This is a genomic window from Streptomyces sp. CA189 (genome assembly GCF_056428985.1).
Genome location: NZ_JBWJVM010000002.1, coordinates 168,400 through 283,742, shown reverse-complemented (window position 1 = coordinate 283,742; position 115,343 = coordinate 168,400). Strand labels below are relative to the sequence as shown.

General features: G+C 71.4%; 85 protein-coding genes and 7 pseudogenes (2 of these 92 only partly in view). 37 read left to right on the top strand and 55 right to left on the bottom strand.

Annotated features, from left to right (window positions below):
• Together AC061S_RS03500 and AC061S_RS03495 are read right to left on the bottom strand one after the other, a co-directional pair.
• Window positions 1-700, bottom strand: partial view of a SpoIIE family protein phosphatase gene (locus tag AC061S_RS03500; RefSeq protein ID WP_478684311.1) — the beginning only. The gene continues 1,364 nt to the left of window position 1, outside the view; 700 of the gene's 2,064 nt are visible here — the first part of the coding sequence; the start codon lies at window positions 698-700; the stop codon falls past the left edge of the window.
• A 7-nt stretch (window positions 701-707) separates the two neighbouring features.
• Window positions 708-2,018 carry a DUF6777 domain-containing protein gene (locus tag AC061S_RS03495; protein ID WP_478684310.1) on the bottom strand — a complete coding sequence of 437 codons (1,311 nt, stop codon included), beginning with the start codon at window positions 2,016-2,018 and terminating at the stop codon, window positions 708-710.
• A 174-nt stretch (window positions 2,019-2,192) separates the two neighbouring features.
• On the opposite strand from AC061S_RS03495, the gene AC061S_RS03490 reads away from it, so the two are divergent.
• From AC061S_RS03490 to AC061S_RS03480, 3 genes are read left to right on the top strand one after another with little or no spacing between them, the layout of a single operon-like run.
• Entirely contained in the window at window positions 2,193-3,254 is a 1,062-nt protein-coding gene (locus AC061S_RS03490) for a YndJ family protein (protein WP_478684309.1), read from the top strand.
• Complete coding sequence (locus AC061S_RS03485) at window positions 3,251-3,853, top strand: DUF1990 family protein (protein ID WP_478684308.1); 603 nt, start codon at window positions 3,251-3,253, stop codon at window positions 3,851-3,853. Before AC061S_RS03490 ends, AC061S_RS03485 begins: the two co-directional genes overlap by 4 nt.
• Window positions 3,811-5,274, top strand: coding sequence for a lipase maturation factor family protein (locus tag AC061S_RS03480; protein WP_478684307.1), 1,464 nt, complete (start codon window positions 3,811-3,813; stop codon window positions 5,272-5,274). Before AC061S_RS03485 ends, AC061S_RS03480 begins: the two co-directional genes overlap by 43 nt.
• Here AC061S_RS03480 and AC061S_RS03475 read toward each other — a convergent pair.
• The gene (locus AC061S_RS03475) at window positions 5,260-6,243 is read right to left on the bottom strand and encodes an NAD-dependent epimerase/dehydratase family protein (protein ID WP_478684306.1); all 984 of its coding nucleotides are present in this window, start codon (window positions 6,241-6,243) and stop codon (window positions 5,260-5,262) included. The genes AC061S_RS03480 and AC061S_RS03475 overlap by 15 nt on opposite strands.
• Window positions 6,244-6,452: 209 nt before the next feature.
• The gene (locus AC061S_RS03470; protein ID WP_478684305.1) at window positions 6,453-6,629 is read right to left on the bottom strand and encodes a hypothetical protein; all 177 of its coding nucleotides are present in this window, start codon (window positions 6,627-6,629) and stop codon (window positions 6,453-6,455) included.
• A gap of 312 nt (window positions 6,630-6,941) precedes the next feature.
• On the opposite strand from AC061S_RS03470, the gene AC061S_RS03465 reads away from it, so the two are divergent.
• Entirely contained in the window at window positions 6,942-7,304 is a 363-nt protein-coding gene (locus AC061S_RS03465; RefSeq protein ID WP_478684335.1) for a hypothetical protein, read from the top strand.
• Between the two features lie 68 nt (window positions 7,305-7,372).
• Here AC061S_RS03465 and AC061S_RS03460 read toward each other — a convergent pair whose 3' ends face one another.
• Window positions 7,373-8,860 (bottom strand): SDR family NAD(P)-dependent oxidoreductase, encoded by a 1,488-nt coding sequence (locus tag AC061S_RS03460; RefSeq protein WP_478684304.1) that lies wholly within the window; start codon window positions 8,858-8,860, stop codon window positions 7,373-7,375.
• A gap of 201 nt (window positions 8,861-9,061) precedes the next feature.
• On the opposite strand from AC061S_RS03460, the pseudogene AC061S_RS03455 reads away from it, so the two are divergent.
• A pseudogene (locus tag AC061S_RS03455) lies at window positions 9,062-9,835 on the top strand (DMT family transporter); the annotation flags it as partial.
• A gap of 138 nt (window positions 9,836-9,973) precedes the next feature.
• On the opposite strand, the gene AC061S_RS03450 reads toward AC061S_RS03455, so the two are convergent.
• Window positions 9,974-11,326 (bottom strand): transglycosylase family protein, encoded by a 1,353-nt coding sequence (locus AC061S_RS03450; RefSeq protein WP_478684303.1) that lies wholly within the window; start codon window positions 11,324-11,326, stop codon window positions 9,974-9,976.
• Window positions 11,327-11,533: 207 nt separating this feature from the next.
• On the opposite strand from AC061S_RS03450, the gene gndA reads away from it, so the two are divergent.
• Window positions 11,534-12,979 carry an NADP-dependent phosphogluconate dehydrogenase gene (gene gndA / locus AC061S_RS03445; RefSeq protein WP_478684302.1) on the top strand — a complete coding sequence of 482 codons (1,446 nt, stop codon included), beginning with the start codon at window positions 11,534-11,536 and terminating at the stop codon, window positions 12,977-12,979.
• A 25-nt stretch (window positions 12,980-13,004) separates the two neighbouring features.
• Here the strand turns inward: gndA and AC061S_RS03440 are convergent, their stop codons facing one another.
• The 9 genes from AC061S_RS03440 to AC061S_RS03400 all read right to left on the bottom strand — a co-directional run bounded on the left by AC061S_RS03440 (window position 13,005) and on the right by AC061S_RS03400 (window position 26,895).
• Window positions 13,005-13,172, bottom strand: coding sequence for a hypothetical protein (locus AC061S_RS03440; protein ID WP_478684301.1), 168 nt, complete (start codon window positions 13,170-13,172; stop codon window positions 13,005-13,007).
• 41 nt (window positions 13,173-13,213) lie between these two features.
• Window positions 13,214-13,852, bottom strand: coding sequence for an arylsulfatase (locus AC061S_RS03435; RefSeq protein WP_478684300.1), 639 nt, complete (start codon window positions 13,850-13,852; stop codon window positions 13,214-13,216).
• Complete coding sequence (locus AC061S_RS03430) at window positions 13,846-14,208, bottom strand: GNAT family N-acetyltransferase (RefSeq protein ID WP_478684299.1); 363 nt, start codon at window positions 14,206-14,208, stop codon at window positions 13,846-13,848. The genes AC061S_RS03435 and AC061S_RS03430 overlap by 7 nt, the downstream gene beginning before the upstream one ends.
• 14 nt (window positions 14,209-14,222) lie before the next feature.
• Window positions 14,223-14,642 carry an aspartate 1-decarboxylase gene (panD, locus tag AC061S_RS03425; RefSeq protein ID WP_478684298.1) on the bottom strand — a complete coding sequence of 140 codons (420 nt, stop codon included), beginning with the start codon at window positions 14,640-14,642 and terminating at the stop codon, window positions 14,223-14,225.
• Window positions 14,643-14,915: 273 nt separating this feature from the next.
• Window positions 14,916-16,166 (bottom strand): hypothetical protein, encoded by a 1,251-nt coding sequence (locus AC061S_RS03420; RefSeq protein ID WP_478684297.1) that lies wholly within the window; start codon window positions 16,164-16,166, stop codon window positions 14,916-14,918.
• Window positions 16,163-18,604 (bottom strand): hypothetical protein, encoded by a 2,442-nt coding sequence (locus AC061S_RS03415; protein WP_478684296.1) that lies wholly within the window; start codon window positions 18,602-18,604, stop codon window positions 16,163-16,165. The genes AC061S_RS03420 and AC061S_RS03415 overlap by 4 nt, the downstream gene beginning before the upstream one ends.
• A complete protein-coding gene (locus tag AC061S_RS03410; RefSeq protein ID WP_478684295.1) occupies window positions 18,601-22,053 on the bottom strand; it encodes a hypothetical protein in 3,453 nt (1,150 codons plus the stop codon). Before AC061S_RS03410 ends, AC061S_RS03415 begins: the two co-directional genes overlap by 4 nt.
• 68 nt (window positions 22,054-22,121) lie before the next feature.
• Window positions 22,122-24,320, bottom strand: coding sequence for a hypothetical protein (locus tag AC061S_RS03405; RefSeq protein WP_478684294.1), 2,199 nt, complete (start codon window positions 24,318-24,320; stop codon window positions 22,122-22,124).
• A 28-nt stretch (window positions 24,321-24,348) separates the two neighbouring features.
• Complete coding sequence (locus AC061S_RS03400) at window positions 24,349-26,895, bottom strand: DUF6603 domain-containing protein (protein ID WP_478684293.1); 2,547 nt, start codon at window positions 26,893-26,895, stop codon at window positions 24,349-24,351.
• Window positions 26,896-27,300: 405 nt separating this feature from the next.
• Between AC061S_RS03400 and acpP the strand changes: the two genes are divergently transcribed.
• Together acpP and AC061S_RS03390 are read left to right on the top strand one after the other, a co-directional pair.
• Window positions 27,301-27,534, top strand: coding sequence for an acyl carrier protein (gene acpP / locus AC061S_RS03395; protein ID WP_478684292.1), 234 nt, complete (start codon window positions 27,301-27,303; stop codon window positions 27,532-27,534).
• A 173-nt stretch (window positions 27,535-27,707) separates the two neighbouring features.
• A pseudogene (locus tag AC061S_RS03390) lies at window positions 27,708-28,046 on the top strand (helix-turn-helix domain-containing protein); the annotation flags it as partial.
• On the opposite strand, the pseudogene AC061S_RS03385 reads toward AC061S_RS03390, so the two are convergent.
• A pseudogene (locus AC061S_RS03385) lies at window positions 28,043-28,204 on the bottom strand (HTH domain-containing protein); the annotation flags it as partial. The pseudogenes AC061S_RS03390 and AC061S_RS03385 overlap by 4 nt on opposite strands.
• A 113-nt stretch (window positions 28,205-28,317) precedes the next feature.
• On the opposite strand from AC061S_RS03385, the pseudogene AC061S_RS03380 reads away from it, so the two are divergent.
• From AC061S_RS03380 to AC061S_RS03340, 9 genes and pseudogenes are all read left to right on the top strand, one after another.
• A pseudogene (locus AC061S_RS03380) lies at window positions 28,318-28,644 on the top strand (VOC family protein); the annotation flags it as partial.
• 9 nt (window positions 28,645-28,653) lie between these two features.
• A pseudogene (locus tag AC061S_RS03375) lies at window positions 28,654-29,085 on the top strand (transposase); the annotation flags it as partial.
• Between the two features lie 29 nt (window positions 29,086-29,114).
• A pseudogene (locus AC061S_RS03370) lies at window positions 29,115-29,957 on the top strand (FAD-binding protein); the annotation flags it as partial.
• Window positions 29,958-30,012: 55 nt separating this feature from the next.
• A complete protein-coding gene (gene sdhB / locus AC061S_RS03365; protein WP_478684291.1) occupies window positions 30,013-30,762 on the top strand; it encodes a succinate dehydrogenase iron-sulfur subunit in 750 nt (249 codons plus the stop codon).
• Entirely contained in the window at window positions 30,759-31,172 is a 414-nt protein-coding gene (locus AC061S_RS03360) for a succinate dehydrogenase/fumarate reductase transmembrane subunit (RefSeq protein WP_478684290.1), read from the top strand. The genes sdhB and AC061S_RS03360 overlap by 4 nt, the downstream gene beginning before the upstream one ends.
• Before the next feature lie 4 nt (window positions 31,173-31,176).
• A complete protein-coding gene (gene frdD, locus AC061S_RS03355) occupies window positions 31,177-31,527 on the top strand; it encodes a fumarate reductase subunit FrdD (RefSeq protein WP_478684289.1) in 351 nt (116 codons plus the stop codon).
• Window positions 31,528-31,563: 36 nt separating this feature from the next.
• Window positions 31,564-32,661, top strand: a complete 1,098-nt coding sequence (locus AC061S_RS03350; RefSeq protein WP_478684288.1) for a baeRF2 domain-containing protein — start codon at window positions 31,564-31,566, stop codon at window positions 32,659-32,661.
• A gap of 92 nt (window positions 32,662-32,753) precedes the next feature.
• Complete coding sequence (locus AC061S_RS03345; RefSeq protein ID WP_478684287.1) at window positions 32,754-33,284, top strand: SRPBCC family protein; 531 nt, start codon at window positions 32,754-32,756, stop codon at window positions 33,282-33,284.
• Complete coding sequence (locus AC061S_RS03340; protein WP_478684286.1) at window positions 33,281-35,602, top strand: FdhF/YdeP family oxidoreductase; 2,322 nt, start codon at window positions 33,281-33,283, stop codon at window positions 35,600-35,602. The genes AC061S_RS03345 and AC061S_RS03340 overlap by 4 nt, the downstream gene beginning before the upstream one ends.
• A gap of 217 nt (window positions 35,603-35,819) precedes the next feature.
• Here AC061S_RS03340 and AC061S_RS03335 read toward each other — a convergent pair whose 3' ends face one another.
• Complete coding sequence (locus AC061S_RS03335) at window positions 35,820-36,272, bottom strand: YbhB/YbcL family Raf kinase inhibitor-like protein (protein ID WP_478684285.1); 453 nt, start codon at window positions 36,270-36,272, stop codon at window positions 35,820-35,822.
• A 420-nt stretch (window positions 36,273-36,692) separates the two neighbouring features.
• Here AC061S_RS03335 and AC061S_RS03330 point away from each other — a divergent pair, with 420 nt between their 5' ends.
• Window positions 36,693-37,280: a pyridoxamine 5'-phosphate oxidase family protein gene (locus tag AC061S_RS03330; RefSeq protein ID WP_478684284.1), complete on the top strand. Its 588-nt coding sequence runs from the start codon at window positions 36,693-36,695 to the stop codon at window positions 37,278-37,280.
• A gap of 51 nt (window positions 37,281-37,331) precedes the next feature.
• Here the strand turns inward: AC061S_RS03330 and AC061S_RS03325 are convergent, their stop codons facing one another.
• Together AC061S_RS03325 and AC061S_RS03320 are read right to left on the bottom strand one after the other, a co-directional pair.
• Window positions 37,332-40,475, bottom strand: coding sequence for a BTAD domain-containing putative transcriptional regulator (locus tag AC061S_RS03325; protein WP_478684283.1), 3,144 nt, complete (start codon window positions 40,473-40,475; stop codon window positions 37,332-37,334).
• A gap of 704 nt (window positions 40,476-41,179) precedes the next feature.
• Window positions 41,180-41,395 (bottom strand): annotated as a pseudogene (locus tag AC061S_RS03320) (hypothetical protein); the annotation flags it as partial.
• Between the two features lie 470 nt (window positions 41,396-41,865).
• Between AC061S_RS03320 and AC061S_RS03315 the strand changes: the two are divergent.
• On the top strand, window positions 41,866-43,098 hold the full coding sequence (locus AC061S_RS03315) for an MFS transporter (RefSeq protein WP_478684282.1): 1,233 nt from the start codon (window positions 41,866-41,868) through the stop codon (window positions 43,096-43,098).
• Window positions 43,099-43,185: 87 nt separating this feature from the next.
• On the opposite strand, the gene AC061S_RS03310 is transcribed toward AC061S_RS03315, so the two are convergent.
• The 6 genes from AC061S_RS03310 to AC061S_RS03285 all read right to left on the bottom strand — a co-directional run bounded on the left by AC061S_RS03310 (window position 43,186) and on the right by AC061S_RS03285 (window position 51,147).
• Window positions 43,186-43,902, bottom strand: a complete 717-nt coding sequence (locus tag AC061S_RS03310; RefSeq protein ID WP_478684281.1) for a TSUP family transporter — start codon at window positions 43,900-43,902, stop codon at window positions 43,186-43,188.
• Between the two features lie 81 nt (window positions 43,903-43,983).
• On the bottom strand, window positions 43,984-46,419 hold the full coding sequence (locus AC061S_RS03305; protein WP_478684280.1) for a WD40/YVTN/BNR-like repeat-containing protein: 2,436 nt from the start codon (window positions 46,417-46,419) through the stop codon (window positions 43,984-43,986).
• Window positions 46,420-46,455: 36 nt separating this feature from the next.
• Entirely contained in the window at window positions 46,456-47,100 is a 645-nt protein-coding gene (locus AC061S_RS03300) for a hypothetical protein (protein WP_478684279.1), read from the bottom strand.
• A gap of 722 nt (window positions 47,101-47,822) precedes the next feature.
• Window positions 47,823-48,674, bottom strand: a complete 852-nt coding sequence (locus AC061S_RS03295; RefSeq protein ID WP_478684278.1) for a sulfurtransferase — start codon at window positions 48,672-48,674, stop codon at window positions 47,823-47,825.
• Window positions 48,675-48,695: 21 nt separating this feature from the next.
• Window positions 48,696-50,048 carry an MBL fold metallo-hydrolase gene (locus AC061S_RS03290; protein WP_478684277.1) on the bottom strand — a complete coding sequence of 451 codons (1,353 nt, stop codon included), beginning with the start codon at window positions 50,046-50,048 and terminating at the stop codon, window positions 48,696-48,698.
• 16 nt (window positions 50,049-50,064) lie between these two features.
• Entirely contained in the window at window positions 50,065-51,147 is a 1,083-nt protein-coding gene (locus AC061S_RS03285) for a sulfite oxidase (RefSeq protein WP_478684276.1), read from the bottom strand.
• Between the two features lie 689 nt (window positions 51,148-51,836).
• Here AC061S_RS03285 and AC061S_RS03280 point away from each other — a divergent pair.
• Window positions 51,837-53,906 carry a hypothetical protein gene (locus tag AC061S_RS03280; RefSeq protein ID WP_478684275.1) on the top strand — a complete coding sequence of 690 codons (2,070 nt, stop codon included), beginning with the start codon at window positions 51,837-51,839 and terminating at the stop codon, window positions 53,904-53,906.
• Entirely contained in the window at window positions 53,903-59,869 is a 5,967-nt protein-coding gene (locus AC061S_RS03275) for a hypothetical protein (protein WP_478684274.1), read from the top strand. Before AC061S_RS03280 ends, AC061S_RS03275 begins: the two co-directional genes overlap by 4 nt.
• Window positions 59,870-59,992: 123 nt before the next feature.
• Here AC061S_RS03275 and AC061S_RS03270 read toward each other — a convergent pair whose 3' ends face one another.
• The 10 genes from AC061S_RS03270 to AC061S_RS03225 all read right to left on the bottom strand — a co-directional run bounded on the left by AC061S_RS03270 (window position 59,993) and on the right by AC061S_RS03225 (window position 74,304).
• The gene (locus AC061S_RS03270; protein ID WP_478684273.1) at window positions 59,993-65,095 is read right to left on the bottom strand and encodes a NaeI family type II restriction endonuclease; all 5,103 of its coding nucleotides are present in this window, start codon (window positions 65,093-65,095) and stop codon (window positions 59,993-59,995) included.
• 1 nt (window position 65,096) lies between these two features.
• Window positions 65,097-66,056, bottom strand: a complete 960-nt coding sequence (locus AC061S_RS03265) for an AAA family ATPase (protein WP_478684272.1) — start codon at window positions 66,054-66,056, stop codon at window positions 65,097-65,099.
• Window positions 66,053-68,116, bottom strand: coding sequence for a vWA-MoxR associated conflict system protein (locus AC061S_RS03260; protein WP_478684271.1), 2,064 nt, complete (start codon window positions 68,114-68,116; stop codon window positions 66,053-66,055). The genes AC061S_RS03265 and AC061S_RS03260 overlap by 4 nt, the downstream gene beginning before the upstream one ends.
• Window positions 68,113-69,123: an alpha/beta hydrolase gene (locus AC061S_RS03255; protein ID WP_478684270.1), complete on the bottom strand. Its 1,011-nt coding sequence runs from the start codon at window positions 69,121-69,123 to the stop codon at window positions 68,113-68,115. The genes AC061S_RS03260 and AC061S_RS03255 overlap by 4 nt, the downstream gene beginning before the upstream one ends.
• Before the next feature lie 272 nt (window positions 69,124-69,395).
• Window positions 69,396-69,824: a protein-tyrosine phosphatase family protein gene (locus tag AC061S_RS03250; protein ID WP_478684269.1), complete on the bottom strand. Its 429-nt coding sequence runs from the start codon at window positions 69,822-69,824 to the stop codon at window positions 69,396-69,398.
• Window positions 69,825-69,842: 18 nt separating this feature from the next.
• The gene (locus tag AC061S_RS03245) at window positions 69,843-70,550 is read right to left on the bottom strand and encodes an ABC transporter ATP-binding protein (protein ID WP_478684268.1); all 708 of its coding nucleotides are present in this window, start codon (window positions 70,548-70,550) and stop codon (window positions 69,843-69,845) included.
• Window positions 70,547-71,278: an ABC transporter ATP-binding protein gene (locus AC061S_RS03240; protein ID WP_478684267.1), complete on the bottom strand. Its 732-nt coding sequence runs from the start codon at window positions 71,276-71,278 to the stop codon at window positions 70,547-70,549. Before AC061S_RS03240 ends, AC061S_RS03245 begins: the two co-directional genes overlap by 4 nt.
• On the bottom strand, window positions 71,275-72,255 hold the full coding sequence (locus AC061S_RS03235) for a branched-chain amino acid ABC transporter permease (RefSeq protein WP_478684266.1): 981 nt from the start codon (window positions 72,253-72,255) through the stop codon (window positions 71,275-71,277). The genes AC061S_RS03240 and AC061S_RS03235 overlap by 4 nt, the downstream gene beginning before the upstream one ends.
• Window positions 72,252-73,130, bottom strand: coding sequence for a branched-chain amino acid ABC transporter permease (locus tag AC061S_RS03230; RefSeq protein WP_478684265.1), 879 nt, complete (start codon window positions 73,128-73,130; stop codon window positions 72,252-72,254). The genes AC061S_RS03235 and AC061S_RS03230 overlap by 4 nt, the downstream gene beginning before the upstream one ends.
• 1 nt (window position 73,131) lies before the next feature.
• The gene (locus tag AC061S_RS03225; RefSeq protein WP_478684264.1) at window positions 73,132-74,304 is read right to left on the bottom strand and encodes an ABC transporter substrate-binding protein; all 1,173 of its coding nucleotides are present in this window, start codon (window positions 74,302-74,304) and stop codon (window positions 73,132-73,134) included.
• A 295-nt stretch (window positions 74,305-74,599) separates the two neighbouring features.
• Here AC061S_RS03225 and AC061S_RS03220 point away from each other — a divergent pair, with 295 nt between their 5' ends.
• Complete coding sequence (locus tag AC061S_RS03220; RefSeq protein ID WP_478684263.1) at window positions 74,600-76,237, top strand: carboxylesterase/lipase family protein; 1,638 nt, start codon at window positions 74,600-74,602, stop codon at window positions 76,235-76,237.
• 30 nt (window positions 76,238-76,267) lie between these two features.
• Here AC061S_RS03220 and AC061S_RS03215 read toward each other — a convergent pair whose 3' ends face one another.
• A complete protein-coding gene (locus AC061S_RS03215) occupies window positions 76,268-77,107 on the bottom strand; it encodes a PaaX family transcriptional regulator (protein ID WP_478684262.1) in 840 nt (279 codons plus the stop codon).
• A 379-nt stretch (window positions 77,108-77,486) separates the two neighbouring features.
• Here AC061S_RS03215 and AC061S_RS03210 point away from each other — a divergent pair, with 379 nt between their 5' ends.
• Window positions 77,487-78,194, top strand: a complete 708-nt coding sequence (locus tag AC061S_RS03210) for a cyclodityrosine synthase (protein ID WP_478684261.1) — start codon at window positions 77,487-77,489, stop codon at window positions 78,192-78,194.
• A complete protein-coding gene (locus AC061S_RS03205) occupies window positions 78,184-79,368 on the top strand; it encodes a cytochrome P450 (protein WP_478684260.1) in 1,185 nt (394 codons plus the stop codon). The genes AC061S_RS03210 and AC061S_RS03205 overlap by 11 nt, the downstream gene beginning before the upstream one ends.
• Before the next feature lie 70 nt (window positions 79,369-79,438).
• Here AC061S_RS03205 and AC061S_RS03200 read toward each other — a convergent pair whose 3' ends face one another.
• The 3 genes from AC061S_RS03200 to galT all read right to left on the bottom strand — a co-directional run bounded on the left by AC061S_RS03200 (window position 79,439) and on the right by galT (window position 82,625).
• Window positions 79,439-80,281: an alkaline phosphatase family protein gene (locus AC061S_RS03200; RefSeq protein WP_478684259.1), complete on the bottom strand. Its 843-nt coding sequence runs from the start codon at window positions 80,279-80,281 to the stop codon at window positions 79,439-79,441.
• A gap of 35 nt (window positions 80,282-80,316) precedes the next feature.
• On the bottom strand, window positions 80,317-81,483 hold the full coding sequence (gene galK / locus AC061S_RS03195; RefSeq protein WP_478684334.1) for a galactokinase: 1,167 nt from the start codon (window positions 81,481-81,483) through the stop codon (window positions 80,317-80,319).
• Window positions 81,484-81,548: 65 nt separating this feature from the next.
• A complete protein-coding gene (galT, locus tag AC061S_RS03190; protein ID WP_478684258.1) occupies window positions 81,549-82,625 on the bottom strand; it encodes a galactose-1-phosphate uridylyltransferase in 1,077 nt (358 codons plus the stop codon).
• Between the two features lie 127 nt (window positions 82,626-82,752).
• On the opposite strand from galT, the gene AC061S_RS03185 reads away from it, so the two are divergent.
• Both AC061S_RS03185 and AC061S_RS03180 read left to right on the top strand, forming a co-directional pair.
• A complete protein-coding gene (locus AC061S_RS03185; protein ID WP_478684257.1) occupies window positions 82,753-83,565 on the top strand; it encodes a DeoR/GlpR family DNA-binding transcription regulator in 813 nt (270 codons plus the stop codon).
• A gap of 119 nt (window positions 83,566-83,684) precedes the next feature.
• Window positions 83,685-84,146 carry a hypothetical protein gene (locus AC061S_RS03180; protein WP_478684256.1) on the top strand — a complete coding sequence of 154 codons (462 nt, stop codon included), beginning with the start codon at window positions 83,685-83,687 and terminating at the stop codon, window positions 84,144-84,146.
• Window positions 84,147-84,244: 98 nt separating this feature from the next.
• Here AC061S_RS03180 and AC061S_RS03175 read toward each other — a convergent pair whose 3' ends face one another.
• On the bottom strand, window positions 84,245-85,345 hold the full coding sequence (locus AC061S_RS03175; protein WP_478684255.1) for a glycoside hydrolase family 18 protein: 1,101 nt from the start codon (window positions 85,343-85,345) through the stop codon (window positions 84,245-84,247).
• Between the two features lie 196 nt (window positions 85,346-85,541).
• Here AC061S_RS03175 and AC061S_RS03170 point away from each other — a divergent pair, with 196 nt between their 5' ends.
• The gene (locus AC061S_RS03170) at window positions 85,542-85,985 is read left to right on the top strand and encodes a hypothetical protein (RefSeq protein ID WP_478684254.1); all 444 of its coding nucleotides are present in this window, start codon (window positions 85,542-85,544) and stop codon (window positions 85,983-85,985) included.
• A 227-nt stretch (window positions 85,986-86,212) separates the two neighbouring features.
• Here the strand turns inward: AC061S_RS03170 and AC061S_RS03165 are convergent, their stop codons facing one another.
• Window positions 86,213-86,584, bottom strand: coding sequence for a peptidoglycan-binding domain-containing protein (locus tag AC061S_RS03165; RefSeq protein WP_478684253.1), 372 nt, complete (start codon window positions 86,582-86,584; stop codon window positions 86,213-86,215).
• A gap of 317 nt (window positions 86,585-86,901) precedes the next feature.
• Between AC061S_RS03165 and AC061S_RS03160 the strand changes: the two genes are divergently transcribed.
• Together AC061S_RS03160 and AC061S_RS03155 are read left to right on the top strand one after the other, a co-directional pair.
• On the top strand, window positions 86,902-87,597 hold the full coding sequence (locus tag AC061S_RS03160; RefSeq protein WP_478684252.1) for a helix-turn-helix domain-containing protein: 696 nt from the start codon (window positions 86,902-86,904) through the stop codon (window positions 87,595-87,597).
• Window positions 87,594-88,484 carry a helix-turn-helix domain-containing protein gene (locus AC061S_RS03155; protein WP_478684251.1) on the top strand — a complete coding sequence of 297 codons (891 nt, stop codon included), beginning with the start codon at window positions 87,594-87,596 and terminating at the stop codon, window positions 88,482-88,484. The genes AC061S_RS03160 and AC061S_RS03155 overlap by 4 nt, the downstream gene beginning before the upstream one ends.
• Window positions 88,485-88,554: 70 nt before the next feature.
• Here AC061S_RS03155 and AC061S_RS03150 read toward each other — a convergent pair whose 3' ends face one another.
• Genes AC061S_RS03150 through AC061S_RS03140 form a run of 3 tightly spaced genes read right to left on the bottom strand, consistent with a single transcriptional unit; the run spans window position 88,555 to window position 92,406 of the window.
• Window positions 88,555-89,910 (bottom strand): MFS transporter, encoded by a 1,356-nt coding sequence (locus AC061S_RS03150; protein ID WP_478684250.1) that lies wholly within the window; start codon window positions 89,908-89,910, stop codon window positions 88,555-88,557.
• Window positions 89,907-90,323, bottom strand: coding sequence for a PaaI family thioesterase (locus AC061S_RS03145; RefSeq protein WP_478684249.1), 417 nt, complete (start codon window positions 90,321-90,323; stop codon window positions 89,907-89,909). Before AC061S_RS03145 ends, AC061S_RS03150 begins: the two co-directional genes overlap by 4 nt.
• Before the next feature lie 58 nt (window positions 90,324-90,381).
• The gene (locus tag AC061S_RS03140) at window positions 90,382-92,406 is read right to left on the bottom strand and encodes an NADPH-dependent 2,4-dienoyl-CoA reductase (RefSeq protein WP_478684248.1); all 2,025 of its coding nucleotides are present in this window, start codon (window positions 92,404-92,406) and stop codon (window positions 90,382-90,384) included.
• A gap of 254 nt (window positions 92,407-92,660) precedes the next feature.
• On the opposite strand from AC061S_RS03140, the gene AC061S_RS03135 reads away from it, so the two are divergent.
• Window positions 92,661-93,374: an alpha/beta fold hydrolase gene (locus tag AC061S_RS03135; protein ID WP_478684247.1), complete on the top strand. Its 714-nt coding sequence runs from the start codon at window positions 92,661-92,663 to the stop codon at window positions 93,372-93,374.
• Between the two features lie 44 nt (window positions 93,375-93,418).
• Here AC061S_RS03135 and AC061S_RS03130 read toward each other — a convergent pair whose 3' ends face one another.
• The 5 genes from AC061S_RS03130 to AC061S_RS03110 all read right to left on the bottom strand — a co-directional run bounded on the left by AC061S_RS03130 (window position 93,419) and on the right by AC061S_RS03110 (window position 100,681).
• On the bottom strand, window positions 93,419-94,093 hold the full coding sequence (locus AC061S_RS03130; RefSeq protein ID WP_478684246.1) for a DUF4328 domain-containing protein: 675 nt from the start codon (window positions 94,091-94,093) through the stop codon (window positions 93,419-93,421).
• Between the two features lie 144 nt (window positions 94,094-94,237).
• Window positions 94,238-97,261: an alpha-mannosidase gene (locus tag AC061S_RS03125; protein WP_478684245.1), complete on the bottom strand. Its 3,024-nt coding sequence runs from the start codon at window positions 97,259-97,261 to the stop codon at window positions 94,238-94,240.
• Window positions 97,262-97,329: 68 nt separating this feature from the next.
• Window positions 97,330-98,205, bottom strand: a complete 876-nt coding sequence (locus AC061S_RS03120; RefSeq protein ID WP_478684244.1) for a carbohydrate ABC transporter permease — start codon at window positions 98,203-98,205, stop codon at window positions 97,330-97,332.
• Entirely contained in the window at window positions 98,202-99,095 is an 894-nt protein-coding gene (locus AC061S_RS03115; RefSeq protein ID WP_478684333.1) for a carbohydrate ABC transporter permease, read from the bottom strand. Before AC061S_RS03115 ends, AC061S_RS03120 begins: the two co-directional genes overlap by 4 nt.
• Before the next feature lie 251 nt (window positions 99,096-99,346).
• Entirely contained in the window at window positions 99,347-100,681 is a 1,335-nt protein-coding gene (locus AC061S_RS03110; protein WP_478684243.1) for an ABC transporter substrate-binding protein, read from the bottom strand.
• Between the two features lie 396 nt (window positions 100,682-101,077).
• Between AC061S_RS03110 and AC061S_RS03105 the strand changes: the two genes are divergently transcribed.
• Complete coding sequence (locus AC061S_RS03105) at window positions 101,078-102,169, top strand: ABC transporter ATP-binding protein (RefSeq protein ID WP_478684242.1); 1,092 nt, start codon at window positions 101,078-101,080, stop codon at window positions 102,167-102,169.
• Between the two features lie 121 nt (window positions 102,170-102,290).
• On the opposite strand, the gene AC061S_RS03100 is transcribed toward AC061S_RS03105, so the two are convergent.
• Both AC061S_RS03100 and AC061S_RS03095 read right to left on the bottom strand, forming a co-directional pair.
• Window positions 102,291-103,253 carry a universal stress protein gene (locus AC061S_RS03100; protein ID WP_478684241.1) on the bottom strand — a complete coding sequence of 321 codons (963 nt, stop codon included), beginning with the start codon at window positions 103,251-103,253 and terminating at the stop codon, window positions 102,291-102,293.
• 48 nt (window positions 103,254-103,301) lie between these two features.
• Complete coding sequence (locus tag AC061S_RS03095) at window positions 103,302-103,658, bottom strand: hypothetical protein (RefSeq protein WP_478684240.1); 357 nt, start codon at window positions 103,656-103,658, stop codon at window positions 103,302-103,304.
• A 190-nt stretch (window positions 103,659-103,848) separates the two neighbouring features.
• On the opposite strand from AC061S_RS03095, the gene AC061S_RS03090 reads away from it, so the two are divergent.
• Window positions 103,849-104,298 (top strand): universal stress protein, encoded by a 450-nt coding sequence (locus AC061S_RS03090; RefSeq protein WP_478684239.1) that lies wholly within the window; start codon window positions 103,849-103,851, stop codon window positions 104,296-104,298.
• A gap of 79 nt (window positions 104,299-104,377) precedes the next feature.
• Here AC061S_RS03090 and AC061S_RS03085 read toward each other — a convergent pair whose 3' ends face one another.
• Both AC061S_RS03085 and AC061S_RS03080 read right to left on the bottom strand, forming a co-directional pair.
• The gene (locus tag AC061S_RS03085; RefSeq protein ID WP_478684238.1) at window positions 104,378-105,358 is read right to left on the bottom strand and encodes a serine/threonine dehydratase; all 981 of its coding nucleotides are present in this window, start codon (window positions 105,356-105,358) and stop codon (window positions 104,378-104,380) included.
• 26 nt (window positions 105,359-105,384) lie between these two features.
• The gene (locus AC061S_RS03080) at window positions 105,385-106,032 is read right to left on the bottom strand and encodes a TetR/AcrR family transcriptional regulator (protein ID WP_478684237.1); all 648 of its coding nucleotides are present in this window, start codon (window positions 106,030-106,032) and stop codon (window positions 105,385-105,387) included.
• A gap of 192 nt (window positions 106,033-106,224) precedes the next feature.
• Between AC061S_RS03080 and AC061S_RS03075 the strand changes: the two genes are divergently transcribed.
• The 4 genes from AC061S_RS03075 (at window position 106,225) to AC061S_RS03060 (ending at window position 112,720) form a co-directional block, all read left to right on the top strand.
• Window positions 106,225-107,946, top strand: a complete 1,722-nt coding sequence (locus AC061S_RS03075; protein WP_478684236.1) for a ricin-type beta-trefoil lectin domain protein — start codon at window positions 106,225-106,227, stop codon at window positions 107,944-107,946.
• A 147-nt stretch (window positions 107,947-108,093) separates the two neighbouring features.
• Window positions 108,094-110,433: an alpha-N-acetylglucosaminidase gene (locus AC061S_RS03070; protein WP_478684235.1), complete on the top strand. Its 2,340-nt coding sequence runs from the start codon at window positions 108,094-108,096 to the stop codon at window positions 110,431-110,433.
• A gap of 223 nt (window positions 110,434-110,656) precedes the next feature.
• Complete coding sequence (locus tag AC061S_RS03065) at window positions 110,657-110,998, top strand: hypothetical protein (RefSeq protein ID WP_478684234.1); 342 nt, start codon at window positions 110,657-110,659, stop codon at window positions 110,996-110,998.
• A gap of 123 nt (window positions 110,999-111,121) precedes the next feature.
• Window positions 111,122-112,720, top strand: a complete 1,599-nt coding sequence (locus tag AC061S_RS03060; RefSeq protein WP_478684233.1) for a molybdopterin-dependent oxidoreductase — start codon at window positions 111,122-111,124, stop codon at window positions 112,718-112,720.
• Between the two features lie 21 nt (window positions 112,721-112,741).
• Here AC061S_RS03060 and AC061S_RS03055 read toward each other — a convergent pair whose 3' ends face one another.
• A complete protein-coding gene (locus AC061S_RS03055) occupies window positions 112,742-113,758 on the bottom strand; it encodes a metallophosphoesterase family protein (protein ID WP_478684232.1) in 1,017 nt (338 codons plus the stop codon).
• Window positions 113,755-114,537 (bottom strand): hypothetical protein, encoded by a 783-nt coding sequence (locus AC061S_RS03050; protein ID WP_478684231.1) that lies wholly within the window; start codon window positions 114,535-114,537, stop codon window positions 113,755-113,757. The genes AC061S_RS03055 and AC061S_RS03050 overlap by 4 nt, the downstream gene beginning before the upstream one ends.
• 291 nt (window positions 114,538-114,828) lie before the next feature.
• Here AC061S_RS03050 and AC061S_RS03045 point away from each other — a divergent pair, with 291 nt between their 5' ends.
• Window positions 114,829-115,343, top strand: the 5' portion of a protein-coding gene (locus AC061S_RS03045) for a DoxX family membrane protein (RefSeq protein ID WP_478684230.1). Its footprint extends 70 nt past the window's final position; 515 of the gene's 585 nt are visible here — the first part of the coding sequence; its start codon is at window positions 114,829-114,831; its stop codon lies off the right edge, out of view.

The window sequence follows — 115,343 nt, the reverse complement described above, 5'->3', positions numbered from 1 at the left end:
GCGAGCGGACCACCTCGCTCATCGGGTACTGCTCGTCGATGCGGGTGTAGCGGGTGCCGGGGACGAAGCTGCCCGCGGGGCCCTCGGCGACGAGGTGGATCCGGCCGGCTTCGACCAGTCCCATCACCATGCCCATGGACCCGAGCCGTTCCAGGCCGTGGGCGTCGCCGAGCGCGTCGATGACGTCCTGGACGGTACGGGCGTGCGCGAGCGCGGCGGTGGTGCTCTCGACCACGGACGTCTGGCGGCGCCGCTCCTCGTCCAGCCCGAGGCGCTCCGCCGAATGACTGAGCTCCTCGGTGGCGTCGCGGACGATGCCGATGATCCGGTACGGGCGGCCGTCCGGGCCCCGCATGACCCGGCCCTGGGTGTGCGTCCAGCGCAGTTCGCCGTCGTGGCAGCGGATGCGGAAGTAGGCGCCGTAGCTGTCGACCCCGCTCTTGAGGGCCGAGGAGACCAGTGCGTCGAGCCGGGCGCCCTCGGCGGGCGGGACGCGCGGCGACAGGGAGCCGGGGCGGCCGTCGTACTCCGCGGGGGTGGTGTCGAAGACGTCGAGGGCGGCCGAGTCCATGTGCATGAGACCGGTGACCAGGTCCCAGTCGAAACTGCCCATGCGGTTCAGCGAGAGAGACCGGTCCGGATGTGCGGGCCAGTCCTCCGGCAGCGATACGGCGGTCGGCACCGGTCCACCATGACACACGGGCCGGTCAGGCGCTCTCCAGGTACTGGCCGTCGTACGGGGCCGAGGGATCCTGCTCGGGGACGGAGTAGGGGTCGGCGTACGGGTCCGCGTACGGGTCGGCGTACGGGTCGCTGGGCTGCTGCGACGACCCGTCCGGGCCCACCAGGGTCCCCGGGTCGCTCGGGGTCTGCCCGGGCAGGTCGGAGGGGATGTCGGTGGGGATGCCGGTGGGGATGTCGGTGGGCACGTCCGAGGGCTGGTCGGTGGCGGGCGGCGGTGCCGTGGGCGGGCCCGAGGGGATGCCGGACGAGGGCTGGTCGGGGGTCACCGGCGTGTTCGGACTGTTCGGGGTGTTCGGGACCGTCTGCGGGGCGCTCGGCGGGCAGTCGGCCGCGTTCGGCGCGGGGCTGCGGCCGGGGCTCGCCGGGCCGGTGGGGGGCTCGGTGCGGGCGAGGCTGTTGCTGTCCGGGGTCCGGCACGGGTCGGCCGGCGAGGTGCCGGGCGGGGTCGCGGGCCCGCTGGGGATCCCGTCGGCCGGGTCGTACGGGGGCGGCGTCTGCGGGGTGCGGTCCTGGGCTCCGTCGTCGCCGGTCCTGCGCTCGATCCAGGTGTTGTCGGCGATGTTGACGATGACCAGGTTGTCGATCACCTGCATGGTCGGCTCGATGACCACGACCTGGGTGGGCCGGTAGCCGCTCCAGGGCTCCCCCTTGAGCACCGGTGCGCCGGGGGCGGCGCGCGGCGCGAGCAGCGGGTTTCCGCAGGCGCAGCGGACCCGGGGCATTCCGTGGTCGTCCACGAGGACGGCGGTGCCGGCCTGGAGGACGGACTGGAAGGCGTTGGCGTTGCCGCCGACGAAGCCGTGGTTGGTCACCCGGGTGTCGGCGCGGAGCACGACGGGGGTGAGGCCGCGCAGGAAGTCGGGGATCTTCCCCTGCTCCACCTGGGAGGCCTCGGCGAAGGCGCGGGCCTTGGCGTCGTCGGCGGTCAGGGACTGGACCTGCGCCTCCACGTCGCAGCTCCCGAGCCGCTGGGTTCCGCCGTACAGGCCGGGGGTGGCCGCGTTGACGGTACGGATGCCCTGGCCGGTCGCGTTGGGCAGCGGGGGCTGGACGGGGGCCGATTCGCCGGTGGCGGAGGAAGAGGTGAAGGGGTCGGGGCCGGCCGAGGCCACGGGCTGGAGGTGGACGTCCTGGCTCTCGGCGGCGGGGCCCTTGGTCCGTCCCTCGTCACCGGAGGCTCCGCAGGCCGCTGCGAGGAGTCCGAGGACGGTGAAGAGGGCCGCACGGGCCGGTGCGTGACGACGCGGCGCCTGACGAGGTGTCGGTGCGTGCACGTTACATCTCCCTTTTCGCCCCGGTTGCTCCCTCTTGTCTGCCGCATGTGCGGGGCGACCGCAACCGGAGATCACGCACCCGACCCTCTCTTGAACATGTTCAAGAGAGGGTCTAGGCTCACGATCGCGAGTTGAACGCGTTCAATGCGTTCGTTTCCGGGAGGGGGATCCGCGGTGACCGCACTGGTGAATCTGATCGTCACCCTGGGCATGCTCTACGTCGTCCCGGCCGGCCTGCGCCTGATCGATCCGGTCCGGTTCGGGCGGACGGCCCGGATCTGGCCGCTCTTCGCGGTCCCCGGAGCGGCCTGCCTGTGGCTGCCCCGGGGAGCCCCGGCCACCGTCCTCGCCGCGCTCTACGCGGCGGCGACGCTGGCCCTCGCGGTACGGGCCTCGACCCTCGCGGTACGGGCCCTGGCCCCCGCGGTACGGGCCCTGGCCCCCGCGGTACGGGCCCTGGCCCGGTCGGCGCGGAGCCCGGCCCGCGCGGCGCAGGCCCCGACCCGGCGGGCCCCGGTCGGCGCACCCGGGTGGGGCTTCGGCCCCGCCGGGGTGGCGGTGATCACCGCACTCGTGGCGCCCTCGGTCGCCGGGACCGCCCTGGTCGCCGAACGCGCCGGATACCGGCTCTTCGGCTTCGACCTCGACCTCCTGGCCCTGACCGTGCCGCACTTCCACTTCGCCGGCTTCGCCGCGGCCCTGGTCGCCGGGCTGGTGTGCCGGGCTTCCGCCGCCGGAGCCCTCGCGCGCTGGGCGGCGTACAGCGTGCCGGCCGGGACGGCGCTCGTGCTGCTCGGCTACTTCATCGACGACTGGGCCGAGCTGGTGGGCGCGGTGACGCTGACCGGCGGCATGTGGGCGGTGGCCCTGCTGACCTGGCGGGACGTCCGCCCCGGGGCCGCCGTGCGGGACCGGATCACCGGCGCGCTGCTCGCGGGCTCGGCGGCCGTTCTGGTGGCCACCATGCTGCTCGCCCTGTGGTGGGCGCTCGGCGAGGCCACCGGGATCGCGCACCCCACCCTGACCTGGATGGCCGCGACCCACGGCCTCGGCAACGCCCTCGGCTTCGGCCTGTGCTCGCTGCTGGCCTGGCGCCGCCTGACCGCCCGCCGGCCCGGACCACCCGTGGGGCCCCCGCCCGCCCCGCCCGCCCCGCCCGCACCGCCCGCCCCGGCCGCAGCGGCCGCAGCGGCCGCACCGCCCGCCCTGCCCGACCGAACGGAGATCCCGGCATGACCCGCCTCATCAGCGAAGGCCGCAGCACCTTCAACTACCCCGACCGGGGCGCCACGGCCCGGCGTCCGCTGCCCGCCGGGTACAACATCACCCGCCACCGCACCCGGATCGGGCAGGGGCAGGCCGCCCTCGACGCCGCCGGGGCCGCCGTCACCACGTTCCGCGCGCACCGCGCCTCGGGCATGCTCGTCACCGCCGGAGCGTTCCCCGTCCGGCCCGGCGACCGGGTCGTGGTCGGGATCGGGATGGGCCCGGTGCGGATCGACGCCCCGTGCGAGGTGATCTGGACCGCGTACGAGCCCCGGCGGACCGGTTTCGCGTACGGAACGCTCACCGGGCATCCCGCGTGCGGCGAGGAGTCCTTCGTGGTGGACATGGAGGCGGACGGCTCGGTGTGGTTCGAGGTGACCGCGTTCAGCCGCCCTGGAAGCTGGTACACCCGCCTCGCGGGCCCTGTCGTCCCCTTGCTCCAGCAGGCCTACGCCCGCCGCCTCGGGCACTGCGTCCGGCGGCTCGCCGCGGGCGCCCGGCCCGCGCCGGCCCGATACTGGAGGGGATGGACTGGTTCACGGCGCCCGGATACTGGCTGGGGCGGCTGATCTTCCAGCGGGCCCTGGCCGGTGTCTACCTCGTCGCCTTCGTCGGGGCCGCCCTGCAGTTCCGGGCACTGATCGGGGCGCACGGCATGCTGCCCGTGCCGCGCTACCTGCGGTACGTGCCCTTCCGTCGCGCCCCCAGCCTGTTCCACCTGCACTACTCCGACCGGTTCTTCGCCGCCTGCGCCTGGACCGGGGCGGCCCTGGCGGCGGCGCTCGCCGCGGGGGCCGGGGACGCGGTGCCGCTGGGCGCGGCGATGGCGATGTGGGCGCTGCTGTGGCTGCTGTACCTGTCGATCGTGAACGTGGGGCAGACCTGGTACTCCTTCGGCTGGGAGTCGCTCCTGCTGGAGGTCGGTTTCCTGGCCGTCTTCCTCGGCAACGCGCGGGCCGGGCCGCCGGTGCTGGTGCTGTGGCTGCTGCGCTGGGTGGTCTTCCGGGTGGAGTTCGGCGCGGGACTCATCAAGATGCGGGGCGACCCCTGCTGGCGCCGGCTCACCTGCCTGTACTTCCACCACGAGACGCAGCCGATGCCCGGCCCGCTGAGCTGGTTCTTCCACCATCTGCCGAAGCCGCTGCACCGGGTGGAGTGCGCCGCCAACCACGTGACCCAACTGGTCGTTCCCGTGCTGCTGTTCACCCCGCAGCCGGTGGCCTCGTACGCCGCCGGGATCATCGTGGCGACCCAGCTGTGGCTGGTGGTGTCGGGGAACTTCGCCTGGCTGAACTGGATCACGATCACGGCGGCCCTGCCGGCCTTCGACTTCAGCGCGTTCGCGGGCGCCCCGCCGCCGGCCGCCTCCCGGCAGGGGCCGCTCTGGTACGTGGTGCTGGTGTGCGCGGTGACCGCGCTGGTGCTGGTGCTGAGCCGGCATCCGGTGGCCAACATGGTCTCGCGCGGCCAGGTCATGAACCGGTCCTTCGACCCCCTCCACCTGGTCAACACCTACGGGGCGTTCGGCACGGTGGGCCGGATCCGCGAGGAGGTGGTGGTGGAAGGGACCGCGGACCGGCGGCCCCGGGAGGACGGCGCGTGGCGGGAGTACGGGTTCAGGGGCAAGCCGGGTGACGTGCGCCGGATCCCGCGCCAGTTCGCCCCGTACCACCTGCGCCTCGACTGGCTCATGTGGTTCGCGGCGCTCTCCCCCGGTTACGCCCGCGACTGGTTCGGGCCGTTCGTGGAGCGGCTGCTGGCGGGCGACCGGGACACCCTGAAGCTGATCCGGTACAACCCCTTCCCGGACGCGCCGCCGCGCTACGTCCGGGCGCGGCTGTACCGCTACCGGTTCACGACCTGGCGCGAACTGCGCGAGACCGGGGCGTGGTGGCACCGCACCCTGGTGCGCGAGTACCTGCCGCCGACCCGGCTCACGGAGGCGTCCTGGTCGGAGCCCCGGCCAGAACCCCGGTCAGAGCCCGAGTAGCTCCGCCTCCCGGTCCGCCGATATGCCCTTCTGCGGCCGGTCGGGCCGGTGGGGTGCGACTCCGCCGATCGACCCGAGCCAGGCCCAGGTGTCGGCGACGGTCTCCTCCACGGGACGGCAGACGAGGCCCGCCTCCAGCGCCTTGGTGACGTCCCCGCCGAACATGTAGTCGTGGAGCTCGCCCTCGGGGAGGTAGATGGGCAGCTCGGTCCAGGGCTCGATCCCGGCCTTCTCGATCACCGCCGAGTCGGTCCAGCGCGGCTCGGCCTCGGCGCCGGTGGCGGCGGCGCAGGCCTTCAGGAGGCCGCCCATGGTGGCGTGGCCGACCGGGGAGACCAGGTTGTAGGCGCCGCCGAGCCCGGCCGCTCCCGCGTCGAGGGCCCAGCGCGCCAGGTCGCGCACGTCGATGTACTGCAGTTGCAGTTCGGGGTGACCCGGGGCGAGGAAGGGGCCGCCGCGGGCGACGCGGTTCAGCCACCAGGGCAGCCGGCCGACGTTCTCGTACGGGCCGATGATCAGCCCGGCGCGCACCAGCAGGGCGCGGTCGCCGAAGGCGTCCAGCGCGGCGAGCTCACCGCCGCGCTTGTCCTCGGCGTAGGCGGTGGCCTCCGCGTCGGGCGAGCCCTCGACCACCGGGCCGTGCTCGTCCAGACCGGCGGGGGCGGGGTAGGCGTACACCGAGCGGCTGGAGATGTACACGTACCGGCCGACCCGGCCGGACAGCAGGCGGGCACTGTCGCGCACGGCGGTGGGGGCGCCGCCCCAGGTGTCGACGACGAGGTCCCACTCACCCTCGGCGAGGGCGTCCAGACCGCCGGGGGCGGTGCGGTCCCCGTGCAGGGCCGTGGTTCCCGGCGGGGGCGCGTGGTGCCCGCGGTGGAAGACGGTGACGTCCCACCCACGGCTCAGGGCGTCTTCGGTGATCGCGCGCCCGACGAATTCGGTTCCACCCAGCATCAGCAGCTTCATGCAGGTCAGCCTGCCCGGGAGCGGGGGTGCGCGGAACCTTTGATCGCCCACAGCGATGACGCCGACGGCGTACCGGCAGCGGGAACTTCCGGGCGCCGTCCGGCATTGAACGGCCCGGTCGGCGGTGGCACCACAGGCCGCCGCCCGCCGTCCCGGGTCTTCACACCGGGGACGACGGGCGGACCGCGCCGTACGGGTCCAGAGCGTGTCTAGTCGATGCCGGGCAGGATGTGCGGCTCCGCGAGGTCGTCCTCGTAGCCGGCGAGACGGATCGGGGCGGACCGGGCCCAGACCTCCAGGTTGCCGAGCGTCTCGGGGCGCTTCGCGCTCCGCGACCCCGTCCGTTCTCCGGGCGCCTGGTCGGTCGTCGTCAGTTCTGGCGTCACCGCGCACTCCTTTGTGTCGCGTAACCCGGCGGGCGAACCGCGCGCCGGTGCGGGAAGAGAGGGTTTCCGGACGCGGTGGCGCCTTGGTGGAGCGAGTGCCCGTGTGGGGCTCTCATGGCGATCAGAGTACACATATGAGCGCACCCCCGCTCGATGGAAAGGTAAAATCCACTCCGGACAGCTTGTTTTCGCCACGAGTTCATCACCTCGCACGGCGGCGCGTCGCGTACGGCTGATCTGCTCGACGGCGCCATACGGGTGATGCGCGGTCGGGCGACGGAAGGAACGACAGTGGCGAAGTCCGAAGTGCCGGTGGTCGTCGGAAGCGTCGGGGAACTGATGGACCTGCTGCGGAACGGGCGCGGCGACGGCAACGGGCTGCGGGTGGCGGCGCTGCTGCGCCGTTCGCACCCCTTCGACAAGGAACTGCAGGTCGCGGGGCTGCTGATCGACCACCCAGCGGAGGCGATCCGCCCGTTGCTGGGCGAACGGGTGGCCCGGCTCGTACGGCTCCACGGGCCCGGCGCGGCGGCGCCCGGGCCGGACCCCGACGCGGAGTCCCTCGGTCACGCGGCCGAAGCGGGCCGGTCCCCGGGCCTGGACGCGGGTGTGCTGGAGGACTGGCGGCCGGTGCTGGAGCTGGTCGCCGCCGGGGCCTACGGGCGCACAGCCTGAACGGAGCGCGCCCCTGGTCTCCCTCAAGAGGGGGACCAGGGGCGCGCGGGTGACGCGGGAGGTGCGGCCTACCAGTTGGCGGGTGCGTAGTCCTTGAGGAAGACGCCGTACAGGTCCTCGCCGAGCTCGCCGCGGACGATCGGGTCGTAGACCCGGGCCGCGCCGTCGACCAGGTCGAGGGGGGCGTGGAAGCCCTCCTCGGCGAGGCGGAGCTTGTCGAAGTGCGGGCGCTCGTCGGTGATCCAGCCCGTGTCGACCGAGGTCATCAGGATCCGGTCGGCCTGGAACATCTCCTGGCCGCTGGTCCGCGTCACCATGTTCATCGCGGCCTTGGCCGCGTTGGTGTTCGGGTGTCCGGCGCCCTTGTAGCCGCGGCTGAAGACACCCTCCATCGCGGAGACGTTCACGATGTACGCCCGCCCGCCGTCCGACTTCCGGGCCGCCTCGGCCATGGCCGGCCGGAGCGCGCTGATCAGGATGAACGGCGAGGTGTAGTTGCACAGCTGGGTTTCGAGCAGCTCCACCGGGGAGATCTGGTCGATGGTCTGCACCCAGGTGTTGCTGTCGACGACGTCGGGCAGCAGGCCGCCCGCGTCGATGGCGGTTCCGGCGAGGTGCCGCTCCAGGCTGGCGTTGCCCGCGACCAGGGCCAGGTCGGCGACCTTCTGCGCCTCGAGCCCGCTCACGCCGATGGGCAGGGCCGCCAGGCCGTCGACCGCGCCGGAGTTGAAGGCGCCGATGACGTGGTGGGCGGGAAGCTCGCCCGCCGGCAGCGGGGCGCCCTCCCCCTCGACCAGCGCCGCGTAGGCGGACGGCAGGCGGCGTACGGTCTGCGTCGCGTTGTTGATCAGAACGTCGAGCGGACCGGCCGCCGCTACCTGGTCGGCGAGCGCCACGGCCTGGGCCGGATCGCGCAGGTCGATGCCCACGACCTCCAGGCGGTGCATCCAGTCCGCCGAGTCCTCCATCGCCTTGAAGCGGCGGATGGCGTCCTTGGGGAAGCGGGTGGTGATCGTGGTGTGGGCGCCATCGCGCAGCAGCCGTAGCGCGATGTACATGCCGATCTTCGCGCGGCCGCCTGTGAGCAGCGCGCGCTTGCCGGTGAGGTCGGCGCGGGCCTCCCGCTTGGTCCGGTTCACGGTGGCGCAGTCCTGGCAGAGCTGGTGGTAGAAGTAGTCGACCTCTACGTAGCGCGTCTTGCAGATGTAGCAGGAGCGAGGGCGCTGGAGGATTCCGGCGATCCGTCCGGCCTCCGTGACAGAGGAGGGCAGCAGGCCCTCGGTCTCGTCGTCGATGCGCTCGGCGGAGCCGGTCGCGGTCGCCTCGGTGACGGCCTTGTCGTTGGCGGTCTTGGAGGCGCGCCGGTCCTGGCGGCGGCGCTGCTTGACCGTCCGGTACAGTCCGGCGGTGGCGCGGCGCACGGTGATCGCGTCCGGGTGGTCGACGTCGAGCTTGTCGAGCTCGTCGAGCACGCTGAGGCAGAGGGCCAGGCGGTCGGGGTCGATGCCGGGCCCGAAGGCGTGGCCCTGCTCCTGGCTGTCTTCGGTCACCGTCATACCCGCTGCAGTTCCTTGATCATTCGTCCGCGTCCGCCGGATGCGGAAGTCCCCAAAAGGGCTAGTGTACGGATCCCCCGGGCGGGAAGACAAACGCACTCCCCCGCTCCCGGCTACTGCGTTCGGAGTACGCCCAGCGGCGTACCCGTGCCCGCCTCTAGGGGGAGGAATAGCTCTCCGGACTCGGGCATTGTGACTTTTATGAGTGCCCTAGCTTTTTCGGTCCTGCTGTGCCTGGTGTCCGCCGTGGCGTATGCGGCCGGAGCGATCGTCCAGGAGCGGGTCGCGTCCGTCACCACGGGCCGGCCGTACGCCCCGGTGCGCCGGCCCGCCTGGTACGCCGCGATCGCGCTGAACGGCCTGGGCGCCCTGCTGCACGTGGTGGCGCTGGCCTACGGACCACTGAGCCTGGTGCAGCCGCTCGGCGCTCTCACCATCGTGTTCGCGCTGCCGATGGCGGCCGTGTTCGTACGGCGCCGGGCTGGAGCCGCCGCCTGGCGCGGGGCCGTCCTGGCCACGGCCGGGCTGGCCGGGCTGCTGGCCCTGACGGGCGGGGGCGGGCGGGCCGAGCAGTCCCTCTCGGGCGCGGAGCAGAGCCTGCTCCTGGCGGCGACCGGCGCCCTGGTGTCCGTGCTGTTCCTCGCCGCGCGCCGGGTGCGGCGGGTCGTCGCGCACAGCGTGCTGCTGGCCACGGCGGCCGGGGCCGCCTTCGGGATGGCCTCGGTGTTCACGAAGTCGGTGGCCGAGAGCTTCGCCCCGGACGCGCTGGTCACCCTGTGGCCGGAGCTGACCGCGATCGCCGCGCTCGCCGCCGCCGGACTGCTGCTGTCGCAGGCTGCTTACCGGGGCGCCGGGCTGACCGCGCCGCTGGCCACCGTGACGGTGGCCAACCCGGTGGTCGCGGCGGCGGTCGGCATCGCGCTGTTCGACGAGGGCTTCCGCTACGGGGCGGCCGGCGCCGCCGCGGCGCTGGTGAGCGCGGCAGCAGCGGCGACCGGGCTGGTCCTGCTCACCGTCGCGCCCCGGGACGGGCACGTGCTCGTACCGTCGGGACCGACAGCGGCACCCGCACCGGCTGCGGCCGGGACTCGGACCTCGGCCTCGGCCCAGGCTTCAGATGGCGACTCCGTGGGCCCGCAGGTACTTCAGCGGGTCGATGTCGGTGCCGTAGCCGGGTCCCGTGCGCACCTCGAAGTGCAGGTGCGGCCCGGTCGAGTTGCCGGTCGAGCCCGAGCGGCCGATCCGCTGCCCGCCGGAGACCGCCGAACCGGCTTTGACCGAGAGCGCCGAGAGGTGCGCGTACTGGGAGTACCGGCCGTCGGTGTGCCGGATGACGACCTGGTACCCGTACGCACCGGCCCAGCCCGCTGAGACGACCTGCCCGCTGCTGACGGCCTTGACCGTGGTGCCGGTGGACACCGGGAAGTCGATGCCGGTGTGGTAGCCGCTGGACCAGGACGAACCCGCGACGTGGTACGCAGTTCCGAGGCCCGCGGCGACCGGGGCGCTGAAGGCTCCGGAGGGGGCCTGCGGCTTTTCCGCGGGCTTCTCGGCGGGCTTTTCCGCGGGTTTCTCGGCCGGTTTCTCGGCGGGCTTCTCGACGGGCTTTTCGGCCGGCTTCTTACCGGCCTGCTCGACGGGCTTCGCCGGTTCCACGGGCTTCACGGGTTCGGCCGTGCGCGGCGGCTTCTCCGGATTCGGCGCGGGCGGCGCGGCCGTGACGCGCAGGGCGAGCCGCTGCCCGGGGAAGATCAGGTCCGGATCGCCGCCCACGACGGCCCGGTTGGTCTCGTACAGGGACTGCCAGCCGCCCTCGACGTGCTGCTCGGTGGCGATCGCCGACAGCGAGTCGCCGGGGGCGACGACGTAGGGGCTGGGCAGGACGGAAGTCCCGGTCGGCCGGGGCGTCGTGCCCTGCGGAGCGGTCTGCGGAGCGGTCTGCGGAGCGGTCTGCGGAGCGGTCTGCGGAGCGGTCTGCGGAGCCGCTTTCGGGGCGGCCTCGGGAGCCGCCTGCGCCGCGGTCTTCGGAGCCGCCGCCTTCGCGGGGCCCGCCGCCTTGCCCTGCGCGCCGAGAGCGGGCGCCGGGCCGCTGCGGCTGAGTCCGGCCTGCTTCCCGCAGACCGGCCAGGCCTGCGGCCCCTGGCCCTTCAGCACCTTCTCCGCCACGGCGATCTGCTGTGCCTTGGTGGCCTGATCGGCGCGGGCGGCGTACGCGGTGCCGCCGAAGGCGCGCCAGGTGCTCTGGCTGAACTGGAGCCCGCCGTAGTAGCCGTTGCCGGTGTTGATGTGCCAGTTGCTCGTGGACTCGCAGGCGGCGACCTTGTTCCAGGTGTCCACCGAGGCCGCGTGTGCCGCGCCCGCGCCCATCAGGGGCAGCGCTATCCCGGCTCCGCCGGCGGTGACGACGAGCGAAGCACGGTTGATGCTGCTCGGCTGATACCGGCGGTGCCGGCCCCGTACACCCATGGGAGCCCCCATCGAAGACATCAGGAACCCCGCAACCTAACGCCACGGCCGGAGCATGACAAGGCGCACAACACAACGCATTCGAGCGGAAGTTGATTTCCCGCCGAATGTAGGACACCGGTAAGGATCTCCACCGGGGTAGCGTCGGTGTTCCTGCATTCCGCCGCACATCGAATGCACTGTCGACGCACTCAGGAGCGCACGCACATGACCAGCAGCACGGCCCAGATCGGCGTCACCGGACTCGCGGTGATGGGCAGCAACCTCGCCCGCAACTTCGCCCGCAACGGATTCACCGTCGCCGTCCACAACCGCACGACCGCCAAGACCACGGCGCTCGTGGAGGAGTTCGGACACGAGGGCTCCTTCGTGGCCGCCGGGACCTCGAAGGAGTTCGTGGACGCCCTGGAGCGCCCGCGCCGTCTGATCATCATGGTCAAGGCCGGCGCGCCCACCGACGCGGTGATCCGCGAGTTCGCCCCGCTGCTGGAGCCGGGCGACGTGATCATCGACGGCGGAAACGCCCACTTCGAGGACACCCGCCGCCGCGAGAAGGAGCTGCGCGAGCAGGGCCTGCACTTCGTGGGCGTCGGCATCTCGGGCGGCGAGGAGGGCGCGCTGCTCGGTCCGAGCATCATGCCCGGCGGATCCGAGGAGTCGTACGCCTCGCTCGGCCCGCTGCTGGAGAAGATCTCCGCCAAGGCCGCCGACGGCACTCCCTGCACCTCGCACGTGGGCCCCGACGGTGCCGGGCACTTCGTGAAGATGGTGCACAACGGCATCGAGTACGCCGACATGCAGCTCATCGCGGAGGCCTACCACCTGCTGCGCGAGGTGGCCGGCTACTCCCCCGCGAAGATCGCCGAGACGTTCCGGTCCTGGAACAGGGGCCGGCTGGACTCGTACCTGATCGAGATCACCGCCGAGGTGCTCGCGCACACGGACGCCGCGACGGGACGGCCGTTCGTGGACGTGGTCGCCGACGCCGCCGAGCAGAAGGGCACCGGGCGCTGGACCGTGCAGATCGCCCTCGACCTGGGCGTGCCGGTGTCCGGGATCGCGGAGGCGGTCTTCGCCCGCGCGGTTTCGGGCCACGGCGAGCTGCGTACGGCCGCGCGGGGGCTGGCGGGGCCGCAGGCCGAGCCGCTGTCCGCCGAGGCCGCTGACGCCTTCGCCGCCCAGGTGGAGCAGGCCCTGTACGCCTCGAAGATCGTCTCTTACACGCAGGGCTTCCACCAGATCCAGGCCGGCAGCGAGGAGTACGGCTGGGGCGTGGACCCGGGCGCCGTGGCCTCGCTGTGGCGCGGCGGCTGCATCATCCGGGCCGCGTTCCTGGACCGGATCCGCGCCGCGTACGACGCCCGGCCGGAGCTGCCGAGCCTGCTCGCCGACGCCGGGTTCGCCGACGAGATCGGCGCCGCGCAGCACGACTGGCGCGAGGTGCTGGTGGCGGCGGTCCGCCAGGGCATTCCGGTACCGGCCTTCGCGGCCTCGCTGGCGTACTACGACGCCCTGCGCTCGGAGCGGCTCCCGGCGGCCCTGACCCAGGGCCAGCGCGACTTCTTCGGAGCGCACACCTACCGGCGCACCGACCGCGAGGGCTCGTACCACACGCTGTGGAGCGGCGACCGCTCCGAAGTCCGTACGGACTGACGCGGCGGACCGCCCCGGCTCCGCGTCAGCTCAGCGGCTCCGGCGGGGGCGGCGGCGCGGGGCCGGGCGGCGGCGGCACCGGGTCGGGTTCGGGCACCGGCCCCGGTGTCGGCGGCTCGGGCCGGGGCAGCGGCGCCGGATCGGGGAACGGACTCGGCAGCGGAGCCGGGTCCGGGACGGGAGGCTGTGTCATACCTCCAGCCTCCCCCTGTCCCGGTTCCGGCGCCCGCCGGGCTACTGCCCCAGGGCGGCCGCGAGGCCCGACGCGGGGCTGGACAGGACCGGCACAGCGGTGGTGACCAGGGCCTGCGCGCCCGCCATGGAGACTTGGGCGAGGACGATGACGTCCGTGTCGGCGACCGCGTCCGCCGCGTCGGCCACGAGACCGAGGCAGCCGGCCGCGTCGCCCGCCGCGAAGCGGTCCCAGGCCCCCTCGACCACCCGGGTACGGATCGACACCGGCCGGCCGGCCCTCCCGGCCTCCTCCGCCAGCAGCTCCGCCGTCGGGGCCAGCGTCGACTCCACGGTGGCCAGTACGAGGATCCGCGGCCCGGTACGGACCGCGGCGGCCGCCAGCGGGCGGTCGACGCGGAGCACCGGCACGCCGAGCTCCCCGGCCAGCGACTCGGCGACGGCCCCGATCGAGGAGCAGGTGACCAGGACGGGCCCGTCGGAGCCCGCCAGCAGCTCGCGCACGGCCGGGGCCTGCGACGCGGGTCCCAGCTCGCGGGCGCGTTCCAGCAGCTCCGGCACCACCAGGTGGCGCAGGACGGCGCCCGGGTGGTGCCGGTCGCGCAGGGCGTCGAAGACCGGGACGTGCACGGGTGAGGTGTGCAGCAGGGTCAGGACGTCCGGCGCGGCTGCCGTCACCACAGGTCGGAGTCCGAGTCGAGCTGCGCCTTGGCGGCGGCCACCACCCCGGCCGGCGCCTCGGGCGCCTGCTCGGGATGTTTGGCGGCCCAGCTCGCGGCATAGGGGCAGAGCGGGACGACGGGAACGCCCTCGTCGGCCGCGATCCCGTAGAAGGTCTTCACCAGGTTCCCGGCGATCCCGCGTCCCTCGTGCCCCGGCTCGACGATGGTGTGGACCGCCACCAGGGCGTGGGGGGCCTCGGCGAGCACGAAGTAGGCGATGTGTCCGACCACCGCCCCGTCCTCGACGGCCAGCAGCCTCCCGGCCGCGCGGTCGTCCACGATCTTGATCGATTCACTCGACCCGGTCTGCGTCATCGTCCCGACTCCCCTCAGACAGCCACCGCGTGGGGGCTGCGCTCCTGGTCCGTTCCCGGAACCGGGGCGGACGGATCCACACCCAGCTCGATGATGCGATTGTCGCCGTCGACGTGGACGACGCGCGGCTCGAACACGCGTGCCTCGGCGTCGTCCACCTGCGCGTAGCTGATGAGGATGACCAGGTCACCGGGGTGCACGAGGTGCGCGGCGGCCCCGTTGATCCCGATGACCCCCGAACCGCGCTCGCCCTCGATGACGTACGTCTCCAGCCGTGCCCCGTTGGTGATGTCCACGATGTGCACGAGCTCGCCGGGCAGCAGGTCCGCCGCGTCGAGGAGATCGGCGTCGACGGTCACGGACCCGACGTAGTGCAGGTCGGCCTGGGTGACGGTGGCCCGGTGGATCTTGGACTTGAACATGGTACGAAACATGAAGAAGCTCCCGATATGTCTGCTCCCTGCCTGCTTCACGCAGGTCAAGGGCGGTCCCGGCAGCCTACAACCGTTCGCGAGTTCGGTCAGCTTTCCCCAGGTCTTCCAGGACTCACGCTGACCGGTCGCTGACTTTTCTGACGCGAGATCAGCCGACCCGGAACCTGCGCCGAGCCCTCCGCGCCCCTCCCGCACTCGTGCGCGGGAGGGGCGCGGGCTACTGCGTGACCCGGACAGCGGGGGCATACCTCTGACCCATGGTGGGGCCGACCCTCATGGAGTGTCCGCCGTCGCATCGACGGCCTGGGCCCGGGACGCGGCCAGAGCCTGATCCCCGGCGGCGCGCTCCCCTGAGGTCAACTCCCGTAGTGGCAGGTCCGCCCCCATCGGGAACCAGGACGTGCGGAGGGCGACGTGAGCCGAGCCGGGACTCTCCCGCACACCGAACCAGACTTCTTGGTTCGCCCCGACCGGGAGGGTGAGGTTGTAGTACCCGGGTGCCGAACCGGACTGGCGCAGTACGGGAGCGGTCCGCGTATGGCCCGCCATCCCCCGGCCGACCTCCAGTACGACGCGATCCGCGTCGATCGGGGCGCCCGCGGGCACGATGAGCTCGCAGACCAGGAATCCGGCGGTCTGGCTCATCTTCCGGAAGGGGTCGTCCATCGATGGGGCCAGGCCCGTCTCCCAGGTCTGCACGTGGGGCCTGCGGATCACTCCCAGGGTGGAGAGCCTCGCGGTGCCGTTGGCCGTGAGGTTGCGGACGGTCAGGTCCGGCGTCCTGACCGACACCCGGGCGGAGAGGGTACGGCTGACGCGGGATCCACCCGCGCCGTACGTGGCACGCATGTGGAGGGTGGTGTCCGAGGTGAGCCCGGTGAGCCGGACCGACTCCTCGGCGGATACGTCGTGATACGCCCCTTGGTGGAGCAGCTCGTACGTGGTGTCGGCCGACCGGTCCCAGGTCAGGGTGACCGAACCGCCGCTGTCGACCACCGGTGGGTCGGCGGTGAACCAGCCCAACTGGAAGGCGCCGGGGAACTTGCCCACGGGGAAGGAGACCGCGGCCTCCCGGAATGCCCCCTCGCCGGTCCTGGAGCGCTCGGTCACGGTGACCGGCACCATGCCGGTGCTCCGGTTGACGGGGATACCGGAGATCTGAAGCGTAATTCCCGTGTCCTCCTCGACGATCGCCGAGCCGCCCGGGGGCGTGAAGACGAAAGCACCGGCCGAGGAATCGTATGACGCTGCCCAGTCGGGGAGGTTGATCCTCGCGGTGGCCCGCTCCGGAGCGTCGCCGAGTTCGCCGGAGCCGCCACCGGCGGGGAAGTGAACCGTGATCCGGCTCACGGTCAGCGGGGCGCGGCCGCGCCGACCACCGACGAGGATGAGCTCGCCGAGCAGTGGCGGCGAAGCCGCGTCCGCCGGTGAGACGCGGAGCGGATCCGGATCGGTCAACAACTGCCAGGCCAGTCCTGGTGTTCCGGAGGTGCCCGTGACCCCCGCCTTGATCGTCGCTGTCATGAGGGCAGCTCGCTTTCGGTTGCGCCGGCCGGTGCGCTGTCCGGCTCCACGACCAGGTCCAGATCCGGGCCGAAGGGGTGCCAGGCCATCCGGCAGGAGACGCTCGTACGGTCCACCGGGTCTTCGGCCTCGGTGTGGAGCCGGATGTGAGCCCCGAGCGGTACGGGCAGCGTGATCGGGTACTCGACCGGAAGCTCTCCGAGGTGACGGAGCAGGGGCGCTGTGCAGCGGTAGGCATCGCCGTCGATCTCGACGATCAGGGTGGCCTTGCGGTTCAGCTCGGCTTCCGTCTCGGCCCGCTGCCGCAGCGCGACACTACAGACGATCAACCCGTCGGTGGGGGCTGTCGCGCTGAACGGCTGCGCCCGGGCCGGGGTGGTTCCCGTCTCCCAGTCGCGGGCGCGCGGGCCCCGGAGGAAGGGGCCGAGGTCGTTGCGGAACCAGTGTCCGCCGGTGACGGTGAGGTTCCGTACGGTCAGATCCGGCTGGTCGACGCGTACCTTGGCGTCCAGGATCCTGACGGCCTGTCCGGAGCCGGTGCCGTTGACACCGCGCAGGTGGAAGGTGGTGTCCGCGGTGATCCCGGTGACGACGCGGCTGTCGATCCCGGTCACGTCGAGTTCGACATCGTCGTACTGCAAGGTCAGCTCCGCCTCCTCCGAGCTGTCCCAGGTCAGGAGGGTGGTACCCCCGCGGTCGATGTTCGCCGGGGTGCAGAGGAGGTTCCCCAGCCGGAACTCCGGCGGGAATTTGCCGATGTCGAATCTGGTCGTCCGGTCCGTGAACTCCCCGTCACCACCGATCCGCGACGTCTCGGTCACCGTCATCGGGACGGATCCGACGAGCCCGTTGACCGGAATGCCGGCCAGGATGAAGGCGAGCCCGGTGTCCGGGCCGACCATCGGAGCGTCGGCGGGCGGGGTGAAGACGAACCGGGAGCCGAGGGCGTCGAACGTGCTCCGCCAGCCGGGCTGGTTGACCGACGGGGTGATGCGTCCGGGCGCCGACGTCAGGTGTGCCGCTCCCGGTCCATTCGGTACGGACACGGCGATGGACCGGATCTCCAGCGGTGTCGCGCTGCGCAGGGACGCCGCGATGACGATCCTGCCGGTTCGCGAGACCCTCAGCGGATCCGGTTCGGTGACCGGCGCGAAGGCCAGGACCGTACCCTCACGGCGGACGCCCGCCCCGCGGGGCCCGTTGCACAGCAGGTCCATCGGCCCGTACCACCGCTGCATTCCACCCACCCACGTGGGTGAGACGTCCGCGTCGTGGGACCGGTGGACGAAGACCGCGCTGCCGCTGGGGGCGGGAAAGGTGACGGTGCCCAGCCCGCCGGTATCCGACCCGAGCACCGGAGCACCAGCGGGATACAGTCGGCCCAGGGCAGGAGCGTCGCCGGACTCGGCGGTCGGCGGTTGATCCGCGGACTGGTGGTGCAGGACCCGGAAGCGCATCTCGGCCCGGGAGCCGGAGCCTTCCGGGCCGGCCAAGTTCCCGCCGGTCACGTGGACCCCACCCACGATGACGCGGTCGATCGGCATGAGCCAGGTGGCCGGCACGGGTGTGACGGGCGCGAGACCACGGGGCCAGGACTGGAGGCCGCCATGGGTGAAGACGTCCGGTCCTAGGCTGCGGATCTCCGCCGATCCGGTGACGGTGAGGTCGTTGACCACGCGGTCCGGGTCGGTGACGGTGATGTCGGTGCTGAGTACCTGAACGGCTTCCGCGCCGCCGCCCTCGAAGGCCGCGCGCAGATGAACCGTGGTGTTGTCGGTGAACCCGCCGAGGGTCAGTGTGGTCTCGCCGGTGACATCGACGGGCTGCCCGCCGCCGTACAGGATCTCGCACCGCGCGTCGGGGGACACTTCCCAGGTGAGGACGGTCGCGCCCCCGTTGCCGACGACCGGTGGGTCGGCCCGGAGGTACCGGACGTAGGAACGGGCCGGGTACTTGCCCACGTCGAACCCGGTCCGCGCGGTGGTGAAGGCCGCCGATCCGGTGCGGGAGCGTTCGGACACGGTGATCGGGGCGTTGCCCAGCACCCGGTTGACCGGGATCTCGGAGAGGGTGATCGTGACGTCCTGACCCGCCCGGAAGGTATGGTGCGCGGCCGTCGGGCTGAACTCGAACTCCTTGGTGCTCGCGTTCAGCCGGGAGGTCCAGCCCGACAGACTGATGTGCGGGGTGGTCTTGGCCAGGTCCTCGCTCAGGTCCGGGGACATCGGACCGGCCGGGACCTTCACCTTGATCCACTGCACGTCCAGGTCTGCGGCCCCGGCCGGCAGGCCGGCGACGACGACCAGTGAGCAGGTCTCTGCCGGGGTCGTCGGGTTCTCCGCGGAGACCGGTACTCGCGCCGGGTCCGAGGTCAGGCCGTACGAGAGTCCCGGCTCGGCGAGCACGCCGGCGTCCGCGCCGGACAGGATGAGCGTCATGAGGCGCTCCCGTCGGCCCGGGTGTGTGCGGCGGCGTTGTCCAGGGTCAGGAATCCGGAGCGGATCTCCGGCTCGGTGAGCGGCAGATCGTGCGGATCCTGGGCGAGCACCGGCAGGCGTGCCGTCCCCGTGCCGCGCCGCTCGGTCCAGCTCCAGGTGCCCACGACGGTCTCCGGCGTGGACAGCAGGGCCGTCTCGATCAGCGTGCCTTCCGCCTCGGACGCGAGGCCGACGGTTCCGGCGAGCAGCGGTCCGGTCCGGAAGTTGACGGACATCCGGTTCAGTGCCGCGTCGGTGAACTCCTGCGGCACGAAGACCTTCCGGGTCGCGAGGATGTCGGTCGTCGCGTGCACCGCGGCGCGCGGGTCGAGGAGCACGGTGAGCGTGGCACTGGTGTGGTCGCCGAAGTTGAGGCGCAGCCTGGGGACGTCGCCGATGGGCCGCAGGTAGCCGCCGCCTGTCCCGACCGGGTCGATCGCGGTCTCGAAGTGCTCGTAGTCCTCGTCCAGGACGTAGCCGACCAGCCCGTCGTCGGCCTGCTGTCCCTCACCGACACGGATCACCCAGGAGTACGTGTCCACCTGCGGAGTCGGCGGGTCGAAGAGGGTCTGCCAGCTGACGTCGGTGCGCAGCGGTCCGTGGATCTCCATCGTGAGGCGGGTGCGGACCAGGGCCAGCGGGCGGCCGAGCAGGAAGCCGAGGTTCGGATCGGCCGGGCCCTCGGGATCGATGGTCTCCAAGGTGCGGTCCACCGTGGCGCGGAAGTCCTCGAAGGTCTGCGGGCCCTTGTCCTTGATCGCCTTGAGGAAGTCGTGCGCGTGCTCGGACACCCCGCGCAGCTGATCGAACGCCGTGATGTCCGAGCCCGGGTACGGCGTCCAGGTGACCGCGCGCTGCCCGTCCCTGCCCAGGGTGACGCGCAGGTCGCCGAGGGCGGCGGCATCGGAGGAGTAGACGGCGAGGGACCGGTCCAGGCGGTTGTGCAGCAGCCACGCGCAGACGGGGTTGGTGCCGGGGGTCAGTTCGACGTCCGTGTCGTCGGCCGCGTCGAGGAAGTCGAAGCGCAGTCGGGCCGGCTGGAGCAGGCGTGGTCTGAGTTCCACGAGGCGGCTGCTGTCGTAACCGCTGACGGGGTGGGCGGGGCGCATGGCCCGGGTCATCTCGGGCCGGAAGTGCTCGGGCCGGTCGATGAGGTTGACGGAGCGCCCGAAACGGTCGACCACGGCGAGGTCGAGGAACGCGATCTGGCCGGCCCGCAGTTCCTGGAAACGGGAGGCGGGCCACTCGTCCCAGTCGCTGGCGGGCAGGCCGCCGGGGTCGGGCGGGGAGAAGTCGCCGTTGCCGACGAGTTCCGCGACGTCGCCGGGGGGCTGGAGTCCGCCGCCGGCCATGCGCTGGCCGATGGCGGCGCCGAAGCCGTCCATGGTCTGGGAGAGCACGTCGGTCTCACGGGCCTCGGAGCGCAGTCGGCGGATGGTGTCGTCCGGCAGGTCCTGCCGGTTGCGGGTGTAGGTGGCGAGTTCGCCTTCGAGGATGTGCCCGGCGCTGGGGGCGAGGAGTTGTCGGCCGGAGACGACGAGAGGGGTGCCGGGGCTGCCTGTGCCCTTCCACTGGTAGCGGGAGCGTTCGATGAACTCCCAGTGGGCGGTGCCCTCTTCGCGGAAGGGCAGCGGGAAGTACTCGGCCTTCCAGAGGAGGTAGAGGGGCTGCCAGGGCATACGCCAGGCCTCGGTGCCGTATTCGGGCAGGAGCCCGGTCACCTCGGTGATGGCACCGCCCTTGAGCGCCCGGTCCAGGATGAGGAACTCACTGAGGAGGGCCGGGAAGCAGGCGGGGAGGTGGGTGAGGACCAGCTGGGAGGCGACGGCCGCCACGGCGGTGGTGTCGATCCCGGAAGCGCGGGTGACGAGCCGCTCGGGAGTGCGGCAGGGCAGATTGGTGTCGCGGGTGAGCGGGGCGTGGAGCTTGCCGCCCTGGAGCGCGATCACCGGGTCCGCGGAGTATTCGAAGTCCTGCCGGGGTGTGCGGATGAGGCGGCGGGCGGCGCGCGTCCCGAAGTCGGGGTACCGGGCGTCGACGGCGGCGGCGAGTTCCTCCTCCGACCGGCCCCAGGGCAGGTCGGCGCGTACGGTGGTGAGCTGCCGGGCGAGAGCCATGACCCGGCCTGCGGCGCCGTCCGGGTTGGCGGGGTCGAGTTCGTCGTCGATGTGGTCGGGGAACTCCGGGGACCGGTTCTCCCGTTGGCTGAGCCACCACAGGTGGTAGAGCCGTTCGCGGGCGGCCGTCAGTTCGCGCTCCAGGGCGTCGTGTCCGGCCTGCCGGGTGTTGAGTTCGGCGAGCAGTGCGCCTTCGGCGGCCCGTTGGCCGCTGCGGGCCGCGGTGGGCAGTTCGCCGACATCCTCGCCTCGTGCTCCGATGAACCAGGCGTACCCGCCGGGCACCGGGCCGAAGCCGGTGTCGTGGGCGCGCCGCTCGGTGAGGAGCGCGGCGTCGGGCCTGTCGAGTTCGTCGAGGGCTTCCGCCCCGCCGAGCAGGAAGGCCCGGAACAGGTCCGCGTCGTCTGCGGCGAGCGCGCCGTCGGCCGAGGCGCTCAGGTCGCCCAGGGCTTCCACGACACTGTTGGCGAGCATGACGGTGATGTCCCCGCGCGCGGGGCAGTCGGACTCCGGCACGGGTCCGTCGAGGTTCCAGTCGAGGCCGAGCACCGTGCCGGTGTGGACGGACGTGCGGATCCCGCTGCCAGAGCCCGGCGGGGCGATCCAGCCGAGGCGGTCGAGGAGGTCGGCCAGGTCGTCGGTACCGGCGAGGATGTCGCCGGCAGGGTCGGCGTACCAGCCGGCGACGAAGTAGCTGAGCCTCTCGTTGGCGGGTACGCCGTCCAGGGTGTCGTGCAGGGAGAAGACGTTCTCGTTGTACGGCTGGAAGACGGAGAACGTCAGCAGGCCGGGGCCGATCGCGGTGAGGAACGGGGGGCGCGGTCCGCCCGGTTCGGTCCAGGCTCCGTTGAGTTCGTGGCACCTTCCGATGAGGGTGGCCTCGGGGTGGTCCGTCTGCGGGTCCTGGAAGGAGACGGTGCCGTCCATCGGGTCGAGGTAGTCGCTCTCGACCACCCATCCCTTGAGGGTGCGGGTGCTGTCCTGGTGGCGGACGACGAGCCATCGGTTGGGGACCAGCGGGAAGTCGCCGATCCCCTCCTCCTCGTCGTGCCGGCCGCGGGTGAGAGCGGCGGGCAGCTCCCATTGGAGGTAGACACCCAGGCGGTCGGGGCGCCCGGTCCACTCCTCGGGGCTCGTAAACGGCTCGGGTTCGGGCGGCACTCCCTGCTCGAATCCGCGGAAGTTCGTGGTCCAGCGGTGGATGACGTGTCGGCTTCCGCTGTCGCGGGTCGCCTTGTTGACCGCCAGAGCGGCCACCTCTACCGGCACGACAAGGGTGGTGTCCACAGACATGGGTCGGTCTGCCTCTCGTGGGTTCTGACGCGGGTCGGTCGTCGGTCCGACGTGGGTGCGGGTGGTCGTCAGGGCCGGGAGAACGTCTGGACCTGCGGGAGGTTGAGCATCTGGAGGGCGAACTGCGCGGAGGTGAGGGCGGGGACGTGGTGCGCCTGCGCGAGTGCGGGCACCAGGGCGTCGCCACCGCCGGCCACGTTGAGCACGTCGGCGTCGCCCGGGCGCAGGAAGCGGCCGAATCCGGCCGGCTGCGGGAACTCCTCGATGCGGTATCCGACCTCGGGGCCGCTGATCTTGCGCAGGTCGATCGTGCCGACGTCGCCGATGCCGAAGGCCAGCCCGCGGGGCGGCTCGGCCAGCTCGAAGGTGTCGAACAGGGTGGGGTAGAGCAGCAGGCGCACGTCGGTGCCGTACACGTCCGTCCGTACGGGCTCGACCTCGGTGGTCCCGGCGTAGGCGTTGGTGATCGTCTTGGGGTAGCAGGGGATCAGTGCCGACCTGATCAGCACCCCGCAGACCGCCGGGACCGTCTCCTCGGTCGCCAGGGCGTTCAGGTCGGCGTCCAGGGCGTGGCCGACACCGATGCTCAGGGCGCCGTCGACGGCGGCCCGGATCCAGCCGGGGTCGACGTGGAAGAAACGGATGCTTTCGGGAGGCAGCATGCGGGAGTCCGGCACCAGGTTGTCGAAGGTGAGGATCTCCAGGCGGCGCAGCCGCTGCAGCCAGTCGTGGACCGAGTAGAAGTCCTCGCCCGCCGATTCGCGCAGCAGGTCGCGGACCCCTTGCTGGGCGAGCAGGGTGCGGGGTTCCGCGGCAGCCCGGACCGGCTGGGCGATGACCGTACGACGGCTGCCAGCCCGCAGCTGTTCGGCGGATCGCTCCACAGCCCGGCTGAAGCTGTTGCCGCCGTCCTGGACGAGCAGCCGCTCGAAGGCCTCGCGGGCCAGGGGTGCGGTGAGCTGGCGGGCGGAGACGGAGCGTCCGGCCAGCAGGGGGTGCGAGGCCAGCCTGCGGACGGCGGAACGGGCTGCGGAGCGGAACTCCATGAGGGCGGTGCGGAATCCGGCGTCGGCGAGGGCTGCGGCCCGGCCGGCCGCGAAGGCGGCGGCGTACGCGGTGTCGAAGACGCCGTACTCCTCGACGTAGACGAGCGCTTCACCGGGCGACTCGAGCCGGGTCGCGGCGGCCGGCGGAAGCTGGTGCGCGGGCAGGGCGGTGAACGGCCCGCGGTGGAACGCGACGGCCCGCTCGCCCGTTTCCAGCCGTTGGGGCAGCGCGGTACCGCCGGCGGCGAACCGGTCGAGGGCCACGCGCTGTTCGACGGTGGGGTTGCCGGGGGTGGTGGTGGGTACGCGCAGCCGCAGATCGGGCCGGGGGGTGTAGCCGTCGGTGGTGGCCAGGTGCTGGCACAGGTCGCCGAAACCGATGCCCGTATCGGTCTCGGTCTCGAAGCACCAGGAGGTCAGGGAGACGAGCCGGACGCCCTCGGCCGGGGCGGCGACTCCGTCGAGGAACCGGTCGAAGCCTTCGACGGAGACGAGGTGCACGACGTGCCGGCCGGCCGTGGCCGACGGGAACCGGTTGGCCACAACGATCGCGTTCATCTCGTCCAGGTCGGCCGGCGGGTCGTCACCGGAGCGGACGGCGTCGGGCCGGCCGCCCTCGCGCACATGGGCGAGATATCCCATCTCGACCGGCAGCGGCTTGACCTTGTCGAAGAGCGCGGCGGGCACCAGGACGGTCGCGCAGATCTCCTCGTACTCCTCGGGACGCAAGCTCTGCGGCGCCAGCGTGGGCGGCGTGCCGGGGCCGAGCCGGCCGCCCAGGAGATCACGGACGCTGCCGCCCTGGACGAGGCCTACCGCGTCGGGGTCTTCGGGGAGTTCGTCCTCACGGAAGACCAGCAGGGCCATCCAGGGGACTTCCGGGGCCTGCTCCCCCAGCCGGCGGTTCCACGGAAGGCCGGGAATGTCCAGGTTGATGTGCGGAAGGAGCTGGCTGTAGACACCAACCGTGTCGGGCGACGGGTAGCGGGCGGCGATGCCCTCGGGGTCGATGGCAAAGCGCGGCTGGACGACGTCGAAGCTCTGCGGATCGCCCTGGATGACGCGGTCTTGCCCCTCGACGTCCTTCAGGGTCTGCCGGTTGAAGATCTGGTACCGGCCGGCGTAGAGGGAGGAGATGCGGTGGTCGAAGAACCGGGTGCGGTGTTTGGCCGCCGGCGTGCTCGTGCGCGGCGCGGGTGCGCTGTCGGGTGTGGTGGTCACGGGTGTGCCTTTCGGGGACGGAGGCGGGTCAGCGCGCCGCAACGATCATCGGCTCGGCGGTGAAAGCGGTCGCGGCGGCGTCGGCGTAGGCGCTCAGGTCGGTGTCGAGCGGACCGAGGGCGGTGCCGAGGTCGCCCAGTGCGCCGACGAGGGCGGAACGCCGGGTGCGGGCCTCGGCGCCGTCGATGGTGCTCGCAATGCGATCGATGACTCCGCCCTCCGCGAGCCTCTGCGGGGCCGGGCCCGCGGGGGTGTCGCCGGCGGACAGGGGCTGGTTCCCGTCCGGGGTGATCGCGTCGAAGGTGATGGCGCGTTCGTCGATGAACCCGGTGGAGGTGCCGTTCTGCGGCTGGGGGGAGGTGAGCGTCGCTCCCACGATGCAGTCGGGGAGCAGCTCGCCGCCGTTGCCGGACTCCCCCCAGAGGCTGCGGGGCAGGGCGGCCCGCAGGGTGGTGTGCGACCAGTCGGAGAGGCTGTCCTCGCCGCCGTCGAGGGTGAGCCAGACCCTCAGCTCGCTGTCCTTGCCGGTCTGTCCCATCGGCAGGATGGCGACAGGCTCCGCCGCGGCGACGGGGCTGCTGCTGCGCTCGTCCAGGAAGAGCTTGCTCACGGGGGCCTGCGAGTCGGCAGTGAACTCGAAGCCGGAGCTGTCGACGATCCAGGGCTTCTCCCCGCCCCGGGTCTCCGCTGCCCCCTCGCCGGCCAGGCCCGCGCCGGCGAGGGTCCGCACCATAGTGGTAGGGGGCGGCAGCATCCCCTGGAAGCCGCCCCAGTCCAGGGCCGGCGGGCTGCTGGAGCGTCGCGGACCGAAGCCGATGGTGAAGTCGATGAACCACAGGTGCACCGTCGCCTGCCCGCCGACGGGCGGGCCCCATACCCGGATGCTGACGCCGACCTCGATCGAGATCTTGACCTTGACGAAGGCGACCTTGATGGTCGCGGACACCCCGACCCGCACGCCGATGCCGACGTCGAAATAGAACGGATTCCATTGCAGGTACGCATCGACCTTGGCCGTCAGCCAGGCCCGCAGCATGCCGGAGTGGAAGACGACGTCCAGGCTGCCGCCGGCCATCAGGGACTTCGGCGTCACACCGGCGTAGGCCGTGCCGGAGATGCTGACCTTGCTCCCCACTCCCCAGGTGAATCCCGCCTGCTGCTGCTTGGGGTAGTGGGCGGGCAGCTGCCGGTCCCTGGGGATCGCGCCGACGATCAGCGCGAAGTCGCCGGCCTTCGGGTTGTTGCCGAACCACACCTTCAGGCTGATGCCGCCGCGCAGCCGGCAGGCCGGGTCGATGAGGTAGGTGTTCTCCGTCATGCCGACGCCCAGGCTCAGCTCGCCGCTGTTCGGGCGGATCGTGGCCTCGACGCCGATCTCCACCCGGGCGATCTTCTTCTCGCTCCGGGTGGGCAGTTCCGCGCCGCCCGCGCCGAGGATGCTGATGGCCAGGTCCGAGCCGGTCTGCACGAGGGCCATGGCACGGCCCTTGATGAACTCGAAGACGCTGAAGGCGAATCCCGCGCCGATCCACAGGTCGCCCTCCTGTGCGGTGACCCAGGGGTTCGGACCCCCGACGAGCTTGTTCAGCACCTCGAGCGGGTCGACCTCGTCCTCGTCCGCGCCGATCTCTCCGGGGTTGTCGAGGGCGACCAGGAAGGGGAACTCGCCGATCTGCTCGGCGTTCGGCACCCGGACCCGGCTGTTCCAGCCGAACCCCGCGGCGACTCCCCGCACTTGGAAGGCGGGCGGCCCGAAACCGGTCTCACTGCCGAGCGAGCCGTAGGCGAAGAAGGAAGGCCGGGTGCCCGTTTCGGGTACCACGTACGCGGCCATCGCGGTGCCGTTGAACACGCCGGTGTCGACGATCAGCGCACCACCGACGACGGCCTTGTACGGGGACCTCGCCGGGCGCGCGGTCAGCGCCCCGGCGATGCGCAACGGAGGATTCTCGTAGTTGATGCTGACGCCGTTGTCCCCGTCCGGCGGCGTGATCGGGGACCACCCGCGCACGGCCGGGGATTCGAGGAGCCGGATGCCGCCCCGGCGCTGCGGGGCACTGCGGGGCACCAGGATGCCTCGGTCGGTGACCAGAGCGCGGGGGCCGCGGGGGCGGGCCGTGCGGCCCTGAGGGATCGGCACCGCCCGGCCCAGGCCGTCGCGGCGCTCGGGATCGACGACCGCGCCGCCCGTCCTGCCGACCAGCGGCAGAGTGCCTCCGGGTGTGACCAGCCAGGCACCGTCGGGCAGTTCGGCGCCTGACGGAGTGCCATCGGCGAGCACCAGCCCGCCGGGCCGGCCGAGATCCACGGCGGCCAGGACGCCTGTGATGGTCTCGCCGTCCTCGGACAACTCGATGACGACGGGCAGCGAATCGGCGGACGCCGTGGTGACCGCCCGCCCCGAGACCCGTAGTTCCTCCGGGTCAACCACCGCCTCCTCGATACGAGGAGCCGCGCCCGGGAACACCCGGCCTGCGGCCTCACGATCGGCGAAGAGGTCCGCCGGAAGGTCGAGTACTCCCCCCGGCTGCACCTCCTCCAGAAGCTTCCGCAGGATCTGGACCTCTACTGCCACAGCCGCCACCCATCCGGTCGACGATGAAGTTGGCGCAAGCGGTTGAACCGGGCAGAACGCACGGGACGCCCCCGCCCCCGCAGCGCCTTCCGTCCCATTGGTGTTCACGCCACGCTCCGGTTAATCACCGCCGGCACGGTTTGACTTGTTTGCGCTCGGTGATGACGCGATTACGCATACGCCGCCAATGGCGGGTGCGGCGCGCGTGCGACTGCTGCGGACCAGCCCGCCGCCCCTGTGTCGACCAGCCCTATTTCGGCTTTGAGCAGCCCGTTTCCGCCAGGGCTCCCGTCGATGTGGCCGATCCCTGTCGATTCCGAAGTTCGATGAGAGGTTCGGGAGTATCCGTCGATCCCGTGTGGGACGCTCACCGCGATCTGTCCCATCAAGTAACCGGGAGGCCCTGTGTCCAACGTCGAAGAGCGCGTGAAGAAGATCATCGCCGAGCAGCTGGGCGTCAGTGAGGAAGAAGTACTGAACGGATCTTCCCTCGTCGGCGACCTCGGCGCTGAAGATCAGGACACCGTCGAACTCATCATGGCCCTGGAAGAGCAGTTCGGCATCGAAATCCCTGAGGAGGACGCCCAGAAGATCACCAGCCCTCAGGCCGCGATCGACTACATCCAGGCCCATCAGTAGTAGGCACCCGAATTCTGCCCTCACGACGCCCCGTTCTCCACCCCGTCGGAGACGGGGCATTTGAAATACAGGCCCTGGGAGAGGTCGGCAACTGCCAGATCGGTGTCAGCGTCCATGCCGCCTCCGACACCGCCTCGTGCCCGCTGGCCTGGGCTGTTCCTGCCCCGCCCGAGACGGTCCGCACCTGGCGACGACGGCTCCTCGACCGCGGGCTGGAGGGCATGCGTGACGACACGCGTCCCGGCGTCCCGGCGTCCCGGCGTCCCGCGGAAGATCACCGTGCCGATGTCGAGCGGGTGATCGTCAAGACCCTGGAAGGAACACCGAAGAACGCGACGCACTGGTCGACCAGGTCGATGGCCGCCGCGACGTGGATGTCGCAGTCGGCCATCCCGCGGATCTGGCGGGCGTTCGCCCTGGCTCCTCACCGCTCGCAGACCTTCAAGCTGTCCACGGATCCACTTTTCATCGACAAGGTCCGCGACGTGGTTGGCCTCTACCTCGACCCGCCGGAGACGGGGTCGCCCAGCGTGCGCAGCCGGTCGATGTCACGGCGGACGGTGCGCAAGGTGACACCGAGGCGGTCGGCGAGTTCGACGCCCGTCCAGGCGCGGCGGGTCTGGAACAGGGACAGCAGGCGCAGCATCCGGGCAGGCAGGTCCTGGGTCATGGTCCTCAGGCTGCCAGGCCATGGTGACAAAACCTGTCCTAAAAAGGCTCCTACGGTGGAAACCGCCCCCGCGAGGCACCTCCATCCCGCTTCACCCGTGAAAGGGCGCGCCCATGACCACCACGACTCCCGGCACTGTCGTCGGTTTCGAGATCAACACCACCGACCCCCAGGCCCTGAAGGACTTCTACGGACCGCTCCTGGGCTGGACCTTCGAAGACGGCCCCGACTCCGCCACCCCAGATCACCGCCCCGGGGCAGCGGCCCCCATGGGCCACCTTCGCCAGACCGACGGCGGCGAGGAGACCCTCCGGCTGCGCATCGCCTCCGCGGACGTGGCCGCCGACGCCGCCAGGCTGGGAGACCTCGGGGCGACCGTGACCGCCCCGGCAGCCCCGGCCGCCGACGCCACCACCACCGCCCGCCTGACGGACCCGCGCGGCACCGCCTTCGTGTCCCAGGCCGTCGTCATCGCGACCGGTGTCACCGAGGACGGCGGCCGTGAAGTCCTCGGTGTCATGGTCGGCGACAGCGAGACGGAGGTCTTCTGGACCGAGTTTCTTCGCTCGCTGCGTGAACGCGGCCTGAGCGGTGTCCGCCTGGTGATCTCCGACAGGCACAGCGGCCTGGTCAAAGTGATCCGCAAGGTCATGATCGGAGCCGGCTGGCAGCGGTGCCGCGTTCACTTCGTGCGCAACGTGTTCTCCGTCATCCCGAAGGGATCCGCGGAAATGGTCGCCGCGACGATCCGCACGGTCTTCGCCCAGCCGACCGCCGATGTGGTCCGGGCCCAGCTCGACACCGTCGCGGACATGCTCGGCCGCCAGTTCCCCAAGGTCAAGGAGATGCTGCTGGGGGCAAAGGAGGACCTGACCGGTTGGGACCGCGCGACCGGCTGTCGCAGGCGTTCGTGCACGAGCTCGGCAAGGGCAGGACCGTCCCTACGCCGCACGGGCCGGTCGTCCATCTGGACCTGCGCCACCTCAGCGCGGAACTCATCGACACGAAGCTGCCGTTCGTCCGCGAACTGTGCCTGAAGTACCAGAACATCGACCCGGTCACGGAACTGATCCCGGTGCGCCCGGTGGTGCACTACATGATGGGCGGCGTCCACACCGACATCGACGGGGCCACAGGTCTCGACGGCCTGTATGCCGCCGGTGAAGTGGCCTGCGTCAGTATCAACGGCGCCAACCGGCTGGGCTCCAACTCGCTGCCCGAGTTGCTGGTCTTCCGCGCCCGCGGCGGCCGGGCCGCGGCCGAGTCCGCCGCCGCCTCGGCGGGCAGCGGCCCCAGCGCCGCGGTACTCGCGCAGGCCCGCGACGAGCATCGCCGCCTGGAGCGCCTGGTCGCCCGGCACCCCGACGGCCACGACGGCCACGAGCGCATCGCGGACATCCGTACCGCGATGCAGGACACCATGGAGAACGGCGCCGGAATCTACCGCGACCGTCAGTCCCTGGCCACCGCGGCCGACGCGCTGCGCCGACTGCGGGAGCGCTACGGCCGTGCGGCCGTCGGCGATCACAGTCGGACGTTCAACACGGACCTGATCGCCCTGCTGGAGCTGGGCTGCATGCTGGACGTCTCCGAGACCACCATCACTTCCGCGCTGGGCCGCGAGGAGTCCCGAGGTGCTCATCAGCGCACCGACTTCCCCGCGCGAGACGACCAGCGCTACCTGGCCCATTCGCTCATCCATCGAGAACCCGACGGTACCGGGCGGGTGGAGTACCCAGCGGTGACCGTCACCCGCTGCCCCCCCCCCCCCCCCCCCGGGGGGAACGCGTGTACGGGAGGCGGTAGCCATGCCGGATACCGAACGGATCACCCTGCAGGTCGCCCGCTACCGGCCGGAACAGGAGGGCGAACCGACCTGGCAGTCCTACGAGGTGCCGTTGCGCAAGGAGTGGACGGTCCTCGACGGTCTCAACCACGTCAAGGACCACCTGGACGGCACCCTCTCCTACCGCTGGTCCTGCCGGATGGGCATCTGCGGCAGCTGCGGAATGACGGTCAACGGCAACCCCCAGCTGGCCTGTTCGGCCTTCCTGACCGACTCGGTCCCCGGACCCTTGCGCGTCGAACCGCTGGACAACTTTCCGGTGATCCGCGATCTCGTCGTCGACATCGGCGATTTCATGAACAAGCTGCCGGAGGTCAAGCCCTGGATCATCCGAGGCGAGGACAAGCCGCTCGACGAGGGCGAGTTCATGCAGACGCCGGAGGAGATGGACGAGTACAAGCAGTACAGCATGTGCATCAACTACATGCTCTGCTACGCGGCCTGCCCGGTGTACGCGCTCGATCCGGACTTCGTGGGGCCGACGGCCATCGCCCTCGCCCAGCGCTACAACCTCGACTCGAGGGACGAGGGGGCCGCCGACCGGCGCGACGTCCTGAGCTCCGCCGCCGGTGTGTGGGCCTGCACCTTGGTCGGCGAGTGCGCCACGGCCTGCCCCAAGGGGGTGGACCCGGCCGGCGCGATCCAGCGCTACAAGCTCACGGCGGCCACGCAATCACTCAAGCACCTCCTCTGGCCATGGGGTGAGCGATGAGCGAAACGCCTGCGCGGCCTCGGCCGGCGCCGCCGTACCGCAAGCCGGTCCCCACGCTCTGGTGGCTGCGGCGACGTGCCTACTTCGTCTTCGTGCTGCGGGAGCTCAGCGGCGTGTTCGTCGCCTGGTTCTTGGTGTTCCTGCTGCTCATGGCCGGGGCGATCGCCGACGGCAGTGGCGAGTACGAGCGGTTCCAGGACTGGAGCAAGCAGTGGTGGGTGGTCCTGCTGAACACGATCGCCCTGCTCTTCGTCCTGCTGCACACCATCACCTGGTTCGGCCTGGCCCCGCGGGCCATGGCGGTTCGTGTGCGCGGCCGACGCGTCCGGCCGGGCTCCATCCTGGCAGTCCACTACCTGCTGTGGGCGCTGCTGACGGCGGCCACGGCATGGCTGATCCTGAGTGGGTAGAGCGATGAGCTGGAAATCGCCGGAACCGCTGCTGTGGCTGCTCTTCAGCGCCGACGGCATGGCCGCCGCCCTGCTGGTACCCGTCCTGCTGTTCCTGTTCGGCATCGCCTTCCCGCTGGGCTGGCTGGCGGCTCCCGACCACGCCCACCTGCTCTCGGTGCTCAGGCACCCCGTCACCAAGGTGATCCTCTTCGGGCTGTGCCTGCTGTGCCTCTTCCACTGGGCGCATCGCTTCCGCTACACCCTGTACGACGGCCTTCGGCTCAAGAGGCTGAGCGCCGCGATCAGTCTGTTCTGCTACGGAGGCGCGGTGGCGGGATCGGTCGCGGCCGGGATCCTACTGTTCCGGATCTGACGCGACGGCGTCATCATCGAAGGTGGAGTGGTGGTGATGCGGCTGTCGTTCCTGGAGCCCCTGTACGCCGAGCCCGGCCCGTTCGCCTCCGTCTACCTCGACACATCCCGTGACGTCGAGCATCCGGAGCGTACGATCGACCTGCGCTGGCGACGGCTGCGCGACGCCCTGGCCCGCCAGGGTGCGGACCGGCCGACGCTCACCGCCATCGAACGGGTGGTCGGCGAGGACGCGGATGTACCCGGGCCGCACGGGCAGGCCATCTTCACCGCCCACGGGGCTCTGGTGCTGGACGGAGAGCTGCCACAACCGCCCACGCACGACTCCGCGCGCTACAGCACGCTGCCCGACGCGATGCCGCTGGTGACCCAGCACCTGCCGGAGATCCCTTACCTGGCCGTGATCGTGCACTACCGCGGGCTTCCCACGGCCGAGACGCACGGCACCGTGACGGTCGACGCCGAGGCGGGGATGTGGCCGGTGTCCACCGTCACCCCGGGAGAGCGGCTGCACCTGAGGGTCCCGGTGGCCGACTGGCACGCCGCCGCCGTCCGACTCGGCCACCGGCTGGACGAGTGGGCACGACACCACGGCTCGGACACCGTCATCGTGGGCGGGGACGACTGGGCGGGCAACGTCCTGGTCCGCCGCCTGCCGGGTGGGCTCCGGCGCCGGATCGTACGCGTCGCGGGACCGTCGCCGGCAGACACCGGGCGCGCGCTCCTGGAGCCACAGCTGAACAGCGTCTTCCACCACCGTATGGCCGCGCACGACCGGGAGCTCGCGGACATTTTCATCGGCCGACGAGCACTGCACGGAGCCGCGTGCGAGGGCCTGGCCGCCACCGTCGCCGCACTGCAGCGCGGCCAGGTCTCGGCACTGCTGCTCAACCACCCGCCCGCGCCCTCCCTGCGGCTCTGGGTGGGCCCGCAGGCCACCCAGCTGGCCCTGACGGAGGCGGAGCTGCTCTCCTTCGGCGTGCGGGCACCGCGCGAGGAGCGCGCCGACGAGGCGCTGGTGCGGGCCCTGGTGGGCACGGGCGCCGAACTGGTCCTCGTACCGGAGAGCAAGCTGGGGCTGTACGAGGGCGTGGGCGCACTCCTGCGGTACACCGACCCGGGGACACAGTCCTGAGGCGGACGCGCACCGCGGTTTCCGGCTCGCGCGGCGGACGGAATGTGCCGACACTGGGCGGGAACGACAGCGCGAGGGAAGCGGAGCCGGCCATGGGCGTGATCGAGGAGTCGGTCGATGTGGCCGCCCCGGTGCGCGCCGCCTACAACCAGTGGACCCAGTTCGAGAGCTTCCCCCGGTTCGTACCGGGCGTGAAAGACGTCGAGCAGCTCGGTCCCGCCCTGGTCCGCTGGGTTACCGGATGGGGCCCGGTCGCCCACGGGTTCGACGCGGAGATCGTGGAGCAGACACCCGATGAACGCGTGGTCTGGCAGAGCCTGGACAGCCCGCACCACACCGGTTCGGTGACCTTCCGTCCCACCGCCGGCGACCGCACCCGGGTATCCCTGCGCATGGAGTACGCGCCGCAGGGCCTGCTCGGGCGGGCGGTGGACGCCCTCGGTGGGGTCCGGCGCGGGATCCACGGCGGGCTAGGGCGGTTCAAGGCGTTCGTCGAGGGCCGGGAGAAAGAGACCGGGCCTGGCGCGGCGCGATCAGCCGCGGGCATGTCCGCCCCGGGCGGCTGCGGCCCAAAGTGCCGTGCTGGCCCTCGGGCTGACCGGCGGACGAGGCAGGGAACATGAGCAGAGAACCGGAAGAACCGGGCCGGACCCCGGAGGACCCTGCCGGGACAGAGGTCTCGATCGCCCCGCCCAAGACCTGGGCGGTGGGCGTACCGGCGGTGGCCCACGCCCTGCGGTACTCCCTGGAACAGACGACGGTCCGCCGGACCGCGCTGACTCTGCTCAACGTCAACCAGACCAAGGGCTTCGACTGCCCGGGGTGTGCCTGGCCGGAACCGGACCCGGCCCACCGGCAGCTCAACGAGTACTGCGAGAACGGCGCCAAGCACGTGGGCGACGAGGCGACGTCCCGACGGATCACGGCCGGGTTCTTCCGGCGGCACCCGGTCTCCGAACTGGCCACGAGATCCGCCCAGTGGCTCAACCAGCAGGGTCGGCTCACCGAGCCCATGGTCAAGCGGCCCGGCTCGGACCACTACGAGCCGATCGGCTGGGAGGAGGCGATCGGGCTGCTGGCCGAGGAGCTGGGCCGGCTGGACTCCCCCGATGAGGCCGTCTTCTACACCTCGGGCCGGGTCAGCAACGAGGCCGCCTTCCTCCTCCAGTTGTTCGCCCGGGCCTTCGGCACCAACAACCTGCCGGACTGCTCGAACATGTGCCACGAATCCAGCGGCGCCGCCTTGCACGAGACCCTGGGCGTCGCCAAGGGAAGCGTCAGCCTGCACGACATCTACCACGCCGATCTGGTCCTGGTCGTGGGCCAAAACCCCGGCAGCAACCATCCCCGGATGCTCTCCGCCCTGGAGCAGACCAAGCGCAACGGCGGACGCATCGTCGCCGTGAATCCGCTGCCCGAGGCAGGTCTGAAGCGGTTCAGACACCCACAGAGAGCGCGCGGTGTCATCGGCCGCGGGACCGTGCTCGCAGACGCCTTCCTCCAGATCCGGCTCGGCGGTGACCTCGCGCTGTTCCAGGCGCTGAACCGGCTGCTGCTGGAGGCCGAGGACGCAGCTCCCGGCATCGTGCTCGACCGGGCCTTCATCGACACGTACACGACAGGGTTCGACGCATTCGCCGAGCACGTCCGGAAGGTCTCCTGGGACCAGGTCACCGCCGCGACCGGGCTGACGCGCCAGGACATCGAGAACCTGCGCGACCTGGTCCTCGACAGCCGGCGGATCATCGTGTGCTGGGCCATGGGGCTGACGCAGCACAAGCACGCGGTGCCCACCATCCGCGAGATCGTCAACTTCCTCATGCTGCGCGGCAACATCGGAAAGCCCGGCGCGGGCGTCTGCCCCGTGCGCGGCCACAGCAATGTGCAGGGCGATCGCACCATGGGCATCTGGGAGCGGATGCCGCAGCAGTTCCTGGACGCGCTGGGAGACGAATTCGGCTTCACCCCGCCGACCGGGCACGGCTGGGACACCGTGCAGTCCATCAAGGCCCTGCTCGACGGCCGCGCCACTGTGTTCCTCGGCGTCGCGGGCAACTTCGTACGGGCCACCCCCGACAGCCGCGTCACCGAGCGGGCGCTGCGGCAGTGCCGGCTCACCGCGTACGTCTCCACCAAGCTCAACCACTCCCACACGGTGTGCGGTGAGACCGCGCTGATCCTGCCCACCCTGGGCAGAACCGAGCGGGACGTCCAGGCGGGCGGGGAGCAGTTCGTCACCGTCGAGGACTCGATGAGCGAGGTCCACGCCTCCCGCGGCCGGCTGGAGCCGGCCTCCCCCGCGCTGCTGAGCGAGGTGGCGATCCTGTGCCGGCTGGCCCGCCGGACCCTCGGTGACACGGTGCCCGTGCCGTGGGAGGAGTTCACGGCGGACTACGGCGCGATCCGGGACCGGATCGCCCGGGTCGTGCCCGGCTTCCACGACTTCAACGCCCGGGTGGCCAGGCCCGGCGGCTTCCGGCTGCCCAACCCGGTGAACGACGGAACCTTCCCCACCCCCGGCGGCAAGGCCGTCTTCACCCGCAACGCGGGCGAGATGCTACGGGCGCCCGAGGGCCATCTACTGCTGCAGACCCTGCGCTCCCACGACCAGTGGAACACCGTTCCGTACACCGAGAACGACCGCTACCGCGGCATCCACGGAACCCGGCGGGTCGTATTGGTGAGCCCGGCGGACCTCGCCGCACTCGGGCTGGCCGACGGCGAACGGATGGACATCGTGAGCACCGGACCGGACGGCACGGAGCGCCGCGCGGAGAACTTCCGGCTGGTCGCCTATCCGACCGCACGTGGCTGCGCCGCCGCCTACTACCCGGAGACCAATGTCCTGGTGCCGCTGGACAGTACGGCCGACATCAGCAACACGCCCACATTCAAGGGGATCGTGATCAGGCTGGAACGCACCGCGACCGCGACCCGATGACCCATGGGGCATCAGTCGTCTCCCGAGGATCCGGTCCGTGCGGCGCGGGGCGTGGGGGTGACGGACGAGCGGCTGCTGGCCCGCCTCGCCGCGTACGTGGTCGGCGACGGATCCCTCGGTATGCCGGCCCGTGCCCGCGGCGGGCCCACGGCCTCGGGCACCGCGCGACGGTCGCGTCGGCCTGCTTCGTCCGGCTGTAAGGCGCCCATGGCTGCGATCAGCGCTGGTACGTGCCGACCAGGGTGCCGACGGCCAGTTCCTTGCCCTTGACCGCGCGGTGCACGGTGTCGACGGTCGGCCTGCCGTGCAGGGTGAGCGGCTCGGACAGGGCGTACAGACGGAAGAAGTATCTGTGCGGCCCGTGCCCCGGTGGAGGCATCGGCCCACCCCAGCCCACGCGCCCGAAGTCATTGGGCCACGGCAGCCCGCCCCGGGGTTTCTGCCCCTCCTCCGCCCCGGTGGCCCCGGGATCGATGCCGGTGACCAGCCAGTGGAGGAAGGTCCCTCCCGGGGCATCCGGGTCCTCACAGAGCAACACCAGCTCCGCGGTCCCCTCAGGCGCCGCCGACCAGGTCAGGGGCGGCGAGACGTTCTCCCCCTCCCCGCTGTACCGGCGGGGGATCGCGGTGTGATCATCGAACGCGGCACTGCTGAGTTCCATTCCGGTCATGCGCGGCGCACTACCCGCGGCCGGCGGCGCGGACACCGGCCCACAGGGCAAATGCACCCGATCAGCGGCGTCCGCCCCCCCTCTTCCTCAACCTCGCCGTCGCCGCCGCGAGCGCAATGGTCACCGTCAACACCGTCGTCTACGTATTCACCGGGCACTTCTCCCTCTCCCACGCCTGCTAGCTGCTGACCTACCCGAAACGGCGAACACCACGCCCGTCACCCCACCCAGTGGACCGGCACCGCGTCATGGCCGTGCTCACGCTTCTGCAGGAGCCGCCGACGGCCCAAGGCGGCGGGTCGGGGCCGCTATCTGACCGCTATCTGGCCGCTATCGCGATGGTCGACGCTTTCCCTGACTGCTTATGAGGGGTGCATCAAACCGCGACGACACGCCGCTCGAGTCAAGGGGAGCCGACTGATGTTTCACGCCGGCAACCGTGAGTTGCAGGACCGGTTCGACACCCGGCGGATGGCCGACCGGATCGTCGACAAGCTCGTGCACGACCGGTTCACCGAGCACGACCGGGAGTTCATCGAGCGGCTGGACATGTTCTTCCTGGCCACCGCCGACGAGCAGGGCCGGCCGACGTGCTCGTACAAGGGCGGGGACCCGGGATTCGTCCGGGTGCTGGACGAGCGGACGCTGGCCTTCCCGTCGTACGACGGGAACGGCATGTTCCTGTCGTTCGGCAACCTGCTCCGCAATCCGCACGTGGGGATGCTGTTCATCGACTTCGAACACGGCCGGCGGATGCGCGTCGAGGGGCAGGCCCGCGTCGAACTCGCGGACCCGTTGCTCGAAACCTGGCCGGAGGCGCAGTTCGTCGTCCGTGTGACTCCGCGTGCCGTCTACCCGAACTGCCCGCGCTACATCCACCGCATGCGAGTGGTGGAGCGCTCGGGTTACGTGCCGCACGCGAACTGCGAAACGCCGGTGCCGGACTGGAAGCGCGCCGACTGGGCGAAAGACGTACTGCCAGAACGCGACCCCGCGCGGACCCGCTGAACCCACAGGAAGGGATCACGGGCCACCACGATCGCCGGCCTGGGGAAGCGCTCACTCCTCGAGCCGGGCCGGTGTGTCCGAGACCCCGTGCCAGGACTCGGCCAGCGTGGCCAGCCGGCTCTGGCTTGCCCGATGGCCGCCCGCGGCAGCCCGGTGGATGGCGTCGTCCAGCAACGCGGACGCGTCCGGCTGCCGGCGGCTCACGGCGAGCGCGCACCGGGCCAGCCGTGCCTCGTAGTGGCCGAGGGGCGGCCCGGTGGCCAACGCGCGATCGACGTGCTCGGCAGTGTCCCGGAGCCGCCCCGAGGCCATGAGCACGAGCGCGAGCCGCGCATGCGCCCACGACGCGAAGAGCGGCAGGTGCTCGCTCTTCTCCAGTGACCGACGGAAGGCGTCCTCTGCCGCGGCCATACCACCGGCGGCCTCGTGCGCGATGCCGAGGCTGCGCAGCGCCGTGGCAGTCCACCCGCGGTGCCCGACGCGCTCGGCGATCGACACGGCCTTCGTGGCCGCATCGAGGGCATCGCCGGTCCGGCCGAGCGCAGTGAGCGCCTCGCTGTGGTGCCACAGGGCCATCGCCTCGCCTTCGGCGTAGCCGAGGGACCGCGACAGGTCCAGCGCCGCCTCGGTGTCCGCCAGCCCCTCCTGCGGCCGGCCCGCGAAGACGAGCGCGTGGCCGCGGGTCGATCGCGGCGTGATGACGCGCAGCAGGTTGCCGGCGTCGGCGAAGAGCTGCGCCACCCGGTCGAAGGCTTCGATGGCCGCGTCGACGTCGCCGTCGAGGAAGGCCGCCATGGCCTGGGCGTCGAGGATGTCGGCAACCCCGCGGGCATCGCCGGCCTGCTCGAACAGCGTCAGCGCTTCGTCGTACCGGCTCTGCGCGCGAGCCCGGCGTTCGAGGTTCATGTCGATGATCGCGCCGGTGGCCAGTGCGCGGGCCCGCGCGGCGGGATCGGCGCCGGCCTCCACCAGCGCCAAGTCGACGAGGCTCTCGGCGCGGATCAGGTCGTCGGACCCGGAGGCGAGGACGGCCAGCCGGGTGAGCAGCCGGGCCCGCGCCCCCGGGGTGCGCGCGAGGGAGAGGGCACCGCGCAGGTCGTCACGCGCACCGCGCAGGTCCCCTGCCCGGGCTCGCGTCTGGGCCCGCACCTCCAGCAGGTCCCCGCGCGTGGCGTCCGCCGGGTCGCCCGACAGTCCGGCCTCGGCGAGCCGTTCGGCCTCACGGTCGTCGAAGTGGTCGAGCCGTTCCCGCGCCGCGGCGGCGTAGGCGCTCGTCGCCGCCGGACGGTCTCCCGCCCCGGCCAGGTGGCGGGCCCGCTCCCCCGGTGTCGCCGGATGGGAGAGGAGCGCCCGGGCCACCAGCTGATGCAGCCGGACCCGTTCCACCGCGTCGAGAGCGTCGCGTACGGTGTCGCCCACCAGGTCGTGGGCCACGGAGAAGCCGCGGTCGTCGCCGCGTACGAGCTCCGCGCGGGCCAGCGATCGCAGCTCTGCCGTGATGGCCTCGACCGCCGCCCCGGCGGCGTCGGCGAGCAGCCGCGGTGAGGCCGGCCTCCCCAGCAGGGCGAGCACTCCCAGCACTTCGCGGGCCGGCGGTGATTGCCGCTCGGCGCGCAGCAGGATCGAGCGCCGCCGGCCGGCACGCGCGGCGGCGCGGGCATGACCGATGACCTCCTCCGGGGGATCGTGCGCGACGGCACGGAGGACCTCCAGCACCGCGAAGGGGGTGCCGTCGGTCTCCTCGGCGAGCAGCTCCGCCAACACCTGGCCCTCGACCAGGCGGTTGATGGCCGCGGCGTCGAGCGGACCGAGCCGGATCTCGAGCGGACGGTGAACGGCCCGCAGGTCGGTCAGGAAATGCTCTCCGGTGATCTCGTCGGGCCGGTAGGCGAACACCATCACGACGTTCTCCGCGCGGGCGGCGAGGGTGGCGAGCACCTCCAGGCTGCTCGCGTCGGCCCACTGCAGGTCATCGAGCAGCAGCAGCGACGGGCCGGTGGCCGCGAGCACGCGCACGCACGACTCCAGGACCAGGGAGCGCCAGGTCCGCGCGTCGACCGGGACCGGGGCGCGGGGGCCGGCCAGCTCCGGCAGCAGCTCCCCCAGCGCGGCGTGGGAGCGGGACGGCAATACCGTGGCCGGCGAAATACCGATGCCCAGCGCGGCACGCAGCAACCCGCGCGCAAGGCTCCAGGGTGCCTCCCGCTCGGGTAGGACAGCCCGGCCTGCGATCACCGGACGCCGGGAGACCGCTGCCAGCTCGGCGAGCAGGCGGGACTTCCCGGAACCGGGCCGGCCGGCCACGAGCGCCACGTGTTCGGCGTCGCGCAACGCGGCGAGCTCGCGGTCACGACCGACGAACGGCCTGCCTGGCGGCGCCGGGGACGCCGGTGGCTCCGGGGACGCCGGGGACGCCGGGGACGCCGGGGACGCCGACGAGGGGACGGCCCTCAGCTCGCCACGGAGCAGCTGCCGGTGCAGCTCGGCCGCCTCGCGGGTGGGATCGACTCCCAGTTCCTCGGCGAGCCGGTGCCGCAGCTGCCCGTACGCGGCCAGCGCCGCCGCTTGGTCCCCGCTCGCGGCCAGAGACCGGATCCGCAGCAGGTGTGCGGCTTCGCGCAGCGGCGCGGCCGAGACGGCGTCGGAGGCCAGCTCGACCGCCCGGCGGGCATCCCCGACACGCAAGGCCGCGGCCGCCCCGATCTCCAGCGCATCCTGATGGGCGCGTTCCAGCCGCTCGCGATGCGGCTGCGCCCAGTCCGCGTACGTATCCTCGGGCCAGGGGTCCCCCCAGGCCGCGAGCGCCCCTTCGATCGCGGCCAGCGCAGCCGCCGGATCGCCATCGAGCCGATGACCCGCCGTGTGCACGGCCACCTCGAACGCCTCGGCGTCGATGGCCACCGCGGAGTCATCGTGGAGGACGTACCCGCCCGGGACGGTCCGGATCAGTGATGCCGCCCCCAGGGCGCGCCGGGCGCGGTTGACGAGCGCGTTGAGGTTCGCGTCCGGATCTGCGGGTCGACGATCTCCCCACAGCGCCTCCACCAACGCGTCCCGGGTCACCACCGTGCCGCGGCGTGCGACGAGCAGCCGGATCAACTGGCGGGTGAGCCGACCGCCGAACTCTTGCGACGTCACCTCGACGCCGTCCCGGCGCACGGCGAACCTCCCGAGGACGTTGATCTCAAGCGGCACCGCTGTGCTCCTGCTCGCTAGGCGACTGTCATCCGGCGGCAATACCAGCTACCAGTTCCCAGCGTCCCGCAAAACCGTGGCCGACCCGACCCTGGCAGGACTGTCCGCGCCAAGTGGTCGCCCTGCCGGCACACCGGACGGTCAGCAGCCGCGGGACACATACCCGCACCATGCTGAGCATTTGCTGACCCCATCGCGACCAGAAGCACTCTGACCTGCGCAGATACCCAGATGTCAGGTGCTGGACCTGAACATCGTACGAAGCATGCGCATACTCCCGATTTGTCCGCTCCCTGCCTGCTTCACGCAGGTCAAGGGAGGTCTCCGGAGCCTACAACGATTCGCATCTTCGGTCCGCTTTCCCCGGGTCTCGCGGCCACCGCCGGGGAGGACACCGGCATCGTCCGCGCGCGCATCCTGAGCCTGCTCGGCACTCGCCTCTTTGCCCGCCACTGCTACGTCGAGTACGCAGACGCCCACGCCGAGCGGCTGGTGCGCCACCTGCTGGACGGCGTGAACGATGCCACGGACATGGACCTCTTCGGCTACTGGGAGCTGCTCGGTGAGCCGGGCATGGCCCGGGCACGCGAACTGGTGGTGGCTGCCTGGTGGGCCAACCCCAAGGCATGGGCGGAGAAGTTCCTCATGGGGCGCTGGAGTGGGCCGAGCGCGGCCTGCGGGAGGCCGAACTGCCGGGCGGCAGGCCGCCCGGCCCAGCCGGTGGCGGCCACCACCTCGCGCGCGATGTCCACGGCAGGCCGTCCGTCCGTCACCACCCGCACGGTCCCTGCGCAGGCCCGCTGGTCCAGCAGCCGTGCATTGCGTGCCCTGCCCTTCAGCTCCTGCTCCAATTCCGAGCCGCGTTCCCGGCCGACCAGCCGCTCGCGGGCGGTGGCGTCGGAAGCCGTGAGAAAGACCCGGGGACAGGTAGCCGTCCAGGACGGCCGGTGAGGTTGCGGGTCGACCATGCGGGGATTCCCGGCCGGGCCGCCGCGCGCGCCACTGCTCCCGCTCACCGAGGACAAGCAGCAGGAGCTCCAGCACCTCCTCGTTACCCTACCCGCGGACATACCGCCCGTACCTGCCGCTGACGCATGACTGCATGAGGCGGGCACGACGGACGCGTCGGCCCACCTCACCTAGCGACGCAGCTGCTGCTGCAGATTCAGTGCCGCTCTGCGATCCCATCCGGCTGCGCCCTGAGGGTGTGCCGGTGGATGGCCGCCCATGCCGATGCCGAACCCGGCAGCGAGCTGGGCACAGGTGTCCTCGCACCGAAGATGAGCGAGGGGCGGCGGCCCCGCATGACACTGGTGATCTCGGTGGAGAATCCGTCTACCAAGAGCTCGTCGTCACAGGACATCCGTAAGGACCAGGCAGACTGCCGGGAATGAACGAGATCGTGCCGCCCGCCGACGGCGCCCGCGACGGAAATCAATGGCTCACGCCAGGCGTCAAGGGCATTGGATCCGCCAGTCTCCTCGCCGATGTCGGCCACGAGATCCCCACCGCCCTCCTGCCGTCCCTGCTGACTTCCCTCGGCGCACCGGCCGCGGCTCTGGGCGCGATCGAAGGGGTTTCCGACGCCCTGGCCGGCGCGGCCAGGTTCGGGGGCGGCGTCCTGGCGGACGACCCGTCCCGGCGTCGCAAGGTCGCCGTCGGCGGCTACGCGGCCACCGCCGTGCTCGGTGCCGCGACCGCCGGGGCGACCGCGGTCTGGCAGGTCGGCCTCCTGCGGGCCGCAGCCTGGACCGCCCGCGGCCTGCGCGTCCCCGCCCGTAACGCCCTCCTCGCCGACATCGTCCCCCCTACTGCCTACGGACGCGCATACGGCTTCGAGCGGATGATGGACAACCTGGGCGCGATCTTCGGCCCCCTTCTGGCCCTCGGCCTGGTCGCCTGGCTCGGAGTCAGCTGGGCCATCGGCCTCTCCGTGATCCCCGGCCTGCTGGCCGCGGCCGCGATCGTCTACGCGATCCGCCGGACACCCCGTCCCGCCAGCCGGGTCAAGGTGCCCCTCAAGATCCGGATCAAGCCGGTCCTCCAAGGCGACCTCGGCAGGCTGATGGCCGCGGTGGCGGCCTTCGAGTTCGGCAATGTCGCCACCACCCTGCTCATCCTGCGGGCATCCGAGCTGCTCGCGGTGGAGCGCGGCGCGAAAACCGCGACCACGATCGCTCTCGGCCTCTACACCGCGCACAACATCGCCGCCACACTCGTCTCCGTACCCGCAGGCCGACTCTCCGACAGGCTCGGACCCCGCGGCCCGGTCATCGTCCTCGCCGGCGGCGTCGTCGGCTTCGCTCTCTCCTACGGCCTGTTCACCGTCGACGCGCCCGCCATAGCCTTCCTCGCCGTCCCGTTCATCCTGGCCGGGATCGGCATCGGCGCGGTCGAGACCGCCCAGCACTCGGCCGTCGCGGCCTTCGCCCCCGAGGACCTGCGTGGCTCCGCCTTCGGCATGCTCGCCGCCGTCCAGTCCTTCGGCAACCTCGCCGCCAGCACCCTCGCCGGCATCCTCTGGACCGCCTTCTCACCCGCTGCCGCCTTCGCCTACCTCACAGCCTGGATGCTCCTCGCGCTGGCCGGACTGACCGTCACCTCCCGCATACTTCGGCGCTGAGCCGCCGTAGGAAGGCAGAAGCCCCCGGACCTTCCGGGGGCATCTGCGGAACCTCGTACCGGTCAGGTCGGATTCGGAGGGCCCGCCTCAAAGGCCCGCCAGCAGACGCCCGGTGTAGCCCGCCATAACTGTCCAGAACAGGCCTGTGTATCCGCGCTCACCGATTCTGGTGTTGAACCGCCTGCCGAGGAACGTTGCGAAGAGCATCAGCGGCAGACATGCCAAGGCGACGAGATAGTCCCCGCCCGTAAGCAGCGCGGCATCCGTCCATACGGCGGTTTTCGTGGCATCCCCGACGAGTGAGGCCATGGAAAGCGCACCTACGAGGTGAAGGCGATCCAGCGCCAGTCCGCGGACCGCAAGCCCCTTGAGGGGTCCCGACGTACCGCTGAATCCGGACGTCGCCCCCGCGGCGAACGCCATCACCGGGGAACCGGCCCGCTGCCAGCGGGTCAGATTGAGCGTTTCCACCAGAAACGCGGCAGCGAAACTGAAGATGACCGCGCAGGTCACAGCCCGTTCGGGCGCGGAAACCAGCAACTTGGCCCCCAGGAACGATCCTGCAGCGACCAGGACGATCACGACGGCTGCCTTGCGGAAGGGGAGCGTCGTTCGGTAGGCGAAGACCTTGACCAGGTTGTTGGCGCCAAGAAGAAGCGCCGCCAAAGCCACCCCGGACTTGGTGCCGAGGACGAGCGCCAGAGTGGGAACAAGAATCAGGCTGCCACCGAACCCGGCCGAAGCGGACAGTGTGAATGCGGCAGCCACAGCCAAGAACACAACTGGAAGCAGAAATGGCTCCATCGGTGCTCCTCAGTCTGTCGGACCACGACGTCGGCCCGGCCTGACGACCGGGCCGAAGATCGGGCCGAAGATCGGGTCGCCCTACGGGATCGTCGACAGGTCGATCCGGAACATCCCGCGGCCGTGAGTCACACAGACGAGCGTCTCGTCCATCCAGAACAGGTCGTCGACCGAGCAGTTGGTCGGGCCCTCGTTCGTCGGCGACCAGCTCGCCCCGGCGTTCTCGCTGGCGAACAGCCCGACCTCGGTGCCGCAGTAGAGCAGCTTCGTCCGCCGCGGATGCACCGCCAGGGCCCGGATCGGAGCGCGTGGCAGAGCGGTGGCGAGGTTGGTCCACCGCGCGCCGGCATCCGTGGTCACCCACAGGTTGCCGCGCTCGTATCCGCCGAACGCCACGTAGACGGTGTCCGGGTCCGTCGGATGCACGGTGATGCAGGTGCAGTAGCGCCGTGGCGTCAGCGGACTCGGGCCCGTCACACCGACTCGCGACCAGGTGGGCGTCGTCGCGGTGCCGTTGGCTGTGCGGAAGACCATGCCGTCCTCGTGGCCCACCCACACCGCGTCCGAGTCACCGCGCGTCACCGCGATCGCGCTGATCATCGAGCCGGCGTTGGGCTTCACCGCCCGCCAGGTCGGCCCAGTGGTGGCGGTGTTCGGCTGCTTGGCATTGTCCGTCCGCCACAGCGACAGCCCGCCTGCCAGGATCCGGTTCTCATTGTTGGGATCGAGCATGAAGGGGGCGATGAAGAGCGCGTCCTCGTTCTTCGCGTCCGTGATGCGGAAGGGCACCTGCTTCCAGTCCCAGTCGCCTGTCGCGAAGTTGAAGAACTGGCCGCTGATGTAGCGGTCACCTTGTGTGTCGTCGGTGGTGGCACCATCGGTGTTGCGGTGGATGTTCAGGAAGACGTACTCGCCGTAGAACACGTCGGGGTCGGTCGGGTCAGAGGCACACCAGCCGCCGTCACCGCCGAAGAACGGCCGCCAGTCCTGGGTGCCGAGGGCAGGGTTGAAGGTGAGCGAGCCGTTGTCCTGTGCACCGCCGATGATCTTCCCGCTGCCGACGTGGCCCGCCCCGCCGAAGAACTGGGTCACACCGTAGTTGTTCACCAGCTCGGTCCAGCCGTTCACGAACGGAGGCTGCGGCTCGCTTCCCACAACGGCCAGGTCGTCCGCCTTGAACACTCCACCGTCGTTGCCGAAGAACACCGTTCGGTTGGTGAGCCCGTCGTAGGAGGGGTGCGAGACGATGGCGTGCTGGTCGGCGTGAGCCGAGCCGGGATCCCACCACGTGCTGATCTCGGCCAGATGGTCGCCGCCGTCCGTGCTGCGGAACAGGTTGACTCCGCCGACCAGCACCAGGTCCGCGTCGGTCGGGTCCCCGGCCCAGATCGCGTTGTCGTACCAGCCCTGCTTGCCCAGGTAGTCCGACGGGAGGCCACCCGTGGTCAGTGTCTTCCTCTTCTGGTAGCTCGCACCGCCGTCCCGCGACCGCCAGATCTGGCCGGTGGTCATCTGAACCGACGCGTAGACGATATCCGGGGCCTTCTCCGCGTACGCGAGCTCGACCCGGCCGATCCACGGGCCGTTGACCGCGAGGTCCCAGGTGAGACCGCCGTCCCGGCTGAACCAGGCCGCACCGTCCCGCAGCGCCCCGGCGACCGCCTTGCTGCTGTCCTGAGGATCGAATCTGACGTCGCCCAGAGGGTTGTCCAGGACTTTGGTCCAGGTGGCCCGCGCGGGATCGGCGCTGCGGAAGAGGCCGGTGGACGTGGCCGCGAGCACGACCTTCCCGGACTGCGACACCGCGATCCGGCTCACGAACCGGAAGTCCGGGGTCTGGGTGGCCGTGATCGGAGTCCAGTCGACCGCGTCGGTCGTGACGAAGATCCCGTTGCCGCGTATGGCATCGAGGTTCTGGAAGGCCTCACCGGTCCCCACGTACATCGTGTCCGCATCGGACGGGTCCCGTGCGATGCAGGCGCACGCGAGGTTCTCCAGGAAGTCGTCGACGGGGTCCCACTGGGCACCGCCGTTGTCGGTGTGCCACACGCCGCCGCCGGCGCTCACGGCCCACATCCTGTCCGGTTGCACCGGGTGGATCACGATGCCGCGCGTGCGCCCACCGATGTTTCCGGGGCCGAGCCACATCCAGTTGGCCAACTGCAAACCGCCCGTCGGGGCAGGCCCTCCCCTGGTCCCCTGACCATTCGGTCCGGTCGGTACACCCGCGATCGCCGGTGGGGTCTCGCGACTCAGCAGATCCTTCACCTGCTTGTAGGCCGTGCCCAGGGCGTGCGGCCGGACGCTTCCGTCGTCGCTGCGCTCCTGCTTGAGGCGGAAGAGCCCACGGGCGGTGGGGAGGTCGGGAAAGTCGAGGCGGAGCAGGGCCCGCCGCACTGCGGCTTCGGGCAGGGCCAGGAGCGTCTCGTTCGTCGTACCCCGGGCTCGGCACAGCAACTGCACCTGCGCGACGCTGATGTTCTTCGATTGCGCGAGTTCTTCGTCTGAGATGGTCATGATGCACCCCTGATCAGGATGAGAATGCGGGTGTGGCTAGGGCCGAAGCCTGGGCGCCCGCCTTGTGGTCGCGTGGTCCAGTTCCACCTCCCACTTGACCATGCCAGTGAGGGGAGCCACCGCCCTCAGGACGATGGCTCCGGAGTCGGGGCGAAGGGCGAGCTCCACGCGCATGTCGCCGACCGGGCTCTGGTCCAGCACATCGGCGGCCGACTGCGATGGGGGAGCCGCCGGTGGTACCAGGGGTGGCACACCGGCGTCGGCCGACTCCGGCAATGCCTCCGCCTCCGGCAGCACCTCCACCGCATGGGGGTCCGCCGGAACGACCCGCATGGCTCCGTGCGCCTCTCGCCGGGACTCCTCCAGGACCCGTGCGCTCGGTGGGGCGCCACCGTCGTACCAGGTCCGGGCGACCCAGTGGATCAACACGGCGTCTTCGTCCGTCTCGGTGCGCAGAGTGAAATCGCGGGTGTCGTTGAGGGTGCAACGAGCCCATGGCGGCAGGTCGACCGGCTCCGACGTCCAGCGGTCCTCACCGGTCGCTGCATCGAGCACCACGACCACCAGCGTCGGCGACGGACTGATCCGCAGGGCTACCACCGAATCGGCGATCAGAGCGCACGGCCGCAGACTCGGCCCGTGGCGCCACAGCAGCGCGCCGCTCTCCAGGTCCAATGCCATCAGAGCGCCTTCGTGATCGTGTACGACCGCTTGCCGGCCGCGCGCATCGACCACGCCGCGCGGGACTCGCGCCATCCGGCCCCCAGATGGGACATCGCAGGAATACGGAATCACGGGTCGGGACCATCCGCGTGCCGGCCGCCAACGGGACCAAGACGGCCCGGGGCCCAGCCGTGGGCCGCAACTCCCTTCCATCCTCCCTCCGGCCGGGGAGGGCAGCAACTAGAACTGCCTTGGCCTCGCGTCAGTTGACGAATACACAACCTGCCGTTGAAGCTGACACGGCCTGAGCGGAATCCGAAGAGGCTGGGTTTCACGTGAAAGACCTGCGCCGTCTGGCGGGGGCACGCTCCTTCGAGCGAGGGCTCGGCTATCTGTCCGCGGTCTCACGGTTGGCGATCGGGGACGAGGCGATCACCGCCACGGTCGACGGAAGCGGCACCTACGAGGTGGAACTGACCGAGGACGAGGGCGGCGGGCTCACCGGCTGGTGCGACGACCGTACCCACGAGGGCAACTTCTGCAAGCATGGTGTGGCGGTCGGCCTGGCCGTCCGGGGGCAGGCCTATTCCGTACCGCAGCAACGGTCGCCCGCCGCCTCCCGCACTCGGCTGCCGGACGCCTGGCTGGATTCCGCCCGCGCCCGGCGGCGACGAAATCGCTTCGGGCATCTGGAAGCCGAACACGTCCGCTGGGTGAGGTCGTTGAGAGTGCCGCCCATGTCACCCGATTTCGACAGGAGCCCGCACCAGCGAGCCGTACTCGGTCCAGGAACCGTCATAATTCTTGACGTCCGGGTAGCCGAGCAGTTCGTGGAGCGCGAACCACGTGTGCGAGGAGCGCTCACCTATACGGCAGTAGGCGATGACCTCTCGGTCGGCGGTGATGCCCTTCCCTGTGTAGAGCGCCTTCAGTTCGCCGGCCGACTTGAACGTCCCGTCGTCGTTGGCCGCCTGCGCCCAGGGGACATTGGCCGCGCCGGGGATGTGGCCGGGCACCTGGGCCTGCTCCTGCGGCAGGTGAGGAGGAGCCAGCTTTTCGCCCCGGTACTCCTCCGGGGACCGGACGTCGACCATCCGCACCGCGGAACCCACGCTCTCCAGCACTTCGCCGCGCAACGCACGGAACTGCGGGTTCTCCTGACCTGCCACCGTGAAGCCGGTGCGCTCGTACTCCTTGACCTCCTGCGTCATCTCGCGGCTTTCCAACTCCCACTTCTTCCGGCCGCCGTCGAGCAGCTTCACCTCGCTGAACCCGCGCAGCCGCAGGATCCAGTAGGCGTACGCGGCAAACCAGTTGTTGTTGCCTCCGTAAAGGATCACGGTGGTGTCGTGGGCGACGCCGGCCTCGGCCAGCAGCTGCCCCAGCGCGTCACGGTCCAGGTAGTCACGCCCGACGGCGGTGTGCAGGTCCTTGGTCCAGTTCCAGCCCACGGATCCTGGGATGTGCCCCTGTTCGTACGCGGTGGTGTCCTCGTCCACGTCGATGACCCGCACCGTTGCGTCGTCGAGGTGTCCCGCCAGCCACTCGGTGTCCACCAGTGTCTCCGGATGTGCGTATCCGTTGCCACCCATCGTCTTCGCCTTCCTTCCTCTTCACACGTGTGCCATCAAGTCCCGCACGCCGCCCCTGACCACCGCCGTCACGGAGACGCCCGCCCGGTCGAGCAGGCTCGCCGCGATGGTGGCCCGGCGGCCGCTCCCGCAGACCGTCCAGATCTCGCGGTCCCGGGGCAGCTCGCCGAGCCGCCGGGGCAGTTCGGCGAGAGGGAGGGCGAGCGTGCCCGGAATTCCGCCCTCCGGGCGTTCCGGGCGTACGTCGAGCACCCACTTCTCCGCGGTATGGCCGACCAGCTCGGACGCGTCCGCGGTACGGAAGGAACGCAGCGGGCGGCCGGCGGCGGCCCAGGCGTCCGTGCCACCTGCCAGATACCCCGCGACGTTCTCGTATCCGATCCGCAGCAGCTGGAGCATCGCCTCGTCGGCCGCCTCCTCCGCCGGCTCCGGCAGCACCAGCACCAGGCGCGTGCCGAAGGGCACGACCTCGCCGACCAGGCTCGCGAAGCGGTCGTCCAGCTCATCACAGAGCGAGCCGGGCAGATGGGCGGCGGCGAACCCTCTGCGCTCGCGGCCGTCGACGATCTGCGCGCCGCCCCCGGCCAGGCCTTCCACCACGGCGGGGGTGAGCGGCCGGAGCGTGGGCGGGCCGCCGAGTACGGCCGGCCCGGACCGGTTGATCGGCGCCATGTAGTGGTAGTAGGCGGGGTACGGCGGCAGGCCCGCCATCCGCCCGCTGACGAACTCCTCCTCGTTCCGGGTGGTCAGCGCGGGGTTGGTATGCCGCTCGGCGCCCATGGTGGTCGTCCTGGCCCCCGACACCGGGCCGGCCGCGCAGGAACTCCCTGCTCCGTGCGTCGGCAGCACCCGCGTGGCATCCGGCAGCAGCACCAGTCGCCGCAGCGAACGGAACTGCGCCCGGGAGAGCTCCTCCGCGTGGTCCTCGCCGGACAGGTCGGTGCGGCCTGCGTAGCCGACGAGGAGGCTGCCTCCGGTGAAGACGGCCGTCGGCGGCTGCCGTGTGTCGTCGAAGACGAGATACGCCGTGTGCTCGACGGTGTGCCCGGGCGTCTCCATCGCCCGCACGGTCACGTCCCCGAAGCAGATCTCATCGTCCTCCGCCAGCCCCAGATGATCGAACGCGTAGGGGGCACGGGCCGGGCCGGCCACCGTGGCGCCGGTGGCCGCGCGGACCTCCAGAGCGCCGGAGACGTAGTCGTTGTGCACATGTGTCTCCAGGACGTACCGGATCCGTACGCCCCTTGAGGCACAGGACTCCATCAGCCCCCAGCTGTCCCGCTGCGGGTCGACCAGCGCGGCCTCGTCGCCGCTGACGAGGAGATAACTGGTGTCACCGAGCGACACGGTCGTCATGATGTCGATCTCGCTCATGTCGTCTCCTGAACCCTCACACGACGACCACCTCGACGGATGCCACGGGGTTGCAGCCGTAGCCGCCGGCGTTCCACGGAGCCCGTGGCGGCTGGGTTTCGCCGTGCTCGTCGGTCGCGCGGGCCAATAGCCGGTACGGGCCGGGCCGACGGGGCGTCCACTGGTACGACCAGCCGGTCCAGGCGTACGGCCCGGACGGCGGCTCGTCGAGCACAGCGTCGTGCCAGTCCGCTTCCTCGTACGCGGCCCGCACCTGGACCCGCCGCACGGGAACCCCTCCGCCCGACCAGGCCCGGCCGCGTACAAGGGTCTCGTGACCGTGGCGGACCGTCGATTCCGGTTCGGGTGCGGTGATGAGGGACTTGACCCGCACGGTCGTCACGGGCCCGTCGGGGGTGCCGCGCGACGCACGATAGACGTACTCCTCAGCCTGGAAGACCCCGCTGAAGGGCTCCCTCACGGCCCGCGCCTCGACCAGCCACTTCACGTCGGCGACCGCGTACCGCCCGGGGACCACCAGACGGACCGGCGCCCCGTGCTCGGGCGCGAGCGGCTCGCCGTTCATGTGGGTGGCGAGGAGGGTGTCCGGATGGAGGGCCACGGCGAGCGGGAGGCTCCGTTCGAAGGCCGCCCGGCGGCCGTGCACGGTGCCGGAGTCGGCTCCCGTGAAGATGACTTCAACGGCTTCCCGGTCGATCCGGGCCGGGGTGGCAAGGCAGTGGAAGGGCACCCCTGCGAAATGCGCACACCCGACGGCCCCTTGCCCCCACGGCAGGCCGGGTGGCCGGGGTGACATCTGACTGCGGCCGTTCCCCGCGCATTCCAGTACGACGTCGAGCTCCCGGCGCTCCATCGTGAGCAGTTCGTCGTAGCCGATGTCGAACGGCTCGGCCGCGGGTCCGCCGACGAGCCGCAGCCGCCACCGACCGGGTTTCGTCTGCGGGATGCCGAAGTGGTCGCGTACGAAGAAGGCGCCCACGGGCGTGACCGGCTCGACAAGCGCGGCCGACGGCGTCTGAGCGTTGTACGGGTCGGCCGTGACCGTCTCGGGTGCCCAGGCCGTACCGCCGGGTCCACCGGGAATTGGCCATGGAGTCATGGCAACCCCTTCCGCCGGGCTCGCACACGACGTGGGTTGCTTTCAGTTTACGTCCGGGGCCCCGTTTCGCGTGGGCTCTCCCCTAGTCGTCCGTCCGGGAGGCCGTCGGCCCCTCCCGTGTCCGAGCTCAGCAACCGCAGGAATCGACCGGGACCGACGCTGACCGCTTGCTGACCAGACCCAGGCGAAGATGCCTCTGACCTGCGTAAACACCCGGATACTCGATGTTGGACTTGAACATGGTGCGAAGCATGATTTATCTCCCGGAATGTCTGCTCCCTGCCCACTTCACGCAGGTCAAGGGCGTTCCCGGCAGCCTACAACCGTTCGCAAGTTCGGTCAGCTTTCCCCAGGTCTTTCAACCTCGCGGCAGCCCAGGCGTGGTCTGGTTCAGGGCTCCGGGCTCGGGTCGCCGGCCGCCGACACAGGGGCGCGTGCTTGAACCCCGCGTTCACTAACAGGTCGACTTTGCGATATCCCTGTGCACGATCCACCCAGTGAGGTACGAATAGCGTTCATCTACTGCCGAGCGGACGGCAGTAGCGCCCGGTGATCGACCGGACGGGGAGGGAGCTGCCATGTGGCGTCCCGGTGGAGGCGAATCGCTGCTTTGCCCAGAGGTCCTCCTTGGAATTGATGCGGTCCCGAAGGACATAAGAAGCAGGATCGAAAGTCACCTGGTGGGAGTCATGGAGGCCCGCGAGGGCATCCTGCACATCAACAGCGCGTTCAACGCGGTGTACTTCGGCTATGACCCGTCCATACGGCGCTACCAGTCAGATCTGGACCCGACCGCCTTTGTCGAAGTGGCCATGGGCGGGGCTTTGCCAGCCCTTCCCCCAGGGGCATTCGTCCGTCTCACCCGTGGGTCACGGGAAGTTTGGGGCGAGGTGGCCGCTGCATTTGGAAGCCGGGAGGGTGTGGAGCCGGACGGCTGGACCGTCGCCTCCCTGTCCGGCGCCCCAGCAGGGCAAGAAGTCGACGAACAGCGCGTCGTGATCGACACCAAGGTATTCGGTCCGTTGAGCGCGAACGAGGCGGTGGAGCAGGGGCGGTGGCTCCGCCCCGGAGGTGGATTTGAGCGAAGCCACCTCGTCGGCAGGGTCCCGGTCATGGCGGGAGACATATCCGCCCGCGATCAGATCGGCTCCTTCGCGGAGTTTCTCGCCGGTTCCGGACGCCCTCTGTTGGAGCTGGGGCCCCTCCCCCAATGGCTGGATGAAGGCGCGGACGCCGCCGTCGTCGCGCGTGCCGTCCGGGCCGCCGTGACCTGCGTGGCCACCATCATGGCTTCGGCCGACGCAATACGCAGTTGGGGCCTGTACGGCCGTTCGACACAGTCAGCCGAGGCGTTCGCCGCCACCGATCTGGCGCATGAGGTCCGCTGCGCTGTGGCCCGACCTGCACCGGGCGGTGCGGCACGCTATTCGGCGCTCTGGCCTCTACTTGAGACCCTCACCGCTCGGGGTCACGAGGGCAGCGATTCCCTGGCTGGAGTTGGCGGAGCCGCCACGGTGATCGATGCCAACCTGGCACTCGCCGACACTGTGGCGGACGGCCGACACGGTGCCGGCATCGACCTGCGGATCGACGACCAGTGGCAGCAGGGCGGGATCTGGCGCACACAGCCGCTCCCGACGACCTCGCTGCTGGAAGCACTAGACCCGCTGGCCCCAGCAGGCATCGGATTCGCCGAGGCGGCCGCCGGTCAAGCGACAAGGACCCCTGGAGCGGCACATAGCATCGGCAGCCGCGTGCACGTGGAGCACGTCGACGATGAACTGGTGGTACTGACAGTCTCCTTGAGCAAGGCAGACCTGCGGGGCGGGAGACTCGCACTGACCGGGCCTGTCAAAAGCCTGCTACCGCCGGGCGCCTTGGTGCTGCGTCTGCATCACGATGACGCCGATCCGGGAACCGGGGTAGAGGTACAGCCGGTGAGCTCCACTTCGTCGGGGGTCGCCGGTGTGTGCTGGCCACCCAGTGTGTACCCGGGCATTCGCCTGACCATCGCCGCTGCCAGAGCCGGACGGAGGCTGGTCGCCACCAGCGTCCGGTACCCCGAGCCGGTGGCCGTACCCGGCTTCGGTCCCGTGAGGTGGGAGTGCGACTGGGAGCTGTTCGCCCAAGGGATGGGCCTCACCGAGCTCCAGTGCAGCGGCACGGAGCGGGAGCGGTGGCATCCCTCGGTGGAGAGGAATGCCTGGCGTCCAGCGGTTGCCTCCCTCGAGCACCTGGTGGTCGAGTCCCTGAAGCGGGACGGCGACAGCGGTCCCGCAGGCAGCCGCGCTCTTGACGGCCGCCGTCTGACAGCCGCGCTGTTCGGTCCGGACACGCGGTCCCCAGCGCTGCTCTGGACGGTCATTCACACCTGTGAGGACATGGCCGTGCTCGGCATGCTGACTCAGACGGCCTCCGCCCGGAGCGGCCCGGACGTCTTCACCTGGTGGCCGGACACTCCCCGCGCACAGGAAGCACGTGAGGCCGGAGCCTGGGGGGATGGCGATACGCCCGGGGACCCGATGAGCCGCCACTGGGTACGGCCTCGGGAACGGCGCCTGCCGTCCGGACAGCAGGCCTCACCTCAATCCAGGCTGGACTACGCACGCTGGCGTAGGGAAGTAGAAGGAATCGACACCGACACGGAACTGCCCACCGGAACCACGTTTGTGCACGGACACCTTCGAGGATCTGGCGCGGGCAAGCCATGGCACCGGCACGTTCCGCAGCACCAGGAAAGGCGATTCAACAACGGATGACGAAAGCCAAGATGACGGGGAAGCCGCGCAGCAGGGATACAGAAGCCCCCGCCGCGCCGCGGGACGAAGTGGCCAACGGGCTGGCTCTGCTCGGAGATCCTCTTGGCGACGTGCTCGCCGTACTGGACCACAGCGAATTGAGCGACCTGCTCAACCGCATGGGCAAGACGCAGCGCACCCAGCTGTTGCAGCGGCTGCGAGTTCCGGCCATGGGGAAACTGACACCGACGATCTGCGGGCACGCTCTGTCCCAGCTGAGGTCGCAACGATCCTCTGGGCAGAGGCTGCTCGATGCGCAGACACTGGGCGGTCCCCTCTACGAGGGATTCTCCCAGGCCAGGACACAATGGGCAGCAGGCACCGGGGGCGGGGTCCTGGAAGAGAGCCTGGAGCAGGCACCGAGGGTCGAGCTCCTGCTGACCGCGTTCGCCTTCTGGAGCAAGGATCCCGGGCAGGCACGCGTCCTCGCATGGGCACTGCGGAATAGGGCACTGCCATCCTGGCCCGCCGATCAGGTGGCGGCGATTGCAGATGCCTGTGACCGTCTTGCCGCCGAGTGGGCGCAACGCCGCACCGCACCCGCGCCGGCACACCTCGCAACCGACCTCGGGGAGGAGACGGATCCGGTCGGCAAGGTCGAGTACTTCCTGCTCGACGACCCCGAGAAGTGCGAGGAAGCCGCCGTACACCTGGAGCAACTCTTCGAGCTGGCTGCTGCGTCCGTGAGGCGGGCCGCTGATCTGCTCGAAGCGGGAAGCCTCCCGGACCCTCGCGCCTGGGAACCGGCGGAAACCCTTCTCACTCACATCACCTCATTGCATGCCCGCCTCGCCACAGTGGGTGCTCTGTCGTCTGAGGCCTTGCCTGTCCGCTGCCTGGATGTCTCCGCCCTACTTCGGGAGAGGTCCCGCCGTCTTGACAGCCGTGGACGGCTCACTCCGGCACTGACGAGGGCCGGCATGGTTGCGGTCGCCCAGGAGTACGCGGCGATCGCGGAGCTTCGGGAACAGGCTGCACGACTGCTTCGGTCGGAGTTCTGGGACGAGGGCGACAACAGCCTCGCCGAGTTGCTCGCACATCTGGTTGCGCTGGCCGACGCCGTGGAGCACGACGACGAAGCGCAGATCGAGGAACTCGATGCCAGGCTGCGCACCGCGCTGCCTGAGGTTATTTCCCCGGCCATCCTCTTGGTACTTCGCAGCAAGGCCGTCTTCCCTCCTGGGCCAACCACGTGGGCCCAGGAGGAGGAAGGGAATCCGAACGACGCTCTGGTGACCGAGAGCGAGGTGCCGTCGGGTGAGAACACTTCGCAAGAGCCATGTACAGCAGAAACGCAGCACATTGACGCGGATGAGGCGGACGCAGGCGTCCACGAGCCAGACCGTCTCGAGCAGCGCCCTTCGGCCCCGGAACCGACATCTCGCATTGCCGGGACACCTTCCCCTGCCATCCAGCAAACGGCCTCGGACGAAAGCACCAGCAGTCGTGTGGTCCCCCGTCAGCACAAAAGGAACGAGCTGTCGGGGGAACTCCCGGGCGGGGACCAGGACGACGTTGCTCGGGTGGCCGCGGCCGGAGCTGACGAATCACGCCCTGTGGTGATGCCTTCGCAGGAGGGCACGGCGACCGCTTCACCTACCGCCGAGAAGCACACCGATCCGGCGGACGGGATGATTGCGCACGTCATGGCCCAGGAGGAATCCGCCCTGGCTTACCATGCAGCGAGCGTGGCCGGCCGACTGGAACTCGCCGCCAGCCTGCGACTGTTCGTCCTCGCCGACTCCATGCGAACGGCGACCGGTGCGTGTGCGGAATCTCTGCGTGGGGATCTCGTCGCATTGAGCGGGAAGCGGCCGCTGCTCGGCCTCCCCGATCTGCTCCTGCGCGCTGCGGCGCTCTTCCGCGCCTGCCTGGTATCGGGTGATCCGGCAGCTGGGGAACTACTCCGGTCCCTCACCGAATCCCTGTACGAATTGCCGGGTCTCCGTGCCACGCTGACAGTCACGGCCGAGGCGTGTGCCCGTGGACAACTGAGCGCCCATGCCATCGTCCCTGCCCCTGCGGGAAGTGACGGGGACTCGGATGCCGACGTCGATGTAAGTTCCGTCTGCGCGCTCGCTCGGGACAGCCTCGCCGAGCCACGAAGTCTGCACTTCCCTCGAGCCAACGAAATCGTCCGAGAATGGTGGAGCGAGGTCGGACCCATCGGAAACGTTCTCCACGCGGTGGCGCGGGACGACCGGGCCCGGTCGGACTTCGTCCGTGCGGAGCTGCTGGCTCTACGCAAGCCGGAGGCCCTGGACCAGCGACTAACGGCCACGGACAACCAGAAACGGCACAAGAAGGCCCGCCTTCAAGGTGCGGCCAGGCGACGAATCCTTCAGTACGCCCACGAGTCCCTTGACCTCGTACACGATTGGCTGACCTCCGTACAGAATCTCGCATCATTTCAACCTCCCGCCATGTTCTCCCACTTGGCGGAGCGGATCGATCAGTGCCGTCCAGAAATGGACGCGGAACTCTCGGAGCTTTGCTCAGCGTCCCAACCGCTGCTGGCCGCGGCTGCTTCACGCTGTCTGGCTGCGATGCGAGCAGGAGCAGCTCTCCTTGGGACAGGCCGACTCGCGGGGGCCGAACCGTCGCTCGTTTCCTCACTGAACGGGGATCTGCTCCGCTGCACCACCATGGAGTTCGACGTCGAGCTGGTGCCGGTCCGCCCGGTCACCCTCGACGACGTACGCCGTGCGCTCGGTACGGGATGGGAAACCGCGGCCCGCGAGCATGCCGCGGCAGAGAACTACGCCACCGCCCGAACCGCGCTGGAGATGTTCGAGCTTCAGGGCGGCCGCAGCGACGTGGTCAGCCGCCTGAGGGAGGAACACCACCGGTTGCGCGAGGTAAGCCGCCAGAAGGTTTCCGCCCTCCACCGGGAGGTCCGGCTCAGGGCCGAGACCGCTGCCCGACTCGGACAGCTTCCGGAGCCGGGACGCTCGCTGGTCACCGCACAGTTGGAGGCCGTCGGCGGCGCGTTCAGCGGGGACAACCTGGGCACCATCCGGCGGGAGTGCGGCGAGATCAACGATCAGCTGGATGCCCTGTCCGAGCAGGCGAAGAGTACCTTCCAGGCCTCTGCCGCACTGCAGTTGAACGAATCGAACGCATCGGCGGCGCTGGCCGACGAGATCCGCTCGCTAATCGCACGCGGCGATCTGGCCACTGCCGAGGAGTTCCTCATCGCGGCACGTGCGGGCGGCGAACCGCCCACGGTGGACCCCGTGACGGACTTCGACTCGTTCTTCCCGGCTGTTTGCGAGGCTCTGACGTCCGGCATCACACCCGAGTTGATCAAGGATGCTGCCAACGGGGCGCACCACCGCGGCCTGGATTTTTCCGGACTACCCCCAGCCCAGCGCTCCCAGGCGGCCGAGGCACTCACCTCACTGCATCAGCTCCACAGCCAGTGGAACTCCCTGCGTTCCAGGACCCGCCATCTGCGGCTGGCCCTACGGCTGGCCGGCATCGAGTACGACCAGGAGCAAGAGGCTGGTCTGACCAACCCGCCCAACCGGCGCTGGTTCGAGATCACCGACGTCAAGCTGGTCGGACCGGCTCGCCTCCCGCAGTTCGGATCGGGAGCCAACGGACGCCTGCGCATCATGACGACGAGGGCTGTGCCCAACGCCCGGACGCTGATGGGATGGATCGAGCAGGACGTCAGCCTGCTGCCGGTGCTCGTGGTCGTCGCCGGAGCACTGAGCGTCGCGCAACGGCGGTCCCTGGCAGAGGAATGCGTCTCACGGCGCGACAAGCCGATCCTGATCCTGGACGCGTGCGCCCTGGCCTTCCTCGCGGCCCGCGGAACGGGACTGTTCGCCACAACGGAGCGCATCCTGGCGCCGTTCAGCGCCGTTACCCCCTACTTTCCCGAAGCGAGCGACACCCTGCCCGCAGAGATGTTCTACGGCCGCACCAACGAGCTGTCAGCCGTTCTCGACCCACAGGGGTCGAGCATCCTCTACGGGGGCCGACGACTCGGCAAATCCGCCCTCCTCAAGGCGGCTGCTGCCCGCTACCGCAATACCAGACACCACGAGAGTCTCTACATCCCGCTCCCTTCCGGGATGGGTCTCACGCCCCAACTGCTCTGGGATCTGTTCGCACGCAGCCTCGAGCAGTCAGGTATCGCGAAACGCACGAAGCACCGCGCCAACACCATGCACCAGGTGGAGGAGGACATCACTGACTGGCTGAACAAGGATCGCGCGCGCAAATTGTTGATCCTCTTCGATGAATGCGACGAATTCTTCGACGGGGATGCCCGTGAGGGGTTCGTCCACACCACCGCCCTCCGAAACCTCATGAGTTCCAGCAGCCGGCGCTTCAAGCCGGTCTTCGCGGGGCTCCACCAAGTGCAGCGGTTCGCGGCACTCCCCAATCAGCCTCTCGCAGGAGCCCACTTCGGCGAGCCGCTCGTGATCGGCCCGCTGAGCCCGAATGCCGCCTATCGCCTGCTGCACGACCCCATGCAGGCCCTGGGTATCCGATTCCAGAACGACACTCTCATCCACCGGGCGCTGGCCTATGCCAACTACCACCCGAAGATCATCCAGCACATCGGAACTGCGCTCGTCCATGAGACCCACAACTGTCGCACTCCGGACGGCGATCCGCCGTGGACCATCGACGAGGACATGCTGGAGCGGGTTATCGGCTCGGCGACCCTCACCAAAAGCATCCGGGACACCGTTCGACTGACCCTCCACCTCGATCCTCGCTACAAACTGATCGCCCTCGTCCTGGCGCTCTACGCCTATCGGCACGGAGTGGACCAGCCGGTGGCCGGCCGTGAACTCCGGGCCGAATGCGCCGAATGGTGGCCGAACGCCCTTTCTGCCACCACCCCGGACGAGTACCGCGCCCTCCTGGAGGAAATGGTGGGCCTCGGGGTCCTGGCGGCCGACGAGACGGGTTGGCGGCTGCGATCCTCCAACGTCCTGCGCCTCTTGGGAACGCCTGCCGGGATCGAGGAGGAGCTCTCCTCCCAGGAGGGCGGTACGGTCACGGCCCTGTCCGCCACTCATGCGCGGCGGCCTCTACCCGGGATCCGCATCAGCCCACTGACCGAGGCCCAGATCGCCGATCTCACCACCCGACGCAACGGGCTGAGGATTGTGATCGGATCTTCTGCAGCGGGCCTGGACGACGTGCTCCCCGCCCTTACGAGCCAACGGGATCGGGTCCCCGGGCGGATCGCGCCACTGATCACCCCGACGTCCCCAGGCGACTACAAGAAGCAGCTGCAAGCCGGTACCCCCGGACGCAGTCACCGCGTGATCGTCAGCGACATGCGGAAGTTCGGTTCGTTGAGGCTGGCCTTGGAACAAGCGGTCACATTGCAGCCGCCGGAGGGCGTCAGCCGCTGCGTCGTCGCCCTGGTCGACCCGTCCAATGTGGACCACCTCCGTGAACTCACCGCTGCGGACGAGGAGAACATGGTCTTCTTGCGACTGGCCACCGCGGACGGGTTGCGCAGTTGGACCTCGGAACAGGACCCGATGGCGCCGTTCTGGGACCCCGCCCAACAGAGTGCGCTCCTGAAGGCCACCGGCGGATGGCCGAGTCTCTTGAACCACGTTCTCCGCCTCGCCATTCGCGGCCATTCCCCGCAGAGGGCCCTCACCAGGCTCGCGGTGGATCTCCAGAATGCCGACGGTGCCCGGCTCCTTGAGGCCACGGGCCTGACCGGCGCCGTGTCACTTCACCCGCTCGTCCAACAGCTTGTCGAGTTCGACGAGCCGTTGCCTTTGGAGGACTTGATCGAACTGCTGCAGCCTGACCACCCGGACATCCAGCTCCTTCTGGGCGCCCTGCGCCGCATGAACGTGCTCGTGGACATCGCCCCACAGGGGCTGGCCGTGGAGCCCGTCCTGGCCTCTACCTGGAGCAAGCACGTACCAAACTGACCCGCGAAAGGTCTTCTGAGGGGCGGCCGGATCCCTCGGTTCCCCACCGCAACGACGCCACTCTGCGCAACGACCGTCGACAGTCCTCCCGGATCAGCCTCGCTGCGAGCGAGGCTGATCCGGCTACGGCGCATCGTCACCCTGGGTGCCGCCCCCGTGATCGGCCGTAGGTACGCTCATGTACTCGTTCCTGCGGAGCGGCGGCAGACTGGACGGACGTGCCTGCCGCGTCACCCCACTGTGGACGGCGATCCCCTCCTGCGCGAGCACCGACCGGACATCGCGTACGTGTCTGCCGATGTCCCGGCGATCGGCGCACACCGCACGCAGCGCCGACACCGGGAGCGGACGCAGCATCACGCGCCTGAAGAGCTCCGCCAGGCGATCCTGGGCGCGGACGGACGTCAGGATCGCGGACCGCGTCTCGGGATCAAGGTGGAGTAGCAAGTTCTCCGGCAGCGCCTGGCGATGCAGCCAGTGGACGCGATCGCGGACAGCAGCCCTCAGAGTCCGCTTGCCGTCTCTGTTGTGGCCCTGGTTCAGCAACTCCGCGCTTACCCGCAGAAGGCCGGCCGACCACGTCGATTCCAGGTCGTCGGCGGAGACGACCAGGCAGAGCCGGAGCATCGTCTCGGGCGGGAACGTCCACGCGTACGCACGGAGCGAGAAGCGGAGGTCGAACTCGGTCTCACCGAGCCGCAGATCCAGCTCGGATCCGAAGTCCAGGCCGAACTCCCTCCTGACAGCCTCCTCCACCCGCAAGCCGATGAGCGCCCTTTCCCTTCGCTGCAGTTGGCCGAGGTCGAAGCGCCCGGTCAAAGGGTCGAGCACTGCGTCGAAACAGTCCCTGAGCAAAGCTCCCATGCGCGTGCCATCGGGGTCCCGGGCCAGCAGTTCCGTGTGCAAGGAGCGCAGTTCGTCGTCGTCCGGCCCCTCCATGGGTCGCGGCGGCGCGAGGGCCTGCGCCGTCTGGAGCTGCGGGGCCGCGAACCAGGGCGATTTCGGAAGCGGCCGGTCGGGGGTCTGGAACCAGGCGGTCAGCTCTCCTTCCCCGTCCGTGATCCGATGACGCCGGAAGTGCGAGGCCAGGGCGCCACTGCCGCGGTGCTCCTCCAGTACGGCGAAGACCGCTGCGGACACGGAGATCGTACGGGCACTGCCCGAAAGGTCGGAGAGCAGCCGGAAGTCGGAGGATTCGAGCAGCCGGTACGCCTCGCGCACGGTGAGATCGGGCCGGTCGCCCGGTCCCTGGCCGCGGGAGCGGTCCACCGGGCCCATGTGGACGGCTAGCCGGGCTTTGACCCTCGGGGTGGACAACCGCCCGTTCAGAGCATCGAGTTCTACCGGGAGCAGTTCCAGCAGGCCGGACATGATCCCGGCCACCGGTACGGATTCGTCCACCAGCAGCAGGTGACCCTCCGGAATCTCCCGCAGTTCGGCGCTTTCCAGCGGCGCCCCACAGGCGGCGAGCAGCTTCCAGTACGCCTCGGCCAAGGCCTTGCGCTGGGCGGACTGCAGCGACCGCGGCCCTGCGTCGATACCCTCGACGGCGAGGGCTACAACCGTGCACGGTGCGGTTGCAGTTCGCGCCGCGGACGGCTCCAGGAGGCGTCGCAGCCGAAGCGCCGGCTCGGCCTCCATAGGGCCCAGCCGGTCGAGAGCGCTCTGCCAGGCTGCACGTGCGGGAGCGTGGTCGCCCTGCAGCCGCAGGGTGTGGCCGAGGAGGTAGCCGGCGTCGGCCAGAACTCTCGCGTCTCCTTCGTCTCCTTTGCCGCCTTCGAGCAGCCGGATCGCCTGTTCGGTGGATTCCTGGCCCTCCGCCAGCAGGCCGAGAGCCAGTAGGGTCCGCGCGCGGCGGGTGAAGACCCTGGCTTCTTCGCGGGTCATCCGCTGGGACGCATAGAGCCGTGCCGCCCGCACCTGTACCTTCAGCACCTCCTCGAAGCGTCCCGCGAGAGTCAGCCCCTCCTCCCAAACCTTCAGGGCCTCGGCGACGCACTGCGGCGCACCCAGCTCTCGGAAGTTCGCCTCTGCACGCTCAGCCGCCCGCACCGCGAGCTTCGCTTCCTTCGCCTCCAAGTGGATCTCGGCAAGGCTGAGGTGGATCGCAGCGCTCTCGTAGCGCTCCCCTGCCCGCTCGTACTCCGCAAGTGCCCGCGAGAACCATGCCTTCGAGCGCTCGTGGTCTCCACGCTGCCGGGCCGCACGGCCGTTCGCCGCGAACAGCAGCCCCGTGGGGGCTTGTTCCGGATCGACATCGTCCAGGGCCTGCTGTGCCGCCTCGGTGTTCCCCGCCTTCAGCTCGGTGCACGCCCGGGCCAGCTGGGCAACGGTGCGGCTCTTGGCGTCCCCGGCCCGGTCCGAGTCGGCGAGCACTGCCCGTACGGCCTGCGCATACAGGACGGTCTGCCGCTGCGCGGCGGCACGCTCGGAGAGGAGCATGAGCATTGCGGCCCGTGGCCAGAGCAGCGAAGGCGGGGTCTCTACAGCCACGAGGGCCAGCAAGTCTGACAGTTCCGGTTGGGAGCCCTGTTCCCGGCTCCCGGAGTCAGAGTGCGGCAACAGGCCGAGGTTCTCGGCCAGGCGGCTTCCCGGGTGTTCCGTCCCGTGGTGGTGCGCGGTGTCGGCCGCATGCAGAGCGACGAGCCGCGAAAGAGCCTGCCCGGCTACGGCGGAAGGAAGGTCCGCGTCACTCTTCCTCCGGAGGAAGGCGAGGACCGTGGGGTGGAACTGGCGGATGCCGTCGAGTCCATCTTCCAGCAAGCCTTGGCCGACCAGTCCGTCAAGGACACGTGCCGTACTGTGCTCGTCCCTGCCGCACAGGGCGGCGGCGTCCCCTACCCTCAGCCTCCCCGTGGGCGTCAGGGACATCAGCAGCAGGGTCTGGGCCTCGTCGGGCCCGAGCAGGCTCAGCCGCAGCGTCAGCACGCCGTCGATCGCGGATCTGCCCCGGTGGGTTGCTCCCGCCTCTTCCCGCAAGCGAGAGGCGAGTTCGGATAGGCCGGGTGCCTGCCCCGAGGCGATCCACTTGCCTAGCAGCCGGAGTCCCAGTGGCATCCCGCCGCTCGCCTTCGCCACGGCAACCGCGCCCTCCGGGTCCGTTTCGAGCACCCGACGGCCGGCGAACCTGCCCAGGAGCTCAAGGCGGTCTTCCTGGGCCAGCACACCCAGCCACACCGCGTGGCTCCCCGCCGCCATGCTCATGGGACGTCGGGTGGTAGCGAGCACGGCGTAATCAGGGGCGTCCGGGAGCAGGTCGCGCACCTCTGCCTCGCTCGCGGCGTCCTCCAGCACCAGCAGGACCCTTCTGCCTTCCAGGCTCTGCCGGAACTTTGAGAATTCCGCCACCGTACCGACGTACAGGGACTGCCCCGCACCCCCCGATTCCGAGGCGAGGTGGGTGACGAAGACGCGGTCGCCGCGGAAACCCCTGTCGCCCCGCGTGAAGGCCCGCAGCTGCACCAGGTACAACCCGTCGGGGAAGTGGTCGCGAGCCCGGTGCGCCACGTACCGGACGAGCGTCCGCTTGCCCGATCCGCCCTGCCCGGAGACGGAAAGGACCGGGGAGCCGCCACGGGTGAGCCGCCGGACCAGTTCCCGGGCCTCCGAGGCACGGCCGACGGGCTCGCCCCCCTCCGCCTCCGGCGTCGTGACGGTGGCTGCCGCCGAATCCGGTTCCTGCTGTTCCCCACCCACCAGCCCGAGCAGCTCCAGCGTGCGCCGCGATGCCTCGGCGAAGGGCCGCAGGCCCGCGGGAAGTTCCGTCGCGGCGAACGGGTCGCCCGCGACCGCCGACAGCTGCGCCCCGCTCGCCCCGCCGACGGCAACATGGCGGCCGAGCGCATGGTGGATCCGCCAGACCTCGGGAGCTGCCAGTTCCTCCTGCAGCACGTCCCGTACCTCTGGACCCAGGCTCAGCTCGACCGCGCCGTCCTCCTCGGTCCATACCTCGAAGAGACCGCTCGTCAGCACCTCGGCCATCTCGGCCGCCGTGGTCTCCGGTACCAGTTCCTGCCGGACCAGGTAGAGCATCCGCAGGTTCAGCCGGGGCGCGAGCGCCGAGCACAGCACGGCGAGCCGGGCGGCGCGGGGCGCCGCCGTCCTAAGGAACCCGCGCGCACGGTGGGCGGGCGACAGCAGTACGGGGTGTGGACGTGCGGGGCTGCCGGTGCCGCCCGGCGGCGGTACGAGTACGGCATTGCATCCCGCCGGGTCGCTGCGCATCACGGCGCGCGACCAGCGGCCCAGGGAATGCGGGGACAGCGTCACCACGGGGACCGGCAGCCAGGTCCCGCCAGCCGCCCCCACGTCGTGAGGGCCCGGTCCGGGACGAGGGGTGCTGCACACGCCCGGGGTGGTGGGCGAGAACCGGACCACGGGAAGGTTCAGGCCCGTGCGCCGCCAAGCCTTCGCCGGCAGCGGGTTGAGCAGTGCCGTGGGCGTCGCCGCGGCCCACTGCCGCAGCAGCTGCCAGACATCCGGCTGACGCCAGGGCGCAGCCGTGCAGTCGGACACCACCAGGACCAGGCTGCGGCCGTCGGCGGAGGGCAGTCGGCCTGCCAAGGTGGGCCCGCCTTGTTCGTCGAAGGCCAGGTCCCTGATCTGAAGGGTGCGGAAGGCCCCCAGGCCCTTCAGGATGCCCGTGAACTCGGCGAGCGTGTCCTGCCAGACAGCCATCGTGGGAGTGCGATCCAGGACCAGCACCAGGTCGAACCAGCGCTCCGGCGCAGCCGCGAACACCGGGTTGAGTTCCCCGCTCCGCGCGTACGCCTCCACGGTCTTCCCGATGTCCAATTGCGCCTGCCGACCTTGCGGCCATGGCCGCTTCCAGGGGCGCAATGCGCGGGTGATCTCCAGGGCATGGGGCAATGCGGTCGCATCGGGCATCGACAGGGCATCACCGCGTACCCACCCGGCCTCGCCCGAGAGACGGTCGTACAGGGGCCGGCCGCGGGACAGGTCCGGGGCTCCGGGCCGCCGGGCATCCTGGTCCGGGCCGGGGAAAGGACCAGGGGCAGGCGGCTCTTCGGGGCCGGGTGCGGGGTCGGGCAGGCCAGCTGCGGACACCCCGGAGTCCGTGTCCGCCTGCGTGTCCCCGCGCGCGTGCACGGGCGCGCCGGGGGTCGTCGCTGCAAGGCCGGCCGCCAGCCACACGGCCTCGGCGAGCGCCGTACCGTCCAGGTCTGGCCTGGCGGACCGCAGCGCGGAGAGGATTCCGGCGAGCATGTCAGGCACGGGACAGCTCGCGCAGCAGAAGGTCCTTGAGGGTCCGGCGCGCTTCGCCCTCCGGTGCGCCCTCTCCGGTGAGCAGGTGTACGGCGTTGAGGAGCTGGTCGATGGCCAGGCTCTCGCCCGCGGCCAGCTTGAGAACGAACTCCCCGATCAGCTCCTGCGCCCCGTCGGTACGGGCCGTGTCGGTGCCCAGGTGAGCGGCGACGATCTCCCCGAGGGTCTCCGGGTCCGGGACGGGCATGGTGAATCGGACGCACCGCCGGAGGAATGCCGCCGGGAAGTCGCGCTCGCCGTTGCTGGTCATGACGATGAAGGGGAACTGCGCGCACTGCACCCGCCCCCGGCGGATCTCGCGCTTCGCCTCACCGGCCCACTCCCGGACCGCGACCGATTCGGTTCCGAACCGGGTCAGTTCTGGGATCTCGAACTCGCCCCGCTCCAGCACGTCGAGCAAATCGCTGGGCAGGTCGAGGTCACTCTTGTCGATTTCATCGATGAGCAGCGCCCTCGGCAGCTCGCTGGCCTCATGTCCGCCCTCGGACCCAGCGATCAGCGCCGTGCCCAGCGGGCCCAGTTGCAGGAAGGGAGCGATGTCGTCCGCGCCGCCGCCCGAGGCATCCGCCAGGCGCTGGGCGTGGATGCGGCCCAGCGCGTCGTAACGGTACAGAGCGTCTGTCAGGGCACTGCGCGAGGTGATGTGCCAGCGCAACACGGTGCCGAGGCGGAGCTCGGCCGCCACCTGCTCGATCACCGAGGACTTGCCCGATCCGGCGGGGCCGGTGACCAGCAGGGGGCGGCGCAGCGCGAGGGCCGCGTTGACCGCTTGGACCAGTCCGTGCGGGGGCTTGAACTTCCTGTGCACGTCCTGGCGGGGAAAGTCGCGCCACGGTGGCGGCGGACCCAGCCGGACGTCGCGAGGTGTGCCGTCTCCGACGTAGACAGGATGCCGACTCATGCGGGATCTTCCCTTTCGGTCGTGTACTGCTCGTACCAGTGGCAGAAGTCCAGCCACTCCAGGTCGTTCCAGACGGCCCGGAGCGTGGCGAGATGCCCGCTGTCGCCCACAGCCGGTGCCGTATCGCGCCAGCTGTCGCGGTATGCCTCGCAGAACTCCCCGGGGAGCCGGTCCCAGTGCGTTTCCAGGGAACCGCGCACCTGCGCCGAAACCTCCCCGTCCGCCGCGGGCCACAGCACGATGGGCACGTGCGTGAGCAGCGTCTCCAGCACGTCCTTCAGCTCCGAGGGCCGGTGGCCCAGCGCGAGGGCCCTGCCGTACTGCCCCTTGGCCAGGCGCTCCTGCAGCTCCTCGACCTGGTGGAGCTCGTGCTCGCCCAGCCAGTCCACGGGCGCGCCGTCCGGGGAATCAGCCATCAGTTCGAGGCAGCTGCGTGCCTGGTCGTTGATCCACCAGCGGGCTTCCGAGGGCTGAATGTGCTCGCTCCAGCGCAGGACGACATCGTGGTGGACGCCAAGTCGCCTCCCCACGTGCGTTTCTTCCGGGCGCCACTGCAGCAATAGCGGTACGGGTGCAGCGATCTCCACCCGGCGCAGGCGTACGCCCATCTTCCTGGCCCGGAATGAGGCGCTGCGTAGCGCTTCGGTGAGCTTTTGCTCCACCCCCGCGCGGTGGGGTTCGCAGTCCAGCAGAGAGTGTTCGAGGACCTCGAGACCGTCAAGCAGCCAGACATCGAGAGATTCGGGCCAGTCGTCGCCGACCGCGGCGTGCAGACTGACGATCAGCCGCAACCGCAATGCCTCGGTCTTCTTGTCCTGCCTCAGGAAGGCGTCGGCGAGGGCGATGCCAACGTCGAGGGAGGAGGACCAGTCGGCGAGTGCGGGGGTGTCGAGCGGGACCCCGGTGTTCCGGGCCAGGGCCGCGACGAACTCCGTCAGAGGTCCGGTCTGACAGCGCGCGGTGCCGGGAGCGCGCAGCAGGAGGAACTCCACCACCTCACGCATCAATTCGTTTCCGGATGCGGTCAGGCAGGCGTTTGCCGCGCCGCCGGAGGACGTCGGTACGGCGGTCAGGGCGCGGCGCAGCTGTTCCGTGGTCAGCGTGCCGCCCGGCCAGGAGCGCAGTAGGGCGACCGTGTCCAGAGTGCCGCGCACTCCGTCGAGCATTCGACGGGCCCACAGGCGGCCGGCCGACGGGAGTTCCGGCAACCGCTCGTACAGTGAGCCGAGTTCGAGAGCAGTTACGGACTCCGCTGGGGTCTGGAGTCCGAACAGCTCGCAAAGTTGCCTGAGTTCCGCACTTACCGTGCCTCCGGACAGGACGGCGGCCGGAAGGCCGTCACGGTACTGCGGGTTGCGGGCCAGCCACAGCGGTCGGGCTGTGAGGTGAGCGCCGTCGAACTCCACGGAGACCGTGGACTGCTGCAGGAGCTCTGCGTCGAGCCGGGCGGCGTTGAGGACGGCCGCAGGCAGCAGGTACTCCCCCGCGCCGGGGATGCCTCTGTGCAGCACCGCGAGGAGGCTGCGCGTGAAGCCGAGGCCGAAGGCCTGGTCGTGGGTGCCGCAGGCCATCGTCAGGGAGAGCCGAGTCCCGCCATCTCTAATGCCCGTGCTCAGGGATTTCAGGTCGGGTACTGCCCCGGCGGCGTGGCACGTGTCGACGAGGGCGACGACCCCGGCGAGCCCTACCGTATCGAGGGCCTGCGAGAGCAGCGAGCCGATGTCGACGCCCGTGGTGGGTTCTTCTGCCCGCGAGCTGCCGGTCATGAAGTAGAGCGTCGTGCCCGAGGACATGCCGTGTCCGAGGAAGGCAAGCACGAGGACGGCGCCCGCCTCCGCAGCCCGGCGGGCCGCGCTGCGGACGGCCTCCTCGATCTCCGCCTGGCCGAGGCTGGGCCCGCACAGGAGGGTGGGCCGGGCGGTCACCCCGGGCGTGCAGCCTCCCGACCACGGTTCGGTGATCGTGCGGTGCAGGGTTGCGGCGATCTCCTCCAGGCCGTTGAGCAGGCCGAGTTCGCGGCACTGCGGGGCGACAACGAGAACGTGGCGCGGCTCGTTCATGCGTGGGCGGCGGCGTCCAGTACCTCGGTGAGGGGGCCGGCCACGGCTGGCTGGGCCAGGTAGAGGTTGGCAGGGTGCACCCACCCCCCGTCGGAGTCCACGCGCGTGCTCTCGGGTCGTACGCCCGCCTTGTTGGGGTGGAAGAAGTCCTCCAACGAGGGCCGGGCTGCGACCACGTCGTCGCGGTCCCAGAAGTTGAGCCAGCGCTCTACCCCGTCCGGGACCTGCAGCGGCTGGGGCCGCACCCGCGGCATAACGGCCGTACGGACGCCCAGGGGCGAGCCAAGCGTGACGAAGAGCGGAACAGGCCCGCGGTGGGTGTGCAGGGCCTCGGTGGCGACGACGGTGCCGAGAGAGTGGGCGACGACGACGGTCGGCCCGTCGTCGTCGAGGCAGGCGCTCACGCGCGCCCGGATGCGGCGGTCGAGGCACACGCCCGCGGCATCCGGCTCGCCACGGTTCAGGTAGCGGGCGACCTGCCCGAGGATGGTAAGGGTGGCGCGGGCGCTGACCCAGCCGCCGAACCTGCGCAGTCCGGGAACGTGCAGGATCGACGTGAGCGCGTTGGTCAGGTGGCGGCCCACGCCGACCACCCCCTGTGCTTCCCCGGCGGGCGGCGAGAGCCTCGCTCGGGCTTGCTGCAGGGCCCGGATCTCGGCCGGCGGCAGGTCCGGGTCGGCGAGCCGAGTGTCCACGGCCTCCAACAACAGCTCCGCGACAAGGAGTTCGTCGCGGCACTCACTCCCTGTGCGAGCATCGTGCGCCGCCCGAGCATCGCGCGACACCCCGGCCGGGTCCCCCGCGCCCTGGGCTCCCGCGGTCGTGAACAGGTCCCCGTACGAGGCGAACCGGGCGTCCACGCCCCCACCTTCGAAGAGCTCGGTGGCCCGCCGGGAGTGCCCGGCAGCACGGGCCCCCGCGGCAAGCGCGCGCAGCCACTCCTCCCGGACTGTGTCGGCGTCCTTGGGCGCACCGATGCCGTGCACGAACACCAGACGCGGCTTCATCCGTCCCCCTGCGCTTCTCTGACCGGCACTCAGGGTAAGCGATGGGCTGGGGGCGGCAAGACGGGTTCCGCTCTGCCGGGCGGGGCAGAAGTCACCGATGAGGACCATCGCCGCTCCGTGGCGCAGCGCGGTGCCGTTCGACATGCAGCAACGCCTCGCGCCCTGCGGTGGCCCCGGAGTCCGGGGCCACGATCACCCCGGCCGCCTCCCCCGCCGACCCGGCATCCGGGTCGGCCTCGGTGCTACAACGATTCGCGTCCGGTCGGCTGTCCCTACCCGAAGCGGCCGACGAACCGCCGCTGCCAGGGGGTCTCGACGGCCCGGTGGGCGTAGTTCCGTCGCACGAAGCCGACCGCTCCCTCCGCGGGGAGCCCGTCGAGCACGGCGAGACACGCCATCGCCGTCCCGGTGCGACCGTACCCACCCCCGCAAGCGATCTCGACACGCTGGCTCCCCGCCCGCTCCAGCGCTTCCCGCAGCGCGGCGGCGAACCCGACCCGGTCGCTGGGCAGCCAGAAGTCCGGCCAGCGCAGCCACCGGCTCTCCCACGCCACGGCCTCCGGCCGCCGACCCCGCAGGTACAGCCCGAACTCGGGCGCCGGGCCGGGCGGAACCGGCCGCCTCAGCCCCCGCCCCCGTACCAGCCGCCCCGACGGCAGCCGCAGCACCCCCGGCACGGCGGGCTCCCACGCATGACTCATGCCCCGAGCCTAGTGGGGTCAGTCGACGCCCAGCAGGCGCCGCAGGTCTTCGGGACGGGACGCGCATTCCGCGGCGTCCGCCTGGTGGACGATGACTCCCTTCTGCATGACCGCCACGCTCCGGGCGACGGAGAGGGCGAGGGTCAGGTTCTGTTCGACGAGGACGACCGACATGCCCTGCGCGCTCACCTCGCGGATCACCTCGCCCACTTGGGCGACGATCACCGGAGCCAGGCCGTCGGACGGCTCGTCGAGGAGCAGCAGGCGTGGATTGCCCAGCAGGGCCCGGGCGATCGCGAGCATCTGCTGTTCCCCTCCGGAGAGCTGGTCACCGCGGTGCCCGAGCCGCTCCCCCAGCCGCGGCAGCAGGTCGAGGACGCGGGCCCTGGTCCAGGGTCCGAGCGCCGTGCGCCGGGAGGCGATCGTCAGGTGTTCGTCCACGGTCAGCGGGGCGAACACCCTGCGGCCCTGGGGGACGACGCCGACCCCTGCCCGGGCGATCACGTCGACGCGGGCTCCGGCGAGCTCCCGGCCGTCGAGGCCGACGCTGCCCTCGTAGGGGCGGACGAGCCCCATGACGGTCGAGATGAGGGTGGTCTTCCCGACACCGTTGCGGCCGAGGAGGGCGACGGTCCCGCCCGCGTCGAGGTCCAGGTCCACACCGCCGAGGACGACGCCCCCGGCGTAGCCGGAGCGCAGCCCGCGGATGCGCAGGAGCGGGTTCACGAGGTGACCTCCATGGTGCCCAGGTAGGCGGTCTGGACTTCGGCGGAGGCGCGCACCTCGTCCGGGGAGCCCGTCTTCAGGTGTCTGCCGAGGTGCATGACCGTCACCGTGTCCGCGAGTTGGAAGACCATGTCGAGGTCGTGCTCGATGAGCAGTACGGTCACCTCCCCCGGCAGGGCGGCGATCAGTTCGGTGAGCCGCGCCGTCTCCGCCGGCGACATGCCGGCGGCCGGTTCGTCCAGGAGCAGCAGGCGGGGTTCGGTCCCCAGCGCCACGGCGACCTCCAACTGGCGCCGCTCGCCGTGCGAGAGCTCGGCGGCCGGGAGGTCGTGCCGGCTGGGCAGGCCGACCCGGTCGAGCAGTTCGCGCGCCTGCGCGATCGCCGCGCGCCGGGAAGCCGCCCGGCGTACCACGGCGAGCAGCACGTTCTCCAGCACGGTCTCGCGCATGAAGAGACTGGAGTGCTGGAACGTCGCCGCGACGCCGAGCCCGACCCGGCGGTGTACGGGCAGCCGGGTCACGTCCTGGCCGTCGAGGAGGATGGTTCCGGCGGTGGCCGGCAAGGTGCCCGAGATCAGGCCGAACAGTGTGGACTTGCCCGCACCGTTCGGGCCGATGATCGCGTGCCGGGCGCCCGGCCGCACCCTCAGGTCGACCTCGTCCAGGGCGCGGAAGGAGCCGAAGTGCCGTGACACCCGGCGCAGTTCCAGTAGATCGTGATCTGTCACGCCGTCCTCTTCCGGGTGAGCCTGTGCGGGATCCGTACGCCGGCCAGTCCTCGGGGCAGCGTGTAGACGGCGATGACGAAGAGCAGTCCGAGCAGCAGGGGCCCGCGGCCGGCGACGGCTTCGAGGTTCCCGAGGTAGTCGCGGGTGAGCCAGACGAGCGCGGCTCCGGCGCACGCCCCCCGCATCGAGCCGGAGCCTCCGATGACGACGGCCAGCAGGGCCAGCGCGGCGATCTCGAAGCCGGCGTCGCCGGGCGAGACGAACCGCTGTACCGAGACCCACAGGGCCCCGGCGGCGCCGGCCAGCGCCCCGGCGCCGCAGTAGACGGTCAGGGCGTACCGCTGGGTGGGGTAGCCGATCGCCCGCATGCGGGGCTCGTTGTCGCGGATGCCGCGCAGGGCGAGGGCGAACGAGGTCGTGCCCAGGCGGGAGACCGCCGCGAAGAGCAGCAGGAAGACGGCCAGGACGTAGAAGTAGACCAGCCCGTCGAGCTCCAGGGCGGGCATGCCGGGCAGCGGTACGACGGGCGGGATGCCCGACATCCCGTCGGTGCCGTTGGTCAGCGACTTCCAGTTGACGGCGGCGCTGTAGACGATCTCGCCGATGGCCAGCGTGAGCATCAGGAACACCACGCCCCGGGCCCTCACGGCGAGCCATCCGGTCGGTACCGCCACGAGTGCGGAGACGCCTGCGGCGATGAGGAGTTGGAGGATCCCGATGTCGGTGATCCGCGTCGCCACGATCGCCGCCGTATAGGCGCCGACGCCGAAGTAGGCCGACTGGCCGAGGGTCGGCAGCCCGGTCAGGCCGGTGAGCAGGTTGACGCTCAGCACGAGGAGGGCGAACACCAGGATGCGCGACAGCGTGCCGACCGCGTACGGGCCGAGCACGAAGGGGGCCAGGCCGAGGGCGCCGGCCACGGCGGTTGCCGACAGTCGCCGACGTGTCGCGGAGCCGGCGGTTGCGAACGGGCTCATGCGCGCACCGCCGACGGGAGGAGTCCGTGCGGGCGGACCACGAGGACGAGCAGCATGGTGCCGAAGAGGAGGAAGGGGGCGTACTCCGGGAGCAGCGCCACCCCGAGCGTCTGCACCTGGCCGATCAGGAGCGCTCCGGCGAGTGCGCCGCGCACCGATCCGAGGCCGCCCACGACCACGACCACGAGCGAGAGGACGAGCACGGTCTCGTCGACGCCCGGCCCGGGGCCGAGGATCGGCGCCCCGAGGACCCCGCCGACCGCCGCCAGGGCGGCGCCGGACGCGAAGACTCCGTAGAGCACCTTGCGGATGTCGACGCCGAGTGCGCGGACCATGTCCCGGTCCGCGACGGTGGCCCGTACGAGGGCTCCGAGCGAGCTGCGCTCGAAGACGAGGTAGACGAGGAGCGCGAGGCCGGCCGCGACGGCGATGAACACCAGCCGGTAGACGGGATAGGCGTGGCCGAGGAGGCCGACCGTCCCGCGCAGGGCCGTGGGCGGGTCCGTGGGCAGGACGTCTCCGCCGAAGGCCGCGGCGAGGAGGTCGGCCACGATGAAGGTGATGCCGAGCGTCAGCACGGCTTGGTCCAGGTGCCCGCGGCGGGCCAGGGGCTGGGTGAGGAAGGTGAGGGCCGCCCCGCCCATGGTGCCCACCAGGGCGCCCGCCAGCAGCGCGAGGAGGAGACCCGACAGGCTCCCGTCGGACAGCGCGTAGGCGACGTAGGCCCCGGCCAGGTAGAGCGTGCCGTGCGCGAGGTTGAGCACGTCCATCATGCCGAAGACCAGGGAGAGTCCGACCGCGATCGTGAACAGCAGCAGACCGAAGGCGACCCCGTCGACGACGCTGACGAAGTTGCCGTCCAACCATCCGGACATGTCAGCCGCCCAGTCTGCCGAGCTCGGAACTGACGGTGTTGGCGCCCTGCTTGACCTCACGCAGGTACCAGGGCTGGACGGGCGTCCCGCCGCCGTTGAACCGCCAGGTGCCGCGCGGGCTGTCGATGTCCCCCACCCGGGCGATGGCCGCGTTGACCGTTTCGGAGATCACCGTGGGACCGGCCGCCTCGATGGCCTTGTCGAGGACCTGCGCCGCGTCCCATGAGGCCATCGCGTACGTGGTCGGGGCCGAACCGTAGGCGGCCGTGTAGGCCGGTGCGAACTGCTTGTTGGCGGCGTTGTCCAGGTCCGCGCTGTAGTTGAGTGCCGTGAGGATGCCGTCGGCCGCGTCTCCCTGCCCCTTGAGCACGCCGCCTTCGGTGAGGAAGCCGGGCGCGTAGAGCGGGATCTTGCCGGCCAGTCCGAAGTCCCGGTACTGCTTGACGAAGTCGACGGCCGCACCGCCGGCGTAGAAGCAGAAGACGGCCTTCGCGCCGGACTTCTCGATCTGCGCGAGGTACGGCTGGAAGTTCTTGGTTCCCGGGAACGGCGTGTAGACCTCCTCCCCCGCCATCTTTCCGCCCGCCGGGAGGAAGGTGGACTTGAAGCCCTCCACCTCGTCCTTGCCCGCCTGGTATCCCGCGGCGATCAGGAAGACGGGGCCGCCGGCCCGCTCGGCCACGTGCTTGCCGAGCGCCTTGCCCGGTTCGTCGTTGACGTACGAGGTGCGCCAGATGTACGTGGTCCCGGTCAGGGTCGTGGGCGAGGCGTTCGAGCCGACGAGCGGGACCTTGCCGGTCTCGAACAGGTCCTTGACCCCGTTGATGGTGGCCGAGCTGACCACCCCGCTCACCGCGAGCACCCGGTCCTGCTTCACCAGCTTCTCGGCCGCCGCCTTGCCCGAGTCGGCCGTCTCCCCCTCGTCCGCGACCACGATCTCCACCTCGCGGCCGCCGAGCTTGCCGCCGTGCTGCGCGACGTAGAGCTCGAAGCCCTGCTTCATGTCGTCGCCCAGCGCCTTGTAGGTCCCCGACTGCGGGACGAGGAGCCCGATCTTCACGGGCCCGCTCTGCTTGTCCTCGCCGGCCCCGAGGCTCGCGCCACCACATGCCGTGGTCAGCAAGAGCGCCGTCGATGCGGCGGCCAGACCAACGGGACGAAACCGACCTGCCATGGGAACTCCGTACGTAGTCAACCGGCCCTGGAGGGCGGGATGTTGCTGATGGATCCGCCGTGGGGAGTCCCAGGCGTGGAAGGTCCGGCTCTCAGGGATGGCCTGGCCGCCGGCCGTAGTGACACGTGTCTATCGCGCTTTTCCGACGCTCGTCAAGACTTCGCAAGGTTTACACCCACACCCGCCCCGCACCCCTTGACCCGCGCCCTGCGCATGGCGGGATACTGACCCTCGTCAAATTCGCGCTATATAAATTCCGGCGACGGGCCCACGATCAGCCAGGGAGTGAAGCACCATGACCGACGATCCATCACGGCGCAAAGTCCTCAAGAACAGCGGGGTGTTGGCGGGCGGCGCACTGCTCTCCGGGGTGGCGGGCGGGCGCGCGGCACAGGCCGCCCCGCGCACGGCCGGGTCCTCACCCGTCGTGGAACTGCCCTCGGGCCGGCTGCGCGGGGGCACCGAAGGGGGGCTCTCGGTGTTCAAGGGCGTGCCCTACGCGGCACCGCCGGTCGGCGCCCTCCGATGGCGGCCGGCCCAGCCCCACCCCGGGTGGCAGGGCACGCGCGACGCGACCGCCTTCGGCCCGAGCGCCCCGCAGCCCTACCGGGAGGGAGGCGACCAGGTGCTCGGCACCCACGGCTCGCCCCCCTTCGACGAGGACTGCCTGACGCTCAACGTCTGGACGCCCGGAACCGACGACGCCAAGCGGCCGGTCATGGTGTGGATCCACGGCGGCGGATTCATCTCCGGATCCGGCTCGATGCCCGGCTACTCCGGCGAGACCTTCGCGCGCGACGGCGACCTCGTCGTCGTGACCGTCAACTACCGTCTCGGCCCTCTGGGTTACCTCTACTTCGGCGAGGACGGCGCCGGGGGGAACTTCTGGCTCACCGACCAGCTCGCCGCGCTGCGCTGGGTACGGGACAACATCGCCGCGTTCGGCGGCGACCCCGACGACATCACCCTCGCCGGCCAGTCGGGCGGCGCGCTGTCGGTGGCGGCGCTGGCCGGGGCCCGAACCGCTCGGCGACCGGGCCGCCCGCTGTTCCGGCGCGCCATCCTGCAGAGCCCGCCGCTCGGGCTGAAGATCCCCACACGTGCCGAATCCCTGGAGCGCACCGCCGCCTACCTGGACATCCTGGGGGCCGGGAACGTGAGCGAACTGCGGGCCGTGCCCTGGCCGCGCCTGATCGCCGCCACCTTCGAGATGTTCGGGCGCACCGGACGGTGGGGCTACTGGTCGACCCCGTTCCTGCCGGTGCTCGACGGGGTCACGCTGGACCGCGACCCCGCCGACCTGCTCCTCGACGGAGCCGGGGCGGACATCGACGTCCTGATCGGCTGGACCAGGGAGGAGGCCAACTTCGCCTTCGCGCTGAGCGAGCCGTACGCCGCCGCGACCAGGGAGCAGGTGGTCGCCAGGGCGCGGGACACCTTCGGGAACCGGGCGGAGCAGGCGTACACCGCGTACGAAGAGGCCCGGCCGGGCGCCCGCCCCGTGGACGTCCTCATGGACCTGATCACCGACGACCTGTTCCGCATGCCCGCCGTGGCGCTGGCCGAACGGCGCGCGGCCCGCGGACGTCCGGTCTGGGCGTACCAGTTCAACCTTCCGACGCCCGCGCACGGCGGCCGGCTCGGGGCCGCGCACTGCCTGGAGCTGCCGTTCGTGTTCGACAACTTCGACAAGTGGTCGCAGGCGCCCTTCCTGGCGGGGCTGGACCCCCGGGTCCGTGACGGTCTCGCCTCGACGATGCACACGGCCTGGATCTCCTTCATCCGCACCGGCGACCCCGGCCACCACCCCATGCCGCAATGGGGTCGCTACGACCAGGACACCCGCACGACGATGGCCCTCGACTCGGTCACCGCCGCCGTCGGCGACCTCGCGGGTTACTGGCGTCGGCTGCACCATCCGGCGGGGCGGTGACCGCTCGCGACGGCGTCCGGGCCGTGGCCGTCAGCCCTCGGGGGTCGCCTCCGCGAGGCCGGTGACCTCTTGTACGTGCCGCAGGCTCGGGGCGGCGAGCACCTCGTCGAGCTGCTGGAAGGTCTGACGCGCGGCGACCGCGTTCCAGTCCGCGGGGAGCAGCTCGGCGGGGAGGCCCGGGTCCAGGTAGGGCAGGCGGCGCCACTGGGTGAGCATCGGGACGTAGTGGCGGAACGCCTCGGCGCCGTCGATGTCGCCCTGCCGGGCGAGATCGGCGGCGACGGGGCCGTGCGCCCGGGTGAAGCCGGCGTACTGCTCCTGGATCGCCGGGAAGTCCCACCACGAGCTGACCGTCCCGGGCAGGTCGCTGAAGGCCGCGTAGTCGGCGGCGAACAGGTGGACGTAGTCGCTGAGCCCGCGCCGGACGAGCATGTCGCGGGCGTCGTCGAGGAGGCGGCCGGGGGCCAGCCACACGCCCGGGGCGATGTTCCCGAAGCCGAGCCAGGTCAGCCGGGTGCGCAGCTGGTAGCGGTAGGACCGTTCGGACTCCGGGACGGAGAAGACGGCCATCGCCCAGCCGTCGCTCAGCTTCGCCGGTTCCAGACTGCCGAAGATGCGCCGGTCGCCCTCGTCGAAGACGGGTCGCGCGGCCGGACTGAGCCGGTAGCCCGTGGCGCCACGGCGCTCCGGTTCGAGGACGCCCTTCTTCTTGAGCCGGGAGATCGCCGAGCGCGCGGCCGGGCCGTCGACGTCCAGTTCGGACATCAGGGTGATCAGGCCGGCGACGGAGATCCAGCCGCCGAGGCCTCGCAGGAACGCGCCGTAGACCGTGTTGATCAGCGAGCTGGGCCGAATCGGACTGTCCGCCATGATCGCCTTCCGTCGTATACGGTCGCGATCTTACCGCCACCTCGATCATCGGACCGGCTCCGAGACGGAGGGGCGCATCGTTCCCGGAAGGTCTGCTCCCCGCCCGCGTTCCGCAGGTCAGGGGCGTTGCGACACCCCACGGCCCGTCGCGATTCCGGTCGGCCGTTTCCCGGCCGTCTCCCCGGCACCCGCCCGACGCCTCCCGGCCGGTTTCCGGGGACCTGCTCGTAGCCTCGGGCAACTTGGGTGTCCAGCAGGTGAGTTACCTGCCGGAAGGCATAGGACGGCGCACACCGTTCCGGTACCTTTCCGTCACGTCGCCGCCACACCCGGGGCACAGGGCCCCACGGGACTTGCGGCGCGAAGGACCCGACACCTGTTGACGACAGCGACCGAAGTCTTCACAGTCCGGCCGTACACCCCGCACTGCCAGGTGATCCACACCGAAGGCGACCACGCCGTGATCGGCATCTCGCCCGGAAACAGCTACTTCTCCGCCCAGCGCGTCATCGACCTCGCCCACTGGGGCATGCGCAACTTCGCACAGGTCGACCTCATCTACACCGACCTGCACGTGGCCGAGATGTACGAGGCCCTCGGCTACGACCCCGACGAAGCCCGGCGCAAGGCGGTCAAGAACCTGCGGGGCGTCCGCGCCAAGGTCAACAACGCCGCGGCCGAGGCCGACCCCACCGGCGCCCGTTTACGCGCACGCCCCATGTCCGCCCTCACCGACATCCCCGCGTACCGCAGGCTCCACAGCCACCTGTACAACCTGCTCGACACCGACCCGGAATTCCGCAGCACCTGCAATTCCCTGGTCGACGCGTTCCTCTCCTCCAAGGTGCTGGGCGGGAAGACCGCCACCACCCGGCAGCGCGACGTCTGCCTGCAGTACGTCTGCGCCGAAGCGCCGCTCTTCCTCGACACCCCCGCCATCCTCGGGGTGCCGTCCTCCCTCAACTGCTACCACCAGCTCCTGCCGATGGCGGAACTGCTCTATTCGCGCGGCTCCGGCCTGCGCGCCTCTCGCAACCAGGGCCACGCCGTCATCACCCCCGCCGAAGGAGCACCCGATGTCCACTGAGACCCTCCTCGACTTCCCCTTCTCCGCGCGCGGCGACCAGCTCCCCCACCAGGTCGAGGAACTCCGCGACGAGCCGGTCAAGCGGGTCCGCACCATCGCCGGGGACGAAGCCTGGCTCGTCTCCTCCTACGAGCTGTGCAAGCAGGTCCTCGAAGATCCCAGATTCAGCCTGAAGGACACCTCCGCCCCCGGGGTGCCCCGCCAGTACGCGCTGACGATCCCGCCCGAGGTCGTCAACAACATGGGCAACATCACCGGCGCCGGACTGCGCAAGGCCGTCCTGAAGGCGATCAACCCCAAGACCGACGGCCTCACCGACTGGATGCGCTCCCACGCCTCCACCCTCGTCGACGGCCTCCTCACCCACGGGGCGCCGGTCGACCTGCGCGGCCAGTTCACCAACCCGTACGCCGAGCACCTGCACTGCCGCATCCTCGGCATCCCGCAGGCCGACGCCCCCCGCCTGGCGTCCAGCCTCGACATCGCGTTCATGAACTCGGCCTGCCCCGTCACCGGTGCCAAGCTCAACTGGGACCGGGACATCGCCTACATGGTCGAGCGCCTCGACGACCCCGCCACCACCGGGCTCGTCGCCGAGCTCGCGGCCCTGCGTCCGGACCCCCAGTACGCGCACCTCACCGACGAGATGCTCGCCACGGTCGGAGTCACCCTGTTCGGCGCCGGGGTCATCTCCACCATGGGCTTCCTGACGATGGCGGTCTTCTCCCTCCTCCAGAACCCGGACGTGTGGGAGCAGTTGCGGAAGGCTCCGGAGAAGATCCCCGCAGCCGTGGACGAACTCCTGCGGGTCAACCTCTCGATCGGCGACGGCCTGCCCCGCCTCGCCCTCGAAGACCTCACCCTCGGGGACGTCGAGGTGAAGAAGGGGGAACTCCTCCTCGTCCTGGTCGAGGCCGCCAACACCGACCCGTCCGTGTTCAGCGATCCCCACGTCGTCGACATCGACCGGCAGAACGCGGCCACCCACCTCTCCTTCGGCGGCGGACAGCACTACTGCCCCGCCACCGCCCTCGGCAAGCGGCACACCGAGATCGCCCTCGAGGTGCTCCTGGAGAAGATGCCCCGCCTCCAGCTCGCCGTTCCGGTCGACCAGCTCGTCTGGCGCACCCGGTTCATGAAGCGCCTTCCCGAGCGGCTCCCCGTCCTCTGGTAGCAGGGCGGCGGGACGGCTGCCCCGGCCGACTGCCAGTGGCCGGGGCACCCTGCGTGGCCGGCCCGCCGCGTCACGTGGTGAAGGGGGCGCCGTCCAGGGTCCAGTGGGGATCCACGGCGACGCCCAGCGCCGCGTACACATGGGCGGCGACATCGGTGTGCCCGACCGCCCGCGGGGTCCCGCCCGCGGGCAGGCCGGGACCGCTCGCCGCCACCCAGGCGGTGCGTTCCAGCTCGCTGCGCCCGCCGTGGCCCCCCTCGTCGCGGTGGCCGTGATCGGTCACCACGATGACCGTCCACTGCTCCCCGTGGTGGCCCGGACGGTCGCGGACCGCCTTGAGCAACCGGCCCAGTCGCTGGTCCGCCGTCTCGATCGCCCGGCGGTACTCCGGGCCGCAACCGAGGAAGTGGGCGGTCTCGTCGACGGCGCCGAGGTAGACGAAGGAGGCGTCGAGGTCTTCTCCGGAGCCCAGGACGCGCGCCGCTTCGGCCGTCACGGCCTCGTCGGCCTCCTCCCAGCCCTCCGGTGTGTCCGCGCGGGGAGCGATGAAGCTCAGCCGGCTGGGGGCGGTGAAGAGCGGGCCGCCCTGCTGGGCGAGGAACAGCGGGGCCCAGCCACCGGCGACGAAGGTCCGTCGGCCGCATTCGAGTGCCAGGCGGGTGGTGAAGTCGGGGAACACGTCGAGCCGGTTTCCGTCGAGGCGGTTGCCCCAGACCCCGTGCTTGGCCACCGTGACCCCGGTGGCGATGGTGGACCAACAGGGCCCGGACATCGTCGGCGTGGCCTCGTCGATCTCGACGGGGGCCAGGAAGCCCGCGTCCGCTATCCCGTCGAGGTGCGGGGTGTCCAGCTCGGCCAGCAGGTCGAGCCGTACGCCGTCGATGCCGACGACCAGAACGTGTTGAGCGTGCATGAAGGGTCCAGGGTGTCCGGGGGTGGATGGATGCGCTATCGGGGCTCCGCCGGCAGGCGGTGCGCGCCCGCCGCCGGGGTGACGGTGAGCAGCCGCGGGAGCCGGTGGCCGGCCGCTCCGAAGGCCGCGATGACGGAGCTGCCCACCGCGTCCTCGCGCCCCGCCTCCACCAGCGCGATGACGGAGCCGCCGAAGCCGCCTCCCGTCATCCGGGCACCGAGGGCCCCGGCGCCCAGTGCGGCGGCCACGGCGAGGTCGGTCTCCGGGCAGGAGACCCGGTAGTCGTCGCGGAGCGACGCGTGACCCGCCGTGAGGATCGGGCCGAGGGCGGCCGCGTCGTCCGCCCGGAGCCGGGCGACGGCCTCGGCGACCCGGCCGTTCTCGGTCACCACGTGGCGGACCAGCGGTACGAGTTCCACCGGGAGGTCCTCCAGGGCCCCCGTGAGGTCCGCGGCGGACAGGTCCCGCAGGGCGCGCAGGCCGAGCAGCCCGGCCGCCCGTTCACAGCCCGCGCGCAGGGCCGCGTACGCCCCGTCGCCCAGGTCGTGGGAGACCCGGGTGTCGATGACCAGGAGGCCGAGCCCCTGTCCGGGGAGGTCGAGGGGAACCTGCCGGTGGTGCTCCGGGGTGCGGGCGTCGAGGTGGAGGGCGGCCCCGGTGGTGCAGCACACGGAGGCCATCTGGTCCATGATCCCGCAGGGGACGCCGGCGAAGGCGTTCTCCGCCCGCTGGGCGATCCGGGCCAGTTCGGGCCCGGGCAGCCCCAGTCCGTACAGGTCGTCGTAGGCGACGGCGACCGCGCACTCCAGCGCGGCGGAGGAGGACAGGCCGGCGCCGGTGGGCACCGTGCTGTCGAAGTGGAGGTCCGCGCCGCCGACCGGGTGGCCCGCCTCGGCGAGGGCCCAGACCACTCCGGCCGGGTACGCGGCCCAGCCCGGCACGGCCCCGGCGGGGGCCAGGTCTTCCACGGCGAGTTCGGTGATCCGGCCGTCGCCGTGCGCGCTGTGCAGGAGCAGCCGTCCGTCCGTACGGGCGCGGGCGGCGAGCAGGGTGGTCTGCGGGAGGGCGATGGGGAGGGCGAACCCGTCGTTGTAGTCGGTGTGTTCACCGATCAGGTTGACCCGGCCGGGCGCCGCCCAGACCCCGTCGGGGGAGCCGCCGAAAAACTTCCCGAAGGCATCCGAGACCTGCCCGGCCCGCACCCCGTCGTCCCTGCCGTACCCGTCGTACTCGCCGTCCCCGTCGTCATCCCATCCAGCCGTCCGGTTCACGCCAGGGCCTCCCGCAGTCGTCGCGCGGCCGTCTCGGGGGCCACGTCGTTGATGAAGGCCTCCGTCCCGGACTCCGTACCGGCGAGGAACTTGAGCTTGTCGGCAGTCCTCCTGACGGTGAACAGCTCCAGGTGCAGGGCCAGTTCCTCCCCCCGGGTACGGGGTGCCTGGTGCCACGCGGAGATGTACGGGGTGGGAGCCGGCCCTTGCCGCACGTGCGACCGCTCCGGCTCCGGCTCCGGCTCCGGTACGGGGAACAGCCGGTCGAAGCGGCGCAGCAAGTCGAGGTAGGCGTCCGGGAACTCGGCCCGCTCGGCTTCGGTGAGGCAGGTCAGGTCGGGGACCCGGCGGTGCGGGTAGAGGTGGACCTCGTACGGCCAGCGGGCGGCGTAGGGCACGAAGGCGGTCCAGTGCTCCCCGGCCGTCACCACCCGTTCGGTGGCGGCGCGGGCCCCCGCCAGCAGATCCTCGAAGAGGTTGCGGCCGGTGGCGGCGCGGTGCGCCTCCGCGGCGGCCGTCATCTTGGCGGTGCGCGGCGTCACGAAGGGGAAGGCGTAGATCTGGCCGTGCGGATGGGCGAGGGTCACCCCGATCTCCGCCCCCCGGTTCTCGAAGCAGTACACCTGCTCTACGCCGGGGAGGGCGGAGAGTTCCGCGGTGCGGTCGGTCCACGCGTCCAGGACCAGCCGGGCGGCGGCCGGATCGAGGTCGGCGAAACCGGCGTCGTGGTCGGGGGTGAAGCAGACGACTTCGCAGCGTCCGGCCTCTCCCGCGAGGGAGGGGAAGCGGTTCTCGAAGACGGCCACCTCGTAGTCGGCGGCGGGGATCTCGCTGAGCCGGCCGTCCCGGGAGGGGCAGAGCGGGCATTCGCCGGCGGGCGGGTGGTAGATCCGGTTCTGGCGGTGCGACGCGATGGTGATCCAGTCGCCGGTGGCCTCGTCCCGCCGCAGTTCCGGCCGGCTGTCCACCGGCTCCAGCGGGCGCAGGTCGGGCGCGTCGCGCACGGCACCTTCGTCGGCGTCGAAGTAGATCAGTTCGCGGCCGTCCGCGAGTTTCGCGAGGGTCTTCTTCACCCGCCGAGAATAAACAGTCTCGAACATTTTCCACCACCCCACACTGAACTTTCCGCCACACTCCAACAACATGGCCGTGTTATCTTGCTGCCTTCTGACCGGATTCGCCGATTCCCGGGAGCGACCCGTGGCCGAGCAGGCTGCCCAACTGGCCCACCAGCGACGCGCTCTCATCCTGGACGCGGTCCGGCGCGAGGGCGCGGTACGGGTGGCGGACCTGGTCGGGCAGTTCGGCGTCTCGGACATGACCGTCCGCCGGGATCTGGACGCCCTCGCCCGGCGCGGCGTCGTGGAGAAGGTCCACGGCGGAGCCGTCGCCCCGGCCGGTGCCAGCGGGCACGAGCCCGGGTTCGACGCCAAGTCGGATCTGGAGGGCGACGCCAAGGCCGCCATCGCGGACACGGCCGCGACCCTGGTGGAATCGGGCAGCGTGGTCGCGGTCTCGGGCGGCACCACCGCGCACGCCGTCGCCGCCCGGCTGCTCGGGATCCCGCGGCTCACCATCGTCACCAACTCCCTCCCGGTGGCGGAGCTGGTGCGGGCCGACGGCCGGGACCGAGGGGCCGACGCCCCCACCCTGCTGCTCACCGGCGGCTCCCCCACCCCCTCGGCCGCGCTGGTCGGACCGCTCGCGGACCTGGCGATCGGCTCCCTCCACGTGGACCTGCTCTTCCTCGGCGCGCACGGGGTGGCGCAGGGCGCCGGTCTGACCACCCCCAACCTCATGGAGGCCCAGACCAACCGGGCCCTGGTCGCCTCGGCACGCCGGGTCGCGGTCGTCGCCGACCACACCAAATGGGGCGTGGTGGGCCTCAGCGGCTTCGCCGCACTCCACCAGGCCGACTGGTTCGTCACCGACGCGGGCCTCCCCGCCCCCGCCCGCGCCGCGCTGGCGGAGGAGGTGGGCGAACTCCTCATCGCGGGCGAGCCCCAGGACTGACCCGCTCCGCGCTTCCGCCCGGACGGTCCCGGCCCTGTCGCCCGAAGGGTGGCGGCTCTACTTTGAGGAGAAGGGCAAGGGCGGGCCGCCCCTGCCGGGTGCCGCGGGGGCGGGCGGGCATGGATACGTTCTTCGAGTACGTGGTGCCGGCGCTGGTGTACGGGGTCGCGTTGGTCGGGGTGTTCGCGGTGCGGGAAGCAAGGGCGGAGCGCAGCGCCCTGCGGGCCCGCGCCGTGGCGGCGGGGGCGCGCACCGCGATTCCCTGCCGGCTCGTCTGGCGGCAGGGACTGGGGCATCGGTACCCCTCGTACGGGAGGCTCACGCCGACCGGTGACCCGGACGCGGCCCGGGGTCGGGCGGGGATCCAGGCCGGCGCCGTGTTCACGCAGCTCGGGGGCGTTGCGGTCGAGCTGCCGGTGGGCGGCCGGGTGGAGCGGCGGCCCACCTTCTGGGTCCACGCGCGCTACGTACTCCAGTACCGCGGACCCGGCGGTGAGGAGATCCTCCTCAAGGTCCACCGCGAGGAGGCCGAGGTGGTCGCCCGGATGCTGGGCGCCCGGGGGCCGGACGGTTCTGGTTGAGCCGAGCGGCCCCGGCCGGACGGCCCGGCCCCGAGGTGCACCGCGCCTTGGGTCCGGTGCGCCTCGGGGGCTTCGTGTCGCCGTCGGTCAGTTCTGGCTCAGTTCTGGCGCAGGGGTGGCATCGGCAGCGGGATGGAGTAGGCGGTGGCTCCGGCGCCCACCCCGCCTTCGCAGGTGTTCGGCGGCAGGGTGCCCGTCCCTCGTGTCGAGGGCCTCTCGGCCGCCCAGAACATGTAGCCGAGCAGGCCCGCCGTGGTTCCCGCGCCGCGGGGAGCCGCGGTCTGGGTGAAGGAACCGGTCGACTTCTGCAGGGAGTTGGCGAAGTTGGTGCACTCGGGCAGCGACTTCGTCTGGTCGCTGATGTAGAGCCCCGCGGTGAACTTGGCGGGCGCCAGCGGCAGGACGGGCGGTGAGTAGGTGGGCTTGCCGTCGAGGTGTTCCTGCCAGTTGGCGATCGCGCTGCTGGTGGAGGGCTGACGGGCGGGCACCATGGCGTTGGCGTAGTCGAGCACCGGGGCATCCGTGCGCAGCCAGTCGGCGGTCGCCTTGCGGTTGATGCCGATCAGCCAGCGGTCGCCGGCGGCGGTGTCGATCGTGAGTCGCGCACGCTGGTCGGCGCCGGAGGCGTCGTACGGGTGGCGGGACCGATAGGTGTCGATGAAGGTCTGCAGGCCGGCCAGGTTCGGGTTGGTGTTCTGCTCGTAGTCGATCTCGATGCCCACACCGAGCCGGGTCGCGGCCTCGGCCGCGTTCAGCCCGAGCTGCGAGGCGTTCTCGGCCAGCGCCGCGTTCCACTCGTCGGTGTAGGTGATGCCACCGATCGAGAGCATCACGCGGATGCCGCGCGAGGTGAAGTACTGGACGATCTCGGGGGTCATCCCGCGCGGGAGCCCGTCGACGGTGGTGGCGTCGTTCGTGCGGTGCAGCAGCTTGAGCGGTTCGACGAAGCTCAGGACGACCAGGTTGACGGAGGGGCGGCCGTCGCCGCGGTCGATGAGCCAGTGGTTCAGCGAGTCGAACTCCGCGACGGTGCGGACCGTGCCCCACGTGCACGCGTCGTTGCTGCAGTGCCAGGCACCGTAGATCTGCGGGCTGGTCGCCACGGCGGCGGTCGCCGCAGCGCCGGTCGCCGTCGCGGCGGGGACGGGGAGGAGGAGTCCGACGAGCAGGACGAGTACACCGAGCAGTCTGTGACGCATCAATGCCTCCGAGGAGGGAGTGGCCCGCGTGGGGGGGTGGCGGCCGCCGCCAGGGTGGCAGGTACAGACCAAGTCGACAAGGGTCGGCGCCCCACCGTTCGGGAGGGACGCCACCGAAGCTCGATTGAACCGCCTCCCCCAGGGAAAACCGACTGACGTCGGATGGAACTCTGGCGGGGGGGGCGGGGGCACAGCCGTGGACGCTGTCGCGTGGGTGGGGCTTTTCGGGGTCGGCTTCTTCCTGTTCGTGCTGGGCGGGATCATCTTCGGATCGGGTCGCGGTGCCGGTCTCGGGCCGGGATGCGCCTGCGGACACAGCCTGGAGGCGCACCGCCGCTACGGCTCGTGCACGGGTATCGACGGTACGAAGGACAAGTACGACGGCGGCGGCAACTGGATCGGCTACTGGGACGAGAAGTCCTGCACCTGCCGGGGCTTCGAGCCCCCCTCGCGAACCGCACCCGCAGCGCCCGCACCTCCCGGACCGCTGCCGGGGCCCCCGCCGGGACCGCCGCCGGGACCGCCCGGCCAGGCGCGTCCGAAGGGCCTGCCGGACGGATTCATGACCTTCGACGAGTACTTCTTCGGGCAGGGTCCCGACCCCCGGCGGCGCCGTGACGGTGACGAGACGCGGCGCTGAATCGCAACTTCTCCTCTGCGGGCTCTCTGGCCTTCGCTCGGATCCGGAAACGCGGACGCGTTCGCTGAACGGTTGGGGCCACCGTTCAGCGAACGCCCTGCGGTGGCCGAGGGGCCGGATGGTCAACAGGTCGTGGCATCCGTCCCCGTCAGGGGGGCAGCAGCAGGTGGTCGGTGGTACGTGGCACGTACGCGCGGCCGGTCCGGGGAGACCGTGTCAGGCGCGGGTTACCACCACACGCCGGAGCGCAGCTTGCTCCAGGTATTGGTGCCGACCTGGCCGTCGACCGAGATGCCGGCGTGGCTCTGCACGCTGCGCACGGCGTTGTACGTGGCCGAACCGAACTGGCCGTCTTCCGCCAGCCACGTCGGGTAGCTCGTGTTCTGGTTGATCAGGCACTGCACCTGCTTGATGCGCTTCACCGCCTCCGCGCCGGTCTGGCCCGTCTTGGTGAGGGTGGTGCCGCTGTAGTAGTTGCAGGTGTGGGCGACGCGCTGCTCCGAGGGGGCCGAGGCGGCGTTGGCGGCGCCGCCGAAGGCGAGTCCGCTGCCGAGGACGGCCGTGGCCACGGTCACCATGATCTGCTTGCGAAGGTTCATCTGCTGTGCCTCCGTTGTCGACGACCGGGCATCCGGCCCGGTGCTGGCAGCGACTCTCCTGCGCCAACATCAGCGGTGTCCAGCAAGCCCGGAGACGGGGGTCAGTATGGGACGTCCCACGCTCTGACCTGCTGGGACGTCCTGCGCCGGGATACTTTCGTGGGACGCCGAGACGAGAGGGGATCCCGCCAAAGCATGCGGGGCCCTGGCTAACCCGCGGGTGGCGGCCCGATGCTGTGCCCTGAATCGAGGGGGAAGCCAGAGTGGCGCGTTGGAAAGAACTGTCTGCCGGGCTCGACAGCCGGGAGCGCCGGCTCGTGGCCGAGTTACGGCGCCTGAAGGACCACAGCGGCCTGAGCCTGGCCGCCCTCGCCGCGAAGACCGGCTACAGCCGCTCTTCGTGGGAGCGGTATCTCAACGGGAAACAGTCCGTGCCCCGCGAGGCCGTCGAGGAACTGGCCCAGCTCTGCGGGGCGGACCCGATGCGGCTGGTGGTGCTGCACGATGTCGCCGTACAGGCGCGGCAGCAGGCCCCGGCTCCGACCGCGGCGGCGGGCCGTACGGTGCCACCCCCGGAGCCCGTGGCCGGGCCGGGACCGCGCACCGTCCCGTTCCGCGCCTTCCTCGCGGGGATCGCGGCAGCCGTGGTCGTGGCCTTCGGGGCGGGGATGTTGACCGGCGGCGCCTGGGCCGATGACGGGGCGGGCGGCGGGGGTGCCGATACGTCCGGCTACCGGCGCGGAGTCGCGTACGACTGCGAGATCCGCCGGGAACAGGGCGCGTTGCACGCCGGGCACAGCACCAGCCGCGAGATCCTGCTCGACACCAACAGCACGGGCTTCGACGTCGTCGAGGTCCAGTGCCTCCTGCGTGAGCACGGCTTCGACCCGAAGACGACCGACGGGCTGTACGGGCAGGACACCAAGGCCGCCGCTACCCGGTTCCAGACCGCGCGCGGCCTGGTCGCTGACGGGATCGTCGGCCCGAAGACCTGGGCGGAGCTGCGCGAGTGACCCTGCCCGCGGAGTGCGGACACCTGGCCGCCGAGCTCAGGCGGCTTCGCCACCGGACCGGCCTGAGCCTCGCGGACCTCGGCCGGCGCACCCCGTTCAGCAAGTCCTCCTGGGAGCGCTATCTCAACGGCAAGCAGCCGCCGCCCCGGCAGGCGGTCGAGGTGCTGTGCGCCGTCGCGCGCGAGCATCCCGGCGAGTTGCTCGCGCTCTGGGAACTCGCGGACACCGCCTGGAGCGGCCGAGCCGTCCCCGCGTCCCCGAACGGGCCGATCGGGGAGACCGAGGAGACCGCGGAGACCGGGGGCACCGGACCGGCCGTCGCCTCTCCGACCGGACCCGCCGCCGAGGCCCACCCCGGACCCGACCCCGGACCCGCCCCCGGACCGGGAGGCAGGCGCCGGCAGCTGGTCCTGGCGGCCTCCGTGCTCGGCGGGGTCGCCCTCGTCGTGACCGCGAGCCTCCTCCTGCTCCGAGGGGCCGGACCGCGGCACTCTGACGACTCCGCGACGACGGAGCAGCCGATACGCAATCCCGGCTGCTCGGCGGCCGGTTGCGCCGGCAAGGACCCGGTGCGCATGGGGTGCGGGGGTGCCGGCATGGTCACCAGCCTGCGCACGGACACGGGACCCGGCACCCGTCAACTGGAGCTGCGGTACGGGGCCTTGTGCCAGGCCGTGTGGGTGCGGGCCTCGGGGCTCCAACCCGGGGACCACGTCGAGCTGTTCGTCCCCGGTGTCCCGGAGCCGCAGGAACTGCGGGTGAGCGAGGCCGATCTCGGCCAGTACGCGGCGACCCCGATGGCCCCGGTGCCCCAGGGAACCGCCGGCACCCACGCGTGCGTGACGCCGGGCGACCCGGCCGACGGAGCCCGGGTCTGCTTCGGCTGAACCGGGGCTGCGGCCCCGGGCCGGAACCGCCAACGGCCGCACCCGGCACCGGAACAGGGGTCGCGGGCCCTCACCCGCGGCGGCCCGGTCGCAGCCGGCGCCGGACGGCGGCGGCCGCGTTGGCCGCAGTGGCCCCGGGGTCCCCGGCCGCCCCGGAATCCGGCGGAGCCCCGCCCGAGCCCGCCGCCGGTTTGCGCGGCGGGTTCGGCCCGGCGGAGCGGAGCGGGGTCAGGAGGCCCGCGGCGGCGATGAGCAGGCAGAGGGCGCCCGCGGCCAGGCTCGTCGACGGGACCCCGTGCCGGGCAGCCACGGCGGTCAGCGCCGCCGCTCCCACCGGGCCCGAGGCGTTGTGGACCGTCCAGAACGCGGAGGTGACCCGCCCGAGCAGGTGGTCCGGCGTGACTTCCTGGCGCAGGGTCATGGAGCAGACGCCGCCCACCGTCAGCCCGAACATGAAGAGGGCGGCCATCGCCGCGATCACGGGCACGCTGCGGCTGACCCCGATGGCCGCCACCGCCACGCCGATCAGTGCGGTCGAGCCGAGCCAGCACGGGCCGAAGCCGAGGGCCCGGCGCAGGGGCCCGGCGACGAAGGAGGCGCACACGACGCCGATGCCGCTCACGGCGATCACGTAGCCGACGGTCGCCGCGCCGCGGCCGAGGTCGCCCTGGAGGCGGAAGATCAACAGGTCGGTGGCGCCGATGGTGACGAAGGTGAGGAGGGTGAGCAGGACCGTCAGCGGGCGCAGCAGGGCGTGCGCCCACAGGAAGCGGAAGCCGGCCACGAACACCTCGCGCAGGGAGGTGCCCGCCTCCGGCCGGGGCGGCGCCGCGTTCCCCCGGACGCCGAAGCGGACCCAGCGCAGGCTGACCGCCGAAACGAGGAAGGTCGCCCCGTCCAGGGCCAGCGCCCAGGTCCCGCCGACCCCGGCGACGAGCAGGCCCGCCACGACCGGGCCGAGGAGCGTGCCGAGGGCGAAGGTGCCCATCAGCCGTCCGTTGGCGGCGACCAGGTCGGCCGGTTCCACCAGGGAGGGCACGGCGCTCACGTAGGCCACGTCGAAGAGCGTCTTCAGTACGGTGACCAGCGCGGTCAGCACGTACAGCAGCCAGATCCGCGGGCCGCCGAAGGACCACATCAGCGGTACGGAGCCCAGCAGCACCGCCCGCGCGAGGTCGCAGCCGATCATCAGGCGGCGGCGGTCGACCCGGTCCACCACATGGCCCGCGAAGGTTCCCGTGGCGATGGCGAAGACCCCGGAGAGGGCGGTGATCAGGCCCATCCCGACCAGGGACCCGGTGACTTCGAGGACGAGCAGCGGCAGCGCGAGCAGCGACACGGAGCCGCCGAGCACCGACAGTGCCTGGCCCAGCCAGAAGACGGTGAAGGGGCGGTTGTACCGCAGCCCGCTCCGCGGGCCCGTCACCCCAGCAGGGCGTAGACGGTGGAGGCCTTGGCGGCCGGTTCGTCGGCGCCTTCGGGCGTCATGGTGATGTCGGCGAAGGCCATCCGCTTGCCGAGTTTGGTGATCCGTACGTCGATCAGCACGTCGGTGCCGACCACCGGCCGCTGGAAGCTGGTGGACTGCTGGACGGTGGTCATCGGACCGTAGGCCCCGCGCGCGGCGGAGACCGCGATGACGGTGGCGGTGTCCGCGGCGGCCATCAGGGCCTGGCCGCTGAGGCCCCCGCCGTCCCGGGCGAGGGTGTCGGACCAGGGCAGCCGCAGTACGGCGTGCCGTTCGCCCGTCTCCTGGACGGTGAGTCCGAGGGCGAGCACCCAGGGGGCGAAGTTGTCGTGGAGGATCTTGTCCGCGTCTGCCGGTGTCAGCGTCGTCACCGGGTGATTGTGGCGGCCCGGCCGCGGCCGCCACAACTCCCTTTGCGTCAGCCGCGCCTCAGAGGGTGGCGGCCAGTTCCGTGCCCTGGCGGATGGCCCGCTTGGCGTCCAGTTCGGCGGCCACGTCGGCGCCGCCGATCAGGTGGGCCTCGATGCCGGCCGCGCGCAGGGCCTCGTACAGGTCGCGGCGCGGTTCCTGGCCCGTGCACAGGACCACGGTGTCGGCGGGTACGAGACGCTGCTCGCCGTCCACGGTGATGTGCAGGCCCTCGCCGTCGATCCGGTCGTACGCGGCCCCCGCGACGGAGACGACGCCGCGGTGCTTGAGCTCCGCCCGGTGGATCCAGCCGGTGGTGGTGCCGAGCCCGGCGCCGACCTTGGTGGTCTTGCGCTGGAGCAGGTGGACCTGGCGCGGCGGGGCGGGCCGCTCGGGGGCGGTGAGGCCGCCGGGGCCGGTGTAGGCAGTGTCCACGCCCCAGTGGCGGAAGTAGACCTCGGGGTCCTGGGAGGCGCCTTCGCCGCTGTCGGTGAGGAACTCGGCGACGTCGAAGCCGATTCCGCCGGCGCCGAGGACGGCGACGCGCTGCCCGACGGGGGCGCCGTCGCGCAGGACGTCGAGGTAGCTGACGACGTTGGGGCCGTCGACGCCCTCGATGTCGGGGGTACGGGGGCTGACGCCGGTGGCGACGACGACCTCGTCGTAGCCGCGCAGGGTCTCGACATCGGCGCGGGTGTTCAGCTTGACCTCGACCGCGTGCTCGGCAAGCTGGGTGCCGTAGTAGCGGATGGTCTCCTCGAACTCCTCCTTGCCGGGGATGCGGCGGGCGATGTCGAGCTGGCCGCCGATGTGGCCGGAGGCCTCGTAGAGGGTGACGGCGTGGCCGCGTCCGGCGGCGGACACGGCGCAGGCGAGGCCGGCCGGGCCGGCCCCGACGATGGCGACCCGCTTCTTCAACTGCGTCGGAGACAGGATGAGTTCGGTCTCGTGGCAGGCGCGCGGGTTGACCAGGCAGCTGGTGATCTTGCCGCTGAAGGTGTGGTCCAGGCAGGCCTGGTTGCAGCCGATGCAGGTGTTGATGGTCTCGGAGCGGCCGGCGGCGGCCTTGGCGACGAAATCGGCGTCGGCGAGGAAGGGGCGGGCGAGCGAGACCAGGTCGGCGCGGCCGTCGGCGAGCAACTCCTCGGCGATCTCGGGGGTGTTGATGCGGTTGCTGGTGACGAGGGGAACGGAGACCGCGCCCATCAGCCGCTTGGTGACCCAGGTGTAGGCGCCGCGCGGGACGGAGGTGGCGATGGTGGGGATGCGGGCCTCGTGCCAGCCGATGCCGGTGTTGATGATGGTGGCGCCGGCGGCCTCGATCTCCTTGGCGAGGTGGACGACCTCGTCGAGGGTGGAGCCGCCGGGGATGAGGTCGAGCATCGAGAGGCGGTAGACGAGGATGAACTCCTCGCCGACGGCCGCGCGGGTGCGCCGGACGATCTCCAGCGGGAAGCGCACGCGGTTCTCGTAGGCGCCGCCCCAGCGGTCGGTGCGCTTGTTGGTGGCGGCGGCGATGAACTCGTTGACCAGGTAGCCCTCGGAGCCCATGATCTCCACGCCGTCGTAGCCGGCCAGCTTGGCGAGGCGGGCGGCTCGGACGAAGTCCTCGACGGTGCGCTCGACTTCGGCATCGGTGAGCGCGTTCGGGACGAAGGGGCTGATGGGGGCCTGGAGGGCGCTGGGGGCGACCAGGTCCTTGTGGTAGGCGTAGCGGCCGAAGTGGAGGATCTGCATCGCGATCTTCCCGCCCTCGGCGTGCACCGCGTCGGTGATCACCCGGTGCTCGGCGGCCTCCTCCTCGGTGGTGAGGCGGGAGCCTCCCTCGAAGGGGCGGCCGGCGTCGTTCGGGGCTATGCCGCCGGTGACGATGAGGCCGGCGCCGCCGCGGGCGCGCTCGGCGTAGAAGGCGGCGAGGCGCTCGAAGCCGCCCTCGTGCTCTTCGAGGCCGGTGTGCATGGAGCCCATGACCACCCGGTTCGGCAGGGTGGTGAAGCCGAGGTCCAGGGGGCTCAGCAGGTGCGGGTACCGGCTCTGGGAACTCATGAGGGCGCCTCCTCGCGCGGGGGTGATGGATCTGTTCTAGCTGAGCAAGCGCTTATTGTGCAACTAGGTGCATAACCGAGCGCCGGGTCCCGCATCCTCGCGATCCGGGGATTCCGGTGGCCACAGGGCATTCCCCGCCGACGCCTGTGGCGCAGTTCACGGCCCGGGTGATCGCCAAGGACGGGGCGATGCCCGCGTGCCCCGCGCTCCGGGCTCGCCTCCGGCGGATGCGGCCCGCCGGTACCCTCTGGCGGATGACGCGGAAGCCCACGAACACCCGGATTCCCGAGCACCGCACCGTGACGGTGAACGGCGGAGTACGCCTCGCCTACGAGGTCACGGGCCCGCCGGACGGACCGCCGGTGCTCCTGCTCCCCGCGCTGGGCGAGACCGCCGCCGACTGGGCGCCCGTACGGGACGAACTCGCCCGGGAGCGCCGGGTGTTCGCGCTGGACCTGCGCGGCCACGGAGCCAGCGCGCGGCCGTCCGCGTACTCGCTCCCGCTCATGCGGGACGATGTGCTGGGCTTCCTCGACGCCCTCGGGCTCGACCGGGTGGACCTGGTGGGCCACTCGATGGGCGGTGTCGTCGCGTACCTGGCCGCCGCCGCGCAGCCGCACCGCATCGGCCGCCTCGTCCTGGAGGAGGCGCCCGCGCCGCTCCCCCGCGAGGCCGTGGCCCCCGTACGCCCCGAGGGCGAGCTCGCCTTCGACTGGGCGATGGTCCTCGCGGTCCGCCCCCAGCTCGACCGTCCGGACCCGTCCTGGCTGGCGGACCTGTCCCGCATCACGGCCCCCACCCTGGTCGTGTACGGGGGCCCCGCCGGCCACCTGCCGCCCGCCTCCTTCGACGAGGTGGTCCGCCGCATCCCGGACGCCCGCCTGATCACGCTCCCGTACGGCCACCTGATCCACGCGGCGGCGCCGGGTGAGTTCACGGCGGCCGTGTCGGCGTTCCTCGCGCGGTGACCCCGGCCCGTACCACGGGCCCGTACCACCGGCCGGGGCGGCGCTCAGGCGGCCGACTGCAGGGCCGACAGGCGGCGTACGAAGAGGACGGCAGCCACCGCCGCCACGGCGTAGATCAGGTCCGAGGCCGCGCCGAGCAGGATGGCGTCGCGCACGGCGTCGTCACTCAGGGCCCTGGCTGCCGACCGGTTGGCGGCACCGGACGCCACTATCGCCGCTCCGAACGCTCCGGCCCAGGCGAACACGGGGGCGGGGGAGGTCAGCGCGGCCTTGCCGGGCAGCCTCGACGCACTGGTCGCCCACACCTTCATCGCGATCAGGCAGGGCAGGACGGTCCAGCCCACGACCGGGATGAACCAGACCCCGATCGCCCAGCCGGCACCGCCCCGGAAGGCCCCCCGCGCGTACACGCCGGCATTCACCCGGACCCGGTGGAACCAGACGATGAAGACCACCGCCGTGGGGATCATGGCCATCATGACCAGGCTCATCGAGATCGTGAACAGCGTCCCGGGATGTCCCAGCCCCGTATCCTCCCCGAAGCTGTCCAGCGTCCTATACCGGTTGACCCCGGCGGCCACGGCGAACAGCCGGGTCAGGGCGCACAGGCCGAGCAGCAGGGTCAGCGCCGTGGCCAGCCCCTTCGGCGAGCGGAGCAGCGAGCGCGCCGGAGGCGCGCCGAGCGGAGACAGTCGTGCGGAACCAGGACCGGCGGACATGACGAGGGACCCCCCACGGGTGCGTTGACATGCAGAAAACCCGCCTCCTGGGGCGGGCAGGCAGAACATACGGCACAGGTGGGCCCGCGCCGCAGGGCGCCCCGGCGATTCGGGGCACCCCGCGGACGGGATCGTGGGACAGGATCAGGCCCGGTGGAGGCGGACCGTGACGATCTGGAACGGGCGCAGGGTGAGGGGGATCGTGCCGTCCGGGGCGGGGGCGGAGACGGCCGCGCCCTCCAGGGGGCGTTCCAGGAGGTCGCTCTCGACCGCCGCCGACAGCGGGAAGCCCGCCGCCAGGGTGGCGTGCGCGCGGCCGCCCCGGGATTCGTAGAGGCGGACGACCACGTCGCCGCTGCGGTCCTCGGCGAGTTTCACCGACTCGACCACCACCGCGTCCGTGTCGACCGCGACGAGCGGGGCGACCGGGCCCGCACCGCGGAGCACGCGCTCCGGCAGGTTCAGCGCGTGGCCCTCGCGGACCGCGTCACCGACGGCCGCGCCGGGGGCCAGCGAGAAGCGCAGGGTGTGCGCGCCCTGGTCGGTCTCCGGGTCGGGGTAGCGCGGGGCCCGCAGGAGGGAGAGGCGGACGGTGGTGGTCTGTCCGCCGTCGGGGCGCATGTCGCGGGTCACGTCATGCCCGTACGTGGAGTCGTTGAGGACCGCGACCCCCCAGCCCGGCTCCTCCGTGTGGATCCAGCGGTGCGCGCAGATCTCGAACTTCGCCGCCTCCCACGAGGTGTTGGTGTGGGTGGCCCGGTAGACGTGCCCGAACTGCGTTTCCGAGGCGGAGCGTTCGGCCTTGACGTCCAGCGGGAAGGCCGCCTTGAGGAACTTCTCCGTCTCGTGCCAGTCCACGTCCGTGACAATGTCCACCGTCTTGGCTCCGGCCCGGAGGGTGACCGTCTGGACGACCGAGGACAGGCCGAACGAACGGGTGACCCGTACGGTGCCCGCTGCCGGACCGGCCTCGGCGACCTCCAGCGCGTCCACGTCCACCAGGTCGGTGACCTTGTTGCGGTAGAACTCGTCGATGTCCCACGCGTCCCACATGTTCGGGAAGTCGGGGTGGATCTGGAGCAGGTTCGCGGCGGTGCCCGGTGCGACCGATTCCCGCCCGGCCTCCAGGTCGTACGCGGACACGATCAGCCCGCGGCCGTCGATCTCCACGAGGAGCCGCCCGTTGGCCAGGACGTGGCCGCCGCCGTGGCGCTCCTCCACCGTGACGGGCTGCTCGGCCGCCGCCGGCAGCCCCGCCCCGCCGGCCGGGACCCCGCGCCGGGCGTGCGGGGCGCAGTTGAAGACGAGCTCCTCCTCGCCTTCCCCCGCGAGGGCGGTCTGCGCGGCCACGCTGATCGCCGTCAGCTCCTCCCGCACCTTGGCGTACGTCTCGCGGGCCTCGCGGTGCACCCAGGCGATGGAGGAGCCCGGGAGGATGTCGTGGAACTGGTGGAGCAGCACGGTCTTCCAGATCCGCTCCAGGTCCTCGTACGGGTACGTGTACCCCGGGACCTTCACCGCGGCCGTGGACGCCCACAACTCGGCCTCGCGCAGCAGTGATTCGCTGTGCCGGTTGCCCTGCTTGGTCTTGGCCTGGGAGGTGTAGGTGCCGCGGTGCAGCTCCAGGTAGAGCTCCCCGGCCCAGACGGGCGCGTCCTCGTACTCGGCGTGCGCCTTCTCGAAGAACGCGTCGGGGCGCTCGATCTCCACGCGCGGGGAGCCTTCGAGGTCCCGCTGCCGCTTGGCACGGCCGAGCTGCTCGCGGGTCGGGCCGCCGCCGCCGTCTCCCCAGCCGAAGGGGGCCAGCGAGCGCGAACCCCGCCCCTTCTCCTGGTAGTTGCGGGCGGCATGCGCCAGCTGGGCACCGCCGAGGTCGGAGTTGTAGGTGTCGACGGGCGGGAAGTGCGTGAAGACGCGGGTGCCGTCGATGCCCTCCCACCAGAAGGTGTGGTGGGGGAACTTGTTGACCTGGGACCAGGAGATCTTCTGCGTCAGGAACCACTGGGAGCCGGAGAGCTTGACGATCTGCGGCATCGCGGCGGTGTAGCCGAAGGAGTCGGGCAGCCAGACGTTGTTCGTCTCGATGCCGAACTCGTCCATGAAGAACTTCTTGCCGTACAGGAACTGGCGGGCCATGGCCTCGCCGCCGACCATGTTGGTGTCGGACTCGACCCACATGCCGCCGACCGGCACGAACTGCCCGTCGGCGATCTTCTTCTTGACCCGCTCGAAGAGCTCGGGCCGGTAGGTCTTGATCCAGTCGAGCTGCTGCGCCTGGGACATGGCGAAGACGAACTCGGGGTGCTCCTCCATCAGGCCCAGCATGTTGGACGTGGTCCGCGAGACCTTGCGCACGGTCTCGCGCAGCGGCCACAGCCACGCGGAGTCGATGTGGGCGTGGCCGATCGCGCTGATCCGGTGCGCGGAGGCGTTGGCGGGGGCGGCCAGCACGACGACGAGCCGCGCGCGGGCATCGGCCGCGGTGCCGGGGACGTCGCAGAGGTCCACCGCGTCGAGGGCGGAGTCGATGGCGCGCAGGATCTCGTAGCGCCGGGCATCGCCCTCGTCGAGCTGCGTCATCAGGTCGTAGAGGACTTCGAGGTCCTGTACGAGTTCCCAGACCTCGGTCTCGAAGACGGCGAGGTCCATCCGGGCGAGCCGGTAGAGGGGCTGGTCGCCGCTGGTCTGCTTGTCGCCCTCGTAGGTGACCGAGTGGTCGACGAGGATCGGGTTGGAGGCACCCTCGACGTACCACTCGATGCGCTCGCCGCCGGCCGCGCGGTCGGCGACGCGCACCCAGTCGTTGTACGGGTTGAGCGCCTTGACCTCCCCGCCGTCGGCGCGGTGGACCAGGCCCTCGCACTGGAAGCCGGGCATCATCCGGTCGAAGCCGAGGTCGAGTACGGCTTCGACCGTGCGGCCGGCCCAGTCCGCGGGGACGGTGCCGGTGACCTTGAACCAGGTGGTGCCCCAGGCCGGGCCCCACATCTCGCCGACGGCGCAGGGTTCGTAGGAGGCCGCCAGGCCCTCGGCCACGGGGACGGGCTCGCCGGGGGCCTCCCAGCGCTCGACGGTCAGCGGGACCGAGCGGGAGTGGACGGCGGGCTTGATGCGCTCCTTGAGGACACGGCGGAGGCGGTGTTCGGTGATGCTGCGGTCGTCGTGCATGACGGCTGCTCCAGAGTGGGGGTGGACTGCGATCGCGCGTACGGTCGGTCGGGGAGGGGCGGGCCCGGTCAGGTCTTGATGGCTCCCTCGCCGACGCCCTTGAAGAAGAAGCGCTGGAGGGCGAAGAAGAGCAGCATCATCGGGATCAGCGCGGCCATCGCACCGGCGGCGATGATCCGCTGGTCGCTGACGGTGGTGGCGCCGGCCAGGGTCTTCAGGCCGAGCTGGAGGGTGTAGTTGTCGCTGTTGGTCAGCACCAGCAGGGGCCAGAGGAAGTCGTCCCAGGCGCCCATGAAGCTGGTGATGCAGACGACGGCCAGGGCGCCCTTGGCGGCGGGGAGGAAGACCCGGGTGAAGCGGGTCCACTCGTTCGCGCCGTCCAGGACCGCAGCTTCCTCGACCTCCTTGGGGACGGAGAGGAAGGCCGACCGCATGATCATGATGTTGAGGACGGAGACCGCGCCGGGCAGCCAGACACCGATGAGGGTGTCGACCAGGCCCATCTCGCGGACCGTGAGGAACATCGAGATCATCACGGACTCGAAGGGGAACATCAGCGTCGCCACCAGCACGGTGAAGACGATCTTGCGGCCCTTCCAGGCGGCCCGGGAGAGGGCGTAGCCGCCCATGGCCGCGAAGAGCATGTTCGAGGTGATGGCGAGCAGCGCCACCGTCAGGGTGTTGCCGACGTACTGGAACAGCGGGAACGACTCGGCGACCCGGAAGTAGTTGTCGAGGGTGGGCTGCGAGGGCAGCACCCCGTCGTACACGTTCTCGGTGCGGCCGCGGATCGAGGTCAGGAACTGCCAGACGATCGGTCCGAGCATGATCACGAGCATCAGGGTGAGCGTGGCGTACCGGCCGGCGAGGCCGATCCAGTACCGCCGCGCGTCGGCTCCGACGCGCTTGCCCGCCTTGTTCCCGAGGGAAGCGAGGGTACTCAATTTTCGTCTCCCTTCGAGAGACGGCGGCCCAGCAGGCTGAAGACCAGTGTCAGGAGGAACAACAGGATGGAGATGGCGGCCGCGTAACCGGTCTCGCCGGAGAAGCCGAGGCCGACCTGCCGGATGAGGAAGGGCAGCGTACGGGCGCCGCCGCCGGGACCGCCGCTCTCGCCGCCGAGGATGTAGATCTCGGTGAAGACGCGGAGCGCGGAGATCGCGGAGAGGGTGCCGACCAGCAGCATCATCGGCTTCACCTGGGGGACGGTGATGCTGAAGAAGCGGCGCACGGGGCCCGCGCCGTCGAGCGCGGCGGCTTCGTAGAGCGAGGTGGAGACGTTTCCGAGGGCCGCGAGGTAGAAGACCATGTAGTAGCCGAGGCCCTTCCACACGGTCACGATCATCGCGGAGACCAGCAGCATGGTGCTGTCGGTCAGGAACGGGATCGGCTCGGAGATGATGCTCAGCTTCTGGAACAGCGTGTTGACCAGGCCGTCGCTGCGCAGCACCCACTGCCAGATGAGGCCCACGACCACGGCCGAGGCGATCACCGGGGTGTAGAACGCCGAGCGGAAGAAGCCGATGCCGGGGACCTTCGTCTGCACCAGGACCGCGAGGGCCAGCGGCAGGAAGACGAGGCACGGGACGACGACCACGAGGTACAGCACGCTGTTGCCGGTGGCGACCCAGAAGTCGGAGTCGGCGAAGGCGCGGGTGTAGTTGTCGAAGCCGACGAACCCGCCGCCGCGCAGGATCTGCGCGTCGGTGAAGGAGAGGATCACGGTGTTGACGAACGGCCAGAGGCTGAACATCGTCACCATGATCAGGCCCGGGGCGAGGAAGAGGTACGGGGTCCACCACTTGCGGTGGCGCAGCCCGGTCTCGGCCTCCATGGCCTTCTTGGCCTGCTTCGCCTGCTTCGCCTTCTTGGCCTTGGACCTGCTCCGTGGGGCCTGGCCGCCGGGTCGGTCCGCCGCCGCCGGCCCTCCGGTCTGCGACCAGGCCTGCACCTTGTCGAGGGTGGGTGCGGGGTCGGGCGCGTCCCGCGACGGGCCGGCCTTCTCCCGCAGTTCAGGCCCTGAGGACGGACTCATGGGACTCCTCGGACTCATGGCGTCTGCCTCTCCTTTCTCCGCTGCCGCCGTCACTGCTGGGCCGTCTTGGCGAGCAGCTTGTTCGCCTCCTCCTGGGCCTTCTTCACCGCCGTCTTGGCGTCCTGCTCGCCCTTGATGGCCTTCTGCATCTCGCGCACGACCACGTCGCCGACCTGGTTGGTCCACTGGACGGGGGTGTTGGCGTCGAGTCCGGCGGTCTTCAGCTGCTCGGCGCCGACGGCGCGGGCCAGCGTCTCCGCGTCCTTGCCGTCGCCCTTGTCGGCGAAGAAGGGGTCGGCGAGGCCGATGGCGTTGGACGGGTAGATGGTGGCGTGCTTGGAGAACTCCACCTGGTTGGGGCCGTTGGTGAGCCACTTGGCGAACTCGGTCGCCGCGTCCATGTGCTGGGTGTCCTTCTTGATGCCGAGCGACTGGGCGTAGATGCCGATGTGGCCGAGCTGCCCGGTGACGGCGTTCGCGACCTGCGTGTTCGCGTAGATCTGCGGGGCGTTCTGCTTGATGTCCTTGACGAAGCCCGGGGATCCGGGACCGAAGACGATCTTTCCGCCGCCGTAGAGCTGGTTGATGTCGTCCTGCTTGAGCAGGGACTCCTTGGGCATCGCGCCCTTGGCGTACAGGTCCTTCATCCGCTCGACCCACGCGACGGCCTTGTCGGTGTCGAAGGTGAACTGGTCCTGCTTCTCGTTCAGGATCGGGACGCCCATCTTCTGCCAGTCGCCGGGCAGCCGGCCCTTGGGGTCGGCCATGAAGGCGGAGTACTTGCCCTCGGACTTGGCGGCGATCTGCTCGGCGTAGTCGAAGAACTGCTCGACGCTGGTCGGCGGCTTGGCCGGGTCGAGACCGGCCTTCTCGAAGAGCTCCTTGTTGTACGTGAGGATCTCCGGGGTCACGTACCAGGGGTAGGCGAACACGCTGTCGCCCTTGCCGGGCAGCTTGAACTGCTCCCAGGCGCCGGGGACGTAGTCCTTGGCCACCTCGGGGTCGAGCTTCGCCACGTCGGCCAGCATGCCGCGGTCGCCGAGGAGCTGGAATGAGTCGGTGGAGAGGTTGACCACGTCGGGGAGGGCGCCGGCCTGGGCGTCGGCGACGATCTTCTCGTTGTAGCCGTCGCCCGGCACGTCCTCCCATTTGACCTTCGCGTCCGGGTACTGCTTCTCGAACGCGTCGATGACCCCCTGGACGTACGACGTGAACATGGGCTTCAGCTGGAGCGTGCGGAACGTGATCTGGCCGGCCACCTTGCCGGTCTTCTCCCCCTCCTTCACGTCTCCGGCGCCACCGCTCATGCCACACGCGGAGGTCGCGAAGAAAGTGCCGGCCACGAGCGTGGTGATGGCTATACGGGTCACGTTCTTACGGGTCATCGTCGCCGCCTTCAGGGGGAGTTCCGGCCTCGTCGCCGGATCACTGGGCCCAAACTCACCCGAAATCAAGATTCCGTCAATATGACCAAAGTCCCTAGAGACAGGTACCCGTACGTCCCGAATTACGACAGCGGGGGTACGAACAGTCCGAAAGTCACTCCCCAAGCACCACTCTGACCTGCACTGATGCGCTTTAGTCCTGACACCCATTGGCGCGATATCGATTCGATAACGAAGGCGATCAACCCGGGAAGGTTGACTTCTTATCACCGGTTAACCAAAACTGGCACTAATGCGGTTTACCCCGCGTACCGCAATACAGCTCTGCCACTCCTGCCGACCCCACCCACACGGATCGTCCGGCACGTACCGCCGGTGAAAGAGGGATTGACAGCCATGGCTGAGATCACGTTCCATCAGACGAGCCTCACCTACCCCGGAGCCGACCGCCCCACGGTCGAATCGCTGGACCTCGACATCGCCGACGGCGAGTTCCTCGTCCTCGTCGGCCCCTCGGGCTGCGGCAAGTCCACCACCCTGCGGATGCTGGCCGGCCTCGAAGAGGTCACGTCCGGCTCGATCTCCATCGGCGGCCGCGACGTCACGCACCTGCCGCCCAAGGACCGGGACATCTCGATGGTGTTCCAGAACTACGCGCTCTACCCCCACATGACGGTCGCCCAGAACATGGGCTTCGCCCTGAAGATCGCCAAGGTGGACAAGGAGACCATCCGCAAGAAGGTCGAGGAGGCGGCGAAGATCCTCGACCTCACCGAGTACCTCGACCGCAAGCCCAAGGCCCTCTCCGGCGGCCAGCGCCAGCGCGTGGCCATGGGCCGGGCGATCGTCCGCGAACCGCAGGCCTTCCTGATGGACGAGCCGCTCTCCAACCTGGACGCCAAACTCCGCGTCCAGACCCGCGCCGAGATCGCGAACCTCCAGCGCCGCCTGGGCACCACCACCGTCTACGTCACCCACGACCAGGTCGAGGCCATGACGATGGGCGACCGCGTCGCGGTCCTCGCGGACGGCCTGCTCCAGCAGTGCGACTCCCCGCGCACCATGTACGACCGCCCGGCGAACAAGTTCGTGGCCGGGTTCATCGGCTCCCCCGCCATGAACCTGCTGGACCTGCCGCTGGACGGGGACGGCATCCGCTTCGGCGGCTCCACGGTGAAGATCAGCCGCGCGTCCCGCGAGGCGGCCGGCGGCGACACCGTCACCCTGGGCATCCGCCCGGAGCACCTGGACTTCCACGCCGCGCACAGCGACAAGGGCCTGCCCGTCACCTTCTACTCGGTGGAGGAGCTCGGCTCGGACGGCTTCGCGTACGGCAACCTCGACCTGGGCAACGGCAAGACCCAGCCGCTGACCGTACGGACGTACGGCCGCGAGGAGGGCCTGCGCGGCAAGACCATCCGGGTCATCCCCCGCCAGGAGGCCCTGCACCTGTTCCACCCGACCACGGGCGAACGCCTCCCCGACTGACCGCTCCGGCCCCCAAGACCCCCAAACCCTGAAGGCCCCGGACCGGGCGACGACCGGTCCGGGGCTCGCCCGTTCGGGGGCGGGGCGGGGTGGGGTGGGGTGGCGTGGGCCCCGCCCCGCCCTAGCCGCGTACGGGAACCACCGCCACCGGGCACAGCGCGTGCAGCAGTACCGCGTTCGACACCGAGCCCATCAGCAGGGAGTTGGCCCGCAGGCGGCGGCGGTGGCGGCCCACCACGACGAGGTCGGCTCGCTGGGAGGCGGTGACCAGGCGGCCGGCCGGGTCGCCGGGGGCCACCACGGCTTCGACGGTGACGTCGGGGTAGCGCCTGGTCAGGTACGGCTGGAGCCTCGTGCGCTGGTTCTCGGCGAGTTCCCGGGCCACTTCGGCGGCCTCGCCGCCGGCCGTGCCCGGCGGGTAGCCGCCGCCGCGCTCCGCGACGAGGGAGCCGACCAGGGTGAGCGAGGACAGCGGGACCAGGTGCGTGGAGACGACCTGGAGCACCGCGCCCCGGCGGCGGGCCTCCGCGAAGGCGAAGTCGACGACGTCCTCGGTGGTTTCGTCGGGCGCCAGGCCCAGGACGATCCTGTGTTCGCCGCCCGGGACCTCCGCTCCGGCCCCCTCCGTGACCAGCCGCGCGGTGTGCGGGACGACCACGACGGGGCAGGGCGACTGGGCCGCGCACACCCGGCTGTTGGAGCCGAGCAGCAGGCTGGCGAAGCCGCCGAGTCCGCGCGAGCCCATGACCAGGAGCTGCGCTCCCGCCGCGAGTTCGGTCAGGGTCGCGGCGGGGTTTCCGTCGCGGGAGACGTAGGTGACGGGCGGCAGGTCCTGCCGTCCCGCCAGTCTCGCCCGTACCGCTTCCAGCACCGGATCGGTGTCCCGGTCGGGCGGCGGCACGAGGGCCTCTCCCGGGGCGTGGACGCGCAGGGCCTCCGGCCGTACGTGTGCCACGTGGAGGGCGGCCCCGCGCGTGCGGGCGGTTTCGAGGGCCCAGTCCAGGGTCCTCAGGCTGTGTTCCGAGCCGTCCACCGCCGCCAGGGCGGGCCTGGCAGGGGTGGAACCGGCCGAGTTGGTCTGCATGCCTCCACCCTCCGGCGGGGCGGGCCCGGCGGGCAGGGGCCGAAGGCCCTACTTGGAGCGGTAGTCGACCTTCTCCGCGAGCTTGCCGTCCTTGTAGCAGAAGCGCAGCACCGTGTCGCCGCTGCCGGCGTTCGACACGTACCAGGAGCACTGGCTGCCGACGGGCTCGGCGGGACCGCCCTCCTTGAGGGCCGAGGTGACGAAGCTTTCGCCGGACGGCAGCTTGGCGCGGACCTCGGCCTCGGAGTCACCGACCTTGACGGCCTCGTACACCTTCGGGTCGACGAGCGTCTTGTCGGCGACGTCCATGATCTTGCCGACGCCGAAGAGCAGGGCCACGAGCAGCCCGATCCCCAGCACCCCGGCCACCGCACAGCCGATCAGACATCCCTTGCGTGCCGCCACGTCGAGCTCCTCGTCCCTCTGTCGTCCACCGGACGTCTCCCGTCCGTGCCACGACTCTCGCAAGCGGGGGCGGCCCGCACTGTTCTCCAAAGTCTCTGGTCCCCGCAACGATCGTCGTTCGAGGTCGGACCGGGGGCGGCGTGTATACAGGGATGAGAACGATCATTCGGACGAACCGTGAGGAACCATCGTGAGCCAGAACACCGAGCCTCTGATCGTCGTCGGCGTGGACGGTTCGAACCACTCGAAGCAGGCCCTGCGCTGGGCCGTGGCCCAGGCGAAGGCCATCGGCGGCCGGGTGCACGCCGTCATGAGCTGGGAGTGGAACACCAACCCCTTCGGCGTCAGCCCGGCCGAGCAGACCGAGCTGATCCACGCCGAGGAAGCGGCCCGGCAGAAGCTCGCCGACACCGTGGCGGAGGCGGTCGGCACCTCGCCGGGCGTTCCGGTCTTCCGCCGGGTGGAGCAGGGCCCGCCCGCACAGGTGCTGGTGGAGGCCTCGGAGGAAGCGGCGCTGATGGTCGTCGGCACCCGCGGCTACGGCGGCATCAAGGGCGCGCTGCTGGGCTCGGTGAGCCAGCAGGTGGTGCAGTACGCGGCCAGTACGGTCGTCGTGGTCCGCGAGGACGGCTCCGCCTGAGGGACTGAGGGACTGAGCCGCTGAGGTGCTGAGGTGCTGACGGATGGCGGCCGGCGGCCGGGGCCCGGGGCCCGGCCGCTCAGGACGGCGCGGCGCCCAGGTCCGCCGGGTCGGTGTTGGCCCCGCAGAGCACCACGGCGACCCGCTCGCCGAGCGGCCCGGGCGCGGTGCGTACGGCCGCCAGGGCGGTGGCCGCGCCCGCTTCGACCACGATGCGGTGCTCGTCCCAGAGGGCGCGCCGGGCGGCGGTGATCGCCGCGTCCGGGACCAGGACCGAGGAGGCGTTCGGGGCCCGCACCGCGGCCAGCGCGTCCGCGGAGACCCGCGTGGCCCCGAGCGAGTCGGAGGCGACCGAGTCCACCGGGACGTCCACCAGTCGGCCGGCTTCGAGGGCCGCGTTCAGGGCCCGGCAGTTCTCCGGTTCGGCCGCGACGACCCGTACGCCGTGTTCCCGCGCGGCGGTCGCGATGCCGGCGAAGAGCCCGCCGCCGCCGACCGCGACGACGACCGTGTCCAGGCCGGGCAGGGCGGTGCGGATCTCGTCGAGCAGCGTTCCGGCGCCCGCCGCGATGAGCGGGTGGTCGTAGGCGTGGCTGCTCAGCGCCCCGCTCCCGGCGGCGAACTCCCGGCAGGCCGCGAGCGCTTCGGCGTACCGGTCGCCGACGAGCCGTACGTCGGCCCCGTAGCCCCGCAGCCGCTCCACCTTCACGCGCGGGGCGGTGGCCGGCAGGAACACGGTGGCGGGTACGCCCTCGGCGCGGGCCGCCCAGGCGCAGGCGAGGCCCGCGTTGCCGCCGGAGGCGATGGTGACCCCGGCGTCGGAGAGGGTGCCGGCGGCACGGTGGGCGGCGAGGAAGTTGCGGGCGCCGCGCGCCTTGAAGGAGCCGGTGTGCTGGAGGTACTCCAGGGCGTACGAGATCCCTCCGCCCGCCGGTATCACCGCGACGGGCCGCACGGCCCCGGCGATCCGGCCGGCGGCGGCGCGCACGGCGGCGTAGTCGAGAGGCACCGCGTCGAGAGGTACCGCATCGAGGGGCACCGCGTCGAGCTGCTGTTCCATGAACCCGCACTCCTGTCGTTCGAAACTCAGGCGCCGGCGGAGGGCCGGTTCGCCTCGATCAGCTGGCGCAGGGCGCCGTAGTACACCTCGTGGTCGGTCAGGGCGGGCAGTACGTCGGCCAGCCCGGCCGAGAGCACGGGGAATTCGGCGGGGTCCAGGGCGGCGAGCGCCCCGCGCGAGGCGGCGGTGGCGGCGGCCGGGTCCCGGTGGTCGACGAAGGCCGCGCTGCCCAGGGTCAGCAGGTACATCCGCCGGTACGCGGTCATCGCCTCGGCGGGGGTCATCCCGGCGGCCACGCTGTCGGCGAGCGCCGGTTCCACGAGCCGGGCGAGCAGCTGCCGGCCGAGCCACGGGCGGCCGCCGCGCAGGATCATCAGCCCGGGGTGGGCCGCGAGGAGCCGGTAGAGGGCGGTGAACCGCTGCTCGGTGGCCTCGGCCCAGCCCGCCCCGGCCGGGATCTCGGGCAGCTGGGCGGCGAGGTGTTCGGTGCAGAGGTCGAGCAGGCCGGCGAGGTCGGCGCAGCGCCGCTGGACGGTGGCGTGCGAGACGTCGAGCCGCTCGGCGAGCGCGCGGAAGCTGAGCGCGGCGGGCCCCTGTTCGTCGAGGATCCGCAGGGCGGCGGCGGCGATCGCCTCGGGTGTGGCGCGATCCAGGGCGGCTGATCTTCTCGGCATGAAATACAGCGTATCAGCCAGTGTCACATCCACCGTATGGAACGGCGTACGGGACGCCGTATCTACCCCTTCGTGTGCGCTCGACTACACCCATATTGCTGGTCATTGATCAATAACCCCCGACTTATGTTGACAGCGGGTAGTCACACCGCTGCACTGAGCCCTCGACAGCCCCCACGTCAAGGAGACTCCGTGCCGCCTCGCCTGCGTGCGTCGCTCCCCTGTCTGACCGCGGCCGCCCTGCTCGCCCTCGCGCTCTGCCCCGCCCCGGCGACGGCCGATCCGACGGCGACTTCGGACACCCCGCTCGCGCTCACCCCGCCCATGGGCTGGAACAACTGGGCGCACTACATGTGCGATATCGACGAGGCCAAGGTCGTGGCGAACGCGGACGCCCTCGTGGCCACCGGCCTGGCCGCCAAGGGCTACGACACCGTCACCATCGACGACTGCTGGATGACCAAGAGCCGCGACGCGGACGGCAATCTGGTCGTCGACACGGAGAAGTTCCCGCACGGCATGGCCTGGCTCGGCGCGTACCTGCACGCCAGGAAGCTGAAGTTCGGCATCTACCAGGACGCCGGCTCCCTCACCTGCGAGCGCTACCCCGGCAGCGGCTCCCCCGAGGGCGGCGGCCCCGACCACTACGCCCGCGACGCCCGCCAGTTCGCCTCCTGGGAGGTGGACTACGTCAAGATGGACGGCTGCAACCTCTGGGTGCCCGAGGGCAAGACCAAGGAACAGGCCTACCGGGACGCCTACAACTCCGTCGCCAAGGCGCTGCGCGACAGCGGCCGGGACATGGTGCTGTCCGCCTCGGCGCCCGCCTACTTCCAGCAGGGCGAGTGGGGCGGCTCCGACTGGCACAAGGTGATCGACTGGGTCGGCGAGACCGGCCAGCTGTGGCGCGAGGGCCGGGACATCAAGGTCTACAAGCCGACCGCGCCCGCCACCTCGCGCTGGAGCTCGGTCATGGGCAACTACGGCTACAACCGCTGGCTCGGCCGGTACGCCGGCCCCGGCAACTGGAACGACCCCGACTTCCTGATCGCGGGCGCCCCCGGGCTCACCGCGGCGGAGAGCCGCAGCCAGGTCGGCCTGTGGGCCATGATGGCCGCACCGTTCATCCTGTCCTCGCAGGTCTCCGAGCTCTCCCCGGACGGGCTCGCCGCCCTCGGCAACACCGATCTGATCGCGCTGGACCAGGACCCGATGGGCGTCCAGGGAGCGGTGGTCTCCTCGAACGCCACCTTCGACATCCTGGTGCGGCCGCTGGCGAACGGGGACCGCGCGGTCGCCGTGCTCAACCGGTCCGCCGCCGCCCGCGACATCCGCGTACCGCTCGACGAGCTGGGGCTCGGGCTCGGCTCCTGCACCGTCGACGCGAAGAACCTGTGGAACGGTGAAACCCGCGAGCTGTCGGACACCTTGACCGGAACGCTGGCCGCGCACGACACCGGCGTCTGGCGGCTCACCCCGCGCACCGGCTGCGCCGAGGCCGTGCCCACCGGGCAGATCGCCGGCCGGGGCGCCGGCACGAGCGCCGCCTGCGCCGACGGGGCGAACACCACCGGCGTCGGCGCCGTCGTGATGGCCGCCTGTACGGGCGCACCCGACCAGCGCTGGACCCTGGGCCGGGACGGCAGCCTGCGCTTGGCCGGAGCCTGCCTGTCGGCGGGCGAGGAGGGCCTCGTGGAGCTGGCCGACTGCTCGGGCGGTCAGCGGCGCCGCGAGCCGGGTCAGAGCTGGACCCCGCGCCGCGACGGGGCGCTGGTCGAGGACGCGAGCGGACTCTGCCTGACAGCCCCGGCCCCCGCGGCGGTCCCCGTCGAACCGGGCACCCCCGCCGAGCGGCTGCGGCTGACGCCCTGCGGCGACCACCAGGTCGACCAGGCGTGGGCCCTGCCGGTCTGACGGCCCGGGCCCATGGGGAAGCAGACGAGGCACCAGACGAGGAAGCACCCACCCACCGAGCCCATCGAGCCGAGCGAGCCGAGCGAGCCCATCGAGCCGAGCGAGCCGGCCGCAACGCCGGAGCCGGCCGAGACGAGGACGACGCGCATGCCGGTCCCCCTCCCACAACGCGGCCGGGCCGCCCGGCGGGTGCGCCGCCGGGTCACCCTGGCCGCACTGCCCGCGGCCCTGCTCACCCTGGCGGTCGCCGGGGCGGCCCCCGGAGCGACGGGTCCCGCCCCGGGGGCGACGGCTCCTGCCGCCCAGGCCCCCGCCCAATCCCCGGCCCAGCCCCCCGCCCGGACGGGCGCGGGACACGCCGCGACGGCGCACGCGCCCCGGCCGCGGGTCTTCGACGCCACCCCCGCGCTGGCCTCCCTGCAGCGGCTGCTGCCGCGGCACGCCGGCCAGTTCACGCTGGTGCCCGACGCCGGAGCCGGGCCCGACACCTTCACCGTGTCCGGCACGGCCGGCGCGATCACCGTCCGGGGTTCCACCGGCGCCACCCTGCTCACCGGGGTCGGCTGGTACCTCCAGCACGTCGCCGGAGCCGACATCGGCTGGCCCGGCGACAGCATCGGACTGCTGCCCGCCGAGCTGCCGGCGGTGCCCTCCCCGGTCACCCGCAGCGCGCAGGTGGCGCACCGGTACGCGCTGAACGACACGGACGACGGGTACAGCGGCCCGTACCGCACCTTCGAGGAGCACCAGCGGCAGATCGACCTGCTCGCGCTGCACGGCATCAACGAGGTGTTCGTACAGGTCGGCGCCGAGTACCCGTACTACCGGGCGCTCCAGCGGTTCGGCTACAGCGCCGAGGAGCTGCGGGAGTGGATCCCGGGTCCCGGCCACCAGAGCTGGTGGCTGCTGCAGAACCTGAGCGGCTTCGGCGGCCCGGTGTCCGAAGAACTGATGAGCGGGCGAGCCGAGTTGGGCGGCAAGATCGCCGAACAACTGCGCGGCCTCGGCATGACCCCGGTGCTGCCGGGCTACTTCGGGACGGTCCCGCCGGCCTTCGCCGGGCGGAACCCGGGCGCGGTGACGGTTCCGCAGGGCGACTGGGCGGGCTTCGACCGGCCCGACTGGCTGGACCCGGTCTCGCCGCCCTTCGCCCGACTGGCCGCCGCGTACTACGCCGAGCAGCGGGCGGTGTTCGGGGACAGCACGATGTACCGGATGAGCCCGCTGCACGAGGGCGGCAAGACCGGTTCGGTGGACGTGAAGACCGCCGCCGGCGCGGTGCAGCAGGCCCTGTGGGCGGCGCATCCGGGCGCGCTGTGGGCGGTGCTGGGCTGGCAGGACGATCCGACCAAGGAACTCCTGGCCGGAGTGGACACCTCGAAGCTGCTGATCCTGGACGGGCTCTCCGACCGGTACAACCGGCTGGACCGCGAGACCCGTTGGGGCGGAGCCTCGTACGCCATCGGCTCGATCTACAACTTCGGCGGGCACACGACGATCGGCGCCAACACCTCGGTGTGGATCGACCGGTTCCAGTCCTGGCGCGCGAAACCCGACAGCGCGCTGACCGGCATCGCCTACCTGCCCGAGGCAACCGGGACCAACCCGGCGGCCTTCGACCTGTTCACCGACCTGGCGTGGGAGCCCGGCCCGATCGACCAGCGGAAGTGGTTCGCGGACTTCGCCGGCCGGCGGTACGGAGCCCCGGACGCCGCGGCCGCCGCGGCCTGGGAAGAGCTGCGGAAGGGCCCGTACAGCACCTCGTCGGGGCTGTGGTCGGAGTCCCAGGACAGCCTGTTCACGGCCCGGCCGAGCCTGACGGCGGCGGGATCGGCCTACTGGAGCCCCAAGGCGATGCGGTATCCGGCGGGTTCGGTGCGCCGGGCCCTGGACCACCTGCTCAAGGTGGATCCCCGGCTGCGCGGCTCCAGCGCCTACCGCTTCGACCTGGTGGACACCACCCGGCAGGCCCTCGCCAACCACTCGCGGGTGCTGCTGCCCAAGATCAAGGCGGCCTACGAGGCCCGGGACCTGGCCCTGTTCCGCGAACTGACCGCCGACTGGGCCTACCGGGAGCAGCAGTTGGACGCGCTCGTCGGCTCCGATCCGAACTTCCTGCTCGGCTCCTGGCTGTCGGCGGCCCGCTCGCACGGTGCGAACGGGGCCGAGCAGGACCGGTACGAGTACGACGCCCGCTCGATCCTCAGCGTGTGGGGGCGGCAGAGCACCAGCGAGGGCGGCTTCCTGCACGACTACGCGAACCGTGAATGGAGCGGCCTGATCAGCGAGTTGTACGCCCGGCGCTGGTCCTCCTACTTCGCCTCGCTGGAGGAGGCGCTGGTGCGGCGCGCCGCACCGAGGGCGATCGACTGGCACGCCTTCGAGGACGACTGGGCGCGGCTCACCACCCGCCATCCGGCGCGGCCGAGTGGCGACCCGTACGTCTTGGCGACCGGCATCGCCGCCACCCTCCCCGAGGTCAACTGACCTACACCACGGGGGTGGTGGGAATCCGGGACGGCCACGCCCGGCACCCTCCGGTGGGAAGCTTCCCACCCGCCCGGGGGACAACCGGGCCGACTGCCCGCCGCTCTAGGGCGGCACCGGGTTCACTGAAGGACACTGCCGGAAACGGATCAAGGGCGGCCGCCGGAACCATCCTCCGGCGGCCGCCCCTTCCGACGCCGCCATCGCCGGAAGGACGCCCGCCTTGTCCGAGACCCACCCGCACCGCACCTCCGCGACGCTGGAGCCGCCGGCGCTCCTCGCCGGCGCGGCCACCGCGCCGGCCACCACGCCCGCCGGTCCGGCCGCCACCGACCTGCCCGCCACGGGCCTGCCCGCCGCCGGCCGGTTACGGCCGTCCGCGGACCGGGAGCAGTCGCCGCGGCACCGCTCCGATCCGTGGGAACGGCTCACCGACGGGATCGTGGAACTGCGCAAGCGCCGGCAGATCGCCACCCACCGCGCGGCGGGCCCGGCGGATCCGGAGAGCCGTCTCGCGGCCATGGCCCGGCGGGCCGCGGAGCGGGCCGGGCACCCGCTCGCCTGAGGCCCGGCCACCCGCCCGTTCCCGCACCCGCCCGCCCCAGCCCGCCGCGCGGACCCCCGCTTCCGAGGCACCCTGGTATCCGGGGGGATCCATCCCACCGAGCGGGGCGGACGGTGACTCCGCATGATCCGTACGAAAGCGGGGCGGGACGGCCCCGGAAGGCGGCCGGGCCGGTACGCGCTCGGCGCGGTCGGCGGACTGCTCGCCGCCTTCGCCGGGCTCGCCCTGGCCGAGCTGGCCGCGGCGGCCGTCCGGCCCGAGGCCGCCCCGGTCACCGCCGTCGGCGGGGCCGTGGTCGACCGCACCCCGGCCGCCGTCGAGGAGTGGGCGGTCCGCCAGTTCGGTACGGACGACAAGCTGGTCCTGACCCTGGGGATCGGCGCCGTGCTGGCCGCCGTGGCGATCGCCGCCGGGCTGCTCGCCGTACGCCGTCCGGCCGCGGGCACGGCGCTCGCGGCCGCCTTCGGCGCGCTCGGCGCGGCGGCCGCGCTCAGTCGGCCGGAGGCCGCCCCGCAGGACGCGCTGCCCTCGCTGGTGGCCGGCTTCGCGGCAGCCGGAGTGCTGTACCTGCTGGTCAGGGCCATCCCGCGGCCCCCACCGCGGTCGCGCGGAGCCGGCCCGCGCGGCGCCATGGACCGGCGCGGTTTCGGCCGCCTCGCCGTGGCCACCCTGGCCCTCTCGGCCGGGGCCGGGTACGCCGGGCGGCGGCTCGGCGCCTTCGGGGACGCGGGAGCCACGGCCTCGCGGGCCGGGCTCGTCCTGCCGCCGCCCGCCGTGCCGGCCCCGCCCGTACCGGCCGGGTCGGACCTGCGGATCCCCGGGACCACCCGCTTCATCACCCCCAACCGGGACTTCTACCGGGTGGACACCGCGCTGGTCGTCCCGCGCGTGGACGCGGACACCTGGCGGCTGCGCGTGCACGGGGACGGGGTCTCCAAGCCCCTCGACCTCGGCTTGCGGGAGCTGCTCGCCCGGCCCCTGGTCGAGCACGACGCCACCCTCACCTGCGTGTCGAACGAGGTCGGCGGCCCGTACGCGGGCAATGCCCGCTGGCTGGGCGTGCGCCTCGCCGACCTGCTCCGCGAGGCGGGGGTGCGACCGCCGTCGCAGGGCGGCCCCGCCGACCAGCTCGTGGCGCGCTCGGTGGACGGGATGACCCTCGGCACCCCCGTCGAGACCGTGATGGACGGCCGGGAGGCGCTGCTGGCCGTGGGGATGAACGGCGAGCCGCTCCCCTTCCGGCACGGTTTCCCCGTCCGGATGATCGTGCCGGGCCTGTACGGGTACGTCTCCGCGTGCAAGTGGCTGCGCGAGCTGCGGCTGACCACCTTCGCCGCGTACGACGCGTACTGGGTGCGCCGGTCCTGGGCGCAGCGGGCCCCGGTCAAGACCCAGTCGCGCATCGACACCCCGCGCCCCTTCGCCGAGGTCGGGGCGGGCCGGGTGGCCGTCGCCGGAGTGGCGTGGGCGCAGCACCGGGGCATCGCGCGGGTCGAGGTACGGGTGGACGCGGGCCCGTGGCGGGAGGCCCGGCTCGGCTCGGCGGACGGGGACGACACCTGGCGCCAGTGGGTGTGGCTCTGGGAGGCGGCTCCGGGCGGGCACACCCTGGAGGTCCGCGCCACGGACGGCACCGGCGCCGTGCAGACGGGGGAACGCGCCGGAACCGTCCCGGACGGGGCCACTGGATGGCATGCGGTGACGGTCCGGGTCCGGGACTAGGGCATGACGGATCAGGCCGGGTCAGCAGGCGACGGCCGGGCCCTCGGTGTGCGGGCCCTCGGCCGGGCAGACCATGGCGGCCGGGCCGGCCAGGGCGCGGGCCTCGTGGAGGAGGCCGGGCGGGGTGGCGGCGCTGAGGGTCCAGACGACGGCGCCGCCCCCGGGCTGCTCGGGGACGGCCGCGAACCGGTCCCTCAGGTCGGCCTCGGCGGTCTCCGGGTACGGGAGGTGCAGCGTCTCGTAGCGCACCGGGGCGGTGTCCACCGGGAGGATCCCGATCCGGCGGGGGCCGCCACCGGGGCCCGGGTCCGCGGCGGGGCCTTCGATCAGCAGCTCGGTGAAACCGCGGCCGCCCGCCTCGCCGGGGCCGCGGGCGTGCGTGTTGCCCGGGTAGACGGCGAAGGCGCCGGCGCCGGGGACCAGCCGGTGGTGGACGTGACCCAGCGCCCAGTAGTCGTAACCGGCGCGGGCCAGCGTCCGCGGGTCGGCCGGTGCGCAGATCCGGCGGCTCCAGGCACCGTGCAGGCTGGTGTGCAGGAGTCCTATGTTGATCGCGCCGGGGATCGCGCTGGGGAATCCGGCCGCGAGGTCGCGGCGCTCGTCGGGCTCCGCCACCGACTGGCCGTGGACGGTGATGCCCAGGTCGGGCCAGGTCACCGACTCGGGGGCGTCCGCGCCGAGCCACAGCACCGACGGCGGGAGGTTCAGCTTGTGCGGCAGCGGGGTCTCGGCGTCGTGGTTGCCCGAGACCACCACCGTGCGCAGGCCCGCCTCGTGGAAGGCGCCGAGCGCGTCCTGGCAGGCGGCCAGCGCCCGGGCGTCGGCGTGGCGGCGGTCGAAGACGTCCCCGGCGATGAGCACCGCGTCGTAGCCGCCCCCGACGATGCGGCGCACGGCCGCGCGCAGGGCCTCGTACGGGGCTTCGCCCCGGTCTATCGCGGGCGCCCCGGGGTACTCCGCCAGGCCGCGCAGGGCGGACCCTATGTGCAGGTCGGCCAAGTGGGCCACGCGTATCGGCGCGGCCGCGGAGGTGTTCACCGGCCGAGGATGAGGTCGGTCTTGAAGGCGTCCCGCTCCAGCAGCCAGCCCTCGGCGCGGAGCTTGCCCATCAGGTCGGCGCGCAGCTCGACCGCGTCCCGCAGGGTGCGCCCCTTGGCGGTGATCTCGGCGAACCAGGTCAGCTCGCCGGAGGCGGTCCGCAGCCTGCTGACTTGCGTCTCCATCGCGTGATCGAGCATCCGGCCAGGGTAGTTGGCCTGTCTTACGGGACCGTGGAGCCGAGATGAAGCGGTGACCGACTCAGCCCAACCGGCAGGTTTCGCACCCCACTTGGAGAGCTTGCCGGGGAGACGGTCCAGTACGAGGGCGCGGGAGGCGTCCAGCCCGGGGAGTTCGCCGGGGGCCAGGCCCGGGACCGGCCGGCACTTCTTGTTGGTGAAGTCGAGGGTGGCGCGGGTGTGGCTGAGGTTGACCTGGACGGTGTAATTGCCGTCGCCCGCGCAGAAGTTGTGTCCGGAGGCCCGGTCCATCACGCGCCGCACCGCGGCCGGGTCCGCACCGTCGCCCTCGATGTCGAAGCGGGCCTTGTAGGCGAGTCGGATCCGGTTCTCGTCGTCGTGGCGCCGGATGCGGACGATCCAGCCCTGCCCGTTCAGGCTGCGCCCGGCGTCGTCCATGTACTGGGCGACCTCCAGGCGGCCGGGCGCGCCGAGCGACAGTGCGGCGGCCGCGGCGGCCGTGGGCAGGCCGTCGGCGTCGAGCACCCGGTCCGGATCGACCAGCAGCTTGACCTGGTAGCCCGCGCGCGACGGCGCCACCGGCGACATCCCGGCCCGCACTCCGGAGCGAATCCGGCGACTCGTCGCTTTCTGCGTTTTCTGCAGTTTTCGCATATCCCCGTCGATCATGCCTCATACGACACCAGCCCGCCCGAAAGCCCCGGAACCGCGCAGGTGAACAGGCGGTGAATCTACCCCAGGACCAAGGTCCTGACCTGCGAGGTCTCTCGGCCCCTCAGTTCGGGATCTTCGCCGTTCGTTCGCGCCGAATAAAGATCATAGATTGTGAATGCATTCACAAGACCCCGGCAACGGACAAAGGTGCACGTCATGGCCACTCTGCTCACCCCTTCCCACGAGATCACCACCCCCGGCGGGGCCGCCGGCACGACCGGAGGCGAGAGCGGGGGTGAGAGCGGCCCCACACTCGCCCTGCCGGCCCGCATCGCCCTCGCCGCCCTCCGCGTCCTGGTCGCCTGGACCTTCATCTGGCCCTTCCTGGACAAGCTGTTCGGACTCGGATTCAGCACCCCGTCGGCCAAGTCGGTCGTCAACGGCGGCTCGCCGACCGAGGGGTTCCTGCTGCACGGGACGAAGGGCCCCTTCGCTCACACCTTCGACTCGGTAGCCGGCGCCGGCTGGCTTGACCTGATCTTCATGACCGGACTGCTCGGCATCGGCCTGGCGTTCCTGCTCGGCATCGGCACCCGGATCGCCGCCGCCTCCTGCGCGATGATGATGGGCTTCATGTGGCTCGTCACGATGCTGCCCGCGACCAACCCCCTCACCGACGACCACTGGATCCTCGCGGTGGCCGGCGCGGTCGTGGCCACGACCGCCGCGGG

Bases quoted from the DNA above. Each gene is read 5' to 3' on its own strand.
- AC061S_RS03115 (WP_478684333.1), bottom strand. From the start codon at position 99,095: ATGGAGGCCGAGACCGGGCTGCGCCACCGCAAGTGGTGGACCCCGTAC.
- frdD (WP_478684289.1), top strand. From the start codon at position 31,177: ATGAGCTGGAAATCGCCGGAACCGCTGCTGTGGCTGCTCTTCAGCGCC.
- AC061S_RS03330 (WP_478684284.1), top strand. From the start codon at position 36,693: ATGTTTCACGCCGGCAACCGTGAGTTGCAGGACCGGTTCGACACCCGG.
- AC061S_RS03485 (WP_478684308.1), top strand. From the start codon at position 3,251: ATGACCCGCCTCATCAGCGAAGGCCGCAGCACCTTCAACTACCCCGAC.
- AC061S_RS03340 (WP_478684286.1), top strand. From the start codon at position 33,281: ATGAGCAGAGAACCGGAAGAACCGGGCCGGACCCCGGAGGACCCTGCC.
- AC061S_RS03305 (WP_478684280.1), bottom strand. From the start codon at position 46,419: ATGACCATCTCAGACGAAGAACTCGCGCAATCGAAGAACATCAGCGTC.
- AC061S_RS03480 (WP_478684307.1), top strand. From the start codon at position 3,811: ATGGACTGGTTCACGGCGCCCGGATACTGGCTGGGGCGGCTGATCTTC.
- AC061S_RS03070 (WP_478684235.1), top strand. From the start codon at position 108,094: ATGCCGGTCCCCCTCCCACAACGCGGCCGGGCCGCCCGGCGGGTGCGC.
- AC061S_RS03220 (WP_478684263.1), top strand. From the start codon at position 74,600: ATGACCGACGATCCATCACGGCGCAAAGTCCTCAAGAACAGCGGGGTG.
- AC061S_RS03180 (WP_478684256.1), top strand. From the start codon at position 83,685: ATGGATACGTTCTTCGAGTACGTGGTGCCGGCGCTGGTGTACGGGGTC.
- AC061S_RS03290 (WP_478684277.1), bottom strand. From the start codon at position 50,048: ATGAGCGAGATCGACATCATGACGACCGTGTCGCTCGGTGACACCAGT.
- AC061S_RS03080 (WP_478684237.1), bottom strand. From the start codon at position 106,032: ATGCCGAGAAGATCAGCCGCCCTGGATCGCGCCACACCCGAGGCGATC.
- AC061S_RS03060 (WP_478684233.1), top strand. From the start codon at position 111,122: ATGATCCGTACGAAAGCGGGGCGGGACGGCCCCGGAAGGCGGCCGGGC.
- AC061S_RS03235 (WP_478684266.1), bottom strand. From the start codon at position 72,255: ATGAGCCCGTTCGCAACCGCCGGCTCCGCGACACGTCGGCGACTGTCG.
- AC061S_RS03475 (WP_478684306.1), bottom strand. From the start codon at position 6,243: ATGAAGCTGCTGATGCTGGGTGGAACCGAATTCGTCGGGCGCGCGATC.
- AC061S_RS03300 (WP_478684279.1), bottom strand. From the start codon at position 47,100: ATGGCATTGGACCTGGAGAGCGGCGCGCTGCTGTGGCGCCACGGGCCG.
- AC061S_RS03105 (WP_478684242.1), top strand. From the start codon at position 101,078: ATGGCTGAGATCACGTTCCATCAGACGAGCCTCACCTACCCCGGAGCC.
- AC061S_RS03255 (WP_478684270.1), bottom strand. From the start codon at position 69,123: ATGAAGCCGCGTCTGGTGTTCGTGCACGGCATCGGTGCGCCCAAGGAC.
- AC061S_RS03085 (WP_478684238.1), bottom strand. From the start codon at position 105,358: ATGGAACAGCAGCTCGACGCGGTGCCCCTCGATGCGGTACCTCTCGAC.
- AC061S_RS03440 (WP_478684301.1), bottom strand. From the start codon at position 13,172: ATGACACAGCCTCCCGTCCCGGACCCGGCTCCGCTGCCGAGTCCGTTC.
- AC061S_RS03135 (WP_478684247.1), top strand. From the start codon at position 92,661: ATGACGCGGAAGCCCACGAACACCCGGATTCCCGAGCACCGCACCGTG.
- AC061S_RS03280 (WP_478684275.1), top strand. From the start codon at position 51,837: ATGGAGGCCCGCGAGGGCATCCTGCACATCAACAGCGCGTTCAACGCG.
- AC061S_RS03415 (WP_478684296.1), bottom strand. From the start codon at position 18,604: ATGACGCTCATCCTGTCCGGCGCGGACGCCGGCGTGCTCGCCGAGCCG.
- AC061S_RS03285 (WP_478684276.1), bottom strand. From the start codon at position 51,147: ATGACTCCATGGCCAATTCCCGGTGGACCCGGCGGTACGGCCTGGGCA.
- sdhB (WP_478684291.1), top strand. From the start codon at position 30,013: ATGCCGGATACCGAACGGATCACCCTGCAGGTCGCCCGCTACCGGCCG.
- AC061S_RS03270 (WP_478684273.1), bottom strand. From the start codon at position 65,095: ATGCTCGCCGGAATCCTCTCCGCGCTGCGGTCCGCCAGGCCAGACCTG.
- AC061S_RS03175 (WP_478684255.1), bottom strand. From the start codon at position 85,345: ATGCGTCACAGACTGCTCGGTGTACTCGTCCTGCTCGTCGGACTCCTC.
- AC061S_RS03125 (WP_478684245.1), bottom strand. From the start codon at position 97,261: ATGCACGACGACCGCAGCATCACCGAACACCGCCTCCGCCGTGTCCTC.
- AC061S_RS03100 (WP_478684241.1), bottom strand. From the start codon at position 103,253: ATGCAGACCAACTCGGCCGGTTCCACCCCTGCCAGGCCCGCCCTGGCG.
- AC061S_RS03260 (WP_478684271.1), bottom strand. From the start codon at position 68,116: ATGAACGAGCCGCGCCACGTTCTCGTTGTCGCCCCGCAGTGCCGCGAA.
- AC061S_RS03310 (WP_478684281.1), bottom strand. From the start codon at position 43,902: ATGGAGCCATTTCTGCTTCCAGTTGTGTTCTTGGCTGTGGCTGCCGCA.
- AC061S_RS03420 (WP_478684297.1), bottom strand. From the start codon at position 16,166: ATGACAGCGACGATCAAGGCGGGGGTCACGGGCACCTCCGGAACACCA.
- AC061S_RS03315 (WP_478684282.1), top strand. From the start codon at position 41,866: ATGAACGAGATCGTGCCGCCCGCCGACGGCGCCCGCGACGGAAATCAA.
- AC061S_RS03205 (WP_478684260.1), top strand. From the start codon at position 78,184: ATGTCCACTGAGACCCTCCTCGACTTCCCCTTCTCCGCGCGCGGCGAC.
- AC061S_RS03275 (WP_478684274.1), top strand. From the start codon at position 53,903: ATGACGAAAGCCAAGATGACGGGGAAGCCGCGCAGCAGGGATACAGAA.
- AC061S_RS03130 (WP_478684246.1), bottom strand. From the start codon at position 94,093: ATGTCCGCCGGTCCTGGTTCCGCACGACTGTCTCCGCTCGGCGCGCCT.
- AC061S_RS03335 (WP_478684285.1), bottom strand. From the start codon at position 36,272: ATGACCGGAATGGAACTCAGCAGTGCCGCGTTCGATGATCACACCGCG.
- AC061S_RS03360 (WP_478684290.1), top strand. From the start codon at position 30,759: ATGAGCGAAACGCCTGCGCGGCCTCGGCCGGCGCCGCCGTACCGCAAG.
- AC061S_RS03460 (WP_478684304.1), bottom strand. From the start codon at position 8,860: ATGACGGTGACCGAAGACAGCCAGGAGCAGGGCCACGCCTTCGGGCCC.
- AC061S_RS03430 (WP_478684299.1), bottom strand. From the start codon at position 14,208: ATGACGCAGACCGGGTCGAGTGAATCGATCAAGATCGTGGACGACCGC.
- AC061S_RS03110 (WP_478684243.1), bottom strand. From the start codon at position 100,681: ATGACCCGTAAGAACGTGACCCGTATAGCCATCACCACGCTCGTGGCC.
- AC061S_RS03140 (WP_478684248.1), bottom strand. From the start codon at position 92,406: ATGAGTTCCCAGAGCCGGTACCCGCACCTGCTGAGCCCCCTGGACCTC.
- AC061S_RS03345 (WP_478684287.1), top strand. From the start codon at position 32,754: ATGGGCGTGATCGAGGAGTCGGTCGATGTGGCCGCCCCGGTGCGCGCC.
- AC061S_RS03200 (WP_478684259.1), bottom strand. From the start codon at position 80,281: ATGCACGCTCAACACGTTCTGGTCGTCGGCATCGACGGCGTACGGCTC.
- AC061S_RS03450 (WP_478684303.1), bottom strand. From the start codon at position 11,326: ATGGGTGTACGGGGCCGGCACCGCCGGTATCAGCCGAGCAGCATCAAC.
- AC061S_RS03250 (WP_478684269.1), bottom strand. From the start codon at position 69,824: ATGAGTCATGCGTGGGAGCCCGCCGTGCCGGGGGTGCTGCGGCTGCCG.
- AC061S_RS03265 (WP_478684272.1), bottom strand. From the start codon at position 66,056: ATGAGTCGGCATCCTGTCTACGTCGGAGACGGCACACCTCGCGACGTC.
- AC061S_RS03165 (WP_478684253.1), bottom strand. From the start codon at position 86,584: ATGAACCTTCGCAAGCAGATCATGGTGACCGTGGCCACGGCCGTCCTC.
- AC061S_RS03230 (WP_478684265.1), bottom strand. From the start codon at position 73,130: ATGTCCGGATGGTTGGACGGCAACTTCGTCAGCGTCGTCGACGGGGTC.
- gndA (WP_478684302.1), top strand. From the start codon at position 11,534: ATGACCAGCAGCACGGCCCAGATCGGCGTCACCGGACTCGCGGTGATG.
- AC061S_RS03350 (WP_478684288.1), top strand. From the start codon at position 31,564: ATGCGGCTGTCGTTCCTGGAGCCCCTGTACGCCGAGCCCGGCCCGTTC.
- panD (WP_478684298.1), bottom strand. From the start codon at position 14,642: ATGTTTCGTACCATGTTCAAGTCCAAGATCCACCGGGCCACCGTCACC.
- AC061S_RS03215 (WP_478684262.1), bottom strand. From the start codon at position 77,107: ATGGCGGACAGTCCGATTCGGCCCAGCTCGCTGATCAACACGGTCTAC.
- AC061S_RS03410 (WP_478684295.1), bottom strand. From the start codon at position 22,053: ATGTCTGTGGACACCACCCTTGTCGTGCCGGTAGAGGTGGCCGCTCTG.
- AC061S_RS03295 (WP_478684278.1), bottom strand. From the start codon at position 48,674: ATGGGTGGCAACGGATACGCACATCCGGAGACACTGGTGGACACCGAG.
- AC061S_RS03225 (WP_478684264.1), bottom strand. From the start codon at position 74,304: ATGGCAGGTCGGTTTCGTCCCGTTGGTCTGGCCGCCGCATCGACGGCG.